We start from the raw sequence: 115,343 nt of genomic DNA on the forward strand, positions 1-115,343 counted from the left end.
CTGCGGCTACGGGTCAATGAGTATGTGATCCACTACAATTCAGAACGCTATCAGTGGACACTAAAAAAGATGACTCCTGATGAATTCAGAAGTCATCTCCTAGCTGCTTAAGGCTTTAATACCGTTTTTCAACTCTGTCCATAAATGAGGTTACAGTTCAATATTTATCAGCATTGTGGTTAGTCGTATTGTATATGAATTATATTTTATAACTTAACTATCGTTATATTCCAAGCCAAAACTTCAACCACAATATCTTGTAATGGTAGCACGTAGTGCTTTGATTTTGTTAATAAATCACTTGATTTATCAACTTGCTTATTCTGCAAGCGGTCGACCCATTCAGACTTTTCTATTTCGAGCAAGTACCTATGAAAAATCCCATTTCTATCATAACAATCGCTATTAAAGTAATCATGAGCAAATGTGCAATCAATAGCAGTAACGTTCACAGCTTGGTAAGGACTAAATTGTATCTCCCACCTATTTTCATCAATATCATCCAATTGAATTTTAACCTCGGTATTTTCTATAACAATTTTCTCTAATGGAGTTACATGAAACTCTGGATTCTTGGTTACTAATTTACTAATGCCCATTTCCACTACCTCCACGTATTCGAATTGAAGTACCATTATTCTTTGTAGTCATTTTCCACATCTGTGCAGAAACTTCCGATTCCGTAGCAAGGCGATATCTAACGTTCACATTGGCTTGTTGAAAAGCATACAATCTACGATTATCTAAACTGTACAAATTCCCGTCTTTCTCAAAAACTCTGATTTCGGGAATATCTTTTGGTTTAACGTTACCAGATTTTAAATCATCAATTAGTTGGTAAACAGACCTTCCGTCACTAAATTCTGCTTTGACACTATCTTGAGTAAAGCGAACTTTGTTAGGATCGATCGTCCCCCTAGGTCCTCCAGTAAAACTAGCACCTATTATTGCTGTTCCAATAAGAATGCCGTTATCATCAAATACAAACTCAGCTGTTTGATCATAATCACATGTGCTTCCATAATTACACGGATTTGACCTTATTTCAACTGCTTGCTGATGCCGCTTGTCTCTATTACTAGTATCTCCGATACTGTTATAGTAATCCCACATACTCTTTAGTTTAGATATTTGCATTCTAAACGAAACATGCAGCAATGAGTCATGCTCATCTCCTACTATTCTAGGGCGTCCGCTACTACCAATTCCCATCTCCATTTCTACATGACCTGTAGGGTCAACATATTTCAGCGGATTATTCAGCACATACGTATACAAATTCAAACTCAGCGGATTCGCAATATCCCCTTCATACGTATCCTCATTTATAAACCTGCCGACACTTGGATCATACCATCTGGCGCGCAGATACTGCAAATTCGTACTGCTGTCCCAGAACTCCCCGCTGTATCGGAATGGCTGCGGTACTTGCTCCGACGTACTGAGCGGATTCCCCCAGATGTCATAAGTATACCGGTTAATGACATTGCCATTACCGTCCGCTAATCCTACAACATCTCCATGACCGTTGTGAAGGTAGAATGTTTTGGTGCCGCTAGCATCTTGACGGGCTACTAAGCCGCTACCACCACGGATATATCTTGCTTTCATCGTCACGGTGCCGTTGCTGACCGTTCCCTCTGCAATCATATTCGCTCCGTCATAGTAATAGCGCGTCGTCTGTCCATTCTCCGTCCGCTCGTAGAGCATCCCATCCCCATTATAACGATAGGAGACGTTCTTGCCATCATCTGTTGTCACTTGAGCGAGTCGGTTGCGATCATCATATCGGTAACCGGCTCCGCTCATATCGATGCTCTTGCTGCTCTGCATCGTTTGACGGTTGCCGCGGGTATCGTACGTATAAGCTTCATTAAATTGACTGGATTTTTCGATCCGGTCAAGCTTATCGTAGGAGAACGTATTCCCTTGGCCGTTCTCGTTTTTGCTTGTCTGATTTCCGTTATTATCGTACGTATATCCGTACGAATTCACAGGCGCACCATACCTTGTTTGAGAAAGATTCATCAAATTGGCGCCGTCGAATGTATAGCTCCATGCGATTCCGTTACGCTGGGTTACGTTGGATAACAAACTATTTTTCTTATAATCATAACTTGCATCCCAGTCGGCCATAGCTGGACCTACGCCCTTCAGCCGGTTTCGGTTGTCATACCCGTACGCTATAACATAACCGAACGGATCCGTCATTTGCGTGCGATTCCCTTGCGGGTCGTATACGTATAGAACCTTCTTTCCGTCCGGATATGTGACTGCATCCAATTGCCCAACGTTATTATAACCATACTGTGTTCTGCCTGTACCGTCCTGCATAGCCGTGCGTCGTCCAGCGGTATCGTACTCATAAGAAACCGTTTCGCTTCCGGTCACACTGCTGGTTAATTGATCACGGACGTTGTAGCCGTAGCTCGTTGTCTGACCTTTTCGATCGATATATGTTTTTACATTTCCGTTTACATCATAATAGTATCTTTCATTTTGCCCTAACGCATCGATCTTTCTTATTAGGCGGCCCAGTTCATCATACTGCTTCTGAATTTTGTTTCCATCGGCATATTCCATCTGAATTAATTTACCCGCCATATTATAGCTGTATTTCGTCGTTTCCGACTTGGCGTTAGTCACAGAAACAAGACGGTTAAATAAGTCGTAGGCGTACGATGTCGTGTTGTTGTTACCATCGACATTAGACGTTACGTTTCCAGCAAAATCATATGCATTACTTGATAGAGGAACCGTTCCTGTTTGTTTCAACCATTCCTTCTTCGTAACACGGCCTAACAAATCATAGGTCTCTTTCGTCTTATTCCCTTCAGCATCCGTCGTTGTTGCAGTTCGATTGACATCGTCATACTCAACTCCGGAAGCAGATCCATCAGGATATGTTGTTCGAATACTCCTGTTCCAAGCATCATATCCATAGGTCGTTGCGTTGGACAACGCATCCCGACTCCAAGACAGACGACCGTAAGGATCGTATCCATAAGAAGTTGTTCCGCTTCCCACGGTCCCTTCCGATGTTTTCATCCCAAGGGCATTCCATTGTACAAATGAAGTGACGCCGGTTTGATCTACAGACGTGATCTTGTTATTCGCATCATCATACGACATCGTCACTTTGCTTCCGTCTTGGAAAGTGGCTTCTTTTACTCGTCCAAGCTTGTCATACAAGTACGATGTAGCGTGATTTTTGCCATCGATATATCTTGTAATTTTACCTGTTGTCTTGTTATACTCAGCCTTTTGCTCAATTGTCGAACCGGCTCCATCCACATCCGTTACTGTTGACCATAGCTTTGTTACGAACCCTTGATTGTACGCCGGGCCATATTCCTTATTTATGACTATATTTCGAGCATCGTCTTTGAGCGTCACCGTTGTTGCATTCCCAAAAGCGTCATAACCAACGTTGACTTGGGCCCTCAATGCGCCATTCGCATTGTTGTCTTTGTCGGTTACCTGTAACACACTGCCCTTCTGATCATCCCGCACATAGTGGGTATAGCGAGACAAGTAAGCATTGACCGGCTGTGTCACCGATTCAAGCCAGTGTGTCGTCGGATGATAGGTGTACGTTATCGTCGCATTGTCCGGATTCGTTTGGGTAAGCACATTACCGTAATCATCATACGACTTCGTGACTACTTTTGCAGTTCCTTCAGCTTCTCCAACCTTGATCTTAGATGTTACTTTTATCGGTGACGGCCACCGCTTTGCTTCATTATATTCCATAACATCTTCAAACTGCTTTGCACCGCTCACTTGCTTGATTACGGTATTATAAATGACTTCGGGCGTCTTATCGTCGATGTATTCTTTCTTATAGTTATACGTGGTCTCTTTTCTTCCGTCATTAATGGTTGTCGAGAACCAGTACGTTCTTTGCTGAACTTCAGCGCCGTCTTCATTATGGTAGTCATAACTTACATAATTGTACTTTTCTTCGCTTCCATCGGTATAGGTTGCAATATCTTCTCTTGATTTAACACGATAGACCGTTTCTTTGGCTATAGGTCCGAGCTTGCGGTCCGATGAAATGTACTCATATTGCGTGCGGGCCTTGGTTGGATGCTGCACTTGTTTCAGCAAAGCGGCATAATTCTCTTTTTTACGGCTATCATTCACCAAATCGAACGGCGCTAGGGCAATTTCATAGCTATACTGCGTTTTTCGATTCTCAGCATCCGTTACGGCAGACAGTAATTCTTTATTCCCTTTCGGATCTTTCTGCTTTTCGTATTTCACGGTCTGATCCCCCAAAGTGAGGGTCACCTCTGTGCCGGAGTACGTAATATTAATTTCATTGCCCAGGGCATCCCGTACTTTCGATAACACTGCCCCATAAGAGTTATACTGATATTCAAACTGAATGGTATTGTTGTAAGCATCGGATATTTGAATGAGCCTGTCATAGGAAAAGTAATGTTTTTGACCATTTAAATATTTGAGCACGATGGTTGATTTTAAGTTGTTCACCGTAACGGATTCATCATAAGCGAACGTAATATCTTTCCATGGATATCCCTTCAACTGACTGTTCTCAATCTCGTAAGAAGCTCCTCCGAAGAGATGAGCGATCATCTTATTGTTTGTATACTCTATATACGGAATATCCCAGCTCCACCCTTTTCCAATGGCAAAGCGGTTTTCGTACGCTTTTTCTTTTGTCTTATTAACATACCTAGGCTGAGAAGAAAAACTGGGTTGATACATGGGATCACTGAGAACATAACCCGTTGTATAGGCTTTGGCAATAAAAGGAACCCCTTTAAGAGTCACATCATAATTAGCCATATACGGAGAACTATTGGGATCATCAGGATTCACGTAGGGCCATTCTTTCTCATGCTGTTCCCTCACACGGTTGTCAAGTTCCCAGGTTTCCGGATAGATAGAGGGGAAAAACCAGGCCCTCATATCGCCCAAATATTCCAAGATGGATTTGTAATAGTGAGGGTCGAAAAAAAACTGCGAAGCATTCGCATACTGAACCGGCATTCCTGTATATTTATGATAAAGCCTGACATTGAGAGCAGGGTAATATCTCGCTGTGTACGGGTTTCCTGAATAGACGTCCTTGTCGTAGTAAATGGAATCCGCACTATCGTATTTTCTGGTCAATGCAAATGAAAGTCCATTTCTTCCAGGCAGAACCAGATCGGTCGCTTGCACCTGAAGAGAACCGCTTACCAGAGATACATTTTCATGAACAGAAGAAACGGAGAAAGGAGCGGTATTCATTTTTAGATCTTGGCGTGACATGGCCAGTTGGTCATAAGTCTTGGAATACGAATCAAGACTATCGGAAATGAAAAGAGACCTTTTCTGCCTTGAATTGGAATAAGTACTCTCGAAAACCGATGAGGGAAATTTGCCGTAGGTAATCGTTGATACATTAGAGACTGAGGGTATATTGCCATATGTAGCTGCCATCACATCAAGCAGTGGAACCTGAGGCATAGTGGCTTTTTCCTGTTCAGGCCTCTTCGGTGCAAAGTCCATTTTCTGAAAACGCGCATCAACGTCCGGATTTATTTTTTTTAGTATCTCTTCAAGAGGTTGGTTCGGTTCTGTCCTTGTCTGCAAAGCGGAATGGATATCCTGCATGGAATATCCTTTGTTTAATTCATTTAATAGACTGCTTTCAGGTACATTGTATTTTCGGCTTAACCATTCGATGGTTAGAACTTCTTTGGTTGCAGCTTGATTCGTAGTTGGAACTGCTGCCGCTCCCTCATTAGCGTAAGTTAATGCCGCAGGGGATAGCGTTTGAGCAATTAGAGTGAATAACAAGACATGTCTTAGTAGTTTTTTCATGGTTTGGCTCCTTAACACTGTTTGTAAATAGATACGCCGCAGATATTACCGGGTGCGTACGATGCTAGTTAAAGCTTATAGAATCTACATACGCTGTTCCCCTCCCTCCATCACCAGTTCCAATGATTGCTACACTGATTGTTGCCGAAGTCGCATTCGACGGAACGGTACCATCCATATTGAGCGAGACGTATCCAGAAGTAGGGTCCGTAAGTTCAACAACTTTATTGGAAATCCAAGCATTGGAAGCAAAATCGACAATAAGCAGTACTTTGGCGTTATTTTTCTTTTCAAAATAAACTTTTTCTAAGCTCGTGCATTTACAGCATGATGTCGCTATATTTCTTTAAACGATACAGTATCCAGATCCATATACGCCGAATCCTCTCCACCGACAGCAAACCGGATGAGAACCGACTTGGCATTAGGTTTTGCAACGAAGACTTGGGAGTGATTATGCCATTTCCAGCCGCCATTGTTGTAGGACTGCGCATCGTATCCTACTTCTTTGCCGTTAGCATCCAATTGGATAATGTGCATTCCAGCCGTTCCGCCGCCCTGGAGTGTATACTTCATCATGGCTCGTACTTCATAAGATTTCCCGCCAACGACAGGGATAGCATTGGAAAGTACGTATTGATAGGACTCAGGATCACCCTTACCATTGAATAATCGGTATACGTTTGCTCCATCTACCGGATCGTAGGGAGCCAGTCCAGCGAATGGCCCGCTGCTCGTTCCATTCCGCCAGTTTACTTCCCAAAAATCCGGTAAGTTGTTCCCATTTTCGTCTTTTTCAAAGCTGCCGTTTATATTGATTTCTTTAAACGATACGGTATCCAGATCCATATACGCCGAATCCTCTCCACCGACAGCAAACCGGATGAGAACCGATTTTGCATTAGGTTTTGCAACGAAGACTTGGGAGTGATTATGCCATTTCCAGCCGCCATTGTTGTAGGACTGCGCATCGTATCCTACTTCTTTGCCGTTAGCATCCAGTTGTATAATATGCAATCCAGCCGTTCCGCCGCCCTGGAGTGTATACTTCATCATGGCTCGTACTTCATATGATTTCCCGCCAACGACAGGAATAGCATTGGAAAGTACGTATTGATAGGACTCAGGATCACCCTTACCATTGAATAATCGGTATACGTTTATCCCATCTACCGGGTCGTAGGGAGCCAGGCCAGCAAAGGGCTCGCTGCTTGTTCCATTGCGCCAGTTTACTTCCCAAAAATCCGGTAAGTTGTTCCCATTTTCGTCTTTTTCAAAGCTGCCGTTTATATTGATTTCTTTAAACGATACGGTATCCAGATCCATATAGGCTGAATCCTCTCCACCGACAGCAAACCGGATGAGAACCGATTTGGCATTAGGTTTTGCAACGAAGACTTGGGAGTGATTATGCCATTTCCAGCCGCCATTGTTATATGACTGCGCATCGTACCCTACTTCTTTGCCGTTAGCATCCAGTTGTATGATATGCATTCCAGCCGTTCCGCCGTCTTGAAGTGTATACTTCATCATAGCTCGCACTTCATAAGATTTCCCGCCAACGACAGGGATAGCATTGGAAAGTACGTATTGATAGGACTCACGATCACCCTTACCATTGAATAATCGGTATACGTTTGCCCCATCTACCGGGTCATAGGGGGCCAGTCCAGCAAAGGGCTCGCTGCTTGTTCCATTCCGCCAGTTTACTTCCCAAAAATCCGGTAAGTTGTTCCCATTTTCATCTTTTTCAAAGCTTCCGTTTATATTGATTTCTTTAAACGATACGGTGTCCAGATCCATATACGCCGAATCCTCTCCACCGACAGCAAACCGGATGAGAACCGATTTGGCGCTAGGTTCGGCAACGAAGACTTGGGAGTGATTATGCCATTTCCAGCCGCCATTGTTATAAGATTGCGCATCGTACCCTACTTCTTTACCGTTAGCATCCAGTTGTATAATATGCATTCCAGCCGTTCCGCCGCTTTGGAGCGTGTACTTCATCATAGCTCGTACTTCATATGATTTCCCGCCAACGACAGGGATAGCATTGGAGAGTACGTATTGATAGGACTCAGGATCACCCTTACCATTGAATAATCGGTATACGTTTGCTCCATCTACCGGGTCGTAGGGAGCCAGGCCAGCAAAGGGCTCGCTGCTTGTTCCATTCCTCCAGTTTACTTCCCAAAAGTCCGGTAAGTTGTTCCCGTTTTCATCTATTTCAAAGCTGCCGTTTATACTCATGTTTTTGGAAATTAAATTGCCATTTTTATCGTAGATATACTCCTCAAAAAGGCCACTTGGAAACTTAATGTATTTTATTCTTCCAAGACTATCGTAAACATAATTATATCCACCTACTTGTGACTCAGAAGCCGCCGCTGTTGCGGCGACCATGAAGTGAAATAAAACCAAATATAAACTAAGGCCTAACAAAAATAAACTTTTTTTATGGCCAGAGAGGTATATTTTTGTCATACATCCTTCATGATATTTTGTTGTCCTTATAATTGTTAATTAACTAAAGCAGATCCATAGCCTACCATTACCGCATTCCCTTGCCGATCATACGAATAAATATGCGTGATATATTCACCTGTCTCCCGATTATGCTCGCTAAACGGAATCGTCACCCTCCAAGTATTTGCTCCTACCTTATATCCGTCTTTCCAAACAATATCGTCTGCACCGTTTCGCTGCGTCCAAGTCGGGAATGAAACACGGGCAACCTGCTCTCCTACACCGTCAATATAAATATCATAGCTACCTGACGATAAATTTACGGTCGAAGGGACACGCGTGCTGCTCGTCAGCTTTACCATCGTCTCGCTCACTGCCCTAAGTTCCTTATCAACATAGACATGCGTTATGTATTTTCCGCTTTCTGCATTGTGCTTATTAAACGGAACCGTCGCTTTCCACACTCCGTTACCTACCTTTTCGCCTTGATACCAAATGACATCCCGGCCGTCTTTTGCCGTCCACGTCGGGAACTCTACCTGCGTTGCCTTAGGATCGATTCCATAGGCTGTAATGTCAAAGGATGCATTCGAATAGCTTGTTTCGGCAGGAGCGCTTATTCCCCCGACTACTGTGGTTTGGCCATAACCGATCATTACTGTATTGTCTTGTCTATCATACGAATATATGTGAGTGATATAATCCCCCGTCTCTTGATTATGCTGACTGAACGGAATTGTTATCTTCCATGTGTTGGCTCCGACCTTCGTTCCTTCTTTCCAAACGAGATCGTCTTGACCGTTACGCTTGGTCCATGTTAAGAATGCGACACGAGCAACATGTTCCCCTACACCATCAATATAAACATCATAGCTGCCTGACGATAAATTTACGGTCGGAGGGATGCGCGTGCTGGTCGTTAGGTTTACCATCGTCTCGCTCACTGCCCTAAGTTCCTTATCAACATAGACATGCGTTATGTATTTCCCGCTTTCTGCATTGTGCTTATTAAACGGAATCGTCACTTTCCATGCCCCACTGCCTACCTTCTTCCCTTGATACCAAATGACATCTTTACCGTCTTTCGCTGTCCATGTCGGGAATTCTACCTGAGTTGCCTTTGGATCGATTCCATACGCTGTAATGTCAAAGGAGGCATTCGAATAGCTCGTTTCAGCAGGAGCACTTATCCCGCCAACTGCTGAAGTTTGACCGAAGCCTGACATTACTGCATTCCCTTGTCGATCGTATGAATAAATATGAGTGATATATTCGCCTATTTCTTGATTATGTTCACTAAACGGAATCGTTATTTTCCATGTGCTGGATGAAACCTTTTCTCCTTCGTTCCAAACAATATCGTCTTGACCGTTATGCAACGTCCATGTCGGAAAGGCTACTCTAGCAACATGTTCTCCAACACCATCTAGATAGATATCATAGCTGCCAGAAGATAGATTCACGGTCGGAGGGATACGCGTGCTGGTGGTTAGGTTTACCAGCGTCTCGCTTACTGCCCTAAGTTCTTTATTAATGTAGATGTGCGTTATGTATTTCCCGCTTTCATCCTTATGTTTACTAAACGGAATAGTCACTTTCCATATTCCGTCCCCTACCTTTTCCCCTTGATGCCAAATGACATCGTCCTGACCATTGTTCTCCGTCCATGTCGGGAACTCTACCTGCATTGCCTTAGGATCAACATTGAAAAGAACGATATCATAAGATGCATTGGAATAACTCGTTACAGTTGGATAATCTATTGCGTTTGCCGGAACCATTTTTTTACCTATGATGTTTCCGTTCTTATCATGTATAAATGTTGCTTTATAAAACTTCCCGTTATCTTTTGAGTAAATATTCAGCAGCTTTGAATCCTTGTACTCATAGTAAGTCTCGGCCATTGTTAGTTGAGGAAATAAAAAAATTGCAAGTGAAACCATTGCAATGAACATGAATTGTTGAAAAGATATCGTACATCTTAGCACCGCTTATCTCCTTCCGCAAAGTAAAATGCACAAAATTATGCCATATGTCGAAAGATGTAGCCTTAGGACCATATGTAGATATTATAATCGGATGTTAACTAGAAATCATTGACTGATTTTGTCGAATTTTGTCGTAAAAAAAGCCGCAACACGAGCAAATATCCTCGCATTGCGGCTTTTCGCATTTTACCTTTTAAACCGACACCCGGCTTTCCTCCTGGCTCGCCTGCAGCGCCTGCTCCAGATCGACCAAAATGTCGTCGATCGATTCCGTGCCGACGGACAGGCGGACTAGGCCCGGGGTAACGCCTGCGGCAAGCTGCTCCTCGCCGGAGAGCTGCTGGTGGGTCGTGCTGGCCGGATGGATGATCAGCGATTTGGAATCGCCGACGTTGGCGAGATGGGAGAATAGCTTCACGGCGTTGATCAGCTTTTTGCCCGCTTCGACGCCTCCCTTGACCTCGAACGTAAGGATCGCCCCTTGGCCCTTGAGCAAATATTTACGAGCCAGCGCGTAAGACGGATGGCTCTCCAGTCCCGGATATTGCACCGAATCGACCGCCTCGTGTTTCTCCAGGAAGCGGGCGACTTTGAGCGCATTGGCGCTGTGGCGCTCCATCCGCAGGTGGAGCGTCTCGAGCCCCTGCAGCAGCAGGAACGCGTTGAACGGCGACAACGTTGCCCCGAGATCCCGCAGCAGTTGCACTCTCGCTTTGATGATATAAGCGATCGGCCCCACCGCTTCGGTAAAGATGAGACCGTGATAGCTCGGGTCCGGCTGCGTCAGCCCCGGGAACTTGTCGTTTGCGGTCCAATCGAACTTGCCGCTGTCGACGATAACGCCCCCGATCGATGTGCCGTGACCGCCGATAAACTTCGTGGCCGAATGGACGACGATATCCGCGCCGAACTCGATGGGTTTCAGCAAAAAAGGGCTCGGAAACGTATTGTCCACGATAAGCGGGATGCCGTTCTCGTGAGCGATGCTCGCCACCGCTTCGATATCCAGCACGTCCCCTTTCGGATTGCCGATCGTCTCGGCGTACAGCGCTTTCGTCTGCGGTGTAATGGCGGCACGGAAGTTTTCCGGGTCGGACGGATCGACGAACTTCACTTGAATGCCCAGCTTCGGCAGCGTGGAGGCGAACAGGTTGTACGTGCCGCCGTACAAGCTGGTGGCGGAGACGATCTCGTCTCCGGCGGAGGCAATGTTCAAGATCGCGTACGTGATGGCTGCTTGCCCCGAAGCCGTTGCCAGCGCCGCTGCCCCGCCCTCCAGTGCGGCGACACGCTTCTCGAAGACGTCGGTGGTCGGATTCATAATCCGCGTATACACGTTGCCGAACTCTTTCAAGGCGAACAAGTCCGCGGCGTGATCCGTATCCCGGAAGCCGTACGAAGTCGTCTGGTACAGCGGGACCGCACGGGAGAACGTCGTCGGATCGATTTCCTGACCGGCGTGAACCGCCAAAGTTTCGGGTTGCCATTGAATTTCGTTAGCCATCGTTTTCATCCTCCAAGTTTGGATTAGTATGGGATAGTATGCAAAAAAGAGACATAACGGCCCGCGCATTCCTGTCCTGAATACGGTTCGTCATGCCTCCGGCAGTCCGGTAGACAATTTCCGATAGGTTTAATTGGTTATACAGTGTTGATGCTATTTTAACAGGGGACTCTTGCCAGCGTCAACTGAAAATTTTCGAGTTGCTTCCTCTGCCATTTGATGCTACATTTTAGTAAATTGCCTTGATTTTGTATGAACGAACCGTTCCAACCAGCCCACCATGCCTTGGAGGCTCCAGTTATTCGACCGCACCGGAAACGTCATTTGGCCGAATAATCATGGAGTCTTTTTATTTGGGAATCAATTCAATCGTATGGGAGTGATCGAACGATGTCCACCTTGAACGAATTTCTGGTTCAAAAACGGGAAGCGAGCCTTCAGCGCAACAAGCAAGCTTTGAAGCAGCCGGAAACGGCCAGGCAGCCGATTAAAGCGAGCGTGCGTGCGGCCGGGCGAAGCGGGGTGCGCGAAATCCGCATCCGCGATTTTCAGATCATCAGCGACAGTCCGCCGGACTTTGCCGGATACAATCTCGGACCGACGTCGCCGGAGCTTCAGCTGGGGGTGCTCGGCAGCTGCTTGACGCATATCACCTTGATTCAAGCCGCCGAACGGGGCGTGTCCTTGGAGTCGCTGGAGGTGGAAGTGACCGGGGAGCAGCACGCCTTAGCCGGTCAGCCCGGCTTTGAGCATATTCCCATCTACCCGCACAACATCCGGTATAAGCTGCACATTGTCTCATCGGAATCGGAACAGACGATTGCCGAGCTTCATGAGGCGGTGGAGCGGGTATGTCCGATTTTTCACCTGTTGAAAAATCCGCAAGACGTCGAAGGTGTCGTCATCCATACGGCTCCGGAAAGCGCGCAAAGCTGAGCGGGTTTCCTTCCTGTAAAAAAAGCGGCATTCCGCAAGCATACAACGCTTACGCCCGGGATGCCGCTTCTTATGCTGCCAAAATAACTGCGCCGACTACCACTCCGACGTTCCACGCACGTAAAGCAAATACGGTCCCAAGGCCCATCGCGCAGATTACTTAAACTGATACAGCTTATCCTTCAGCAGCGCCGTATCTTTGTTCTCCGCATACCACTTGGCATACCAGTCGTCGACCTGCTTGCCTCCCGCCTGGTCCCACGTGCTCTTCGCTTCCGCCATCGCCTGTTCCGGCGTATACGAGGGGCCACTGACGATCACCTTGATCCACAAATCGTTGATGACCTTGTCCGTGTTCGTCGAGATCATCTGCAAGTCCTGCGGCAGCGTCGGCATATGCTCCGGATTCGTGATGTCGGCAATCGGCCGTTCCGGCGTCAAGTACGCTTCGTTCGCCATTTTTAACAGGTCGTAGTATTCCTTCTCGGCCTTGTTGTCAGATTGAGCGTTTCCTCGTATCTGCCGCACTTGCCCTCCAGCACCGGAGAAAACAGCATTCGGAAGTCGCTCGCATAGGTCACTTCCTTCGCCTTATCCTTGTCGACAAACGCAGGACAGCCGTTCTTGCCCGCCGTATAATGCGTCCCTTCGATGCCGTAGCCCAGCGTCTTTCCGGCCTGGTCGGAGGAGATGAAGTCGACGTATTTCATGATCGCCTCCGGGTTTTTGGCCTGCGCATTCACCATCGCGGTGAGCTGCACCGGGTTGTTGATGACCGGGCTGAACTGGCCATACGGCCCCTTCGGCAGCGGAATGACAATCACCTCGGCGGACGGGTTGTTTTTCTTCAGCGACTCGTACACCTGCAGCCATCCGGGGCCGCCCGTCTGTCCGCCCCACATGCCAAGCTTCCCGTTCACCCAGTCCTGCTGCGCCTTCTGGCCGGCCTTATCCGTCAAATAATCCTTGTCGACGATGCCTTCGTCGTAGAGCCGCTTCTTGAATGCCGTCGCCGCCTTGGCCCGTTCCCAATCATGGATGAGCTTGCCGTCCTCTACGACCCACTTCGAGTTCTGGAACATCGCATTCAGCACCTGATTCGTAATATAGGCGAGCGACGTACCGTATGTGACGCTCCAGCTAAGGTTTGCTAAAAAAAAAACGCAAATACCGGAACTGCCGCCCGAATAGCTTCGGCTGCCCCGGTACTTGCATTTTCAACGAATTACGTCTCCTTGCTGCGGGAGAAGCGGCTCATCGGTCCAAAATGCGGATGACGAACGTCTTCTCGCTGTTATTTCCTGCGCGGTCCGACGATTTCACGACTAATGCGTAATCGCCCGCTGGCAGCGAATAAGGATTAAGGACAAAGGAGGTGCCCCTCGCGCGTCCGTTAAACGTTACCGTGGACTGCGATACTCCGCTCAGCGCATCGCTGATCTGAAGTTTCACCCTCACCGGCTCGGACCGGTTGAACGAAAGCGGGGTGACGAGCTCGATCTTCGGCGGCGTATAGTCCAGCGTGACGACCGCCGTCTTGACGCTCTCCTTATTGCCGGCAGCGTCTATGCTGTAGTAGCGGATCGTGTTGATGCCCTCCAGCGTAACGGGAACGACGCTTCCCTCCGCCTCTACCATCTTGCTGTCGCTATACACGTTGGTGGTTACGGTGTAATCGCCGTATACGTTCCCATACACGTTGTTGGCTATGCTGTAATTGCCGTATACATTCCCGTACACGTTCGTGGTAACCGTATAATCGCCATATACGTTGCCGTATACGTTATTGGTGACACTGACATTGCCGCCGGGTCCGCTGCCGGGCATGCCGTTGCTCACGCTGTACAAGGTTTTCGCGACTCCGCTTAGGTTATCGGATGCCCGCAATTGGACCAGCTGCGGCGTGTTCTTCCACCCTCTGGGTACGTTGGCGACGGTCACAGGCGCTTTTTTGTCGATGCCGATTACCGCCCGCTTCGTTCGTTCCACGTTTCCGGATTTGTCCTCGGAATAATATTGCAGCGTGTGAATTCCCTCGTCTGCGATATACACGGCTCCCGTGACGGTTTTCCAAGCGTTATTGTTCAACTTGTATTTCGTTATCTTCACCCGGTCGCCTACCACGAAGGTGACGGCTACGGTTTTGTTGTTAAATTTCCCTTCCCCGGTTACGCCGTCCGTCTCTATGCGGGTAAGCTCCGGACCGGCATCTCCTTGGCTCGTCGTGATCACGCGGATCGGCTCGCTATAGTCCGAAGCGCCAGCCAAGTTAAAGGCTTTCAGGCGATACGCGTACATTTTGTCGGGGGTCAGGCGCGAATCGTTGAAGCTCGTCACCCCACTGGAAACATAGCCGATTCGCTGCCATTCGGCATCTCCGTTATCCCGCCGTTCGATCGCGTAGCCCAGCGCGTCGTCATCGCTTTCCGTCCAGGCCAGTTCCACGCCGGTATCGGAGATGCGGCTTGCCGTCACGAATTTCGGTGCTTTCAAAGCAGCCGGGGGCAAGCCGATCAAAGTGTTGACGGCAGCTTTTATTCCGCTTAGATCGTTCGCGATAATATTCACCGCATGATACTCGCCGACAAACGGGGAATTGGCATAGCTGACCGCCGCCTCGCCGGCCGATAAATTGCCGCCTTGCTCGAACAGCAGATACCCTCTGGCTTGATCGAGGAGCAGCACGTTATTCGACGTGTTGCCGAGGAGGACAAGATCGGATTCGATCGTTTTCCATTGCGGATATTTGACATACGACGATTTGTATTCCTGCAGCCCGGTCACGGCCCCATTCGGCTCGGCAAGGCCCAGCCGGACTTGGCGGCCCTCACTGCGATAATACTGCACAAGACGGTTAGCCTGTTCCACCATGGCAGGGTCGTTGTTTTGCGCTGCCGTCAAGGCGACCGTCAGAGGAACATCCGTTCTTTCCGCGAATTCGCGAATGCCTTCCTCCCTGTACAATTTCACCGGGGAACGAGGTGCCGCCTCTTGAGCCCCTTGAATGACCACCTGCGTGCCGGAAGACAGCCCGCTGAGCAATTCTTTGACGGTTACCGTATACGTTCCGGGTTGGTCCGAGTCCTTCAAAGGCAGCTTCGCGGTCAAGCCTGTGGCCGAATACACCGTTGCCGTATCACCGCTTGCCGCATGCCTTACGGTCAATTCGACCGGGATGCCGGTCATCGGATCCGGATTGCGGACGGAGCAGAAAGCCTCGTAAAATCCGGAATCGCCTTTGGTTACGGTAACGGAAGGAACCTTCACTTCGGCAGGCGGAAGGGCGTACCATTGGAAGCCTTCATTTCGCAGATCGACATAAGTCGCTTCCTGAACGGTCAGCTTCCTGCCTTTTCGCACATCATAGATCGGACGCTCCGTATTCCATGTGATCGAGCCCGTTTGTCCGATAAGATGCTGCGATTCGTCAGGCTGATCGTGCTTTTGATTGACTACCGTCACATATTGCGTATCTCCGGAACGGGCCGGAATCGCCCAGATCGTACGGCTGTCGGTGACGGCAACCGGCTGCGCGACCGGCGTCATGGCGGTTTTCAGCTTGGCGATGTTGTCCGCATTCCGCTCCAGCAGCAGGTTGGTCTGATCCGTATCGCTTTGCTTCAGATAGGACCGGACCTGCATGCCGGTCGCCACGGACGGTACGGGAGATACGGATTCGTCATCCTTCAGAATGAGACCTCCCCGGTCTACGAAGCCTTGAAGCTCGCCGGTCATTCCGTCGTACCAGTGCCAGCTGTCGTCGAAATTGTTCAATCCTACGAGCAGTATCGCCTTAATCGATGACGGCAGCCCTCTCTTCAGCTCTTCCGGCGTGATCACTTTCGACGCCCATCCGGCGGCGTGGGTGAAGAACATCGCTTCCGACACTTTTCCTTCGTGGGAGCCTTTGAGCAGATCTTCGTCCGTCGGTTCTTTGCCGACGATGCCCCGCAGCAGGGCTTGCTTGTTGACATACATAATGCCGATCGTCGGCGTCGGCTCGGTCATCGCATAGGCGCCGCCGTATTTACGAATCCAGGAGTAGAGTTCTTTCTGCTCGGCAATCATCTGAGGCTTGGCGAGATCGCCCTTATTGTTCGGCAGCACATTCGTGCCGATCGCCTGAATGCCCCGGGTCAAGGCCAGCGCATAAGCTTTTTCCCGGTCCATCTTGCCGAAAAACAAGCTGAAATCGTCGGGTGTCGCCCATGTCGTTTTGTTCGGATAATAGCTGCGCAGACGGTCCAGCAAAGCAACCACATGCATCGGCTTGGAGGTGCTCAATTCGTTCCAGTCGTAACCGGTCTGTATCGGCATCTGCTCATGCATCGGCTTGGCGGGAACGGTTCCCCAAGGCCATCCTCCGTGTCCGCCAACGCCGGGCGAGCTTCCGAACGAACCGGTCGTCGTGAGATAGCCGTCATTGACTTCGGAAACCGCTTTGACAAAATAACCGTACTGCTTGAAGGTTTCGTCGTACCGGTCGATGTAGTCGAGAAACGGCTTGGAGGCATTCGCAAAATACTCGTGCGCCTTCGGCTGATACCATCCCTGTACGCTGGGTGCGATCGGCGTCGTAAGCGGCAAGCCACGCGCCCTCTGGAATTCGGTATATGCCATTCCCCACGGGCGGTTCGGAATTGGAGGCGCCCAGTCCCAATACGGCACATAGTCTGCGTTATCCGCACCGATGCTCATGCCCGTCATGTTCGGATAAACCTGAAACCGCTGCAGGCTGAGCTGGACGTTCCGGTATAACGGGGCGCGGTAATCGGGCAAATTGTAGGCGTAAAACGCCAAATTCGCATTGCGCATATCGATGCCGTTGATGTCCGTGAGCGGAACAAAACCAAACTGAACGCCCCGTTTTTCGAGCGCCGCCGCCATCTTTTCCTGGCTGACCGGACTGTCCGCGTCGGTAAAGTTGCTGAATTCGAATACGCGGTCGTATCCCGTATCGCTGACATAATCGGCATATTCCTCGATGGAACCCAGCGTCTGATACATCGAGGCGACCTTTTTATGCTCGGAATGGTAAAATCCGCCGGAGCTCATGCCGTGCGACATATAAATAAAGTTGATCGTCTCCGGCGATCGGGGAACGTCGACTCCCAGATGGCGAGTGATCGACGAACGATCCGGAACATAGCCGGGCGTGGCGGGCTTCGCCTCCGAGAGCGCCGCCGTATCCGCATCCCATACCGCCTGATTCGGGAACGTTTCCGGACGGTCCAACGACTTCACGGTAATGGCAGGCCCGCTCCCGGGAACGTTCAGAGCGAACGCCATCGGGACATCCTTCGGATTCCCGGCTTCGATCGGCTGAAGCCCCGCATCGAATCGGACCGGCCCCCGCCCGTCAACCCACAGCTCGTAAGGCTTGCCTTCTTCATTTTGAGGCAGCAGCAAGGTCAGAGAGTCGTACACATTCGCCCCGCTGTTATAAATCTCCGCCCCGTCGGCTTTCAGCACGACGTTTTTAACGGCTCCCGGCTCGGCTCCCGCGATCTTCACCGGGAACGTCCAGAGCTCGTAATCCCAGGCCCACGTCCTGGCCGTCCTGTCGGAGGTGTACATATACGTCTGGCCCCAGCGCCATTGCACCCCGCGTACCCAATGGTTGCCGGGCTGCAGCACGTTGTCGTAGGGCTGCTGCAGAAGCGGCATGCTTTCCGGCTCGCGCTGCAGCAAAATATCCGTTTTGATTTCGGCTGCGTCGGCGAAGGGCTCTATCGTGCTTTTCGTTTGATCCGCTTGGGGGATGTGCAGCTTAATTCTGGGCCAATCCACCGCATCGGGGCCTTCCTTGCGCACGGCGGTTTGGTGGATTTTGGCGCTGCCGTTCGTAAACAAGCCGTTCGGCATGTCGTACCGGACCAATCGGAAGGTAGCCCATTTCAGCGGAAACGTGAAATCGCTCGGCTCCGCCGGACGGGTTGTCATCGTGTTAGCCATATCCGCTTTGATCTGGCCGGAGGTCAGGGGGGCCGCATAAATATGCAAGGAATCGATCGAACCCCGGAACCCGTATTGACGCATCGATCTTGTCGCAGGGTCCCAGTGCCACTCCGTGCCCAGCATCATGTTCACGAAGTTCGGCAGCGCATCCGTGAACACCGCAGAGCCGTCGACGCTGCCGATGAGCTTGCCGTTCACGTAAAATTTAATGCCGACATGTTTTTCGAAGGTTACGGCGACATGGCACCATTGCCCGGCCACGATCGAATCCGAAGGAAAGGACCAGTCGTACCATTTCTCTCCGTAATCCGCCGCAAACCCTAGACGATTCCCGGTTAGTCTCAAATAAAACGTCGATCCCTTCCAGTTGGCGTCACGCTTCGTGACGATGGGCAGATGCCCGTTCAAATCGTCCGGCTTGATCCAGGCGGTAATCGTAAATTTGGAGGAAAGATTGTTCAGCATGCCCGTGGGAGAAGTGGGAGAAGAAACCATAGCCTGATTCGGTCCGGTAAACCTTAACGCCTTTCCGCCGCCCTCCCGTCCGTCTTCGAAGGAGGCCGGAGAGGTGACGGTGCCGTTCTGTCCAAAACCGCTATCGTCCCGCAGCAGCATCGGATTCGATGGGTCCGGCTCCATCTCATACCTGGCTACCAGAGGCAGCGCGATGACATCCTGCGTGGTTATCGTCAGGGGTGCGCTCGGCGGGGACAGATTGCCCGACAAATCTTTGGCGCGTACGGTAAACGTATAGGCCGTTTTGGCAGCGAGATCCTCTGCCTTGTAGCTGGTAGCCGTCGTATAGCCGATGAATGTGGAACCGGCGTAAACATTGTATCCTACCACGGCAACGTTATCGATTGAGGCTTCCCAGGTAAGATCGACTTCCGTATCGAGTATTTTGGTGGCGGTTAAATGAGCGGGAGTAGTAGGGGGATCGTTATCGGGAGCTAGGACGCCGTAAAGATGCAGCTCATGGATAGACCACCATAAGCCTGAGGTTTTCGTTAACGCAATTCGGATATATTTGGCGGTTTGCTGCGGAAAACTGATCGTCACGATCGAAGAACTGCCCGTACCCGACGCAACCGGTGCGCTCCAATTCACACCGTCATCGGAAACGGTGACCTCGTATCCACGGGGGTAATCCCCGGATGAGCCCCCGGCATCGAGCACCAGTTTGTTGTACGTTTTATCCCCCGGTCCCGTATCGATCTGGAACCATGTCCCCGGCGCTTGCGCCGCCCCGCTGGTCCATCGGGAGGACGGGATGCCGTCGATCGCCATGCCCGGCGAGGAAGTGCTGCCGCTCGACGAGGCCGTCACCTTCCAGAGCGTGCGATCGAGCTTATCCTGCGTAGTCACCGCATAGGGTGCGGACGGTGCGGAAACGTTGCCCGCCGGATCTCTCGCCCGGATTGTAAACGAATAGACGGTTCTCGGGGATAGCCCGGATACCTTATACTCTGTCGACTTTGTGGAACCGACGAAGTCCGGGCCAAGATAAACGTCGTATGCGAAGACAGCCACATTGTCCGTAGAGGCATCCCAGGACAACCGGATCTCATGGTCCGTAACGTCGGAATCTCGGATGCCGCCGGGAACGGTCGGAGCTTGGGTATCGGGCTGCATGGCGCCGTACAAGTTCAAATCATAGATCGACCACCACAGCCCGGAGCTTTTCGTCAACGTAACCCGGACATATTGGGCGGTTTGCTGCGGAAAATCGATCGTCATGACGGAAGAACTTCCCGTACCCGACGCGATCGGAGCGCTCCAATTGGCCCCGTCGTCGGACACGCTGACTTCATACCCCCGGGGGTAATCACCAGTGGATACTCCGGCATCGAGCACCAGCCTATGATACGTTTTATCCCCCGGTCCCGTATCGATCTGGAACCACATCCCCGAAGCTTGTGCCGCTCCGCTGCTCCATCGGGTGGACAGGCTGCCGTCGACCGCCAAGGATGGCGGTGCGCCGCCGGCACTGGAAGACGCGGTGACGGTCCAGCGTCCCCGGTCCAGCGCGCCCGGCAGAACGGCGAACGGACTGCTTGGCGCCGATACGTTCCCCAATGCGTCTCTGGCCCGTACCGTAAACGTATAGCTTCCGCCCGGAGTCAGCCCGGTTGCCCAATAGTCGGATGAGCCGCTCGTGCTTCCAATCAACGCATTGCCGTTATAGACGTCGTAACCGATGACCGCACTGCCGGAGGAGGAAGCGGTCCACGCCAAATGAACCGAGGTATCGGTCCGCCAAACGGAGGTCAAATTTGAGGGGGGTGAGAGCGCCTGTGCTTCCACGACCGCAGCAGTTCCCAAGGGGAAAGGGACATGGCCGAACAACAGAAATACCACCAGCCAAAAGCTTGCCAACCCTTTCGTTATTTTCCCTGTCAAAGCGGATTCCTCCCCATACAAAGTTTGTGACATTGACAGCGTTTACAAAACAGGCGGTTTCATCACAAATGTTTTGGGCACCCCCCTTCAAAAAGAGGAACATGCAGGGCGGGAAGCCGGCCGCCTCCCGCCCTGTGGGAACAGCCGGACAGACATGCTGCTCAGGGAATCTTATTTATTGGAATACAATTTCACGGCGTCTTCGCCGAATTTATATAAATCCTCCAGCATAAATGCTTTCGGCTTATTCTCCGCGTACCACTTGGCGTAGAAATCGTCCACCCGAGTGCCGCCGGCCTTTTCCCATAACTCCTTCGCGTCTTTGTAGGCCTGCTCCGCCGTATAGCCGCTTCCGCCGACAACCGCCTTAATCCATATATCCTTGAGCTGCTGATCGGAATTTTTGACGATGATGGCAAGCTCCTGCGGCAGCACGGGCAAGTATTCCGGCTTCAGGGTAGGGATCGGCCGCTCTCTCGAAACGTAGGCGGCATTGGCCTGCAGCGCCAGCTCGCGCAATTCCTTCTGCGCTTCCGTCTTCTGCGGCCGGAAGGAATCAAACCCGCATTTGCCGTACAGCAGCCGGGAGGCCATCATGCCAAGATCGGCCGTATACGATACTTCCTTTTTGTTCTTCTCGGCGTCCATAGGCTGCGGGCAGCCGTTCTCGTCCTTGCTCCAATGCGTGCCCTCCAAGCCGTATTGAATGGTTAACGCGTTTTCCGGTTTAATCATAAAATCGATGTATTGCATGACCGACTTCGGGTCTTTGGCGGCGACGTTCAGCACGCCGACCATCTGAATCGGGCTGCCGACCGCCGGACTGAACTGGCCGAATTCGGATTTCGGCAGCGGCAGGATCGCAAGCTTGCCGTTCGGATTGTTTTTCTTGAACGTATCGTAGTCCTTCTCGCCCGGGAAATCCTGAAACAGATACATGCCGAGCTTGCCGGAGAGGAAATCCTGCTTCGACTTCTCCCCGTTTTTATCCGTCAGGAAATCTTTGTCGACCACACCGGCGTCAAACAGCTTTTTCTGAAACGCGACCGCCGCGGCCAAACGGTCCCACTCGTGAACGAATTTGTCGTTCTCGAAGCGCCATTGGACTTCTCCGAACCCGAACATATGCTGAATGATCGAGGGGGCATTGCCGCTCAGATTGAGACCGAACGTATCGTTTTTGCCGTTTCCGTCCGGGTCCTGGGCTGCGAACAGCTTCGCTACGTTAAAAAACTCTTCCGTCGTCTTGGGAGCCTGGAGGTTCAGCTTCTGCAGCCAGTCCTGTCGAATGTAAATGCGGTGCCCCGCGGTAAGCGGGGAAATTCGGCCGATTTCGTACATTTTCCCGTCGTCTTTGGCCGCCAATTTTTTTAACTGGGGAAACTGCTTCATCAGCTCTTTATACGTGGTGCTGTATTTCTCGATGACCTCGTCCAAAGGCATAAGCAGCTTCTGGGCATACCACTGGTTTCTGTAGCCCGTATCGTATTCCAGAATCAAATCCGGAGCCGCGGCGCTGGCGAACAGAGCGTTGAACTTCTGGAAAGATTCCCAGCGCGGAACCGGAACATATTTGACCTGAACCGGACCGTTCTTGTTGATCCATTCGCTCCAGCGGTTCTTGTCCCAATTCCCTTCTTCCGTCGGAATGTTATTCCGGTCGTAGATCGACACCGTCAGACTGCCTTTCTTTCCTTCCTGCTGACCCGCCTTGTCGTCCGGCACGCTGCTGCCGTTGCAGCCCGCCACAAGCATTCCCGCCGCAAGAACGGCAGCAGAGCTTGTCACACAGGCTTTGTTCCATCTTTTTGCTTTCATCGATGAACCCCCTCTGCAAAATATGCACTTTCTCCCTTCGGGGTTACCTCAGCAGCCCTGCCGTCGTTGCCCAAACTGCTCCCCCCTTCCCTACATCCTTATCCTTTGACCGCACCGATCATGACCCCTTTGACAAAATACTTCTGCATAAAGGGGTACACCAGCAGCAGCGGAACAAGCATCACAACCACACCCGCCGACCGGATCGATTCGGGCGTAATTAACTGCTCCAGCTCATGCTGCTGCAGGTTGTTCAAGCTTTGCAGCAGCGACTGATTCGCGATCATGTTCTGCACCATGACAGCCAGATTGTACTTCGCGGGATCGTTAATGTTGATTAACAAGCCCTGGAACGCGTTCCAGTAGCCGACGCCGTAAAACAGCGTCAGCGTCGCCAGAACCGGCATCGACAGAGGCAGGACGATCTGCATCAGCAGCCGCCAATCGCCGCAGCCGTCGATCCGGGCGGCCTCTTCGATTTCGGCCGGCACGTTCTCGAAAAACGTTTTTAGCACCATCAGATTGTAAGCGCTGATCAAGCCGGGAAGCCAGAGCGCCCAGTACGTATCGATAATGCCCAGAGAGCGGTTCACCAGAAAGGCCGGAATGGTCGGAATCCCGAACAGCATCGTGAACACGATGGCCAGAGTGAATGCTTTTCTCGCATAAAAATAAGCTCTCGACAGCGGGAAAGCGGCCAAGATCGTGAAGACCATGCTCAAGACGACGCCGACTCCCGTGATGACCACGCTATTTTTGAAGCAGTTGACAATCGGCGTCCCGTCGATCAGCGCTTTATAGGAGTCGAGGCTGAACCCGACCGGCCAGATCCCGACGAAGCCCGAGGCGATGGCGGAGTAGTCGCTGAAGGACACCGAGACGATATTAAGCAGCGGCAGCAGACAGCTGAGGCCGGCCGCCACAAGCAGCACATTGTTCACGCAGTGAAATATTTTTTCTCCTAACGATAGCTTCATCGTCGCCCTCCTTGTTCGCTCACCATAACGATTGGTTGAATTTTCTCGCGATCCGGTTTGCGCCGACGACCAGAATGAGCCCGATCACGGATTCGAACAGTCCCATGGATGTCGTCAAGCTGTAAAGCCCGTTTTGGATCCCGATCGTATAAATGTACGTGCTGATGACGTTCGATACGTCCGACACAACTGCGTTCTGCAGGTTGTAGATCGGATCGAAGCCGACATCCATGACCCGCCCCATCGCAAGAATCAGCATGATGGCCGCTGTCGGCACAATGCCGGGCAGGGTGACGTGCCAAATTTGTCTTAGCTTCGAGGCCCCATCCATGCTTGCCGCTTCGTACAGATGCGGATCGATCGAGCTCATCGCGGCCAAATAAATAATGGCTCCGAAGCCCGCATCCTTCCAAACGTTCGAGCCGAAAAAAATCGTCAGCCAGGAGCCGGCCTGATACAGAAACGGGTACTTCGCGCCCGTCCATTGCTCCAGCAGCCCATTCACGACGCCGGCCTGAGACCCGAACAGCGTAACGACGATTCCCCCGATAATGACCCAGGAGAAAAAGTGCGGCAAATACAAAAGCGTCTGCACCGTCTTCTTCCACCACATCCTGCGCACTTCGTTCAGCATGACCGCAACCAGAATCGGGAACGGAAACCCGATCACAATGCCGAAGAAGCTCAGCAGAAAGGTGTTTTTCACAATCTGAAGCGTCTGGGGGTTGCTGAATATGATCTTAAAATTGTCCAGACCGACCCACGGGCTCCCCCAGATACCCTGCATCAGGTTATATTGCTTGAAAGCGATCACATTGCCGAGAATCGGAATATACCGGAAGGCTACAAAAAAGGCGATGACCGGAATAAACATCAACAGTAGCGGCACATTTTGCTTCAGCCTTTTTCTCTGGAGCCTTCGGACGGTAGTATGAGCCTCGGACGGTTTCATCGGATACGACAGCGTCTGCTTTTGGATAGGATCATCCCCTTTCCCCGCTTTCACGGATCTGTTCTTCCCCGGTTAAACTGCTGAATCTGCTCGTCGAAGGCGTACAAATCGTCCAGGAGGAACAGCGCGTTCTTGTTGTCCGTGTACCATTTCGCATAAAATTCGTCCACCTTCGCCCCTCCGGCCTGCTCCCAAACGGCCTTCGCTTCGCCGAGCGCCTGATCCGCCGTAAAGCCGGGACCGTTCACGATCGCCTTCATCCAAATGTCGCCGCGGACAACGCCCGTTCCGATCTGCTTCTCCACATTTTTCACGACGATCGACAAGGCGTCGGGAAGCAGCGGCAGGGTCGTAGCATTTAAGGACGGAACCGGACGCTCCTTGCTGATGTAGGCCTTCTTCGCCTGGCTGTTCAACTCGCTGAGCGCCTTATCGGTTGCCGACGGGTTTTCAATGGAATCTCCGAAGGCGCATTTTCCGAACAGCACCTCCGAGGTCAGCATGTTCAGATCGGCGGTATAGACTTCCTTCTTGTTTTTTTCCGGGTCGATTTTTTGCGGGCAGCCGTTGCTCCCTTTGCGCCAGTGCACCCCTTCGATGCCATTCTTGATGACGATGGCGTTCTCCGGCTTGACCATGAAATCGATATACTGGATGACGGCTTTCGGGTCCGCCGCTTTGGCGTTCACGGCCGCGATCATTTGCACCGGAGCCCCCAGAACCGGGCTAAACTGGCCGAACTCGCTCTTCGGAAGCGGCAGGATGGCGATTTTTCCGTTCGGATTGTTTTTCTTGAACGTGTCGTAATCGCTGCTGCTGAGGGCCTGATGCAAATACATGCCCAATTTGCCGCTTAGAAAATCCTGCTTCGCCTTTTCCCCGTTTTTGTCCGTCAGGAAGTCTTTGTCGACCAGTCCTGCGTCAAACAATGATTTCTGGAAGGCAACGGACGCCTTCAGACGATCCCATTCGTGCACAGCGCGATCGCTCTGGATGTCCCAATCGTTCAGACCGTGGCCGAACATGTGATTCACGATCGTGAAACCGTTTCCACTTAAGTTGACGCCAAACGTGTCCTTTTTTCCATTGCCGTCCGGATCGCGATTGGCGAACGCTTTGGCGATTTGCAGCAGCTCCTCCGTTGTTTTCGGCGCTTCCAGCTTCAGCTTTTGCAGCCAGTCCTCGCGAATATAAATCGCGTGGTTCGTCGTCAGGGGAGTGACTCTGCCGATTTCATACAGCTTCCCGTCGTCCTTGGTGCCCAGCTTCTTGAGCAGCGGAACCTTGCTCATCAGCTCCTTGTAAATCGTACTGTGCTTGTCGATCAGTTCGTCCAAGGGCATCAGCAGCTTTTGGGCGTACCATTGGTTGCGGTAATTCGTATCATACTCCAGAATCAAATCCGGAGCGGCAGCGCTTGCGAACAAAGCATTGAATTTCTGCAACGATTCCCAGCGCGGAACCGGAACGTATTTGACATCGACCGGCCCGTGCTTGTTGACCCATTCGGTCCAGCGGTTTTTGTCCCAATTCCCTTCCTCCGGCGGAATGTTATTCCGGTCGTAAATGGAAACCGTAATGCTGCCTCTCTTGGGTTCCGTCTGCTGGGCCTCGGCCCCTTTCTTCGCCCCAGACGTGTCTTGGTTGTTGCATCCGGCTGCCAGCGTTCCCGCCGCCAATACGGTGGCCACGCTTAACACAACCCCTCGATTCCGCCCCTTTTTGTTCATCGATCGACTTCCTCTCCGCCATGTACTTGCATTCCTCCGGGTGAAGCCGCGGGGAATGTATGCTCAATGTAGCGCTATCCGAACTGGAAAATCAATCTACAAGATTCACCCCGTTAGCCTAAAGGAAAAAAGAACGATAAGCTTATTTCGCACCATATGCAAAATGGAAAAAGCCTTCTGTCACGAAAGGCTTTTTCCGTGTTTTTTCCTGTATTCGCCGGGGGTGGTCCCCTCTACTTTTTTGAACGCGCGGATAAACGAGATGACGTGCATGTACCCGACTGCGCTGGAAATTTGCTGCAAAGACAGCTGCGTATTTTCCAGCAGCTCTTTGCTTTTTTCGACCTTGACGCCGACCAAGTAATCAACCAGCTTTATCCCGAATGCCTCCTTGAACAGACGGCTTACATATTTGCCGTTCAAGCCGAATTCCTCGCAAAGCAGATTGAGGGACAACTCCGGATTGGCATACTCCCGCTCGATGTAGCTTCTCACTTCCCGAATGACGGTATATTTGCTGCGGCTCTCCTGGAGAAGCCGGATTTTCTTTTCGGTGTCCGTTAAGATATCGAGAAATTGGCTCTCCACCTCGTCGACCAAGTCGAACGTATGCAGCACTTGGTTGAGCCGCGGCAGCGTCTCCGTCTTCCAGATCTCCCGGACCTTCGGCGGAAACTCCATCATCTCGCGATACAAATGGTAGATGAAGTAATTCATCAGATTGACATGCTCTTCCCGGGAGAAGAGCGCGTCCTTGACCTCCGAAAAAATCTGGCTGTAGATCGGCCGCCAGTCCTCTCCTCCGGTCCGAAACGCTTGCGCCAGAGAGCGGATCAGTTGCAAATGCCGGTACGGCTCTCCTTGCAGCTTCAATCCCCTTTCGTTGTGAGGAATGACAAGATTCAAGCCCAGGCTGGATTTATAGGCCAGCGCCGCCAAAGCTCCGGCATACGAATGCGGAATATCGTCCACCTGCGCCATGCACGGCCCGACGCCGACGGTGACGGTGAAGTCCAGATTTTTTTCCGCCCATGCCCTCGCACTTTCGGCCAGCGATGCGATAAGCTGTTCGTCCCCGTTCTGCGCGTCCGCCATTTGAAACAGCACCGTAAGCCGGTGATCCGCCGTCCACTCCGACCATACCGTGACCGGCAGCGGCTCGGCGATTTCTTTGACCACGCTATTCAGGACGAACTTCAATAAGTATTGGTCCCGTACGGAATATCGTTCCTTCATCGCGGAATATTTGTCAATTTCAAATACGGCCAGGCCGATGCTTGCCACAGGGGCCCGCGTCCAGAACAGCTCCAGCTCCGTCGCCCAATCCCGCGGGTTCGCAGGCCGCCGTCCTTCCAGCAGCTGCAGGAAAAAATGCCGCCGACGGTAAATCACGTCCTCTTCGTGCAGCTTCTGGTACGTATTCGATTGTTCGATCAAATTATCCAGCGCCTGCTCGATAAAGTTGAACTCGTCCTTCGCTTTCTTCGTCAGCTTGCTGCTCTTGTGCATCGAGTACACATTGATCCGCGAGATGATCGATTCGATCGGTTTGTAGTTCCGCCTTGTCACGTAAGCCATCCAGACGGTGCCCGCCGCCACAACGACGAAGCCCGAAACGATCCAAAGATATGAGAATACCGAAGCATAGCGGAACAAGTGGTTATCGTATACCCCGCCTTCGTACGACCATCCCGTATAATCGGATACGAAACGCGACAGCACGGTCCCTTCCTTGCCCTTATTCTCGGGAAGCGGATCGGTGATAAGATTGCCGTTCCGGTCTTTGATTTCTACAAAGCTGACCTGGGAGCTCGACATGCCGGCGAGCATTTTTTGAATTTCCCGCACGGCGATGTTGATGACGACGACCCCTTGCTCCCCGGTCAGCAGCGGATATCTTCTTACGATGGAAATGACCGAAGCCGGCAGCCGGTTCTCCGGATCGTGGGCGTCCGAGTAGGTTCTTCGCTCGGATAACGTATAAGGGACGCGCGAATCCAGATGCCCGGTCAGGAAGGCCCGATCTCCGAATTTTTCGAGCGGAACGAACACGGCGGGACTGATCACCATGCCGTCCGAGAAACGGTATAAATAGACGGAGTCGATAAAGCTGTTAAACGTGACGAGCTCGTTGATTTTTTTGGAGGCCTCATAAGTGGAGAAATAATGCTGCGAACCGGTGTTCCCTCGAAAAAACGTGCGGAGCTTGTCGTTCGTCTCGATTTCATGGATCAGTATGCCGTCCGTTTCGCGCAGCGAGTAGTCGATCATCTGGATCACATGCCGGACGTACATCTGGTTTGCACTCATCGTTTCTTTTCGGGAGAGGTCGCTAACGAACAGAAAGGCGAGCAAAATCAAAACGGAAGTCAAGCTGAAAAAGATCGGAAAATAGGAGAACAGTAAGCGGTAAAACCATGTTTTCTTCATAATCCCCTCCGGGACGAATTCTTGATCATGCTTCGCCGCGCCTCATGCAGTACTCCCGGAGGTTCATCAAACGATCGTAGGTGAGCGGCTTTTTCTCACCCTATATTCTAGACTATAAATTGGCGCTTGGCATCCTTTTTTTCCAATTGTAAACATACCCTGCGCGGCCGGGGATCCGAGAAGCTTCTCTCAATACGATATGCAGCCGGCGCTTGAATCATAATCAGTTCGATAGGTGTACGGCACCGCGGCCATTGCCGGAGCTATGGTCCTTCGATAAGGAACGTCCTTGATTCAACACCGGCATCACGGAACGGAGCATCAGCAGCCCTGCCACCCCGGTCATAAAAATAATGAGCGCCATCCCCCAGCCCGGCAGCATGCCGCCGAGTATAATGTTGACTCCGCCCAGAATCATGCCTCCCCGGTGCGCCATACCGTTAATCGCCATATAAGAGCTGCGCGCGTGATCCGGCACGATGTTCACCAGAAGCGCCTGGCTGAGCGGAACGTAAATCAGCTCGCCGACCGTCGCGACGAACATCATCAGCACGAGCAGCGCCGGCTGGTTGCTGTACGCGAGAAAGCTGTATCCGGCGATGTTGAGCACAAGCCCCGCGTACATGATCCGCGAATCCGAGCGGTGCTTGATCAGCGCTGCGATCACAAGCGACAGCAGAACGACAAGCAGCGTATTCTCGGTCCGCAGTACCCCCAGCATTTCCATACCGTCAATCTGCCAGTCCGTCCATGGCAGCCACGGCGTCAACCGCATTTCTTTCTCCAGACGAATCGCGATATAGTCGACCAGATTAATCTCCACGGAGTAGAGAAGCGCAAAGGCGCCGACATACACCATAAACACTTTATCGCGCAGCACCTGCCGGTAATTGGCCCACAGCTTGCCTTTCTTCGGCTCCGCCGCCCCGGTTGGCCCGCCTTCGGGCCGCTTCCAGGCTTCGGTGATGAAAATCCAGGTGACGGCAAAGGAAACGAGCGTCATGAGCCCGACGGCGAGAAACAGCTCGAACAAGTAGTCGGCGAACAGAAACGCTCCGATCATTCCGGCAACGGCAATGGACAGATTATTGGTCCAATACGTAATCCGGTACATCGCCTGGCGGGCATGCGGCTCCGTCACATCGATCAGCATCGCCTCGATGGCGGGCTTGTGCATTCCCCAGCTCGCGCTGACGACAACCGTCATGACAAGCGTCGCGACCGGCGATTGGCACCAGGGCGAGTTGACGGCAGCCATGACCAGATAAGCCGCGGCGATCGCCGCTTCGGAGATCAGCATCATGCGCTTGCGTCCGACCCGGTCCGCATAATAGCCGCCCAGCGTAGCAAAGACGAGCCCCACCGCGATATTGAAGATCGCCACGAGGCCTGCGGCCGTCGCCCCGAGCGTTTTGGCAAAATAAACGGACATGAACGGCACGACCATGCTGCCGAGCATCCCGGTCAAAAAGCCTATAATAATACGAAGTTTAACGTTTGGATGAAAATCCCAAAATCCCATGGAGCACTCCTTGATCATAAAAAATAAATAAACGTACTTGAATAGGTTATCTTTGGAAACCGGGCCGGTCAAGGGAAGGTTTGGTTTAGGATAATTGTCCGCCGGCGGAATATTCCGTCATCTTAGCCCTCTTCGATCCGGTTCCTCGGTTCTGCGAAGAGGGCTTATTTGTTTTAGCGCAGTCCGAATGTTGCCCATCCGAAAAGGAGGGATTTAATATGAGGATGCAGAAGTATTGGTAACTAGGAATTTTTGGGGTATTTTACAACAAAACGTTTGACGGAGTGATGGTTATCAACGAAACTTACGCCAAAATTTTGGAAACCGCCTACCGGCTGTTCGCGGAGCACGGGTTTGAGAAGACAAGCCTGTCCATGATCGCCAAAGAAGTGGGAATTTCCAAGCCCGCGATCTATTACCACTTTATTTCCAAGGATGTGCTGATCGATGTTCTTTTCGATGAAATCGCGAAGGAAATCGATTTTTCGAAGTCCTTTTCCATCCAGGACTATACGAAAGACAACTTTGAAGCGAAGCTGCTGGCCGACGGCTGGCGGATGATCGAGGACCAACGGCAGGACGAATACTTCCCCCGCATCCTGAACGAATACCTGGTCCGGGGCTCCCGCAACGAACCGAAATACGAGCAGCGGTTCCACGCGGTGACCGAAGGATTCGCCAGCGGGTTCGAGGAGCTGCTGACGCACGGCGCGAAGCTTGGCGTCGTACCGGACGAGCGGATTACGGCCAAGGCGCATATGCTGACGATGGTGATCGACAACATCGGCAACTTTATGATGATCGGCTTCAAATTCAACTATGAGGACATCTGGCAAGAGGCGGTCAAAAGCGTGCTTCGGAGCGAGGGATAAGCAAGTAAAAGCCAAACCACCTTTTCCAAAGGAGTAGATGGCCGTGAATGCGAAACGGATTCGTTGCTCCGTGCTGCTCGCATCAATCCTTGGCGTCGCCGGACTGACTTCATGTTACCGGGTCGGCTCTCCGGAAGCCGTCCCGCCGGAGCCGGTCTCCGTCGTTCTGAACAGCCAGGGGTTTACATTCCCTGAGGGCCTGAACGAGAACCGGAACCCGTATCTCGATTACATCAAAGAGCGGACGAATCTGGATATCCGCGTCATTGTACCGCCTTCCGAAGGATATGAAGTGAAGCTAAACGCGCTTATGGCTTCCGGCAATCCTCCGGATATGCTGAGCGTGTTCAGCGACGTCTGGGTCGCCAATTATGCCAAGAGCGGTCTCCTCCAGCCGCTGAACGATTGGATCGACCGCTACGGCCCCGCGCTGAAGTCCGGCATCCCGAAGGAGGCCTGGGATAAAGTCACGTTCAATGGCAAAATCTATGCGGTTCCCAGCATCAACGAAATACGCGGCACCGAGCTGATGTACGTGCGAAAGGATTGGCTGGACAAGCTCGGCCTGAGGCCGCCGCAAACGCTGGAGCAATATTACGAGGTCATTCGGGCGTTTGCCCGAAACGCCCCCGTTGGCAACGGCAAGGACAATACGCTAGGACTGATCCTCATCGAAAATTTGGGACGGTCCTCCCCTTTCTTCGGGGCGTTCGGCGTCCAGCTCGGTCAATGGATGGAACGGGACGGCAAGCTGGTCTATGCGGACATTTTGCCCGAAACGAAGGAAGCGCTTACTTTTCTCCATCGCCTGTACGCGGAGCGGCTCCTCGATCCCGAATTTCCGATTAACAAAAAGCAGAACCTCGATCAAAAGGTCGCATCCGGGCAAGTCGGGCTGTTCTCGGCGACCTGGTACGATACGCGCGGACCGATCGAGCTGAACCGGAAAAACGACCCGCAGGCCGAGTGGATTCCCCTCGATTACCCTGTCGGACCGGCAGGCCGCAAGGGCACGTACGAGACTTCGCTGATCCGCCAGTATCAAGTCGTTCCTGCCCATAGTCTCCGGGCCGGGGCCATCATCCGAATGCTGAACTTCATCGCCGGGGAAGGCAGCCGCGAGCTGAAGCTAGGCTTCCGGAACCAAGTCTGGAGCGAGTGGGACGGGCGCATCGTGACCGACTTTGCGGAGCATGACAAGCATCTGTACCGGGGCATGTATTCCTCGCTCGTCGATGTGCCTTCCCCTGCCTTACTGAAGGAGCGGCTCGATTCGCTTGGCCCCCGCTTCCAGTTGTACTCGAACGTTCAGGCGGTCGAGCGGAATATCATTCGCGACGAATTTCAGGGTCCCCCCACCCCCGCCATGGAAAAGTACAAGAAGAAGCTGTCCGCGCTCCGCGACGTTTTCGTCAAAATGGTCGTCGGCGTCATTCCTTTGGACCAGTTCGAGTCGTATACCGACTGGTGGAGGCGGGAGGGCGGCGATGAAATCACGAAGGAAGTAAACGAGTGGTATCAAAAGCAGCGGGAGGTGCGTTGATGCGACTGTGGTATTGGTTGTACAAGCGGTATACGGAAAAAATCCAGCTCCGCCTCACCGTGTATTTCGTCCTCGTGCTGGTCCCTCTCGTCATCGTCAGTCTGTTCGTCAACTTCCGTTCCCAGCGTATCCTGCTGGAGCAAACCGAGGAGCGGACCAAGGGCGCGCTGACCTCTTCGATGGATTATATCGATGTCACGCTGCAAAATGTGGAGCAAATCTCGACGCTGGCCGCCACGAACAACAACCTTTTGAAGCTGCTGAACGAGACGGGGCCGGACTTGACGGCGCAATCGTATATCAACTTTTCCGAGATCTTAAGGGAGCTCTCAAGCATCACCTCGATCAGCCCGATGGTCTCCCAAATTTCGCTGTATCACGCTTCCTCGCGGATGCTGCTGCCCACCGGTAACGGAAGCAAGAAGATCGAGCATCCGCTTCAGGTGCTGAGGCTGCAGGAGCTTGCCGAGGCCGGAGGCTCCGCCATTGCTTACATCATGCCCGACATGGAGTTTCCGGAACGGCAGACGTTCGGTTCCGTCATGGACACGGACAGTATTTCGCTGGTCCGTACGATGGATCTCAACAACCCGGACCGCGAGCCGAATCTGCTCATCATTACTTTGAACAAAGACAAGCTGCTCGACTTGCTCCTGTCGCTGCTGCCGTCACCGCAAGCGCAAATTGCCCTCTATAACGATAAAGGGCACCTTGTAACGGGAACGGAAAGCGCCGACCGGACGCGGACCGGCGCGGACGAAGACAGCGGAAGCGGGTCCGAGATTTCGACGAAGGTCGATTCGGCCTACTACAAATGGTCGCTCGTGCTATCCCAGCCGAAGGAAGAATTGTACCGGGAAACGAACCTAAACCGGATGTATACCTACATTATTATCGGAATCAGCATCGTGCTCGCTTGCCTCATCTCCTGGGGCGTGTACAGCGGCATCGCTTCTCCCGTGCAGCGTCTGCTGAAGGGGATGAAGCGGGTCGGAAGCGGCAACTTTAACGTCCGGCTGGAGAACGACCAGGCCGACGAGCTCGGTTACTTAACCCGGGCCTTCAACAAGATGGTCGAGGAGCAGCGTCATCTGATCGAAAATTACTACGAGCAGCAGCTGCAGCTCGCCAACACGGAGCTGAAATTTTTGCAGTCGCAGATCAACCCGCACTTCCTCTACAATACGCTCGATTCGATATATTGGACCGCCAAAAATTACGACGCCGACGAAATCAGCGAAATGGTGTTGAATTTATCGAACTTCTTCCGGCTCAGCCTGAACAAGGGACGGGAAACGTTCTCCGTAGAGGAAACGGTGACCCACCTGCACTATTACATCCGGGTGCAGCAGCTCCGTTTTCTCGATTCGTTCACGGTCAGCTACGAGTTGGCCGAGGAAAGCAAGAACGTCCCCGTGCTGAAGCTGATTTTGCAGCCTTTGGTGGAAAATGCAATTCTTCACGGGCTGGAGAAGCGCAGAGACGGCCGTCTGCTCATCGCCAGCCGCATCAAGGAAGGCTGTCTGGTGCTGACCGTGCAGGACAACGGGACCGGCATCCCCCCGGCACGGCTGGAGCATATCCGCAGCGAGCTGGCCAAGCTGGCCGCATATGAATCGGGGAAGCTGTCGTATAGGCAAAGCAATCCCAAGGACTTGTTCGGCCTGCGCAACGTCATGTCGCGCATTCTCATCGTTTACGGCCAACAGGCCGAACTGCAAATAGGCAGCACGGAGGGCCAGGGCACGACGGCGACGCTGATTCTTCCGCTGGAGAAGTGCAAGGAGAATCACGAGCCGGAGCCGCCCCGCCCCGGGCTGCAGCAAGAGGTGAAGCTGGCATGAACTTATTTATTGTCGAAGACGAGATCCGTCTGCGCAACAGCCTGATGCATCATATTCCGTGGGAGGACCATGGCATCGAAGTGATCGGCACGGCGGAGAACGGGCTCGAAGCGCTGAAGCTCTTCGAACGCAAGAAGCCGGATATCGTGCTGCTGGATATCGAAATGCCGCAGATGGACGGCATCACGCTAGCCCGCAAGCTGCAGGAGCTCGACCCTCTGGTGAAGCTGATCATCCTGAGCGGGCACGACAATTTTGAATTCGCACAAGCCGCGATGGACGCCGGGGTGATGAAGTATTTGCTGAAGCCTGCCGGGGACGAAGAAATCCTGAAAGCCGTGCTGGAAGCGGCCGAGCAGCTGAGGCAGGAGCTGGAGCGGATCAGCAATCAGGCGATGCTGCAGGAGAAATGGCGGCAGCATTTGCCGCAGCTGCGCAACAGCTTCTTCCGGCGCTGGGCGGAAGGAGCTTACAGCCTGCGCGAAGCGGTGCAGTACGGCAAGGATGTGCAGCTCGATCTGAAGCCGGACCTACAACTGGCGGTTGCCGTGCTCGATATGGACCCGCTCCCCGAAGCGGAAACGCGCTTCGGCCCGAAGGACCGGCAGCTGCTCTTATTTTCCCTCCACAGCATCGTCAGCGAGCTGCTTCAACGGTCCGGGCCTTGGAGCTTTACCGATCTGGAAGGCCGTACCGTCATCCTGTTCGATGCGGGGCCGGACGAGGAACCGAACGGCGTTCTGTTGCATGCGCACACGACGGTGACCCGGCTGCTCGGGAAGGTGAAGGAATGTCTGAAGGTCACGGCGAGCGCGGGCATCAGCGGGGCGACCGGCGGCCCCGGGGAGCTGCACAAGCTGTACGCTCAAGCAGGCAACGCGTTGCTGTGCCGCAAAATGTACGGACGGGATATCGCGATTCCGTACCGGGAGGAGCCGGAAGGGACTTCCGCGCTTACGCTGCAGCCGACCTTGGAGAAGGCGCTTGAGATCGCGCTGGAGACAGGCGATTCCGGCAAGGCGGAGGAGCTGGCTTCCGCGCTGTGGGCGGAAGGAATGGGCCAGGCCGGGTCCGTGGACGACGTGCACGAGCATGTGCTCTATTTCGTCAGCCTGCTGACCCGGACGATCCAGCGCCAAGGCTGGCGGGTCAAGGAAGCGACCGGGGACGACTACGTGTTTTTCCACAATCCGCTGTTGCTGACGACGAAGGAAGAGATCCAGACATGGCTGAGCCGCACGGTCCGTCACATCGCCGCTTACGTGCAGAACCAGCGCCAATGCGTCAGCCATGATACGGTCCGGACGATCCTGGACATCGTCGAGAAGGAGCTGGACTCCGAGCTCACCCTGCATACGGTCGCGGACCGGCTGTATGTCAATTCGTCCTACTTAAGCAGGCTGTTCAAGCAGGAAACCGGAAAGCCGTTCTCCACGTACGTGCTGGAGCGCAAGATGGAAGCCGCCAAAGCCGCGCTGCTCAAAGGCGCCAAGGTGTACGACGCCGCCATGTTGACCGGGTACCGGGACGTGAGCTATTTTACGAAGGTATTCCGCAAATATTGGGGCGTTACGCCGGGGGAAATGAAGCCCTAAAGCCGTGAACCGGCGCCAGAACAAAAAAATCGAACAAGCCGCCGGTCAGGGCTTGTTCGATTCGATTTCATAAAAATTAAGCGTTATCTGGAGACGTTAATCGTCACATTGTTTCCGGAAACGACGACCGACGCATTATCCTCCACATCTTTGATCGGAGTTCGCGCCGTTCCGTCCACATTCACGTTTTTGAATTCGGCATAGTTCCTTCCCGTCACGCTCTCGGAACCGGCCAGAGTTGCTAGCATTTTCCATTTTTCTACGTTGGAGACATTCATATTCGCCACCTCCGCAACCGCCGTGAGGTACGTATCCGTTTGGGAAGAGCAGCTCATGTCGGAGCAAATGGCATACCCGCTGAGCGACAGCCGCACGCTGCCGTTCGAGTTCCGGTAAGCCGTCAGGTTCACATCCGTACCGGGCTTATAGCCGTTTTTGTACTGCACCTGATTATAGGGCGGCACCAACGTGCCGGATTGCTTGGAGCCTTTAAATACGGACAGCACGGGCAGCCATTTTTGATTATTGTACGCATTGCTGTACTGCAAGCCCATATCGGTTTCTACCCTTTGACTGCCGGAGGTGCCGCTGAACCCGGCGTAAGTGTATGTTGCCCCCGAAGGTGCGCCCGTAAGCTGATTCGACGCCGCCAAGCGCACCGTAGCGTTAAGGTACGAGCCATTGCCATTGACGATCGCCCGACCTCCAATACCATCGGGAAGGTTGCCCGCCATTGCCGCGATCCGCTGGCCGGCACTACCGCCCGCTTCCGAGGCTGCGGCTTCGTAGACGTAGACCTTCTCCTTCGCCTGCGTCGGGCTTTTCTCATAGAAATACACAGTATCCCCGTCGATTAACGTGTAATCGACCGTATGTCCAACCGCTGCCATGCTTCTCTGCAAGCCTTGGGCTTGTACGCTCTCCATTCCCGCCTGGCGCGCCTTGGCCAGCACCTCGTCGATTTTTGCAGCCGTTGCCGTCCTTGTAAAGTCCGTCACCTCCGTTCCGCTCATTTCGATCGACGCCGGTTCGCCTCCGCTTTTCGCACGTCCCGACACATCGCTGGCGCTTATCGCCGTCGGGAACACCGCCATGACGGCGGCCGCAACGGCCAATAAAACAAACCTTTTCTTCATCCAAACCACTCTCCTTGGCTTTAAATGGAATTTCCACTTTAAGTCTACAAGATTCAAATAAACCCATATAAGGGAATATAATTGCTTTATTTGGTATTCACATGACAACCTGTGGTAACTCAGCACCGTTTCCGTTTGCTTTCCGCCAAAAAACAATCAAACTACCAAAAAAGGTCATCGCCCTCTTCTACCCTCCCAGGCATCCCCCCGGTACACTGAAATCAAGCTTTCCCGCACCGCAAACGTCGTCGAACCAAGGAGGTGCCCCACCGCGTGCGAACCGGCAAAATCAAACGGGCCCGGCTCTGGGCCGATGTCCGCAAAGACTGGGACTTGTACGCCGCGCTTGTTCCCGGCCTGCTGTTTCTGTTGTTGTTCAAATATACGCCGATGTACGGCATCGTCATCGCGTTCAAGGACTTCAACATCTTCGACGGCATGAGCGCCAGCCCATGGGTCGGCTTTAAGCATTTTGAGAAGCTGCTGACCTCCTCCGGCTTCCTGCAAGTGTTTCGCAATACGCTGCTCATTTCCGTATACAAAATCGTTTTCTTATTCCCGCTCCCGATTATCGTCGCCATTCTGATGAACGAACTGAAACATATGCTGTTCAAACGCACCATTCAGACGATCGTCTATCTGCCGCACTTTTTGTCCTGGGTAATCGTGAGCGGGCTGTTCATCGATCTGCTGTCGGTCAACGGAGGGATCGTGAACCGGTGGATCGTCACGCTGGGCGGGGAGCCGGTGAAGTTTTTCCTCGACGGCGAGGTCTTCCGCTCCGTGCTCGTCGCCTCCGCCGGCTGGAAGGAGGTCGGCTGGAGCACGATCGTCTACTTGGCCGCCTTGACCGGCATCGACCCGCAGTTGTACGAAGCGGCCAAGATGGACGGAGCGAACAAATGGAAGCAGACGCTGCACATTACGCTGCCGGGCCTCGTGCCGATCATCCTGCTCATGTTCATTTTGCGGCTCGGATCGATTCTGGAGGCAGGGACCGAGCAGATTCTCGTCATGTACAACCCGAGCGTCTACCCCGTGGCCGACGTCATCGGAACGTACGTGTACCGGATCGGCCTCGGCGAGCAGGATTACAGCTTCTCCACGGCGGTCGGCTTGTTCGAATCGGTCATCGCCTTCGTGCTGATCGTCGCCGGCAACGGGCTGGCGCGAAAATATTTGAAGCGCGGTATCTGGTAAAAGGAGGAGCCCCATGATCAAAATGTCACGCGCTGCAAAGCCCGCACTCCGTCCACGCCGCAGCAGCATGTCCGCTTCGCCCGCCGAGCGGGCGTTCACGACGCTGAACTACGCGTTCTTCGTGCTGCTCGGCTTAACTACGATGTTCCCGTTCCTGAATCTGATCGCCAAATCGCTGAGCAGCGAGGAAGCCGTCGTCTCCGGACGAGTCACGCTGCTGCCAGTAGATTGGCAGATCGGCACGTACCAGTACGTCATGAGCCAATCGCTGTTCCTCGCCTCGTTTCAAGTCTCGGTGTTCGTCACGATCGCGGGGACGCTGCTGGCGCTGTTCATGACGACGCTGGCGGCCTACCCGCTGTCCAAACCCCGGCTGCGCGGCCGGAAATGGTTCATTCTGATGTACATTTTCACCATGCTGTTCAGCGGAGGGCTTATTCCGACCTATCTCCTGATGCAAAGCCTGCAGCTGATCGACAAGCTGCCCGTGCTGTTCCTGCCCGCGATGATCAGCGTTTACAACATGCTCATCATTAAAAATTATTTCGAGAGCCTGCCCGACAGTCTGGAGGAATCGGCGAAGCTCGACGGGGCGGGTAATCTGACGATCCTGTGGCGCATCACGCTGCCGCTGTCCCTGCCTGTGCTGGCAACGATCGCACTGTTTTACGCCGTGGCGTTCTGGAACGATTACTTCGCTTCGCTGATCTACATCAACACCCCGGAAAACAAGCCGCTGCAGCTGTATTTGAAGGAGCTGTTCGTCTCCTCCAGCGACACGTTCCTACAGCTCGGCGCACACATGAACGTGGACGCGGCCATGAACACGTCGCCGCAAGCGATTCAAGCGGCCTCAATTCTGCTCGCAACCGTGCCGATCCTGCTCGTGTACCCATTCCTGCAAAAATATTTTGTCAAAGGCGTTCTTGTCGGCTCGGTCAAGGAATAACCGTAGTGAACCATGTTTTTACTTCAACCATGACCATCCAAAGGAGGTTCTTCGATGACCAAGAAACTGGCTGCCATCCTGTCCGTGACCGTACTCGCTTCCATCGCAACTGCCTGCGGAGGCGGGGGTCCGGCCCCCGAACCGGCCAAATCGGACACGGCGAAGCCGCAGCTGCGCCAGCTTCTCCAGTACAACCGGTTCGATCCGAACAACAACCCGGTCGGCAAATATTTGAAGGAAAAGACCGGCTACGACGTTAAGTACGATATGCTGCCGGTCGAAAACGCCGACGAAAAGCTGAACCTGCTCATGGCGAACAAGGAGCCTTACGATATCATGAAGCTGAACGCGAACCAGTACGCCAAGCTGTCTTCCTCCGGTGCGCTGGAGCCGCTGGACGATTTGGTCCGGAAGTACGGCAAAAACATGCAGGAAGTGATCGGCCCGGCCTCGTGGAACGGCGCCAGACTGAACGGCAAATTGTACGCCATCCCGGAAGGCAGCTCGGGCGTGGCCACCGGCACAGCGCTCGTGTACCGGCAGGATTGGCTCGACGAGCTGGGGCTGAAGCCTCCGAAGACCCGTGACGAGCTGTACGCCGTTCTGAAGACGGTCAAGGAGAAAAAGAACGTCATCCCGATGACCGGGGGCAAAGATCCGTTCCAGGCGGAGATCGGCTCCACCTTCGGTTGGTATTACGGTCCGGGCACGAACTGGAGAGAGCGCGACGGCACAATCGTGCATATGGTCGAAGACCCGAAGACCAAGGACTATCTCGCGTTCATGAAGAAGCTGTATACCGAGGGGCTGCTCGACGCGGAATGGGCGATCAACCAACCGAACAAGCTGCTGGAGAAGTTCACGGGCGGCAAGGCGTTTATGTTCCGGTCCGGATGGTGGGACGCCGCCAATCTCAACAACGCGCTGGCCAAAAACTTCCCGGACGCCAAGATCGGCATCCTGCCTTACTTGACGGGAGACAGCGGAAAAGCGGCGCAGGTCGGCACCGGCGGCATTCCGTGGTTTATCGCCATCCCGAAGTGGTCTCCGAATAAAGAGGAAGCGATGAAATATTTGGACCTCAAGCTGGAGAAAGATATTTTCAAGGGGCTGGCCATCGGACGGGAAGGGGTACACCATGAAGTGAAGGCCGGCAAGTACTATCCGATCCTGCCCAAATTCAACGACGAATGGAACTTCGGAAGCGACTTTCTAACGGGAACGGACGAGAAAAATTACGAGGCGTACTGGCAAGCGCGCGTTCGCAAGAACGAGTTCGTCCAGAACAATTACGAAACGTACCAAGCGAATGCGAAAGAAATCCTGTACCACGACGCGCTGACCTACGCCCCGCCGATTGCGGACATCTCGAAACATTCGCAGAAGCTGCAAAAGCAGGCCGAGGATGCCTTCATCAAGTACGTCACTGGGGCCGAGCCGCTGGAAACCTACGACAGGTTTCTGGAGCAGTGGAAATCAAACGGCGGCAGCGACATGATCAAAGCGGCCAACGAATGGTACAAGAGCAGCCGCAAGTAAACGCCGCACAACAGTCCGCCTGACCCTTTATGGTTACAGGCGGGCTGCTCACGGTAGTGAGACTAAATTTTCGCCGGCCGCTGGCGGGAGTCATTCTTATTTTCGTTTGGAAGCTTGATTTTTAACCAGATACAGACAGACGCGAGCACCAGAAACAATACGCCGCTCCAAGTAATCTGGCGTGTCCCCATTTGGGTCAGAAACCATCCGCCCAAAGCGGTGCCAAGCGTGACGCCCAAATTTGCAAAAGAAACAAATAAACTGTTGGCAAACTCCGGTGCTTCCGTGGCCTCCGAGGTTAGCCAAGTTTGGCTTACAATCAGACCGCCGGTAAAAACGGCCCCCCATACGATGATGATTGCAATCATGGGAATGGAGTAGCTTCCGGCACAAAATATCAGCAAATAAATGGCGCCAAGCACAAGAGGATAAAAAGCAATGGTTTTTACCCTATTTTTGCTTAAATATTTCGCCGCTTGCAGATTTCCAAAAATACCGCTGGCCCCAAAAAGAACCAACATGACGCTTACGATTTTACCGTTCATCCCTGTTACGACCTTGAGATATTCCGCAAAATAGGAGTAGACAGAGTATAAGGCCGCCAGGATGAAGCAAGCCGCCGCAACGTTAAGCCATAATTGCGGTTTTGTCAAAATAGTCAGTTGCTCGCCGTAGGATAATTTGCTTTTTACAGGTAATGACGGAATAAAAGCGGCAATTCCAACCAGTGCGATGGCATTGATGACCGAAGAAAAAAGAAAGGCGGCTTTAAGCGAAAACTGATCCCCAATAAACGATGTGATCGGAACGCCAATGACCATCCCAACCGTTAACCCAATAAAAACTTTGGCGACTGCCGTGGCACTTTGTTCTTTTGAAACGGAGCTTGCTGCCGCTGCAAATGCTACAGCAAAATAAACCGGATGAAGAAAAGCAGGCAGAAGTCGAAGCAGCAGTAAGGCGGTAAAGGTTGGAGCAAAGGCGGAAAATAGATTCGAAATGGCGAAAACAGCGAGCACTCCGGCCAAAATCTTTTTTCGGTTTATACCGGAAAATAAAAGCGTCATGAACGGACCGGAAACGGCAATGATCAATGCAAACATGCTGACAAGCGTGCCTGCTTGAGAGGCGCTTATTTGAAAGTGCTCCGCAATTTGAGGCAAAATGCCCACGATGCCAAGCTCCGTATTTATTATGCCGAATACTCCGAGGGCGATAGAAAATGTGAGGAATGACTTATTCATTTGCAAGGGTGCTCATCCTTTCGATTGCGCAATATTAAAGTATTAATATAGTTTTAGTTGGTTTTAATCCAGTCCCGCCTTATAATTCGCTATGAAAAGCGGCAAAGGACTTGTTTCATAATTACTCTTGTGGCTTTTCAGGCTTTTGCTTTGAGTCGTTTGAGGCGTAATAATTATTCTCCAGTTCCTTGTAAGTGATTATTTTGTCGGCAAGCAAATGGAGATTATTCTGGAGTTCAATCATATGTTTTTGCACTGCCCGGTAATGCTCTTCGAGAAGCATCCTCCTTGTCGTTAGAGTCGAATCCCCTTGCCTCCGCAGTTCAGCGATTTCCAGCATTCCGGTGATCGGCATTCCGGTAGCTTTAAGCCGGGTTAAAAACTCAATCCAAGTGATATCCAAGGACGAATAGCAACGGTATCCATTTTCATTGCGATGAATGGAGCATAGGAGGCCTATTTTTTCATAATACCGAAGAGTGTGGACACTAAGACCTGTAGCCGCAGCGACTTGGCGAATGGTTAATAATTTTTCCATGATCAAAGTATATACCTTTGAGTAAACTCGAATGCAAGCAGTAATTTTGCTCTATAAAAAACAAAACCCGCCATAACCGGGTTAGGCTAGGCGGGTGTAGCGTATGCTCTTCGCAGCGATAGTTAAAATCGAATTTCGGCGCCTTGAGCGGCGGACTCGTAAATGCCGCACAGCATCTTCATCATCTCGACGCCGTCTTCCACCGGGCTGATCGTGTCCTTCACACCCTGGCATACCTCGATAAAATAATCGATCTCGTCCTGAAAGCCGGAGGCGAAATCGAACGACAAGTTGTTGATCTGCGGGACGATATTCAAAATCGTGTCGTGCCGCTCCGTAATAATCGTCAGCTTCGGTTCCAGCTCTACGCCGCCCTTCTCGCCGTACAGCTTGACGGTCAGCTCGTCTTCCTTGGCGTGCAGGGAGAAGCTGACGTCCACAAGCAGGGACGCCCCGTTCTCGAAGCGGATCATGGCGTTCGCCAAATCCTCCACATCGTTGTGCCCGGCGTCGTAATCGGCGGCCTTGTAGAACGCGAGATTTTTGATGTTGGAACGGTTCCCGAGCTTGCGGTACGTATTGCCGGATACGGACTTGACCTTCGGCCTGCCCATCATATACCAGCACAGATCGATCACGTGAACGCCCACGTCGATCAGCGGTCCCCCGCCGGAACGCTCGATATCCGAGAACCAGCCGCCCGGGTTGCCCAGCCTGCGGATGCAGGACGCTTTGGCATAGTAAATGTCGCCGAGCTCCCCGTTGTCCGCAAACTGCTTGACGATGCGCGTGTTCGCGGCGTATCTGCGCACAAAGCCGACCTGCAGCGTCTTTCCGCTGCGGCGCACGGCCTGCTCCACGGCTAACGCTTCCTCCACCGTCTTGCAAAGCGGCTTCTCGCAGAGCACATGCTTCCCCGCATCGAGGGCTGCGATGCTGATCGGCGCATGGCCGTTATTCCACGTGCAGATGCTGACAGCGTCGATATCAGGGCGGGACAGCAGCTCCAAGTAATCCGTGTACACGTGCGGAATGCCGTACTTTTCCGCCTTTGCTTGCGCTCTCGTTTCGTTAAGGTCGCAGATGGCTATGAGTTCGGCACGGGGATTGTTCCGGTACGATTGCAGATGCAATTCCGAGATCGAACCCGCTCCGATGATGGCAATGCGGATTTTGTCGCTCATGAAAGCTACACCTCGTTTTGAGATCAGAATAAGGGTTGCCTGGCCAGACTAAATGGCGTGCACGGAAGGCCAAGCGAGTTCCACGCCTTCCCGGGCCAGCAGCGACTGGAACGCCGAGAGCTGCTGCGCATTTCCGCGGACGGCCCGCGGGCTGAGCCGCTTGTCGATGCAATAGGCGGCGAGAGCGCCCGCCGCTTCGCCGATGTTCCACTCAACCGGATGAAGCCGGTAGCAGCCGTTCGTAATGTGGGTGACGCCCAAATTTTTGCAGGCGGGCAGCAGGTTCTCCACGCGGATCGGAATCAGGCTGCCGAGCGGAATTTGAAACGGCAGCGACGAAATGTCGATATAGTTCCGTCCGCCCGTACTCGGATGCAGATCGATCCGGTAGGCCCCGATGCCGACCGAATCGTGGAACGCTGCCGCTTGACCGCCAGGGCGGCAATCGGCACCAACATGCTGCTCCAGCACGGTAAATTCGGCCCGGATGCGCCGCGATTCGCGAATGTACGGATACATCGCCAGTCCGTCCTCCGTGCCGACGATGTCGGGACGCAGGCGCAGGCCCGGGTAGCCTTGGCCGCCGTCCGGCCGGGGCGCTTCCGTCTGCAGCCAGTACAGCAGCGACAGGCTGAGCTGCTTGGCGCCCTCCAAATGGCGCCGGCGCTCCTCCTCGCTCACCTCGATGACGGGGCCCAGCCAATAGTCGTTTTGCGGCCAATTGACGAGCGTCGCATTGCTGCGGTACGTACCTTCGACAAAATGCGTTTTATCAACAATCTGCCGGTAATGAAACAGCGAATAGCGCTCCGTTCCCGGGAACAGCTCGTAAGTGACCGGCTCCAGCGTAGACGGGCGCACGCCGGTCCAGCTCAGCTGCTTATCCGGCCAGAAGTCGGCCCGATAGTTCCGCCAGAACGAGTATTGGGCGGGCTTCGCAATCGTATGATCTTCACCGGGCAAGTAATCCATCGCGAAGCAGTAGGTGAAGCCCTGCATATCGAGCGGGTCGGCCGCTCCGTCCAAGGCGTGCGGTTCGCCGGTCTGGCTGCTGGATTCCGCTCCGGTCACGTACTCGACTCCCGCCAGCGGCAGCACATCCCCGCACTCGGTCGCGTCGATCACATAAGACGCGGTCAGCACGGTGCGGTCCCCGGTCCGCAGGCAGCGCACCGTCACCGACACGACGCGATCCCCGTCGGTTTCGGCGCTTTCCGGCATATGTCTCGTCAAGATCGTTAGCTGTCCGCTGTGAACGTACGGAGCCAGCATCTGCTGCAGAACGGCGAGCGCCGTCCGCGGCTCGTGGCACAACCGGCTGACACCGCCGCTGCCGGGGTTCAGCAGCAGATTCGCCCGCGCTGCGGCCGTCAGCGGAAAATGCCGCCGGTAATAATCGCGCACACCCTCCCGGAACTGCCGGTAACTGCGCGTACAGCCGAACTGCTCGATCCACAGGTGCTCATCCGGAGGCACTGCCTGGCTCGTCAGCTGCCCTCCGATCCATTCCGTTTCCTCGGTTAGGACCACCCGCTTCCCGAGTCTGGCCGCCGAGAGCGCCGCCGCACATCCGCCGATTCCGCCTCCGATGACGACGATCTCCGCCTCCCGCTCCCGGATCATGGCTTGCCCTCCCCATGCGTTCGGTTGTACTCGTCTGCGAAGGCGAAGCTTCCGCGAATGCCTTCGGCTTCGTCGCCCGTCCCTTCGTACTCCAGCACGTACGCCCCGGCATAACCGGACGCTTCGAGCCGTTCGATCAGCGAAGCCAGACGCGTATCGCCCTCGCCCGCCACGGCGCCTTCGAACGTCTGGCCGCCCAGCGATGTGTACCGTCCTTCGGGATGCTGCTTGAAATCCTTGACATGGACATGCGCAATATACGGCAGCAGCGGCTCGATCGCTTGCGAAGGATGCTCTTCGACCAGCAGGAAATTGCCCGTATCAAACGTCGAGCGTAATGCTTTTGACCCGACTTGCTCGATGATGTCCTTCACCTGCCCGCCGCGCCCGGCCAGCTGGCCGTGGTTTTCCAGAGCCAGCGTGATCCCGGCCTCTTCCGCCTGCTTCGCCGCTTCGGACAGGCCGCTTACGATCCAGCCGCGCGCCTGGTCGTAGTCGATTCCGGGATGCAGACTGCCGGAGAAGACGCGAACGACGGACGTGCCGAGCGCCTTCGCCACCGGGAACGCGTCCGTAATTTCCCGCAATGCCGCCGACCGCCCTTCCTCCGAGGCGCTGACGAAATCGTTGCCGACCGCATAGCTGGCGACCCGGATACCGTTCTCCCGGGTATAGCGAACGACCTCGTCAAGCCCCTGAGCCTGATTTTTCCAGAATACGTTCAGCAGCTCGACCGAATCGATGCCCTCCTTACGGCAAAACGACAAAAAATCGATGACTGTCCACCCGCCTGCCCTTACCGTACGATGCAAGCTCCACATGCTCAACGAAAGCTTCATAAGGCTCCTCCCCCAAATACGAATTGCGATTTGAGAATGTTCTTCCCCCTCATTGTATTCAATGGCCCTCGGATTCAATAGAGAGAACGATGACTTCTTCTGGTAAATCGATGCTGCGTTCCGTCCGCTTGCCCGACGGGCAAGCGGACAAGGAGGTGCGGCATATGGACGGAGATTTACGAAAAAGGCAGGGCATTAAAAAGACGGGCAGTCCCGGAGGACGGCCCGTCTTCGTATGTGCTATTCGGCGTCAAAGCGAATCAAAACCGCCGTTTTGTCGTCGGATACTTTGAACCGCGGATATTTGCGGCATTCCTTGTCCTCCGCCTCCAAATTCATCAGCCACTTCGCATACCCTTCCAGCGACATTTCCTTGATGAGGGTGACGAGTTCGCCGATGCCGTCGGCTGGCGGCTGAGCGCTCGTCTTCGGTGGGAACAGCCCGTCGCTCACGATCAGTATCGATTGCAGCTGGATGCGGTTGATCCGCCCGTATTCGATGAAGTCGTTCGCTTCGGGCTGCCCGCTGAGTACGGAGTAGCCGCTTAACGTATTCATCCGCGATTTGTTGCCGCGAATGTGCGGCTTCACCAGCTCCCACAGCTCTTCCCGGGTCTGGACGCCGGTGCGGAGGCCTTCCTCCCAAATCTTCTTGGACTCGTAATCGATGTGCGCGACCTGGTCGCGGGATACGGTGCGGATTGTACCGTCGGCATAGGAGGCGGCGATCATGCAATCCCCTACCTGCGCATAATCGATATAACGGTCGTGAATCCGGACAACCGCCAGCGCGCTGGTCCACAGCGCCGCCTGATCGGTCAGATCGATGCCCGCTTCCTTCATTTTCCCCCTCAGACGAACATTCGCTTGAACGACCGCTTCCTTCAGATCGATGCCCGCCAAGTCTTCCGTCTCCAGCGATTCCAGGTACTGCTGAATCGTCCGGGAAGCCAAATATCCCCCGGTTTCCCCGTTAGGGCCGCGGAAGGGATGCAGAGAGGTCGCTCCGTCAAGCACCCCGTACATCGATACGCCCGGGTTAACGACCAGCGCGTCCTCGTTCCATTCGGCGGTTCCCTTCAGGGTTAACGTTTGTATGTTCATAGTCTCCTCCACCCGATCCTCTGCTTATAGTGGTAAGGCTTTAGTACAGCATTCCGACGTCCTCCACCGGCTCTTGCGGATTCAGCTCGATCTGCTCCAGCATGCGTTCCGTCCGTTTCCACCGCTCGTAATCCTCATACCGGGGCGCACGGTCGGCCAAGGAGGGGAGCCAGCTCAAGATCCGCCGCAGCCGTTCGCTTAAAGCCGGCTCCTCCTCCAGCTTCCCGATCACATCCGCGCGTGCCGGAATCAGTCCAACCGTATTCCACAAGGCCGACTGCGCCTCCGGAGCCATCAGCTCCTGCACGAAGCTTTGCGCCGCCTTCAGCCGCTCCGGGTCGCTCTTCAATGCCACAAGCCCGTGCACGCCGGGCAAAAGCGCCTCCTGCTTCCAGGCGGGCAGCTTCGCCAGATCGAACGAGAACTTCCCGCCGATGTAGCGTTCGATCGTGGGCAGCTTATCGGATGAGCCGACGTACATCCCGGCCTTGCCGTTAATAAAATCGCTGGCCGCCTTATCGTGCTGCAAAGGCTTCATCAGCTTGGATTCGTGCGTCAAATTCCGCCACAGCTCCAACGCGCTTCGCATCCGTTCCACGGCCGCACCGCCGGACTCCTTCGGGGCGTAGCTCAGGCTTGCCAAAAACCAGGGCAGCTCTTTATCCACCGTAATCGTCCCGTAGCCCTTCGACACCTCTTCCCCCGGAGGCTCCTTGGCGAGCGACAGCGTCTGCCGGACCTCCTCCCAGGTGCCTAACGCCGGGGCACGCCCGGCCAGCCGCTTGAACGGCTCCTCCCGGTAGTAAAGCACAGGCACGCTGCCTCCGAAAGGGACGGCCCAATCCTCGTCCCGATACCGGAACGCGGCGGAAAAGGCCGGAAGAAATGGCGGCTTCCCGGCGGTCAAGACATTCCCTGCGGGCAGCGCCGCACCGGTGGCCGCAAGCTGGGCGATCCCGTAGAAGCTGTGGACTTCCGCAAGCTGCGGAGCTGCGCCGGCCGAGATCGACGCGAGCAGCTCGGTGTACAGCTGTTCGTAAGAACGAAACGAACGGATTTGGACATCGATATGAGGGTAGCTTTGCCCGAAGGCGCGAACGACGTCCTCCCAGCCTTTGCTGTATACCCAGATCGACAGCGAAGCGGGAGGGGCCGGCGGCTTCGGCTCGTCCTCCGACAGCTTTCCGTGAGTTAACCCGTAAACCAAAGCGCCTGCGGCGATGCATCCGAGGACAAGCCGAACCGGCCAATTGCGCAGCTTCATGATGGTGATTCCTCCAGTTCCTGATACGAGCGGCTTCTTACTTCCATTGTATCACGAACATGCCTTCGGAAATCATGCACCTGGCCATTACAGCTGGAGCCCTTTTTTGCTCAGCTTGCTGGCGATCAGCAGCGAGATTAACGTACTGATGGACAGGATCGAAGCGAGCGCCGCGCCGGTACCGTAATTCGCCGTGAACACCTCGCTGTAGATCGTGACCGAAATGGTCGCGGTCGCCCCAGTGTACAACACGACCGTCGAGCTCAGCTCGTTGATCGTCGTAATCCAGCTCAGAATTGCTCCGGACATGACGCCCGGCGCCATCATCCGTCCCGTCGTCTTGAAAAACGTCTTCATCGGCGGCACGCCGAGGCTGATGGACGCTTCTTCCACGCTCTTATCGAGCTGCGTCAGGATGGCGGTGCTGGAACGGATCGTATACGGCAGCTTGCGGACTACATAAGCGATCACCAGAATGACCCACGTCCCCGTCAAAATGACCGGCGGCTTGTTGAACGCGATAATCAAGCTGATCCCAAGCACCGTGCCCGGCATGACGTAAGGAATCATCAGGATGCCGTCGAGCATCGCAGTAATCTTCGATTTGCGGCGGACGAGCACGTAAGCGACCAGCATGCCCATTACGATCATAATGACGATGGAAATGAGCGAGAAGCTGTACGTGTGGGCAATCGCCTTCGGCACTCGGTACAAAATTTCTTTATAGCTGTTCAAGCTGAACCCAGGGTGAAACACGGGCCCCTTTGTTTTAATGAAAGACGTCACGATAACCGTTGCCTGCGGAATAATCGAAATGCAGGCCACAAGCAGCGCCCCGAAGGTGAGCAGCCACTTCGGCAGCGTCTTCAGCGGCTGCACCTTCGGCGTGCGCATGCCGGTCATCGAATAATTTTTGCGCGAGACGAAATACCGCTGCACGAACAAGATCGCCGTCGAGCAGAAGATCAGGATCACGCTGAGTGTGCTCGCCATCGCCGGATTGCCGCCCATTTCGCTGATGAACTGCTCGTACGCCAGAATCGGCAGCACCTTGAACCCTTGGCCCAGCAGCATCGGCGTGCCGAAGTCCGCGAACGAAGCCATGAACACCATCAGCGCCCCGGCCGACAGCGTCGGGAAAATGAGCGGAAGCGTCACGGTCATCAGCCGGTGGAACGCGCCACGTCCCAAGCTTTCGGCGGCCTCTTCCAGCGAAGTGTCGATCGTTTTGAGTGCACCGGACACGTACAAGTAAATGTGAGGGTAAAATTGCAGCGTAAACACGAACACGATGCCCTTCCATCCGTACACCGACTGAAACGGAATCCCGATATCCTGGAGGAACCGGGTAATGAAACCGTTGTTGCCGAGCATCAAGATCCATGAATAGGCGCCGATGAACGGCGGGGACAGCAGCGACATGATGACGAGAATTTGGATCAGACCCTTAAATTTGACGTTATACCTGGCCGTCACGTACGCAAGCGGGACCCCGACGAGAATCGCGAACACCGTCGCGAGCGCCGACACCTTCAAGCTGTTCCATAGAGAGCCGTAGTAATATTTTAGTTTCAAGAAATTACCATAATTTTCTAAAGAAAAGTCCCCTTTGTCGTTGAAAAAGCTGTTGTAAAACAACGACACGAGCGGGTATAAAATGAACGCAAGCAGGAAAACGTATACAATTACCGTTACCCAAGTCCAGAAATCCCACTGCTTGGGCTGAAGCAGACGTTTGAACGGATTGGGCCGCAGCGCCCGGGCGGCATTAGTAGGCTGCACGGTACAGAACCTCCTTGCCCGATTCGTCGAATAAGGTCGCCTTGTCGAGCTGCAAATCGACGTACACGGTTTGATGCGCTTTTCTCATCCGGTGCGGCTCGATCGCATGCTCCTGAATTTCGATGACGGAATCGTCGGAAAGCCGGACCGCATAGCTGACCTTCTCGCCCAGAAACGTCACGCTGTCGATCGTCCCCCGGACCAGCCGCTCTCCCGGCTCTTCGCCGCGCAGCCGGATCCGTTCGGGACGGAGTGAGAACAATACTTTTCCCTCGTACGGTCTCGACAGCTTCTGGCTCCACTGCGTCTCCAGCAGCCGGAGGCTCGCTTCCTGCGCCGCCTCGTTATAGCCGGAGCAGTGGCCTTCGATAAAATTCGAAGTGCCGATAAAATTGGACACGAACTTGTTCGCGGGATACGAGTAGATGTCTTCGGGAGAAGCGATCTGCTGGATGACGCCCTCGCTCATGACGGCAATCCGGTCGGAGACGGCCAGCGCCTCTTCCTGATCGTGGGTCACGTAGATGGTCGTGATGTTCAGCTCCTTTTGCAGCATCCGGATGTCGGACCGCATCTTGACCCGAAGCTTGGCGTCCAGGTTGGATAGCGGTTCATCCATCAGCAGCAGTCCCGGACGAATGACAATTGCGCGAGCGAGCGCGATCCGCTGCTGCTGTCCGCCGCTCATGTCTGAAGGGACGCGGTCGCGCAGGTGCACCAGCTGTACCATTTCAAGCGCTTCCATCGCACGCTGCTCCATTTCCTTTTTCGGGACGCTGCGCGCCTTGAGCCCGTAGCATACGTTCTCGAACACGGTCATGTGCGGGAAAATCGCGTAGTTTTGGAACACCATCCCGATGTTGCGCTGATGGGTCGGCACGTCGTTGATCAGCTTGTCTCCGAAGTAAATGCCGCCCTCCTCTTGGCGGTAAAAGCCGGCAATCGTGCGCAGCAGCGTCGTTTTGCCGCAGCCGCTCGGGCCGAGCAGGGTAAAAAACTCGCCTTCGTTTATCGTAAAATGAGCGTCGTTGACCGCTTTATGCGTACCGAAATATTTGGTGACATGGTCAAATACGATCTTTTGCATGGATCGGGCCTCCGTTTCTTTGGAAAAAAAGGGCGCCTCGTCGGACAATCGTCAAAGGCACCCGTGGAACCTAGGCGGACTGCGTTATTCCGCGCCGGTTATAATTTTGGAGAAGTGTTTGATATTGTCGTCCTTCTTGCTCGCGGCGAAGTCGAAGTCGTAGTTGACCAGCTTGATGTCCTTCGTCTGGATGATGCCTTGGATGGCCTCGGCGTCCTTGCGGACGGAGCGGCGCTTGAATTCTTTTTGAATCAGGGACTGCACGTCTTTGCCGACGAGGAAATCGATAAACTGCTTGGCCTGCTCCATGTTCGGCGCGCCCTTGATGATCGCCGCGCCGTCCGGTACGGCGGACGTGCCTTCGGACGGATACACGATGCCTACCTTGGCTCCGCCTTCCACGTAGCGAAGCGCCGCTTCCTCCAAGGTGATGCCGATCGCGAACTCTTTGTCCGCAACGCCTTTATACACGAGGCCCGAGCCCGACAGCACTTTGCCGTCCAGGTTTTTCACGAACTTCTTGACGAAGTCCCAGCCCTTGTCATCCTTGCCGAAAGCGGTCAGCATCGTCACGAGCTGCGTATACGACGAACCGGATTTGGCCGGGTCGGCGTAAGCGATTTTGCCTTTCCACTTCGGATCGAGCAGATCGTTCCAGCTCTTCGGCTCTTCGCCTGCTTTTACAAGCTCTTTGTTGTACATGATGACCATCGGCAGTGCGGCAAAAGGCGTCCATACGCCGTTTTTGTCAACGTACTCCGGCAGCAGATTGTCGTTTTCTTTCGTTTTGTACGGCTCGAAAAATTTCTTGTACGCCTCCAGCGAGTCGGCGCCGCCGGCCCAGAACACGTCGCCCTGCGGGGAAACCGCTTCCGCCTGCACCCGCTTCAGCAGGTCGCCCGTGCCACCGGAGATCAGCTGCACCTCGATGCCCGTGCGGTCCTGGAATTCCTTAATGATCGGGTTATTCACTTCGGCGGCGTTAGGCGAGTACAGCGTCAGCTTGCCCGCTTTTTTCGCTTCGTTTTTCGTGCCCGCATCTCCGGATGCGGTGTTTTGCGGTGCCGCCGACTCCGTGCCGCAGCCGGCCAGCGTCGTAACCAGAAGCAGCGAGGCGAGAATGCCCGTGAACGCTTTTTTCATCTGTAGAACCCCTCCGTTATTATGTTTATTGTGGATTGAATCCGGGACAAAGGGACCTTGCTTTCGTAAAAAAGCGCTTTCGTCAACTTCGCTTGATGTGTCCCGCCGGATTTCTTGTTCTGTTATTAACTATAATCGCTAAAGTAAACGCTCTCAATGCGGTGAAATTTCTTCTTTGTTTAATTTTTTGCACTAATTTGCGGGAAGGTAGAAAAACCGTCCATGGGTATGGACGGTTAAGCTTGTCGAGAAATGGGATTATAGAGGTTACGAAAGGGCGGGGTATCCACTTCCGACCGCTCTTGTCCTCGGGAAATTTGATTAGAAGCCGCTTAGTAGCGGACATTTCCCGAAGACAAAGGCGGCCGCTATCGCTTCTCCAGTGGATACCCCACCTACGTTTGCAGCTCTATTTTTGTAAATGACCACTTTCTCGACACTCTATGCGTCCATAAATATGGACGGTTTATCGGTGGCAGGAGTAGACTTGGCCGCGGCTGCACGTGCAGACGAGATTATTCTTAGTTGTCCGAGAATGGCCAGCAAGATCACACTCCCTGCGGCAAAAGGAAGAAAGGACGGACGAAAACCCGCGAACAGAGCAACGCCTCCGGCAAATGAGCCTACGGCGCTCCCTAAATAGTTGGCCGAGCTGTTTAAGGCCACAACCGCTTCAGCTTGATCGCGCTGTGCAAGCAGCAAGGCATGCTGCTGCGGGGCTAACGAAGCCCATGCGGCCGCTCCCCACAAGAGAAATGGAAGAAAGCCCAGTGCCGTGATGTTAAGTACGAAGGGAATGCCGAACATGGCCAAGGCCAAAATGGACAGGAGCACAGCCATGAGCCGCGCCGGACGGCCCGTTCGGTCGATCAGAAATCCTATGGTAAAGCTTCCCGCAACCCCGCCTATCCCCCAAGCCCATAGATAGGGAGCGGTATTGGCAATCCCATCGAGTTCATATAAGACGGAAGAGAGATACGTATAAAGACCCAGGCTCGCAATACTGGCCAGAAAAGTAATCCCGACAATCGCCAATACCTTTTTATCGGTCAACATGGCCGCGCGTTGGCGCAGGGACGGCGGAGCCGCAGCCAAAAAGTTCGGAAAAAACAATATAATCCCCACCATGGCGCCAAGACCAATGACCGTAATGAGCCAAAGCGTTCCCTGCCATCCTATTTTTCCGGCAGCAAATAACCCGATGGGAACGCCTATAACCGTTCCTGTACTCATTCCTCCCAGGATCATCCCGAGCGCCCGGCCACGTTTTTGCGCAGAAACCAGAGATGCCGCCGCAACCGAAGCCAAAGGGGAAAACAGACCGGCGCCGATCCCTGCCACGGCCCGTGCGATAAGCAGCAGCGAAAAATTAGGAGCGAGAGCGCTGGCTCCATTGCCGACAGAGAATACGGCAAGCGCAAAAATCAAACTCTTTCGAATGGATTTTCCCGCCAACAACGTCGCAAAGACGGGAGCTGCCAGTGCATAGCATAAAGTAAATGCGCTCACGACTTGTCCTGCTTGTGAATCGCTTTTGTTAAAGGCCGCGCCGATATCGGGCAGCAAGCCTGCGACCACGTAAGCGTCAAATCCAAGAGCAAACATGCCTATGGTAAGAAGCAAAACCTTGTTCATCGTTATCCTCCTTTTATAGCACCGATCCGTTATAGTGGATTGGATTGCCGTAGACCGAACCCTATAACGTTATGTTATGATTAAGAAGATCGGATCACTATAAAAGGTACCATACCTTCAATGCATGAAGAATAATCGTTATGCTATAGGGATATAACGCATCGTTATGGAGGAGGAGAGATCAATGAATACGGAGTGGCTGCACAGTTTTGCCGAAGCGGCCAAGCTCAAAAGCTTTTCCAAGGCGTCAAAAGAACTCAATCTTTCGCAACCGGCCTTAAGCAAGCACATTCGGAATCTGGAGCATGATCTGGATGTGACCTTGTTCTATCGAACGTCCGGCGGGATCGAGCTTACCGAAGCGGGCGAACGTTTCTATACGAGAATTGTTCCGGTCATTTCCGATCTGGCTTCAATTCGCCGGGAACTGCGACAATATCGGCAAACGGATCACTTGGCACTAGGAAGCCTTCCCAGTCTGGCTACTTATTACCTGCCCTCGAGAATAAAAGCCTTGCAATGCTCTCATACGTTAATGATTCAAAACACATCCGGGGACCTTTTACAATCGCTGAAGGAAGGAAGACTTGATTCCGTGTTGGTGGATACATGGTATACCGACGATTCGGTGTGGCACTGCGAATTGTTTACGGAATGCTATTATGCGGTATTTTCGGTTGACCATCGTTTTCGGTCGAAAACAGCGGTAACCCTTTCCGACCTGTGCGGGGAGCCGCTTATTGTCCATCAAGCTCCATGCGATACAAGAAGCCATATTTATTCGCAGATGGAAGCGCTTGGGCACAACCCCCATATCGTGAATGAGGTATCCTTCGGAGATTTTATATTCGGTTATGTCATGGCCGGCATGGGATTCGCGATTGTGCCTGAAATCGTGGCCAAGAACGTAGGCCATCTTAACCTTTTTGCTCTGCCGATTGTGGATTTTAACAGATCCATCTCCTTAGCCGCGAAGAGCGGCAAGCTTGGAACGCAGCTATCCAGTTTTTTATTATCGGCAGATTAACGAGGCTGCCGGTCCATGGGCGTCCGGCGGCCTCACGCTGCCAAGCGAAACATTCAAATCGGAACGTTCGGGATCCCGAGCCGCTTGCGGAATTCCGTCGGTGTCTCCCCAGTATATTTGCGGAAAATTTGGCTGAAATAGCGCGAATCCTGATAGCCCACCTGAAGCCCGACCTCGTATATTTTCAGCCGCGGGTTCGTGAGCAGCTCTTTCGCCCGGCGCATCCGCAAGCCGGTCAAATAATCGACGAAGCTCGTGCCGACCTGCTTCTTGAACAAGCGACTGAAGTAGCTCTCGCTCATATTGCAGCGCTCCGCGATGCTCTGAAGCGTGATGTCTTCGGCGTAATGCCGCCCGATGTAGTCCTCGATCTCCTCGAATCCGCTTCTTGACTGCGGCTTCGTTTGTTCCTGATAGCGCACGCTCCAGGAAAGCAGCATCCCGTTCAGCCGCTCCAGTCCGTCCTCCAGCCGGACCGTCCGGTCCAGGGAGGTCAATAGAAGGGCCGAATCCTGCACGATGAGCCGCAGCTCGTCCTCGTGAAGCAGCATGGTGTAGAGCGATACGATCCAGCCGAAAAACGCCTTTCTTGCCTCCAGCTCGTTCGTCGGGTGCTGCTGCACGATCCATGTGAAGCAAGCCTGGCTTTTCGCCCGGATGGACACTTCCGTTCCCCATTTGACCGCCTCGATCAGCTCCTCCAGCAAGCCGGGCAGCGCCGGCACCTCCGTCGCAAGCCGTTCCGTATCCTCGAACCAGGAGATCCGTTCCCCGCCCCAGAAAAACGACGTCACCAAGGCGTGCGTCGCTTGCTGGAAGGCAGCCGGAAACTGATCCAGGCGGTTGTGCCGCCCGCTGACCCCAAGCACCAGCTGCCGCTGCGTCGCTTGTGACGCGCTGAGACGGACCACGTTCAGCAGCCGGTGCAGCTCCGCGCGCTCCGTCTCCCGGTCCAGCAACAGCGCATATTTGGCGTCGTTCATGCGCACGAGCGGATATGACGACAGCCCGGAGCTCCAGGCCGCAACGCTCCGGTACAGCTCGCCCGGGGGCGCGGATTCTCCCGGAGAAGGCTCCGCATAGAGCAAGGCAATGCGGAACGCGTCCAATACCTCTCCCTGTTCGGCCGCATATTCCAAAAAAAGCTCCTGCTCCATCGCTCCCGCATGGTCCAGCATTAAGTCGTACAGCATCTTCTCGACGATCAGCGGCTGGCCGAACGCCAGCTTGTGCTCCATGCGCTCCCGCTCCGTCCGCCTCCGCTGCTCTTCGTCCAGCTTGGCCGCCATGCGTCCCATCAGCTGCGTCAGTTCGTCCGGATTCGTCGGCTTCAGCACGTAGTCCGCGGCTCCCAGCTTGAGCGCCTGCTGGGCGTACGCGAATTCGTCAAAGCCGGTCAAAAATACGACCTTCATCCCTGGATACCGGGACGTAATTTCCTTGGCGAGCTGAATGCCGTCCATCTCCGGCATCCGAATATCCGTCAGCACGATATCCGGCGTCTCCTCCTCCATCAGCCGGAGCGCCATTTCGCCGTCGGACGCTTCGCCCATGATGCGGCAGCCGACGCCTTCCCAGTCGATCGTATGCTTAAGCCCTTCCCGAACGAGCCATTCGTCCTCCACGATGAGCACCTTATACATGCGTATCCTCCCCCGCCGTCCGAATGATCGGAATCTCGATCGTCGTTGTCGTCCCCTGCTGCGGCTGGCTGCTAAGCCTCAGTACATAGCGGTCTCCGAAATAGAGCTGCAGCCGCTTTTTTACATTTTCCAAGCCGATCCCGGTCTTCCGCTCGTCCGCCGACACAAACTGCCCCGACGTGATGCGTTCGAGCTTCTCCTGCGGGATGCCGACGCCGTCGTCACGCACTTCGAAACGGACCCGCTCACCCACCACCTTGCCGGTAATCCAGAGGTGCCCCGGTCCCCGCTTCATCTCAAGCCCGTGCGTGATCGCATTTTCCACAATCGGCTGCAGTATCAGCTTCAGCGTGTAGAGCCGCTCGACCTCCTCGTCCAGCTCGATATGCACCTCCAGCTTGTCCCCGTAGCGCATCTGTTGGATCGTAAGAAAATTGCGGATTTGCTGCATATCCTCGCGTACGGGAATGAGCGCTTGCCCTTTGCGGATGCTGAACCGGAGCAGCTCGCCGAGCGAGACGACCGTTCGGCTAATATGGTCAAGCTTATGAATACGGGCCATCCAGTTGATGGAATCGAGCGCATTGTAAAGAAAATGCGGATTGAACTGCGCCTGAATCGCCCGGATCTCCGCCTCCTGGACCATCAGCTGCTTTTTGTACACTTCGTCGATCAGCTGCTTGATGCGCTGCACCATCGCATTGAAGCTGCGTCCGAGCTGCCCGACCTCATCCCTGTACTTCGTCGGAAAGGCGACGTCCAGATTGCCCGTTTCGACCGTACGCATCAGCGATTTCAGCTTGCGCAGCGGATGGGTGATGTTTACGGACAGCAAGTAGGCAAGCACGCACGAAACGGCCGCGCCGACGGCGATGACCAGCAAGGTCAGATTGCGGATGCTGCTGCTCTCCCGCGTCAGCGCCGCCACCGGCAGCACGTTCACCAGTTTGAAGCCGGTTACCTCGGACGTATCGTACACGACCATGACGGGCGGCGTTCCTTCGCCGGCCTGCTCGAAGAAGCCTTTGCCGCCCGCAAGCACCCGGTCCACAAACGGCTCCTCCAGCTTCGTCCCGACCTTGTGCTTGGACGGCGTGCTGGAGATAATATAGCCGTTGCGGTCCAGCAGCAGCATCTGTCCGCCCGGCTGCAAATGGGCTTTTTTGTATTTGTCCGCGAGCGCATTTTCCATCATGTCCACGACCAGATAGCCTAGCGGCGCGTTCGTATCGATCCGCTTCAGAAGCCGACCGCTGCTGAGCACGATGCCAAAATCGTCCGTCTTCTTCATGCTGTAATGCGTATCCCAGACGACATTGCCGCCCGCAAGCCTCATTTTCCGAAAAAGCCCCCAGGAGGCGTTGTAATCGTCGTAAGCCCCGGGCAGCAGATCGCCGGTAAAATAACGGTCCCCGTTTTCCCCGAGCAAATAAATGGAAATGTCCCAGTTCTTAAATCCGAGAAACGTGTCCAGTACCTCGCCCACCCGCTGCTTGTCCCGATGCTTCTCCGCGAGCGGCCGGTCCGCCGGCTTGGACAGCACGTCCTGAATATCGCGGCTGCTGTAGATGTACATCGTGAGCTGCTCGATATCTTTTACAAAATAGTCCAGACTGTAATTCACCTGCGACAAGCTTTCCAGAATGGTCTGGCATACCTGCTGCTGTACGACCTGCGCCGATTTGTTATATGAAAACGTTCCCAATACAGCGAGCGGAATAATGGCAAGCGGCAATACCGCCAAAAGCAGCTTAGTTTGCAGGCTGGTTCCCAGCAGGTTGTTCTTAAGCTTGCGTATCCAGTTCGCCATGTCCCCCGGGCCCCCCGAACAATCGTTTGCTAGTAATTATGGCATAAGTTGAAACCGGTTACTAGCCCTAAGCCCTATTGGAAAATGGAGGATGGCAGGGGGTGGCGGGAATGCGGATCACGATACAATAGGCTAAATCTGCGGTTGCGAGGCTAAGATAGAGGTCTGTCGTGGGAGAGCGACTTTTAGGGGGAGTCCTCGCTATGCGGCAAGGGCAGGCATGGAAGTTGAAAAACAGAGCAATATCCGCCTTCACACTCTCCCGCTGTCATTAACGACATGCGATACAAAATCGTATCGACTTTAATCAGCACCTTCGAGACCGATTCCATAGCTGGTAAATAAGCAGACCGATCATATTCAGAACAAAAGAATAAATGAACATTGATTAAAAACAATTCTGAATCTAAGTCAAGCTTAACATAGGATCGGACATGTTGGATCAGGCTCTCGACTGAAAGCTGCGGTGGGGGTAAGGTTTCGTTTATTTTTATGTACACTGCTTGAAGCATGGTTTTTAAAGCCTCATCGGCAAGTAAAACGCTTTGCCCATACAAATGACGTTGAAAAAAGAGTAAAGCCAGCTCCATCAACTGTTGCGACTTTTCATACCTATTGTGCGAATTAGTTTTAAGCATTATTGAAATACACGGGAAAGTTTTATTTTCATTTGAAACCCTCCAGTTTTAAGGATAAAGAGAAACACAGAATAAGACTCATTTTGTGTCTATTCATTCAAAATATACATACTTTTCCACGTGAAAGTCAAGTATAAGGATACTTATTGTGTCTTTTGTAGTTGGGGATTTTACAGTTTCCTATAATGAAATGAGGGGGGTGCTCTGCTTGTTCGGAAAAAGATTAGCGGAACTGCGAAACAAAAAGGGAATCAGCCAGTACGAACTAGCAGATCGGTTACAGTTCACCCGGGCTCAATTAGCCAATTATGAACAAGGCACCAGAGAACCTGATTTCCAAACGCTCGTGACGTTGGCCGACTATTTTGAAGTGAGTTTGGATGACTTGCTTGGTCGGACAAACAACGTCGCTGTAACAACCACCGAATATAAGAATGTTGTCTTTTTCGGCGAAGAGAAGGAAAATTTGACGGACGAAGAAGCCGAGTATTTGAAAGAAAATCTACTTCTGCTCCGCAAGTATAAAACACGATGGAACCATTCCAAAATGACATAAATAGCCTGTCCTATCCATCTTTCCATGGCATAGGATCAGGCTATTTTTTGTGTACGTTAATCCCGCATGCCCCGGCTACTCAATAACAGTCCCAGGTCATGCGCCATTCGTTCGTTTGCGGGTCCCGGAAAAAGTAGGCACAGCCGGAGTCGTGACCCCACATGAGGTTGCCTTTTTCCGTCGAATCGATCTGCAGCACGAACTCGAACGATTCGCCAACCGACATGCCGGGCTGGATAAAGCAAGGGTGGCCTCCGATTTTAAATCCGCCATGCAGCTCGATCAGATCATGGTAGTCCTCAATCTTGCCTTCGTCTTCCAGTTGCAGGATCAAATCCGAGATGTCCTCCGGAATGTCTCCCCCATCCCAGACGGGATAGTCTTCCACCAGCTCGCCCGGCCGCATCGGAAATGGCTTCAAATGCGAGCTCGTCTTCATCTGCTCTAACGGCGCCAGCTCTTCCAACGATGCGTATGTGCGGATCAGCCAGTTCGTTCCGTTCGGGTCTTCCTGCTGCGGATGCTTGGGCCCGAAAAAGATCGTGAGAAACGCTACATCCTTGAGCGCCTCGGGTACGTAATCGAGCGCGGACAAGTTCACTTGTCCCAAAGCCCACATCGGCGTCCCGTCCGCAAGCGTCGGCCACCTTTCGTCGCGCGCGGCAACCGTCACCTTGCCGAACCAAGGCGCAAGCGGGTCCTCCGGCGGACGAAAGCCGCCGATTTCGAATACGACGGCCGGCCGTTTCAGACGGCTTTTAATTTTTTCGATCGACTCCACGGTGTCGTTCATCTTCTAATCCCCCGCTACCTCTCTTCCGTTTCGTAAACGATTTTCGCGATGAGCGGGACAGGCTGCTCCCCGGCCTCAGAGCCACTCTCGTCCAATGAAAACAAAGCTTCGTTAACGGAGCCGTACCGCGAATCATTGCCATAGAGCACGATCACCGAAGGGTACGGCGCTATGCTCTCCCCGAGCGAATCCGGGACCCGCGGCGCAAACCGGTCCGGATCAGAGGCATAGTCCTGCTTCAAATATTGCACGAACGCCTCGCGGCTCTCCTCGTCCGGCAGCAGATGAATCTCCATAAAATCTTCGTCGATCCAGGACAGTCCTGCGCTGCTCATGAATTCGGACGGGATCGCATCCCCATCCTCCGTATATCCCGGTTCGACGAAGGCGGCAAGCTCCTCTTCCGAGCGGCAATTTGCGCCCCACATCGCCACGACATGCTTCATCCGATGTTCTCCCTCCCGTTAGCCGTCCTTGCGGGAACGCCCGCTCTCCAAGCGGCGGTTGTAATCGCTTAAGTATTGACTTAAACGAACCACCCGCTCGCTAAAATGGTCCAGCTCCTCCGGAGGCACCTGCGCAAAAATAACATCCGCGTGCTCGGAAAACTGCTGCCTCCAGGCAAACAATTGCTCCTTCCCCAGCTCCGTCAACCGGACATTCATGATGCGCCGGTCCTCTTCGGAGCGCACCCGTTCCACCCATTGCTTTTCCTCCAACTTGTCAATAAGATTGGAGGCTGCGCCGATGGTGATGCCCAGAACCTCGGCAATATCGTTGATTTTCATCGATTTCTTATGTTCCAGCTTAAAGATCAGCGCCACGGCGGACGGAGGAACCTCCACCACCGAGCTAAGCAGACACAGCGTCTGGTTCAGCTTGCGGTTCATATCCAGAAGGCTGTGCCACAACGTATTCATTGAATTCGAAGGCATAAGCGACCCACCTTAAAATCGTTCTTTTCCTTCCATACTACACTATACCCGGGACAAAAGAAAAATTTAACAAAGACCCCGTTGACAACATCCGTGCGTGTGATATATATTTTAGCACAAATACTATTTTTAGAATAGTATTATTCGAAAAGTATTCAGTTCCATTTATTCATAAGGAGGCTGCCATTTGTTATGAAGCCTGAAGCCGCAAGCCCGTCGTTTCGGGAATCGTTAATTATCCCCCTATGGGGGCTCACCGTCCTGCTGGTCGTCATGAACACGACCATGTTCAACGTTGCGCTGCCGACCGTTGCCCATGATTTGGGGCTGACCGCGACAGCCGCTTCGTGGATCGTCACCGGCTACTCGATTCTGTTCGCCATTTCGTCCATCACATACAGTCGCTTGACCGACTTCGTTCCGATCCGGACGCTGCTGATGATCGGCCTCGTGCTGCTCGGCATCGCCTCCGTCGTCGGCCTGCTGGCGCACAATTTCTACGCCGTGCTGGCCGCCCGCCTGCTCCAGGCGATCGGAGCGGCTTCCGCGCCCGGTCTCGGGATCGTTCTCGTTACCCGGTATATCCCGCTGGAGCGCAGGGGCAAATCGATGTCCGTCATTATTTCCGCGGCGTCGTTCGGCTTCGGTCTCGGCCCGATTGTCGGGGGCGCGATGACGCAGTATTTCAGCTGGAACTCGCTCTTCGTCGTAACGGCCTTGGTGCTGCTGACGATCCCTGTATTTTACCGCAATCTGCCCGAGCAGCCGTATACCCGTATTCAATTTGACGGATGGGGCGCCCTCTTCATCGGTGTCGGCGTCACCGGTCTGCTGCTCTTTCTGACGCTGCATCCTTGGTGGGCTCTGGTACTGGGAGTGCTGTCGCTGGCCGCCTTTTGGATCCGAATTCACCGGGTCGACCAGCCTTTCCTGCAGCCTTCGCTGCTGCGCAATCGGCCATATATGAATCTGACGGTGATGGGATTTGTGGCTTACGTGCTTCATTTTGCCACGTTGTTTCTCATGCCTCTCGTGATCATCCGCCTGTATGGACAAAGCTCCGCCGTCACCGGATTCCTGATTTTCCCCGGGGCGATTCTGACCGCGCTGCTCTCGCCCCGGATCGGCCGCTTGATCGACCGGCTGGGCAATACCCCGGTCATCTTGGCCGGACATGCGACCCTGCTTGCCGCCACTTTCGTTTTTGCGCTGCTCTCCACGCAGTACTTGTACGCCATCACCGCTGCGTACATGCTGATGAGCGTGTCGGTGTCCGCCATCGGATCGAGCGTATCGAACGAAATGTCGCGCATTCTCGCAAAGCATGAAATCGGCGGCGGGATGGGCATGGCGCAGCTGACGCAGTTTTTCGGCGGCGCGCTCGGCGTGGCGCTCACCGGCGCTTCGCTCGTCTGGCAGGCGTCCGCTCCGCTGCAAGCCGCTTACCGGAACATCTTCTGGGTCATGGTAGCAGTCGCTGCCGCTTCCCTGCTCGTCTCGCTAAGCTATGTCCGCGCAAGCCGCAAAACGGCTCCGCTGCCCGCTGTCGAAGAAGCCGCGAACGCCGGATGAAGCCGTATCTGTTATTTCAATATCCCGACGAGCCTCTCGTTTTCTCTTGTTGAAAACAGGGGCTCTTTCTCTTTCCCAGGTTCTAAAAAAATTTAAATTCCGCCAAGTCGATTCGGCAGGATTTGTGTCATTTTATGTCGAACTAATGAACTGCTCATCTAATTGGCATATCATGCCTGAATAAACAGAAGCGGAAGGTGTTCCTCGCGTGGAAAAATCAACTATCATCGGCATTATTCTCGCAATTATCGCAGTAGGGGTGGGCATGGTATTAAAGGGGGCAAGCCTGTCCGCATTAGTCAATCCGGCGGCCATCCTCATCATTTTCGTCGGGACGGCAGCATCGCTCTTTATCGGATTTTCGATGGAAGAGATTAAATTGTTTCCGAAATTAATGAAAATTGTGTTTACCGAGCAAAAGACGATCGCGAAAATGGAACTGATCGACATGTTCACGGACTGGGTAGCGATTACCCGCCGCGAAGGCTTGCTGGCTATGGAAAGCAAGGTGGAGGAAATCCCGGATCCGTTCTTGCGCAACGGGATGCGGATGATCATCGACGGGAACGATCAGGAGTTCGTTCATGACGTATTAATGGAAGATATACATACGATGCAGGAGCGGCATCGGACGGGCGCGCAAATTTTTACGCAAGCCGGTACCTACGCACCGACCCTCGGCGTTCTCGGGGCAGTGGTCGGTTTGATCGCGGCACTCAGCAACTTGAGCGAAATCGAGGCGCTCGGCCATTTGATCTCCGCCGCCTTCGTCGCTACACTGCTCGGCATCTTTTCGGGATACGTGTTATGGCACCCGATCGCGAATAAGCTGAAGCAGAAGTCGAAGAAAGAAGTAGAGTTGCGTCTGATGATGGTGGAAGGACTGCTTTCCATTCAGACCGGCATTTCCGCAACGGCCGTCCAACAGAAGCTTATGGTCTTCATTCCGACGTCCCAGCGGGAAAAAAATAACGACGATGCGGTGAAAGCGGATGAGTAAAAAACGACAAGAGCATCACGAAGAACACGTTGACGAATCGTGGCTGATCCCCTACGCCGACTTGCTGACGCTGCTGCTTGCGCTGTTTATCATTTTGTTTGCCGCCAGCCAGACCGACCAGAAGAAATACCAGGCCATCATGCAGTCGTTCAACTCCGCCTTTACCGGTGGGATAGGACAATTTAACTTCTCGAACCTCATTCCGCTGACGTCGGAACCGAACATCGATCAGAAGAAGTACGATCAGCCGACTAGTCCGGCGACGCCGAACGCTTCGGAGCAGCAGCAGAAGCAACAGCAGCAGATTCAGCAGCAGATGGAGAAAGAGCAGTACGACCTGCAGCAGCTTAAAGAAAAATTGGACAAGTACATCGCCGAAAACCAGTTGTCCACCCAGCTGGAAACGAAGCTGACCGAGGATCTCCTGATGCTTACGATCCGCGACAACGCCTTGTTCTCGTCTGGATCGGCCACGGTCAAGCCGGAGGCGAAGCAGCTTGCGGGCACGATCTCCGAGATGCTCGCCCAATATCCGGATTATCGGATCGAGGTCGCCGGCCATACGGATAACGTGCCGATTCGAACCGCGGCCTTTGAAACAAACTGGGATTTAAGCTCCAAGCGGGCTTTAAATTTCATGAAAATTTTGCTCGAAAACGATAAAATCGGTCCGGAGCGCTTCCGCGCCATCGGATACGGCGAGTATCATCCGATCGATACGAACGATTCCGAAGCCGGCCGTGCGAAAAACCGCCGCGTCGAGGTCAGCATCCTGCGCAGCGTGAAGTCGCCGCAAATGATTGACGCTGCTGCGAAACAGCCGTAGCCACTACGCTATCGCCGCAGCCCTGTTGAAAAGAGAAGAGCCCAACCCGCACGCTGTCGGCGTACGGATTGGGCTCTTTTTCGATTTCGGCTTACTTGTAAATCTTGTTCAAGATACGGTACATGAACACGGCGACTTCCGCTCTCGTGGCGTTTCCTTCCGGGTTCAGCGCCTGACCGTCGCCTTGGATCAGACCTTCCTTGACCATCCCGGCCAGACTGTCCGCCGCATAGGCTGCGACCTTCGCACGATCCGCGAAACCGGCTAACGCCTCGGCGCTTGCGGTCATTTTCATGTTTCTGACCGTGCTCAGCGCTCTTGCCGTGATCGTGAACATATCTTGGCGGGAAATTTTTTCTTTCGGATTGAAGATCCCGTCGCCGGTTCCTTCAACGATTTTCAGTTCCTTGGCCGTGCCCAGCGCTTCGTAATAATAGTCGCCGCTGTTCACGTCTTTGAAGTTTCCGGTTACGGATGCTTTCAGCTCCAGCGTTCGAACGAGCATGGCGACAAAGTCCGCTCGCGTAATGTTCAGCGCCGGGGCGTACGTGCTCGCATCCATGCCCTGGATGATGTCGCGCGCCGCTAAAGCCTCGATCGACGGTTTAGCCCACGCATAAGCCGCAATATCTGCAAACGTCTTGTCTACAAACGCTACGGCATATTTGCTAAAATGCTTCACTTCAAAGCGCACCGTTCCTGCTGCCGGATCGTAGATGCCGCTCGGCACCGGAAGAATACGACCCGCCGCATCGAGGTAGCGGATGACAATGCTGCCCGGGTTCTCCAGCTCTTTTGCTGTCGGCTTATACGGAATGGCAATCCGTACGACCGTATCCGGATTGTTCCATGCGCGGAACGCCCCTTTTTCTCTAACCTCCAAATTGATGATCGGGCGGCTGCCGACTTCTTTCCGCGCCTCTTCGCTTAGGGAAGACGGGTCCTCCTTGCTGATCACCAAGCTTACGAAATCGGTATCTGCTACGTTCTTGTCCTTCAGGAAGTCTGAAGGCACGGTTACGCTACCGATAGGCGTCACGATCTCGTACTTGTTGTCCGGCGCCGTTTTCGTTACCGATTTCTTAGGCAGCGACACTTCCACGTGGTTCGCGTTTTGAGCGCCTTTCACCTCGATACGGACCACTTTAGCGCCGTCGGAGTCCGACTTCGCTTCCTTCTGCGCAAGCTCCAAATCTTCCGCACGAATCTCGACTTTCGCGGTTCCCGCTTCGACCTTCGCCTCGACGGAGATGCTGCCCTGCGTTACCGTAGCCTTACCCGGCGTAACGGCCGGAGGCTGCGTATTGGTGGTGCCCGAGCTGCCCGACGTTACCGGCGTGCCGGAATCTCCGGAGCTTCCGGAATCCGAGTCGTTGTCTCGTTCTTTTACAATTAGCTCCAGCTGTGCGTATTTGGTTGGGTCCATCTGGCTGGTCGCGCGAATGAACACTTCACCCGGGTTCAATGCGGTAACCAGACCTTTGTCGGTGACATTAGCGATTCCCGCCGGACCTTCCACCGACCAGATGACGTTTTTGTTAAGCACGTTCTCCGGCAGCACTTTTGCAGACAATTGCAGCGTTTCCTCCACTTTCAGCACCGCGACCTCGCGATCCAGCCAAACCTCGCTCACTGGCGGATTGGTCGGCTTATCCGCTTCTTCTACGGTCAGCTGGAAGTCCGCATATTTCGTCGCATCCACTGCGCTCTTCGCACGGATCGTCGCGGTTCCAGGCGCAGCCGCCTTAACCAGACCACTGCCGTTGACGGTGGCAATCCCTTTCGACGATTCGCCATATACGGTCCAATAGACGGACTGGGTTACATTCGCCGGAAGAACCGTTGCATTCAACTGAAGCTCTTGCCCAACTTTCAGTTTGCCGCTCGTTTGGTCCAGCCGCACTTCTTCCACGCGAATCTCAGGCAGCCGATCCACCGTAATGACGCTGTCGGCGTATACGTTGCTCCATACGCTTGTTGCCCGAACGACGGCACTGCCTAATTTTTGTGCGGTCACCAAGCCGTCCGCTGTTACCTTAACAACATTGTCCGCAGAAGAGCTGTAAACGGACCATGTTACACTCTTGTTGCTGGCATTGGTCGGCAGCACGGTAGCCTTTAATTCAACGCTCTCGTTCACGGCCAAATTGACCTTCGGTTTATCGATCACCACCGACTGCGCCTGAATTTTGAGCAGTCTGAACTGATCCACCACGCGGTCGTTGATCGTTTTGACGACAAACTTCATCTCGTCCCCGTCGATCTCGGCAGCGACGTACATCTGCACCTGCTCGCCGTCTGTCACCTTCTGCCAATCTCTTGCCCATACTTGGTAAAACTTCGGACCGGACGAGCCGCCGACGATATACGTCGTGCCTTCGCCATCGGCCACCGGCTTTTTGTCTTTCATCGGGTAGGTCCGCACATACACGTGATCGTGACCGTTCATGACCAGATCGACTTGGAACTCGTCGAAAATCGGCGTCCAAGTGTTACGGATATGCTCGGAATCGTACATGCTGCCGAACGGTCCGCGGTGGAAAGCGACAATCTTCCACTTCTTGTCGGTTGCGGCCAAATCTTTGCGCATCCATTCCTTTTGCTGCTCGAAATCATATTCACTGTTCAGCACCACAAAATGGGCGTTCTTGTAATCAAAGGAGAAGTTGCTTCCTTTGAGACTGTCGATCCCGTTCTGCGGGTGGTTGAAGTGAGCCAGATAATCTTCCGTCTTCCGCGTACCGGTCACTTCGTGGTTGCCGACGACAGGCACCACGGTCGTTTGCAACAGGATGCCTTGAGCGGCATTGAACCACATGTTCCACTCGTTTTCCTTAAAGCCGTCCTCGACCAAGTCGCCGCCCTGTACGACGAACTCCGTATCCGGATGATCGGTCATCGCTTTTTTCAAAATATCTCCCCACAGCTTGAAGCCCGCTTCGTTCGACGCCTGGGAATCTGCCAGGAAAATGAACTTCGTGCGTTCGCCCGCGGCTGCCGCGGTCTGAAGCGACCCGTTCGGGCTGTAGTTGCCATGGCCGTCGCCCACGCGGAACACATAGTGCGTTCCCGGCTCCAAGCCATTCGCGATAGCCTTATGGACCCGCACGGTTCCCGTATCCGTCGTGTTGAACAAGTAGCTGCTGCCAGTAAACCGCTTCACGTTCGGTGCACTGAAATCCGTAAACTCCGACTTCTTCACGACCTCAACCACCGTATCGCCCGTAGCCGGGTCCGTATGCCATGTGAAGGCTTTGGAGGTCGTCGTGTCCGCTCCCATCGTCACGCTGACGTTGCTCGGAACCGGGCTGCCCGCCAGCTTCGATACTTTAAACTTCAAGATCGGGCTGTAGGAGTCGCCCTTGACCGCTTGAAGCTGGTACTCCTTCACTTCGGAAGTAAGAGCCCCCGTAATCAGCGAACCTTGAGCGTCGGTCACACCGACTTCGGCACCGCTAATGACGGTTATTTTGGCTCCTTCGACCGGAGCTCCGTTCTCGCCGACTACCTTGAACGTGGTAGGCATCCCTTGAACGACGCCGTGCTCATCCCAGCTTAGCTGCAAATGATGCTTGATGGCCGCTTCCACCGGCAAGCCGAAGAAGCCGAAGCTTGTATCGCCTTTATCTTTAAACGTAATGGTTCCCGTTTTAAAAGCAATTTTGACCGTATCCTTCGCATCAGGCTTTATCCGGTATTGAATTTGGCCGAGCAGATCCTGATCGGTCAAGCCTGCCGTATAAATATTGTTGAAATTCAACTTAACGGCGCCCGTAGCTTCATCGACCGTAGAGACGAGTTGGCTTTCCGCCAGCTTGCCGCCTTTCAATACCTTCAATCCGTCAACCTTCGCCGGATCGAAGCCGAATTCCATCGTTCCGCCCTGGATATCCGCCGCTTTCAACGCTTTAATATCGACGGTGTACGTATTTCCTGCATAGACGGTTGTCGGAGCGTCGTAAACGATCTTCGACGAGCCCGTATCTACCGTGAACGTCCATTCCTTCTCCGTAACGTTGCCGGACAAGTCTCTAATCTTGATCTTCGCCGAGTGAAGCCCGTCGGCCAGCGGCACGTTCGGCGTATAGTGAATTTGTCCTTTTGGAGGATACAGCGTATGCTGCACCAAGACACCGTCGACGTAGAAGCGGATTTTGTCCGGGTCGATCAGCGTCGTTGCCGGATGTTTCACTGGATCGTAGCCGTAATCTTCGCCAATCGCCTCGATTTTCGGCGTATTCGTCGTGACTGCGCTGCCTTCCGCAGGCTTGAAGTTTTTCAGCACAGGCGGGTCCATATCGTCATTGGTCGGCCCGTAAACCGCCCGGATCTGGTCGATGTAGAGGACGCCCGCCGTCTTGTTGTCATTTTTCGTTTCCATGTAACGCACAGGCTGATCCATGCGCAGCGGAAGCGGACGCCCCTTCGGTACGACAGCCTCCAAATATCGCCAGCCCGTAAAATCGACGCCGACCGTCTGGTCTACGTAATCAATGCCGACGGCTGATCCGTTACCGTCGCGGATTTGTCCGCGCAGCCAGTGCTTTTTCCCGTCGCCATACACCCACAAGCCGATTTTCTCCGGATAGCCGGGAATTTGAATATTGCTTTCCAGATCTTTCGCTGTTATATAAGCTCCGGAAGTCCCGATCGTTTCCGTGAAATCGTACTCCAACTTCGCCGCTTTATTGCCTAAACGGACGAAGTCCTCATTCGTTTCTTCGCTGAGTTTCATCGTCTTGTAACGTGCGCCGGATTCGGTCAAATACTTGCCCGTACCGTTCTCGAAATCCTCCAGCACGACCGGCGGAAGTCCGACCTTAACGTCCATCGACGCTTCAACATGGTTGTATTTCACGAAAATTTTGCCGCTCTGCTCCGTTGCATTTGTCGCGGTAAACACGCCGTCCGCATCGATGCTGCCGATCGGCCCCTCTACGCGCCATTCGAGCTTGTTGTTATGCGCGCGAATGAGCTGGCCGTTGCGGAGAGCGCTAACGCTCAGCGTAACTTTTTCGCCTGATGTGAAGGTTTTCACCGCGTCGGAGAACTTCAGCTCGGTCAGTTCGTTTACAACTTCCACTTGCCCTTTGCCCGTCAATCCGCCTGCGGCCGCTGTAACGTCAACCATCCCTGGTTGGTTGCCAGCGGTAAATTTCCCTATGGTATCGATCGTTCCGAGAGGAGCGTTCAGGCTCCACTCCAGCGTTCCGCCGAACGAAGCGGGATGACTGTTCGCATCCACGGCAGCCGCTTTGAACGAAACGGAAGAGCCGACCAGCACCCGCTCCAAGTTCGGCTGCACGACCAGCTTCGATGCAGCGCCTTCCGGCGCTTTGTTCACGAGCAGGAGCCCGTTCGCCGTCTTGCGCTCCGAGCCGTCCGAAGGCCGGTTCAAAATTTGCCGTTTCGTTTCGCCCGGAAGCTTGGCTACGAACGTCGCAGAACCGCCGCCGTCCAGACAAAGCGCGTTCACGGCGCCCATATCCTTCATGATCTTCGCGAGATCGTCATAAGACACGCCTTCGCTAAAGCCCGGCGCTCTGCCGTCGATTTCGATCATTATGATCGAACCGTCGGCTTTGGTGCCGATCCCGACCCGAGGGTACAAGGCTTTGTCTTCGTGGGTTTGCGCCACGCCGTCCTTCACCAGCATAAAGACGCCGCCCATCGCCATTTTGACGTCTTTCCAATCTTCTTCCAGTTCGAAGCTTGCGGTGACCTCGTCGCCGATTTGAAGTCCGACCAGCTCGGCCCTGTATTTGCCCGATGCGGACAAAACGACTTGTCCGGCCTTCAACGGCGTATTTCCTTTATCCTTATGAATCTCGGCCACTTTGAGCCTCAGACTCTTGCCGCTCTTCACTTCGCCTTCCAGCACGTCGAGCACAACCTCGTCCCCGAGATCGTTCGTCATCGTGGAGGTGTGGAAGGAAGCGGTGTACAGCATGAGCGCTTCGCTATTTTCCCGCATCCGGTTGATGTGGGAGATCGGGATCGTCTTGCCCCCGATCGTGAGCGTCCGGGTCAGCTCCGGGCTCAAGCCGTAAATCGTCGTGCCGTCGTTCTTGAGCCCGAAGGCAAGCCAGCTCCATTTTTCCGGCGGACTGGTCAGAATCTCGCCGTCCCCCATGAACAAACCAAGCGGAACGCCGGTCGCCATGTCGTAAAAGTCGCCGTTAATGGCCGCAATGACCCGGTTGCCGGGGGCGTCGGCATCGTCGGCCATTTTCGTTACGCCCTGCATCCCGTACACTTTGCCGTTTGTTTTGCCCGGTTGCAGGTCGAGCGCTGTATTTTTCGGATCAAATTCGACAGAATGAATTTTCTCCAAGCCTTGCGGCAACTTCATGTCCTGCCAGATGTACTCTGCACCCGGACCGAGCTCCATTTGACGAGAATCCAGAACTTGTCCGAATGCCGTCTGGGGACTGTCCGCCGCCAAAGCTTGTCCCAAAGGAGAAACCAAAGATAATACGATAAAAAGGTTGAGTAATAAAGCCATACTGCGTGTCTTTCGTTTCATCTCGTTTCTTTTCCTCCTCGCTGGATTCCAGTCGCCTGAACGACCTGTCCTAGTATAATATGCAAGGCAGGAAAAGTAATGAATCGATCTTATTGTTTCTGAGCCGATTTTCTTCTTAACGAAATCTTTAAAAATCCTGTGAATAAATAGCGGAACGTACGGAATCATTCTGAAGAAGCGTCAGCGTTCGCCTTTGTCTCCGGATTCTAACCACTTCATGGCTTATAGAACCAAGAATCTGGAGACAAGAGCGATCGGAAGAATGATCCGAACGAGTAGCGCTCACTTATTCACTGGACTTTTAAACGACACCTCAAATCCCAAGTCTTCTCCGGTATTCTCCTGGCGTCATATGTACGGCTTGCTTGAACACTTTATTGAAATACTGCAGCGTGTCATATCCCACTACTCCGGCCACTTCGTAAATCTTCAGGTTCGGCTGTAGCAGCAGCTCTTTGGCCTTCTCGATCCGGACGCGGTTCAAATAATTAACGAACGAATACCCCGTATACTTCTTGATCTGCACGCTGAAATAAGAGACGCTCATCCCGAAGCGCTCGCTGACCTCAGCCAGCGTATGATCGCTCCGGTAGTTCTCCCGAATATAGTCGCAGGCCCGCTTCACGTTCAGCTTCACGCTGCTATCGGCGGGCGAGGCGGACTGCGACTGGGCGATCCAGAACTCGCACAGCCTCTGGAAGTAGGCGATTGCCTCTTCTTCGCGCTCCCATGAAAAAGGCTCGTCGAAATTGAGCCCGTGTTTCTTGAGAACGTAGTGCCATTTGGCATAAAGCATGCGAAACAGGCCCAGCCGCTCCCCCTGCTGGCCCTCCTCGAAGCCTTGCATGCTCTGGATCATCTCGGCATGCTTCTGAATGACCGCGCCCGGCTGGAGAAGGTCCAGCCTCTCGAAAAATTGCTGCGCCTGAACGAATTCGCGATGTGCGGCATGGAAATACCCCACCCGCTCTTCCGCCCGCTGCAGCGCACGCCTCAGCTCTTCGGCCTTCACCGGCTTAAGCAAATAATCGATCGCGCCTGCCTGCATGGACTGTCGTACGTAGTCAAACCGCGTATTGTCGCTCAACACGATCGTTACCACGGGAATACGCTGCTCATACACCTGTCTCACCAGAGCCAGTCCCTCCAGCCGGGGGAGCATAAGATCGGTCAGAAGAAGCGTCGGCCACCCCTGCTCCATCAATCCCAAAGCTTCTATCCGGTCACGCGCCTCCCCGACGACGATATGTCCCATCTCCTGCACCATTTTTTTAATTCTCGCGCGTTTACCTGTATAAGGCTCCACAATAAGTACATGAAGCATCGCTGTTGCCCTCCCCATCCTCCTCACAATCAGGATCCGTTAGATTTGGAGTCCGCTCGTCGTCTCTAACGTTTCTTCGGTCGATTGGTTGCAGGAAGTGAGCGTCTTTGCAAAATCTTTAGAATGGGGGAATGTGGAAATTACGTTGAACTTTCAACGAAAAATAATAATATGTGGTGAATAAGCCACTAGAATCGAGAAAATATGGAAAAGACGAACTATTTTTTTACTAGCCACATGCTAGCACACGGAGAGTTAACAATTTCCAAATCCCTTCATGGTTTGCATCATAAAGATAATAATATTAAAAATACCTAAAAACCGAAATGATGCCTCCGGTTCTTTAGGTATTTGGCAAATGTAATGTGATGGAATTTATCCACTAAGGATTTTATTTATTGACGCTCTCACTTAACGATACAGAATCAATCCAGTAAGTGCCTTGTCCATTCATATCTCCTGGAGAGATTAATACAACTGCTCTTTGAGCGCCAGCTGGCGCAATTCCAGACACGGTTAGCTTGGTCCAATCTTTTGTTCCTTCAACGGAAGGGGAATACGCAATATTATTCCATATCCAAGCTCCTGTTTCGTCTTGCCAATACATCCTCAAATGGACACCTGCTCCCGTTATGCCTGATGTTTTCACATAGGCAGTTGCAACAAGAGTCTTACCTCCAATAAAAGTGCCGAAGTTACAACTTTCATACTGGAACTGGTCACCTGCACTGGCACGTATCACTTGTAATGATTGTTTCCCCTCAAATACTGCAATCGTATCTATAAAAGATTTGCCATCAGTTCCGTTATTTATAGACCAGTCTTGTATTCCTGCTTCAAAACCAGAATTCATTAAATAATTGGATGGTTGCAACTCCGTAATCTCAACCGAGTCAATCCAGTACGTTCCTTGTCCATTCATATCGCCAGGAGAGACTAGTGCAACAACGCTCTGGGCATTAGGTGGAGCGATACCGGTCACCGTTAACTTCGTCCAATCCCTTGTCCCATCTACAAAAGGGGAGTACTCTACATTGTTCCATATCCACGCTCCAAACACATCCTGCCAATACATTCTCAAATGGACACCTTGTCCCGTTATTCCAGAGGTTTTTATATATGCAGATGCTGTAAAAGTCCTTCCCCCCGTGTAAGTGCCGGAGTTGTACCCTGCATATTGAAACTGATCACCTGCACTGGCGCGAGTTACTTTTAAGGATTGTCTCCCATTAATTGCTGAAGCCGTATCTATCGCAAATGCGCCATCTTTTCCGTTATTTATGGACCAGCCGGAAACCCCTGTTTCAAAGTTCGGGTTGGTTACATAATTGCCTCCCTTTTGTGTTTCTGCCACCTCCACCGAATCAATCCAATATGTTCCTTGTCCATTCGTATCGCCGGGAGACACAAGTACAACCATTCTTTGGGCAGCAGCGGGTGCAGTTGAAGTAACGGTAAGTTTGGTCCAATCCTTTGTCCCATCTATCGAAGAGGAATGCCTTATATTTTCCCATATCCAGGACCCGGCCGCATCTTGCCAGTACGTCCTTAAATGCACACCTTGTCCCGTTATTCCTAAGGTTTTAATATAAGCAGATATTGTAAACGTTCGACCTCCAATATATGTATTATAATCATATCCTTCAAATTGAAACTGGTCGCCGGAACTGGCACGAGTTACTTTTAAGGACTGCTTCCCATTAAATACTGTTGTTGTATCTACTACAGCTGTACCATCAGTTCCGTTATTTATGGACCAGTCTGCCAATCCTTCTTCAAAACTCGGGTTCGCTAAATGACTTGCTGTTTTCAGTGTTTCTGTTATGGCTACTGCGTCAATCCAATAAGTCCCTTGTCCATTCAGATCTCCTGGTGAAACTAGTCCAACTACACTTTGGGCACCAGCGGGTGCGATTCCAGTAACGGTTAATCTGGTCCAATCCTTTGTCCCATCTACAACAGGGGAAGACTCTATATTATTCCATATCCAGGCCCCTGATGCGTCTTGCCAATACATTCTCAAATGAACACCTTTTCCCGTTATCCCCCAAGTTTTCACAAATGCTGAGAGAGTAAATGTCCTTCCCCCGATGTAAGTCCCGAAATTGTGCCCTTCATATTGAAACTGATCGCCGGCACTAGCGCGAGTTACTTTCAAAGATTGTTTCCCATTAATTGCCGAAGCCGTATCTATTGCTGATACGCCATCATTTCCGTTATTTATGACCCAATCTTCAATCCCTTTTTCAAAGCTGCGGTTAGCTAAATAGTTTCCCTGGGCGGATTTATACACTTTTTTAATAAGATTTCCATTCGAATCAAATATGTTTTTTGTCCAATGCAAGGTTCCATTTTTATGGTTCACCACTGTTTTTAATTGATTGTCAGCATCATAACTGTAGCTTGATTCTTTATCTTTTAACTGTATGGCGGAAACTTCTGAAAGTGGTGCACAACCACTCGTCTCTGCTTGAATATGTAATGGAAAATTAATTAAAGATATAACAAATACGACAAAGAATGCTGCTCTAACCAAATTTCTTCTAGATAAAGACATTTCTACGTCATCTCCTATAAGCCCCTAATGATATTGCTGGATGAGCTTTAAAGCGTGGTCCCAAAGTAGCAAGGCTTAGCGCCACACAATTTAAAACCCTAAATAAAAAAAACAAACCCCGGGCTTGAACAGTAAAGTCAACTCCGGGGAGTTCCATGTGCTAACGAGCCATATATTTATAGGTTCATTCGACGAATCAAAGCTTCTTATGCGCAATGCCTTTGAACCCTTTAAGATTTCTCTAAACCAGGTCTAAAGAATTTTACTAAACCTTTTTCTTTGCCACTAAAGTTCCTGTACATATTTTCTTGAATACTAGAGGAAGACAATGGATAGTTCCATATCCGAAGCTCGCCGATTCTGCCGTTAAACCTATAATGAGGTGTGCCTATTGAGCCTGATATCATGGCCGACGATGTTACGGTTCGAGATGCTGTTGTGGTTCCTTGTCCCGCGGTAAGATTCTGCTTGATCCCATCAATGTACAGCTCATTATTCGTGGCATCAGGCACTCCGTTAAAAAACGTCGCTGCCACATGGGTCCATTTGTTTTTTAGATTCGCCGACGGTATGCCTAACACATTACTTTCTCCCGTATTAAATCCAAAATATCCGCCCGAAAACCATAGATCATACATCCCATCCCATGAGAACGGCATTCCTCCCTCCGTTCCATCCCAATACATCCAAAACTCTACTGTATTTTTTGCCCCCGGCGCCGTATTTACTGCTATGTTATTCAGGCTTACTTGCTTCGTACCCTCAAATGCAAGCGACGTATTCGGTAAAGGTCGATCACTGAGTTTCCAATATCCTGCGATATCTGGTTCCATTCCTGTAATCACCTTATACATGTTCGATTGCACTTCGGATTGCGATAATGGATAGTTCCATATCCGAAGCTCGCCGATTCTACCGTTAAACTTATAATGAGGTGTGCCTATTGAGCCTGAAATCATGGCCGACGATGTTACGGTTCGAGATGCCGTTGTGGTTCCTTGTCCCGCGGTAAGATTCTGCTTGATCCCATCAATGTACAGCTCATTATTTGTTGCATCAGGCACTCCGTTAAAGAACGTCGCTGCCACATGGGTCCATTTGTTTTTTAGATTCGCCGACGGTATGCCTAACACATTACTTTCTCCCGTATTAAATCCAAAATATCCACCGGAAAACCATAGATCATACATCCCATCCCATGAGAACGGCATTCCTCCCTCCGTTCCATCCCAATACATCCAGAACTCTACTGTATTTTTTGCCCCCGGCGCCGTATTTACTGCTATGTTATTCAGGCTTACTTGCTTCATACCCTCAAATGCAAGCGATGTATTCGGTAAAGGTCGATCACTGAGTTTCCAATATCCTGCGATATCTGGTTCCATTCCTGTAATCACCTTATACATGTTCGATTGCACTTCGGATTGCGATAATGGATAGTTCCATATCCGAAGCTCGCCGATTCTACCGTTAAACTTATAATGAGGTGTGCCTATTGAGCCTGAAATCATGGCCGACGATGTTACGGTTCGAGATGCCGTTGTGGTTCCTTGTCCCGCGGTAAGATTCTGCTTGATCCCATCAATGTACAGCTCATTATTTGTTGCATCAGGCACTCCGTTAAAGAACGTCGCTGCCACATGGGTCCATTTGTTTTTTAGATTCGCCGACGGTATGCCTAACACATTACTTTCTCCCGTATTAAATCCAAAATATCCGCCGGAAAACCATAGATCATACATCCCATCCCATGAGAACGGCATTCCTCCCTCCGTTCCATCCCAATACATCCAGAACTCTACTGTATTTTTTGCCCCCGGCGCCGTATTTACTGCTATGTTATTCAGGCTTACTTGCTTCGTACCCTCAAATGCAAGCGATGAATTTTGAGAGGGTATTTCTCCTAACTTCCAATACCCCACTAAACCGGCTTCCATTTCCTTATACAACTTATACATATTTGCTTGAATCTCCGTTGCCGACAGTGCATGGTTCCATATCCTCATCGTACCTATTTTGCCGATAAATCGATACATATTGTTATTTGAAGCTCCTGATACAACTGCATTGGAAGTTACTGTTACCGACGACGTCGTCTTACCCAAAACAGGAGCTAAATTTTGCTTTACTCCATTAATGTAAAGCTCATTATTTACTGCATCCGGTACACCATTATAAAACGTTGCCGCAATATGTACCCACCGGTTCTTCAATTCTGCTGATGATATCCCCAATATGTTTGATTCTCCGGTATTAAAGCCAAAATAACCTCCGCTAAACCAGAGGTCATAGGGCCCATCCCATGAAAATGGCATGACACCTTCTGCACCAGTCCAATACATCCAAAACTCCACCGTGTTTTTTTCACCTAGCTTAGTATTGACTGCAATATTATTAAGGCTTATTTGTTTCGTACCATCAAAAGAAAGGGATGCAAAGTTTCGAGTTATATTTCCATTCGCATCGTAAATATATTCTCTCCCTTGTCCTGTAGGCAATTGAACATTTATTAGCCTTCCAGATGAATCATAATTATACGAGCTTTCAGAATACGATGCTGACGAATAAGCAGCAGCCTTCTCAAGAGGCAAAACAAATATTATTAAGAAAACATTGAAATACATTAAAATTCTTCCTAAATTACATAAGGTATACACAAACAGTTACCCTCCAAAAGATTAGGATTCTTAAAACTTGTAAAACCAGAAATAGTTTTCCTATCAAATTATATCTTTGTCAGATGGTGTATGTATATAAGGAAAATTGTAAGTGGCGTCCGCTACAAGATTGTCCTTATAAGAATCTTCTTCATTTGAGAAACTTAATACAAGGGGAGTAGGGTTTCGTTACGCTCTAACTACGCAAGTAATTTTGATCCCTTAAAGCGCAAAAAAAGAACCCCGGAAGAGGCTATCCTAAAACCGAGGTTCGTTGGAGCGTTACCATGCTGTCCGCTGTACAAGCTATCAACTTGAATTTTGTTATTTAATACAAAATGGCGGTTTAATTAAATAATACTTAATTACTTTTGACAACACCTGAAAATATCGCTTTACCGTTGTATACGTTCACTCCAAACTGTCCGTTCAACGTCCATCACCGGGGACAATCCATCGTTTAAATAAACTTTGATGTTACTCCCTTTCGTGACAACCTTTAAATGATACGATTGTCCAAGACCAATTGGGATTGGATAGTCTCGGATAATCTTTCCGCTTCCCATATCCCATAAACGCACCACTTGCAATAGCGTATCAACATTAACTGCGTATCCCTGCGTCCCGGTTGAATTTGCGCGAAATACTAATGCTCCGGCTCCCTTGCTAACTACTTTTATATCGCCCTCATATACGAAATCATTGCCTGTCTGGCTATTCAAATAATAGGCGTTATTCTCTGTGGTGGCCTCGCCTTGTTTTCCTTCTCCTACACTCGTCCAGGTCCCGCCTACTTCTGACCATCTGCCGTTTAAATTGGAAAATTTTTTTAGCTCTTGTAAATAAGTTCCCATTCGCATCATATGTAAACTCATCCATATCACCATTTGGAAAAACGATATTCACTAATTTCCCTTCGCGTGTATAGGTGTAGTACGACCCTCCATTAAATGAAATATTGCTGCTGTTAGCTGTAACGGAAGCATTCTTAATCTGGAATTGTTCCTTATTATTGAATATCAGCATTTGAGGGTCTGCATGTTTATTATCGCCCTACGCAAGTTCCGTCCATGTTAGTGAGATGAAAAAACTGCAGATAAAAATGATAGAAAGAAAAAACTGCTTCACTTTTTTAGACTTCACTTGTTCTTCCTCCACACATTGAAATTATCACAAACCGTTAATACTATTATTTTCCCTGCTAAATTATACCTTTGGAAGATGATGTCTGTATATAACGGCTTTTATAAAAGGACACTCTGAGTGATTTTTCGTGTTACAATGTAGTAGCGGAAGGGGGGGAAGAGGGTAAGCCACAATGCTGAACTCCCCCCCAATGCACGAGTAACTACCAAAAGAGACGCACAAAAAACAGCTCTGAGAATCAAGCGACTTCTTTAGCCGCGTTGGACAATACATAGAGAACAGACTTATCATTCCCTGGGAAATTCGTCATTCCCATATATCCAAAAATTGTGTGGTTTAAATCAAATAGAATATGGATATGTCCGATATATATTCAGTTAAGGAATCGGTTATAAAAAGCCAGGAGTAGTGAATAACCGATTGATCGTGGCCAAGGCTCATAACTCCCCCCTTTTCCCTTGCATAAAAGCTCCTCTATTAGTAGGATAAAAAAATAGATAATAAAGCGCACTGAGGGTGATTCATTGCTGGACTTTATAAAGCGTTGGTTTTGGTATGACTGGATGATGTTCGTCATTCGGACCATCCTTTTCGTTTCTCTTCTCTTTACTTTGGAACATTTTTCCGAACAGTTGACCATCCCATTCTGGTTAGGGGCTCTGTGGGGGATTGCTGCTTTTTCCATTCCTTGGCTTTGTTTGCAAAAGCACTATGCGTATTACCTGATCTCGGAAATGGTCATATCCGGAGGATTATGCTTATACGCGGTCTCCCTGTTCCCCGAAGCCTACGTGGCTTTTTTAGGTCCGACTTTTATGATTGCCAGCAATAGCGCCCAAAAGTCATACCGTTGGTCAGCCCCGATGACCATCTTTGTCATCCCGGCCTTATTCGCGGAATTGTCTGAACCAAGCGACCTGATGACGATGATCATCCAATTCGGCCCCATTTACGCTGTAGGGTTTGCCTTTCAATTGCTGGTGGTGAACCATCGGCAAAGTGAAATGATTCGTGATCAATATGCCGTGCTGGAACAATATTCATCGCAAGTGGAGCGCCTGACATTGGCGGAAGAGCGAAACCGGCTCTCGAAAGACCTTCATGATACGGTGGGACATTCCTTTACCTCTATTATGATGGGGCTTGAAACGTTACGCTCGGAAGTGAACACCCCGGAAGGGGAGCGGAAGCTCGAGTCCTTGTTACAACTAACCCGCGGCAGCCTGGATGAGGTCCGCCAATATGTGCATCAGGTTGGTGCTTTGCAAGATTCGCGTACCCTTGTAGAGTCGTTGCAGGCATTGACGGCCGAGTTTCAGGCGTCGACTAAAGTGACGGTTCGACTAAGGACCTTGGGCGAGGAGCTTCAGGTATCCCAACAAGTCAAGACGATCCTGCACCGGTGTCTGCAGGAATCACTGACTAATGCCGTACGTCACAGGCAGGCGAGTGAAATTCAGGTGAGCCTGCATTTCGAGGAGAAGCAGGTTCGGCTGGTAGTGCAGGACAACGGGCTCGGCACCGAAGAACTTCAAGCGGGTTTTGATTTAACGGCGATGAAGGAGCGGGCATCCGATTTGCAGGGACAGGTGCACATCCACTCGAAGCCGGGCGAAGGAACGGTCGTGACCTGTACATTGCCCAGGCAGGCGGAGCAGCAGGAGGAAGCGATCCGGCTGCTGTTGGTTGACGGTCAGCCATCCATCCGGGAAAGCCTTCAAATGATTTTGGCGAGAGAAAAAGATTTCGAAGTCGTGGGACTTGCGGAGGACGGGGAGCAGGCGCTGGAACAATGCGAGCGGCTTCGCCCTCATGTCGTTCTCATGGATTTACATATGCCCCGCATGGACGGTGTGGAAGCGGCCAAACGGGTGAAGCAAAAGCATCCGGGTATCCGCGTGCTGATCATGACCACGTTTCAAGAGACCGAACAAGCGGTTGAAGCTTTGCGGAGCGGGGCGGACGGGTATTTATTAAAGTCTTCGGAGCCTCAGGAGCTTTCCGAAACGATACGTCTCGTACATCGCGGGGTGATGATGATCGCCCAAGATGTCACCAACCAGTTGATTCAAAACTATGGGGGAGGAGCCCTTCGGGAGCAACCGGCAGAGCCGGACAAACCGCTTCCTCCTCCTTCGGGGTTGACCCCGCGGGAGATGGATATTTTGCAATGTTTATCCAAGGGGCTTCGCTATAAAACGATCGCGGCCAAATTGTATTTGTCCGAAGGAACCGTCCGAAATTATGCTTCCACGATTTATACCAAGCTTGGCGTTCGCAATCGAGAAGAGGCCGTACAAAAAGTTTTCGGGAATCAAGGATAGATGGTTTGGGAAGACAGCACGGGTCTGTACCTTTGAAAGAAGGAACAGGCCCGTGCTTTTTTTATTTTATCCGGTGCATTTGCCCAGCATGAGCGTCATATGACATTTTGTCATCTCGGCGGGGAGTTCGCTTGCGGGTCGCGGGATAAAAAACGGTGACAGAAAATAACTCTCTCCTATGACACGTTGTTTGCCATACTAAACCCAAGAGAAGGAGGAAGGGCAGTACGAACCTAAGTTTTTACGAAAAAGGATGAGAGGGAGAACTAACGATGAGCAAGATGAAACCCAAGTTGAATGTGGCGGCACTATTCTTATGTGCGACCCTGATGACGGCATGCACACCATCCGATGGAAAGCCGGAATCGGCACAGGCGGTGGAAAAAACGAACCTGAATGGCCCGCAGGATGCCAAGGAAATAGAGACGTTTGCCGATTCTTTATTTGCAGAAGTAATGAAAAAACACAATGTTAATGGTTCGAATTTCGTTGTGGTCAAGGATGGAAAAGTATTGGTAAGTAAGGGATACGGCTATGCCGATAAGGAAAAGAAAACTCCTGTCGATAAAAATACCGTCTTCCAAATCGGTTCCGTCACGAAGACATTCACCGGGCTGGCCGCAAATCAGCTTGCCGATCAAGGGAAAATTGACCTTCATGAGGACATCCAAACGTATTTGGGAGGAATGAAGATTCCAAACAAGACCGAAAAAAAACTGACCATGTTTGATCTGCTCACGTACACGACCGGGTTTGATTTTCCGGATATTGCTTCTTATTATTCACCCGAGTTTGCAAGTAAAGACATGCCGATGAAGCAGTTCATCCTGGATCATATGCCGACGGTGGTCCGGCCCCCCGGTGAAGCTTATACGTACGACAACTTTGGTTTCTTGCTGGCAGGATATGCGATAGAGAATGTAAGCGGCATGCCGTTTCATCAGTATATGGACAAAAATGTGTTCAAGCCGCTCGGCATGAATTCGACTAGCGTACGCCTAACCCCGGAGCTTAACAATCGCATGGCCGCTCACTATGATCTGGCTGGTGAACTCGTTCCAATGGACTGGAATGCCCCAACCGACGGGCCGCAGGGGAGCATCATATCGACTGGCGAAGATATGGCCAAGTACTTGACTATGCTGCTGCAAAAAGGAAAATACGGAGACAAACAGTTGGTAAGCGAAAAGACGGCCGAGCAGATGCTCACGTACCAGGTGGTCGCCGATAAAAGCATTCCGCAGACCACCGTAGGGGGATTCGAAGGCTACCGCAACGAACTGGCGAATGGCCAGCGTGTCGTTATAAAAGGCGGGAATGTCACGGGCCATCAATCCTTGATCGTAGTAATACCCGAGAAGAATACGGCATTTTCTATGTCGTACAACAACGAAACAGTGATGATGAGTATGGACGTGTATGAGGCGTTTATGGACCATTATTTTCCCGAAACAAAAACACTCGAGAAACCTGTTTATGTCCATTTGGATGAAAAGGATGCGGAAAAGTACGTAGGACTGTATCAGAATACGCGCTTTTTGTTCTTGAAATCGAAATTTTCGTACGCCGACGGGAAATTGCTGATGGAGACAGGAACGGGCAAGCACACATTCAAGATGATTACTCCACTGCTGTTTGAAGACGAATCAGGCAACAAGCTAGCGTTTAAAAAAGACCATCGCGGATCGATTGAATATTTTTATTATAATACTATGGAGGGGAATCACTTTGTCTCGGATTCGCAAAAAATCCATGGGAAGCAGCCGTTTTCGGATGTAGCGGAGGGAAGCAAATATAAAAGCTTTATTGACGATTTGCACGCCCTGGATATCATGGGTGCGAAATCAGGCAGCCGCTTTGAGCCTCAGGCATCCATGACGCAAAGGGAGTTTGCCGACGTGCTGCTTCGTGCGCAGGGATGGTATGGGATCCCCTGGGCCTTCGATGGCATGAAGAGACAACTGCAAACCGGTTTCCCTTCCTTTGATCCGAATGCGATCATTACAAGGCAGACGGCAGCGGTCATGATTCAAGCCCTGAAAGAACTCAAGCCTGCGTCCAAAGTTCAATTGAGCGGTCAAACGGATGCGTCGGCGGTTGAGGCCGTTACTGCACTGGTTTCGCAGGGCGTTATCGATCCGGATACAACCGTACAGGCGGATGGCAGCGTCGATTTCCGTTCCAACCAGCCTTTGCTTCGGCAGGAGGCAGCCGCACTGTTGGATAAAGCGTTTGGCCATTATGCTTTACCGCTCCCCATAAAATAAAGCGTCACAGCCATGCCGGTATGTTTGCAAGCGGGGTCCGTTATAATCCATCCATTGATTATTGCGTGCCCCGCCAGCAGCGGCTTCGCCCCTCTATTCGATTAAAGACAGGAATGACCTCAGCTTCGCGAATACAAATTCAGGCTGCTCAATGTGCGGGGCATGCCCTGCGTCCCCAACGACAACCTCCTCGAAACTGCCGCCTGCTTCCTCATACTGTTTAAGAACACAGCGCATCTGGGAAACCATGGGCTGCGGCGGATACACCTCTTCGCCGGGCCAGCCTTCAACGTAGCCAAGCTTGCCTAAATACCCAAAATCGAACCATGAGCTGTCTGACACGATCGCGTCATCTGCGCCCCGTATCCATAGAATCGGCCGTTTAGGTTCGATATGTATAATCGGCGAAAGATTGACATACTTGGGCGACATCGCATTGTTGATCCCCTCCGCTCCCGGAGCTACGCCGGGCCAATGCTCGCAAGTCTCAAAGGCTCCAGGGTAATGAGCGTCGCCAATGCGGGTGGACAGCATCGCCTCCAAGTAACGCTCCTCCCGCTCGCCGCTAACGCGAAACGGCGATCTAAAATAAAACTGATTCAGGATATTGCGCGGGCTGTTCGGCTCTCCCTCGCTGCGGTCTTTGCCGCTGAGGCAGGCTACAAACTGCGGGTTTGCCGTTCCCCCGCCCGAACCGGCGTAATTGTCGTAACAAGGCGTCCCCCACTCATCCTTGGTGCCGCCAAAGCCGTATGGCGAAAGCGGGGACATCAAAACGAGCGAACGAACAGCCGCAGGATGATCGATGGCAAGCTGCATGGCAATTCCTGCTCCCAGCGACCAGCCCAGCACATGTACGGGTTGACTCATGCCGAGAGCACCCAAAAACGACTTCAAATCGTCGGACCAATCGCGCAGCCCCCGCGTTGCATCGATAGGAAGCGCTTCCGTTTGACCGTATCCGCGTAAATCCGGAGCAAGCACCCAGTACTCCTCGGACAATGCACGAAGGGTGTCGTCCCAGAATAAATTCGCAGAAACGTTGCCATGAATAAGAAGAAGCGGCGGATTTTCAGCGCTGCCCGCGGATAAATAGGAAACATGCAAGCGGTCGGTTTGGATCGATTCAGGCTGTAAAGTCGTTAGGGTCATGCAGATACCTCCCATGGATCGTTAGATTTGTTTGAGCCACTGATCAATCTGTTTCACAGAAGCAGCCGCCCAGCCAAGCTGCAAATGATTATGCTGCACCGTGACGTTGCCGGCGACATTGCCGATCCCTTGCACCGCTGCCGCGCTTGCAATGAAGACGACGCCATCGCTCGGGCCCGTGTGTTCGCTATGAATCGCCGGAATATCATTTTTATCTCCCGACAGCAAATAGGTCTGAATACTGGCCGGAATTCCCGCATTCAAAATGGGTTCAACCAACGATCCCTGCTGAATCGCAGCGTCGATCCCGTTGCTATTCGTAAAGAATCCCTGACCGCCGTAGTAAGTCGTGTACCAATCTTGCTCAAGCGCAGGAAGCGGATATTCGTCAACCCATTTGCCAAGCATTTGCTTTTGCCCCGGGAAAAAATTGCCTGACGCTGTATTGTAAATCGACAACTCGGGATGGTTCCTCGATATCCCCCAGCATACCATTTGCGTGTGCGGAGAAGGCGCATTGACAACACCGCCGCATTCAGGGAAAATGCTAAGATTATGCGACCAGCCGTGGCGGAAGATGTAATCGAAGCCTTTGTTCGGATTGCCGACCAGGACCAGCTTGCGAATATCTTGGCTGTAGCTCGTGCCCCCCGCTTTTTTGACAGAGGAAGCATACATCCGCGAAGCGAAAGCGCCTTTGCTCCATCCGATAACATCGACTTTGCTTTCGCCTGTTACGTTTTGGATAATCGTAATCGCATCGTGAATTTGTTCGGCGCTGTAATAGTTGTCCCCTTGCTTATGCGGAAAATTAATCGCAAACACTTTGTAGCCTTTGCCGACCAAGTCCTGCATCATGCCAGTGCCAGGGCACGATATTGCGCCGCAGCCGTAGGAGCCAAGCTCATTCGGATTCGCCCAAGCGCGATCCGCATTATCGTTCGCGCCGTGCACGAGCAGAACTGGCGTTTTTACCGGATTGGTGTCGTACTTCGGAGCGTAGTAAAGCAAAAAGCGGCTGGAATGCGGCTTTTTCACCCCTCCGAAAAACGTAAGGCGCTGTCCGTCCTGATCGCCTCGCCCATCTTGGGGGTAGTCCTCGGCAGCGAACATCGGATTGTTGTCCTTCCAGCGTTCCACCTTGCTCCATCCATTGCTAACCGTTGTAAACGTCTGCTCCAGCACCAAATTGGATGCTGCTGCCCCTGCAGTTCCTCCTGCAACTTCCGCAACACCCGCAGCTCCTGCTTCCTGTGCTCCGCTCACTCCAGCATGCGGTACGAGCAGCGCGCAGACGATCAACAGTACCGTTGTTACCGATGGCAACCATCTTTTGTACATGTATCCAATCTCCCTTCATGGCGACTGTTCGCGCATATCCAAAAGTCACAGCCGCACCGTGTTTTTATGCGTCCCTAAACGCATGGTTTCATCATAATTGGAAGCGGTTGCATTTCAGTTGCAGAAGACGGCGAGCGCTTGTTTTGGCTGCTTAGATGACCAAGCCTCCGTTTACTTCCAGTACAGTGCCATTGACGTAATCCGATTCGGAGGAAGCAAGAAATAAGTACGCATTCGCGACATCCATCGGCCGCCCAAGGCGGCGGAGCGGAATTTTCTCCAGCATCTGCTGAACCACTTTCTCCGGCATGTTTGCCACCATCCCCGTCTCAATAAAGCCCGGCGCAACCGCATTGGCCTGAATGCCCTTCGGACCAAGCTCCTTCGCCCACGTTTTCGTCATTCCTATAATCCCCGCTTTGGTCGCGGCATAATTGGTTTGCCCGATGTTGCCATGCACGCCTACAATCGATGCCGTACTGATAATTTTCCCGCTTCCGCGTTCGATCATCGAATGAATTAGCGCCTTGGTGCAATAGAAAACGCCGTTCAAATTCACTTGAATGACCCGGTGCCACTCCTCTTCGGTCATTTTGGCCAGCGTACGATCCTGCGTAATTCCCGCGTTATTGATCAAGACATCGACCGCACCGTTTCGCGCCAGCGCTTCTGCCGCCATTTTGGTGACACTGCCGCTGTCGGACACGTCCACTTCGATAAAATGCGCATCCGCTCCCTTTTGCAGCAATGCCTGAATCGCTTCCTCCCCCTGTTGTTTGTTGTAGTCGGCTATAATGACGCGCGCTCCTTCCTGTGCAAAAAGCGCCGCTGTCTCTCGCCCGATGCCGGCGGCTCCTCCCGTAATAAGCGCTGTTTTCCCTTGCAGTCTCATGCTTATCTCCTCCGTTCCATAAATTCGGCTACAACCTGGCAGAGCAGCGCCAGATTGTCCATAATAGGCGAATGGCCTGTATGATCCAATTCCCTGTAAACGACATGCTCGCCCAAATCCTCTACCAATTCCTCCGTCATCTGACGAGTGACGACTTTATCTTGGTTCCCCCATAAAACAAGCGTTGGCATCGAAAGGCGTGCCGCATCGCCGCTGCCGCCCCCTGCTTCATGATCCTTGGCGCTCATATTGAAGCGATTCATGGCATCGTATACATCCAGCAAATTTTTTTGCGTCAGCATGTCGTTCAGATACGTCTCGTACCGGACTTCATCCGGCTCCTGGATGACATAAACCTGACGATTCCATAAATTGCGCAAAAATGCTTTGTCCCGGTGATCATAGGCTCGCTGCACCAGCTTCGTTTTGTCCATTTCGGCAATTTCCGCTCGGGTGCGAAGCCTTCTCGCCTGTACTTGCCCAGACTGCTCATCCTTCTCTTCCGCGTAGTAACACGGATAGCCTCTCGTTGACATGGACGCCAGTAAAATTAAGGCCTCGACGTACTGCGGATGTGAAGCTGCGAATTGCATGGCGACTCCGCCGCCCATCGACCAGCCCAGCAGCGTGAATGAAGCGAGGTTCAACCCGTCCACAAACAGCCGAAGATCATCCGAAAAATCAGCTATGCTGCTGATCGGCACATGATACGTAGAAGCGCCGAAGCCTCGCAAATCAACAGCAATCAGCGTATGAGACGGGTCAAAGCTTTCCATAAACAGATCCCAATGCACGGATGAAGTCATATTGCCGTGCACGAGCAGCAGCGTTCGGCCGGTCGCCGTTCCGGCGCCTCTGCGCAAACGGTAGGCCATCGTTTCGCCATTCGAGAGCTGTATCGACTTGAACTCAATTTCCATCATCGGCTTCCCCCCATCGGATCGTCGTCGCTCCCCATGCATAGCCGATACCAGCGCTAATCAGAACAACCACATCCCCATCTTTTAGCTTTCCGCTGCTTGCGGCCAGCTCCAAAGATAAAATTTGATCGAACTGTCCGATATGGCCGAATTCGTTCAAGTAAATGGATTGGTCATCGGATAATCCCAGCTGGCGAAGCACGTAATCATGAGCGGATTTCTTCATGTGCAGCATCGCCGCATAGGCGATGTCCTTTTCGGTATAACCGCTCTTCGCAAGCGATTGTCGGACCGCCTCCAAAAAGTAGCCCATGGACTTTTCTTCAAGGCGCTCTTTCATCCGCTGCGGATTCGGAACGTGGAAAAAATGCTTTCTCTGCTCTATCGCTTCGGGCGTAAGCGGATGCTTCGTGCCGCCGGCCGGTACGATCACATCTTCGCTAAATGAGCCGTCCGTGATCAAATGGCTTGCCAGCACACGATTGCGCCCATAGTCGCGCTGCAGCAGGATCGCCCCTCCGCCAGCTCCTAGGTTAAACATAAATGACGTATGCCGATTGCCGTAGTCAATCAAATCGCCATTGCGATAACCGCCCGCCAAGAGTACGGTGCGGATCGAACGATCGGCGATCATCATGCTCTGCGCCACCTTTAAAGCCATCACCGTCGTGCTGCAGCGCATCCCGACGTCAAACGCCCAAGCGCGGATCGCCCCTACCTCCTGCTGAAGCTTCATAGCCGCTGTCCAAACCGGATACTCTTTGTGTTCTTCGCCGATGTAGATGACCAGATCGATGTCTGCCGGATCAAGCTGAGCTTTGGCAATGGCCAGCCTTGCCGCACGAATTCCCATCTCGCAGCTGTGGTCATCGGCTCCTGGCACGGGCTTGCGGAGAATGCCGAACTTATTCTCGACCACGTCCTGCGGTACACCGGACAGCTCGCTAATTTCCTTGCTTGTCTGGAACGTCTCCGGTATGTACATGCCCGTACTTACGATGCCTATGGGTACTGCACTCGTCATCATGATTCGCTCCACTTCTGTTGTGTCATTTTGGCATATAGCTGTTTTGTCGCCGGCATCGGCTCCACCCCAAGCTCCGACTCCAGCGCCTTGCTGCATCGGGCATACCATTTAAGCGCTTGGTGGCGATTATTGCTGCTATAGTGGCACTTCATCCCCAAGCGATACGCTTCTTCCCAGCACGGATCTTTCTCGATAATCCGCTCGCACCAGCAAATGGCCTTATCGAAGTCACCCTGAGCCGCATGAAGCTCCGCCAAACGCTGCGCCCCCCTCAAGAACAGCGCTTTCAGCCGCTCCCGCTCCTGTGCGCACCAGTCTTCATATCTTCTCTCGGGGATATACTCTCCCGCATATAAGCTTAATGCTTTTTGCAGCATGTCTATGGCTTCCTGACGATCCTTCGCATCCAGACCGTGCCTGATTCCATCCTCAAAGGCGGCGGCGTCAAGCTCCAAGCCGGAGGCAAGGCTCAGCCCGTACAAGGTGCCGCTGCGCTCCACGAAAAAGGGGGCGGCTCTCGCCTGCCGCTCAGGCTCCAATGCCGTGTTGAGCGCATTAAGCGCCACTTTAAAATCGCGATAGGCCGCCTTATCGTCCAGCTCGCCCCACAAAAGCGCCATCACTTCCTCTTTGGGCAGCATGTGCTTTCTTCTTGTGACGAATAGTTGAAAAAGCTCTTTCGCTTTGCCGCGCTGCCAATCTTTTTCCATCACTTCTTTTTCCCCAAGCAGCACTTTAAAGCCGCCTAACGTCTGAATCCGCAGCGTATAGCCGGGATGGTACGTAAGCTGTTCGATTCCCAGATCGGACAACAGCGCGGAGGTGTAGCTTATGTCCAGTTTCTTCTTGTGCGCTTCCAGCAGGATCGGAACAAGCTGCCTAAGATCGCGAGGCCCGAATAGTGTACGCTTGTGCAGTAAAAACTCGTAGCCGCCTTCTCTCATTAGCTTTAGAAAACGCGAAGCGCAGCGATCCCGCAAATGCTCCCTCTTCGTATGGTGCGCAAGCAAACATTGCCACAGCATCGCAACGGTTATCCCGTACCCGTCGCCGCACGCCTGAAAGTCCGACTCGCAAAGGGCAAGCCTTTCCGCTGCATCTTCCCACCTGCTGCCGCAGACGGCGGCAATGCCCATGCCGAGCCGAATCCACGCCGACAGCCAGAGATCGTGCGCTTTTTCCGTTTCCAATAATGCCTGCGCCCCGTACTCCATAGCAAGCTCTGTCGCTCCTTCACGACCGTACAGCAAACATAACCCCATCCAAGGTTCCGCTTTTCCTCTGGAAACTTGAAGCCCTTCCATCATCTCAAGCGCTGTGCGATAGCAAGAAAGAGGCAGCCCCAGCTCATAACGGGGCAGGAGCAGCGCAGCATTTCCCATGCGCATCCATCCGCAAGCCTCCATGTAAGGAGCTTTGCCGGATACCCCCTGCATGATGCCGCGCTCCGCCCATTTCTTGGAGCTTTCCGAGTTGCCGGCCAAAGCTTCGATAAAAGACAATAAAACCGACGTTTCACGGTGCGATTTGGGCAAGTGCCCGTCTGCTGCCGCACCTTCGCAGCGCAATTTCCGCTCCAGCGCTTGGCGCGCCTCCTGCAGACGGCCAGAACGCAAATGAAGCCGCGCCTCCAGCACATGATCCTGAAAATCGGCTTGCAGCGCCTTGCATCTTCGGTACCACACCTCCGCTTCCTTTAATCGTCCGGCATTGACGAGATTTTCGCAGATTAAGCTGTACAGACGAACGCCGCCTTGCTCTGACGCTCCGTCAGCTTCCATCACGACAAGCGCCTGCTGCAAAAGCTGTTCCGCCTTCCCCGGCTCGATCGTATCGAGGAAAATATGGGCTTTCCGCTCAAGAGCCAGATTGGAGGCGGAGGAATAGCCCTCTTGCACAGCCAACTGCTCGCCCTTCGTGTAACAAAAAATGGCGCGGTCATACGAATAGCGGTACCGGTGCACGTCCCCCTCATACATCCACACCATGTAGTAGCGGTCTTTCAAAGGCTTGGGAAGGCGGGCGATGATCGCAAGCAAATGTTCAAGCTGGCCGAGCCTGAGCAGCTTATGGCCGTGTTGATGAATCGCATGTGCGACTTTCTCGTACTGCTCCAGAGCGCACAGATGATCGATCATTTCCAGCCATTTTTGTTTGCTCTCGAAATAATCGGCGGCACGCTGATGAGCAAACGCATACTGCTGCGGTTTTGCCTGAAGCTGCTGCTTGACAAACTCGCGGAACATCGGATGATAGTGATAGCTGGTATCGGCATAGGCCTGCAAAAACAGCCCCAAGCGCTCGATTCGCTCGATCATGTGCCGGGAATGAAGAGGCTGCAAGCCTAGCAATTCATCGCAAAGAGCAGGCGCAAACGTTTCCAGCACACAGGTTTGTTCAACAAACCCGCGAACCTCATCATTCTGGTGCCGCCACACTTCCAGCATCAGATATCGATGCAAATCGGCAGACGTATTTCTGGCGGCAGACATCTGCTGCCACATCGCATGGACAGCCGTAATCCAGCCTTCCGTTTGCCGGTAAATTTCCTGAATATCGCCCTCATGCAGCAAAAATTCATAAGCATCGGCAAACAAGGTTTCGATCTCTTCCATGCTGAATGCAAGGTCGTGCTCCCCGATTTCCAGGAGATTTCCTTTCACTTTCACCGTCGCAAGCATATCCCACGACGGATGGATTCTGCTCGACAATAGGACATGGACATGATGCGGCACGTACTGCATAAACATTTGCATCCAATCATCAATTATCGAATGATGCGCCACATGATGGTAATCATCGATCACAAGGATCACTTCCTGAGATAGCGCCAAAAGCTCATTCACGAACAAAGAGCAAAGCAAGCGGACGCTCTCTCGCGATTCGCAATCGCACAACTGTTCGTCTACCCTATTCATCCAATCGTCCGCAAAATGCGGATGGTTTGTTCGAATGGCATGGATCAAATATAAGACAAACGTGGCCAGTTGCCTGTCTTCCGCGCCTACGCTGTACCAACAGCAAGCCGTGGCTTCGACTTGAAAAAAAGCAGAGAGCGCTGTGCTTTTCCCGTATCCCGCACCGGCGTAAACAAGCGTTAACGGATACTGCTCGCAGCGCTTTAGCTTTTTGCTAAGCGTCGGCCGCAGCAGTATCGTTTTTTTGAGCGGGGGAGGTATCAGCTTTGTTTGGACAATTGCCGCAGTCATCGCTTCGATCAACCGCCTTTTACAACCGAATATATCTCCATTATGCTACCCGTTCATTTCTTGGTACATTTGGCAGATCCGTTTTTTATCCACTTTGCCTACGTGTGTTTTGGGCAGCTCCTGCAGAAACAAAAACCTTTTAGGAATCTTATACTTTCCGATTTTACCTATACAGTAACTCCTCAGCTCCTCATCGGTAAGCCCATGATCCAGGTGCAAGGCAACGGCCGCGACGACAGATTCCCCCCATTTGGGATCGGGAATGCCGACGACTGCGGCTTCTTTAACCGCGGGGTGCTCCATCATGAGCTGCTCCACCTCGACGGGATACACATTTTCTCCGCCCGTGATGATCATGTCTGTTTTACGGCCTACGATATAGTAGAAGCCATCCTGATCCCGCCGGCCCAGATCGCCTGTCCGCAGCCAGCCGTCAACAAAGACGGATTGCGTCGTCTCCGGCTGATTCCAATAGCACTGGAACACATGCTTGCCGCGCAGCCATATTTCGCCCACGTCTCCAATGGCCGCTTCGCAGCCGCTGTCTGACACAATTTTCACCTGCACCAGCATCATCGGCTTCCCGACCGATCCTTGCTTATGGACGACAGCGCGCGGGTCCATATAAAAATTGTTCGGCCCCGCCTCCGTTAAGCCATAGCCTTCTTTGAACGTCAGCCCCTTGCTCTCGAAGGCTTCGTAGACTGCAATCGGGCATGGAGCGCCGCCGGAGAGAAACGTGTGCACATGCGGGAATTGCGCATGCGCAAATGCAGGCAAATCGATCATCATCCGGTACATCGTCGGCACCATCAGCACGATCGTGCAGGCATAGCGCTGAATCAGTTCCATTAACGGCTCCGCCCGGGATTCTTTGCTTACCACCACGGTGCCGCCGGCGTACAAAATCGGCAAGCAAAGCGCATTAATTCCTCCCGTGTGGAACAATGGCAGCGACGTCACGGTAACATCGCTTGCCGTCAAATTCCAGCTTACGATCGTATTCAACATGTTCCACAGCACCGATTGATGCGACAGCACGACGCCCTTAGGTTTTCCGGTCGTTCCGCCGGAATAGATCATCATGCAGCTTTCTGCCGCTTCATCGCTGCGTTCCGTTTCCGGATGTCTAAGCGCAATGGCCGCGCGGACGATGCCCTCGTATTCCGCTCCGTCTGCTTGCAGCGTGATTGGAGCAAACAGGCCGCGCGCCAACGGCTCCAGTTCACTGTGGTACAACAAAGCTTTCGGCGTGCAATCGCTTACAATAGCGCTTAATTCGCTGCCGGATAAACGCCAGTTCAGCGGCACGAATACGGCGCGCAGCTTGATGCACGCAAACAGCGCATCCCAGCAGCAAAGATCATTCTGCGCAAGCACAGCGACACGATCCCCGGGCGCTACGCCTGCCGCTTCCAAATAGCCTGCCAGACCGCAGGCTCGTTCGTTCATTTGAAGGAAGCTCCACAATTCTCCTGTCTCTGCGTTTATTGCCGCTGTTCGATGGGGAGTTAAGGCACTTCTGGCTGCCAGCCAATCCATTGAATCCTTTCTCATACGCTCGACCCCTATAGTCCATGATCTGTCCATTCGTTTGTACTATAGGCAGGTTACAAAGCAGTTACAAATTTGCGTCAATGAGGGGCTTGAAGAATGAAAATGGAAGACACATCAAGACTTGAAAATGGACTATAGTAATCCTGTGGATTCAAGAATATTCCCCCTGTAAAATTATACCTCCACGAGATAATTTATGTATATAGGGGACCTTAAAAATCAACTTGATTTTTCATAAATATACCACCAACGCTCTGCCGAAACCTGACATCTACCTGACCGTAAACAACACAAAACCCTTTTTTCGTATGCTAGAATTTGTCTTGTTGTATGATATTCGAATGGACAAATCACAAAGATACACTAGCAATAACCTACTCTCCGTTTATGCCCCAGTTTTAGTGTTTCAATAGTTGGCATAGTGCCTTTTCTAGCCTCAAATGAAGTAATTCCGTTTGCAATTCAATAGTCATTCGGTGAAGGCTCGAAACAATGTCTTCCACCGCAAATTTATGTAATGGTCTTATATGATCGTTCACCCTGTTCAAGACGGCCATAGTGCAAGCTTCGTACGTTTGAATTTGCTGCATCAGTTCCCGTTCCTCGGCATCCAATCTTTTCATAAGGGTAACTTTCATATTCATATCTTCACCTCTCATAAGATCACCCGATGCTTGTCGAGTTCAACATCATCATATTGGTACATCCCACCATAAAAACTGCGACGGTTCACATGTATTCTGGTGAACGCTTTGCATTGCTCCTGACAATACGCTTCGGTGTCTTCCCGTTGATACGATAAGCTGTAACCACTGCTTGCTTGGCCTGCTGTGGAGACTCGAACATAACCGATCACATTCATTGAAAGTTCCCTCCGCTCAGAAATTTAGATTTTTGTAATCACTAGGAATGACAAAATGTATTGTTTAATTAATACATTTTATATCATCTAGCCGATACAATCAATACATTCTTTCTTTTACCGTCTTTTCATCTTATAATTTATGAAAAGATGTTCGGAGAGTAGGTAGTAACATGGCAATTAAGGTTCGGTTAAAAGAAATACTCGAACAAAGAGAAATGTCTCAGCGTAAATTAGCAAGAAAAACAGGATTAACACCAAACACCATTAATCACTACTGTTCTGAAAATATTGACCGCGTACATTTAAGTACATTAGACGCAATATGTAAAGCGCTAGAAATTGACTTGCATGAATTACTTGTTTTTGAAGACGACAAAGAATTGCATGAAGTATAATTGTTGCAACATTTCATGCGACCAAAACAGTTTTCACCATATACCCAAACATACAAAAAAGAGCAACCCCCTCACCACTTTAACCATGGTTCGAAAGATTGCTTTCAGATGACAGTAAATAGCGACTGACTTGCAAACTAATAAAAATCCCCCCGCCACACCGCTACGGCACACGCTCCACCTTCACGGCGCACAGCTTAAATTCCGGCATCCTGCTGGTTGGGTCCAAGGCGTCGTTCGTCAGCCGGTTGACCGACAACTGCTCTCCCCAATGAAAAGGCACAAACACGGTGCGCGGCTGGATGCCTTCCGTCACCTTCGCTTGGAACACTAGCGAGCCTCGGCGGCTCGTGATCCGGATGCGGTCCTCCAGACGCAAGCCAATCTTCTGCGCCAGCCAAGGATGAATTTCCGCCACGGGCACCGGCGCTTTTTTATTCAGCCCTTCGGTACGCCTCGTTTGCGCGCCGCTTAAGTAATGGCTGGCTACGCGCCCGGTTGTCAACACATACGGATAGTCGCGGTCGGCCGGTTCCGCAGGCATTTTGGGCGTGATGCCGAACAGTTTGCCTTTCCCGTCGGGATGATGGAACCGTTCCTGAAACAAATAAGGCGTACCCGGATGCTCAGGCGCCGGACAAGGCCAAAATATGCCCTTCTCCCGCTTCAGCCGTTTATACGTGATACCGCTGTAATCCGCCTTCCCCCCGGCTGTCGCCAGAGCCAGTTCGTTAAAAACTTCCTCAATGCCGCCGTAATGGAAAAAAGCCCCTCTTCCCAGCTCTTTCGCCAAGCCGCATAGGATTTCGTAGTCCAGCTTGCTGTTCCCCGGCGGCTCCAGCACCTTTCCCCGGTGGAACACTCTGCCCTCCAAATTGGTTAAGGTGCCTTCCCCCTCCAGAAACGAAGATCCGGGCAACAGCCAATGGGCGTAACGAGCGGTCTCAGTCTCGAACAAGTCGATGACCACAAGCAGCTCCAGCTTCCGCAAGGCGCGCTCGACCATCGAATTGTTGGGACTCGATACGACCGGGTTGGAGCCAAGCACGATCAGCGCCTTGATTTCGCCTTCGTCGATTTTTTGCAGCATTTCGTAGGCAGAGACGCCCTTGCCCGGCAGTTCGGCTGGATTGATTCCCCATACCTTCGCCACATGCTCGCGGGCGGCCGGGTCTTCGATCAGGCGGTAGCCGGGGAGCTGATCTGCCTTTTGTCCGTGTTCGCGGCCGCCCTGTCCGTTCGCTTGGCCGGTCACCGCGCCGTAGCCGCAGCCGGTCCGGCCGATTTTGCCGGTGATCAGGGCCAGATTGATGTAATTGAGCGTATTCTCCACGCCGTTAACCTGCTGCTCCAGCCCTCGCGCCGTAAGCACAATGCCCGTTTCCGCCTTGGCAAATCCGCGGGCGATGGTGCGAACGACGCCTTCGAGAACGCCAGTCAACCGCTCGACATAATCCGGCGTATAGGCCTTAACGGCTTCGGCCAGTTGCTCGAAGCCGTGCGTCCGCTCGCGGACAAACGATTCCGCGTACAGCTTTTCCGCCACGATCACATGAAGCAAGCCGTTGACGAACACGGAGTCGAAGCCCGGCTGCAGCCGCACGTGAATGTCCGCCGCCTTCGAGGTCATCGTATTGCGCGGATCGACGGTGACGATCGTGGCGCCGTTCTTCTTGGCCGCCAGCAGGTATGGCATCATGGTCGGCTGGCATTCCGCAATATTCGTGCCGGCGAGAATAATGTACCGCGCGTGCGGAATTTCATGAAGCGGCATCGTCATGCCCCGGTCGAGGCCGAAAGCCTGATTGGCGGCAGCCGCCGCCGAGGACATGCAATACCGCCCGTTATAATCGATATATTTGGTTTTAAGCGCCACCCGCGCAAACTTGCCGAGCAAGTAGCCGACCTCGTTGGTCAGCGAGCCCCCGCCATAGACGGCAACCGCGTCGCTGCCGCATTCCGCCTGCAGTATGCGGATTTGCCCGGCAATCTCCTTCAAGGCACAGTCCCAAGATTCTCGTTGAAGCCCGCCTGCCGCATAGTCTTGCGAAGCAATAGATTCGAACCGGCCCGCCCTTCTTAAAGGCTCCGTAATCCGTTCTGGATGAAGGACATGCTCCAAAGCATGGAGCCCTTTCTGGCACAGACGCCCCGCTGCTACCGGAAAATCCGGGCTCGGCTTAATGACCAGACCCGGATTGTTATCGCTGGGAGTCAGCACCATCTGGCATTGCATACTGCAAAAGCAGCAGTGCGATGACCGGCTTTCCGCCGTGCTTGTTTTTGCGGCTGTTTCCCCGCTCGCCGCTGCCTTCGTACTTAACAAATCCGGCGCATTCGCCATCGTCGTCGCACCTCCGTGAACATCGCATCAGCCGGCCATTTCCGCCGACGCTGGAAACCCAATATAGACGGCTCCATCCTGTATTTTGGTCGCATAGGTGCGAACGCATCCCGTATCCGGCGCCTGAACGAGTCCGGAGGAAAGGTTAATCCTGCGGTCATGCATCGGGCAGAAGACATGCTCGCCACATACGATCCCTTCCGCCAGCACCCCATTCTTATGCGGACAACGGTTTCGGATCGCTTTGACGCTCCCGCTGCCGAGCCGGAACATCGCCACTTCGTCGCCTTGATAACGGACCGTTTTCCCGGTATTGACCGGCAGTTCCTCGTATAAGGCCGCCCAGATCCAAACGATGCTTTCCCTTTCCTGTGCTACGCTCATGCGCTTCTCCTCCTTACAGCTCAACGACTTCGTAGAGGTCTTTTTGAATTTTCTCGTTCTCGATCGCTTCTTTCCAAGGGTCCTTCGTGACCGACAGGGTAATGTCCATCCGCTCGCAGAGCGCCTTGCGCTCCTCCGCATTCTCGACAACCTTGCGGATGCTTTCGATGCCGACCCGCTTGACCCATTCGCTGGTCCGTTCGCCGTAGTTGGCGTTCTCGCGGTAATATTGCAGGTACGCCTCCGCATACTCCACGACTTCGTCTTCCGTCTTCACCGTGGTCAAAAGATCGCCGGCCCGCACCTTCACACCACCGTTGCCACCCGCATACAGCTCCCAGCCTCCGTCGATGGCGACGACGCCCAGGTCTTTAATAACGGATTCCGCGCAGTTTCGCGGGCACCCGGACACGGCCATCTTGACCTTGGCCGGCGTGTTCAGCCGCTCGAAGCGTTTCTCCAGCCGGATGCCCATGCCCATCGAATCGGCGGTGCCGAACCGGCAGTACTCCGCGCCGACGCATGTTTTGACGGTACGGAGCGCCTTGCCGTAGGCATACCCGGACGGCATATCCAGCTCCTCCCACATGCGGGTCAAATCCTCCTTCTTCACGCCCAGCAGATCGATCCGCTGTCCGCCGGTCAGCTTCACCGTCGGGACGTTGAATTTCTCCGCCACCTCGGCAATCCGCTTCAGCTCGGCCGGATTCGTCACGCCACCGTACATCCGGGGAACGACGGAATACGTACCGTCCTTTTGGATATTGGCGTGCATCCGCTCGTTCACGAACCGGGAGGTACGGTCATCCTTGTAAACCGTCGGGTGCACCATGCCCAAGTAATAATTAAGCGCAGGGCGGCACTTCGAGCAACCTTCCTCCTTTTTCCAGCCGAGCACGTTCATCACCTCGCGGACGTAGCCCAGTCCTTTCTCGCGAATGGCAGCCACAATCTCTTCCCGGGAGAACTCTGTACAGCCGCACATCGTTTCTTTGACGGCCGTGCGGTCGTAGGAATCGCCCAAGGTATAGGCCAGCAGTTCGCTGACCAGCGGCTTGCAGCCTCCACAGGAACGGGATGCGCCGGTGCAGTTCTTCACTTCCTCGACTGTCGTCAGCCCCTGCTCCCGGATGGCCGAGCAAATCTCGCCTTTGCTGACGCCGTTGCAGCCGCAGACGATCGTATCGTCGCTCATCGCGGCGGCACCAGAACCGGTACTCCCTTCCGAACCTTCAGAATCTCGAAGGAGGGAAGCCTTCTCCATGCCGCTGATGTCGGAGCCATCGCGGATCATCTGCATCAGCCGCGTGCCGTCTGACGTATCCCCGAACAGCACCGCACCGATCATTTTGTTGTCCCGGATCACGACCTTTTTGTAGACGCCCGAATATTCGTCGTGCACGCGGATCGTCTTGCAGCCCTCGCTCTCCAGAAATTGACCGCCCGAAAATACGTCCACGCCGGACACCTTCAGCTTCGTGTACACGATCGAGCCTTCGTACGGAGCCGTCTCCACCTCCGCCAAATGCTTTGCAAGAACTGCTCCCTGCTCGTAAAGCGGAGCGACAAGGCCGTACACGACCCCGCGGTGCATGGCGCATTCGCCTAACGCATAAATCTCCGGCACACTCGTTTGCATGTAATCGTTCACGACGATACCGGGATTGACTTCGAGCCCGATCGACTTGGCCAGCTCGACGTTCGGGCGAATCCCGACGGCCATGACGACAAGATCCGCTTCCGCCACACTGCCGTCCTTGAACTTGAGTCCGGCGACCCGCTGATCTCCAAGGATTTCGGCAGACTGCTTTTCCAGCAAAAAGTTCATCCCCTGCGCTTCCAACGCCTCCTGCAGCAGCTTGGAGGCCGTACGGTCCAGCTGGCGTTCCATCAGCGTATCTCCGATATGGACGACATCCACCTTCATCCCGAGGTTCAGAAACCCTCTCGCCGCTTCCAGCCCGAGCAGCCCGCCGCCGATGACGACGGCTTTCTTGTATTTTCGGGCCGCATCGATCATCATTTCGCAGTCGCGGATCGTGCGGTAAGCCATTACACCTTCCTTATCCGCACCCGGCAGCGGCAGCATGAACGGATTCGAGCCGGTGGCCAGAATCAGCTTGTCGTAAGCCACCGTAACCCCCTGATTGCTCGTGACCGTCCGCGTCTGCGTATCGATGGCCGTCACGGTATGCCCGGTATACAAAGTGATCCCGTTGGCTTTGTACCAATCCCAAGGATGAATGACGATATCCTCTACGCTGGAATCGCCCGCGAGCACGTAGGACAGCAGAATCCGGTTATAGTTCGGATGGGGCTCGCTGCCGAAAATCGTAATTTCATAGTTGCCGGGCGCCAGCTTAAGCAGATGCTCAATCACGTTGACCCCGGCCATTCCGTTTCCGACGAGTACCAGCTTTTGTTTGTTCGACATGGAGCAATCATCCTTTCATCAAGAGAATGGGTACAACCTTATACGTTCTCTATCAACATCAGCGACTTACTGTACAGGGACTTCGCCCCCTATCCCTTCCCTGTGGGACACGGCCACTTTGCCGCCTTCTCCGATCCAGGTGCGCTTCCATTGGCCTTGGACCACCGCCACCACTACGACGCACGAAAGCCCAATGACGCTTAGGATCAAAAATCCGGATGTAAAAGAGCCGGTGGCGAGCTTTAGATTACCGAGAATTTTCGGGAGAAAAAATCCCCCAAGCCCTCCGGCGGCGCCGACAATTCCGGTGACGATCCCGATCTCCTCACGGAACCGCTGGGGAACGAGCTGGAACACCGAGCCGTTGCCCATGCCCAGACACATCATGGCCGTGAAGAGCAGCGCCGTCGTTACCGCAAGCGGCGGCAGGGTGGAGATGCCCGCCATCAGCAGAGCGACGACTCCGTATAGGCCCATCAGCATCCGGATTCCGCCGATTTTATCGGCCAGCCAGCCGCCGACCGGACGGAAGAAGCTCCCGCCAATGACGCATAAGGTGGTGAAATCGGCGGCTTTCACCGGAGACAGCCCGTACTGCGTATTGAAAAAGATCGTCAGATAGGTGGACAAGCCGACGAAACCGCCGAAGGTCACGCCGTACAAGAGGCAAAACAACCAAGAATCCCTTTGCTTCAGCACCTTCCCGTAGTCGGCCAGCTTTTTGGGCGCGGGCTGATTGGGGCTGTCTTTCGCCAAGATCGAAAACACGATCAACGTCAACGCGATCGGAATCATCGCGATCCCGAATACGACGTGCCAGTCCCCATAGTACTGGGCGATCCGGTTCGCAAACAGCGTAGCGAAGATCGTCCCGCTGTTCCCAGCGCCGGCAATCCCCATCGCGAGCCCCTGATACTGCGGCGGGTACCATCTGCTCGCCAGCGGCAGAGCGGCCGCGAAGCTGGCTCCGGCAATGCCGAGCAGCAGCGCGATCGCATACATCTCGCCGAGCGTGGCGGCAAACTGCCAGCCCCACCATAACGGGACGAGCGTGATCCCCAGTCCGATCTGGCCGGTCAGCTTCGGCCCGATTTTATCCGTCAAATAGCCGAGCACCAGTCGCAGGACCGACCCGCCCAGAGTCGGCAATGCCACCAGATTCGCTTTTTCCGCGGCATTCAGCTCGAATTCCCCCGCGATAATCACGGCGAGCGGTCCGAGCAAGACCCAGACCATGAAGCTCATATCGAAGTACAAAAACGCACTGAACAACGATCCCTTGTGCCCGCTCTGCCAAAAACTTTTGCGTTCGATCATATGGACCTCTCCTTTTCCCTTGTGCCGTATCTCTCTTCAAGCGATGTGACAAAGACGACGAACCGGACGCACGAAGACGGAACAGCTCATCGGCCTCATTGCCATGCAGCCGCGTCATCGTAGCCGAAACATAAAAAGCCTACCCCTGTACATTCGTTCAGGGATAGGCCTCATTGCCGAAAGGATTGACACGCCGTTGTGTCAGGAAGAACCCGGTAAGCTTTATGGGGTTATTATAATTTGCATCGTCTCAATTGTCAACAAACATGACATAAAATTCGCGTTACAGCTATAAAAATAACGATATCGACAAATTAAATAATTTTATGTTATATTTAATGTTATATTAAATAACACATAACGTTATAGAAATGCTGTAAGTCGGATTAAAACCTTGATGGGGGTATTTTTTATGTTACGATCCTTTTTACTCATCGACGGCTTTGAACCGGAGCCCTCTTCCTCTCCATCGTCCTCTGAATCCGGCCCTCCCTCCGATCCTTCCGGCTTGGAAGCGACGGCCGAAACGATATTGCAAGATCTCGGCTTTCGCGTTGAGACGGCTTCTTCCTTCCACGAAGTTCAGTTTCTGGCTGGCAAAGCCGATGCCGTGCTCTTATCCGTCGTCCCCCAACAAGTCGAGCCGTGGCGCCAAAAAATTGCCGCCGTACGCAGCCTTCCTCTGCTGTGGTGGTGCGACCGCCGAACGTTTCCCAGCTACGAATGCAAGCTGCCTCCCGGCATCGACGGCATGCTTGGTCCCGGGATGAGCGCCTTGGAAATGCACTGCGCGCTGCTGCTTGGCTTCAATCAATATGGTCAGCGGACGGAATGGCAGCGAGAACGCGAGCAGCTCCTGTCCCGGCTGGAAGAACGGAAATGGATCGATCAGGCGAAGCGGATTTTGTGCGAGATCAAAAGTATTTCGGAGACAGAAGCCTACGAATTTTTGCGCAAGCAAGCCATGAACGAGCGCAAACGGATGTCCGACGTAGCCTCCTCCATCGTCAAGGTGTACCAATTGCTGCAGGACGGAAATCAGAGAGGCCGCAAGCGATGACCGCTTTCCTTTAAGACACCAAAGCTTTCAGCACTTTCCCGATGGAATCGCGGATGACGTGAGTCGCCCGGCTGTCATATGGCGTAGAAGACTGGTTGATCAGAATCAGTTTGTCGCCGCCATATTCTCCGACCAGCGCGGCGGCCGGGTTAACGGTCAGCGACGTGCCGCCGACGATCAGTACGTCCGCTTCCGCAATATGCTTTCTCGCCTTCGACAGGATGTCCCAATCGAGGCTTTCCTCGTACAGCACGACGTCGGGCTTCACAATCCCTCCGCAGGCATCGCAGCGGGGAACCATCGTCTCGTCGCTCGTCACATGATCGAGGTCAAAAAACTTGCCGCAGCCCATGCAGTAATTCCGGTGCACCGACCCGTGAAGCTCCAGCACATGACGGCTGCCCGCCATCTGATGCAGCCCGTCGATGTTCTGGGTGACGACGGCCCGAAGCTTTCCCGTCTGCTCCAGCTGCGCCAACACCTCGTGAGCCGCGTTCGGCTTAGCTCCCCTGTGGACCATACACGCGCGGTAAAAGTCGAAAAACTCCGCCGTACGCTCCATAAAAAAACTGCGGCTCAGCATGACCTCCGGCGGAAAAGCATGCCGGGAAGCCGTCTGATACAGCCCCGTTGCCGAACGAAAATCGGGGATCTGACTCTCCGTCGAAGTCCCCGCTCCCCCGAAAAAGACAATATTTTTACTGTCCTCAATCCATGATTTGATCTCTTCAACCGCCATACCCGGTCCTCCTTGATTCCTGATTCACACCACTCCATCCGCCGGAAAACGGAGCCCGATCTGCTTGCGGGCCTCGTCCATGATCGAGATCGCAGCCAGCGAATTGCCGTGCGAATTCGTCGCAGATTCCAGCCTTCCGGCTTGCAATACATCAATAAACTCCTGGACTTCGTAAACCATCGACTTGTTGTTCTGCGGACGGGTCAACACCTCGACCGAACCGTCGCGGTAACGAATTTCCACCTGCTCCGGCTGATTGATTTTGTCGATGACGAGGGTGCCGTGCTCGCCTTGAATTTCCGTCGGCGCGTACGAATTGACAATCTTGGAATGCGTCAGCACCGCTTCCATCTGCCCGTAGCTTAGCAGCAGGCTTCCCTGCCCGTCCACGCCGGAGTCAAGCAGCAGACCGTTCGCCTGAACGCGGTCCGGCTGGCCGAACAGCACGACCATCGGATAAATGCAGTACACGCCCAGATCCATCAGCGACCCGTTGGACAGGGCGGGATTAAACGCATTCAGCACCGTCCCCTGCTTATAGGCGTCGTAACGGGAGGAGTATTGACCGTAGCTTGCCGCATAGCGGCGGACCGGACCGATTTTGTGCAAATGCTCCTGAACGGCGCGGAAATTCGGCATCAGCGTCGATTTTAACGCCTCCATCAGCAGTACCCGGTTCGCCTTCGCCGCGGCGATCATCTCCATCACCTCCGCGCGGTTGGAAGCCAGCGGCTTCTCGCAGAGCACGTGCTTCCCGTGATTCATCAGCAGCACAGCCTGCTTCGCGTGGAAAGCATTCGGGCTGGCGAGATAGACGGCATCGAACGCATCGCTCCGCGCCATCGTCTCCAGGTCCGTGAACTTGTGCGGGATTTCGAATTTGGCCGCGAAGGCTTCGGCCTTCTCTTCCGTCCGCGAATAAACCGCCGTTAAGGCAAACGCCTCGCACTCCCGCGCCGCGCGAATAAACTCTTCCGTAATCCAGTTCGTTCCGATGACTGCAAATCGTATCATGATTCATTTCCTCTCGTTGTGTAAATTAATTTGTCGTCATGCCTATCCTTCTATTGTATAGGAGGATAGCGTGAGAGCCAACTGAATTTTCCAAATTCCCGCATCTAACGGATAGATGTACAAAATCAGGGTAAAATATCCATAAAATCTCAAGTTAAGGAGCCGCCATGATCAGCAACCGCGAACTGAAGGGACAAATCGAAGAATTAACCGAGCAAAACCAGTTTCTAAGCGACGAGCTGCAGCAGATCAAAAGCTTGCTTGAAAGCCAGTCCAACAACCAAAACCAAAGCTCGAATCAAGGCCAGAGTAACCAAGGATCGGGGCAAACCGACAATCCGCTATTCGATATGGCCAACGATTTCATTCAGCTCAAAAAGCTGACGAGCGACCTGCAGACCAAGATGCAGGAATATGCTTCCAAACAAACCCGCGGCTCGCGGTTAACGGACGAGGATGTCATCAATCTGATCATCAATATGATGAACGGGATGATCGATTGGACCATCGACTTCGTGTCCAAACAGAATCAATCGCAAGGGCAGATGCAGTAAGTAAAAAAGGCACAAGGGCCTCTCCTGTCCGGGAGAGCCCTTTATCCGCGCTTCGTCATTAAACAGAGTTCTTTTTCAAATGGGTCCTCTTGGTATGCAATATTCCGCAAAGTGTTTGTTCCGGGAATTACTTCATTTTCCCCACCTCCCTTCCAGGGGGGAAACCGGAATGCCGCATCCGGACGGCGTTGTTCTTTTTGGCGGCCATTGTTGTAATCAAATTACTTACAACAAATAGATAAGGCGACTTGCCGTTGGTAGCCTTAGCCCATAGTTCAGTTCGTTGTAAACACACCACTTACAAACTAATTCAAAATAAATCATGCTTCCTGAGAAGCATGAGCAGCATTCTTTTTTTGAACAAGGAGCTCGGTTAATTCTTGGATAGAAACTTCTTTCAAGATGTTCTCCATGGCCGTTTGAGCCTTCAACAAAATAATCTCGAGAACCCGGTGAATATTCGCGCCGACCCAGCAATCCGGATTCGGATTTTCGTGGGTATGGAAAAGCTCGCCTTCCTCAACGACCTCGACGGCTTTATACACGTCATATAAGGAAATCGCTCCGGCTTCTTTCAGCAGATAAGCTCCGCCCGATCCCCGCTTCACGTCAATCAACCCGGATTTTTTCAATAATCTGCTGATTTGACGGATAAACACGGGATTCGTGTTGACGCTGTCGGCGATTTGCTCGGAAGTAAGCTGGTCTGCGCGGACATGGATTAGGGACAGCATATGGACGGCAATCGTAAAGCGGCTGCTTATTTTGGCATTCGCGCGGTAGGCCTGCCCGTACTCCAGTACGGAAATGCCTTGAAAAGGCGTGCGTCCGCCCAAGAGCGTCCCGTAGATCATGTATTGATCGATAGCGTCGTAGTTTTGCCGCTTTTTTCATCGTGCGGAACGCATGATCCCAATGGCACAAACCCGCGTAACCTCCCTTTTATTTTTGAAGAAGGCGCATAAGACTCACCGTACTGGACCTTGTGATCGGCTTGATGAATTTTAACAAAACGTTTCTTTTATACGGAATGTGGGCAATCCGGTGAATCCTGTACGAGCATAGCGTCCAGATCACTTCCCATAGGGCCGGTTTATCTCGCCGCATAGCTTCCCCTCGTATTTTGCAAAATGTACAGCTTGCGATCCTCCACGACAAACTCCACATATCTCGGCGTCCGGTAATAGCTTTCCAGCTCCGTGAAAAATGCCTTAAGCTGATCGTACGCTTCGGGGATATCGTCCCGTAATTCCCGTAAATCTTTTTTCCGCTCTAGCGGAGTCAGATTCAAATACACTCCCGACTGCCGCATCAGGTACTTGCCGAAATCGTCCGCCTGTCCCGTGCGCGGGTTCCGCGTATAAGCCCTTCCGCTGCAGGATTGCGCGTTCCAGTTGGCGTATACCATTTGCTGAACGATCAGCCAGCGGTTAAAATGGCGCTGTCCCGCTTGTTCCAGCTCTTGAAAATGCGCATAGATCCGCTCGATGTAGTAGAGCAGTTCGTCAACCGCGCTCCCGAACGGACCGTACGACGAATTCCGGGCCGCTGCCCCGGCAAGAAGACTGTCTTGAAATTGCTGCGCCTGTATGGCGTATTCTTCTTGAAGCATGCCGGCAAACGCATCGGACCGCTTCGCTTCGGTTTCAGCCAGTCCGATATTGACCATGGATTCCGGCATCCGTACGTCGCCGTTCTTGTCCCCGCATCGCAGAGAAAACAGCAAAGGAGGCTTGTCCGATTCGAAAACGCCGATTTTTTGCCCGATTCGGCGCTCGATGTCCGACAGATGCGAGGCCAATGCAGCGCCAAGCCCTTTCGGAACAGTCCCCTCCTCTACAAAAGCGCAATAAGCTTCCGGAACGATAATGAGACCCGTAGGAACACGGGCACCGAGCTGCGTTGCGACGGCCAAGCCTTTGATTTTCTCATCCATATCGCTATCCGGGAGCCGCATCGTGTCCTCCCAATGGACGACATACTCCTTGACTTGTATATAATTCACCCTCTTTAATTTATAGAAATATATTTAATAATTTACATAATATTACTTATTTTAATTATAGGTTCATATTAAAATTTTGTAAATATTTACTTTATCCCGTCCGTTTAAGCTGCGGGAGTGACTGGAACAAGCTTTGGACAAATCGGCAGCCGCACACCTTGTCAGCGAATTGGAGGATTATTAGATGGCGTAGGATTCCAACTGTTACTGCCACTCACAGTTCCGTCACCGGAATATCCCGTCCGAATGGCGTGTGAGTCATGTCGAAGAATGATTCAAACATCTTCGCCGGCCTTCTTCCTTAGCATACGGTAGGAGACGGCCGGCGCCTGCATTTGTTTGCGCTCGTCGTGTTTCCGCTCGGCGCCGCGCTGCAGGCGAGATTCCGCTGCCGCTGTTTCTGAAGATGCTCCGGGAGTGCCGGACGCTTGCTGTTCGTTCTCCTATAACGATCTTGCGCGCTTTCCACTCCGCGCATCCCTCATACTCGGTCGTTACTTCTGTGACATCTGCCGGGTCATATACGACATTCATATGAAAAAGATTTATCCTACTATCTAGTAGTTTGAATGCACACCTGGCAGCATTAACTACTTAAAATTCAAGGTCCTTTGGTACAGGTATAATTTCCTAACTAAAGGTAATGATACTACCAACATCGTCCTTATCCAGTTAAAGAAAGGAATTGCGATTTATGAATCGTTTATGGTGGAAGTTGTTATGGCCATATAAAGGGGAGAAGTCGCAGATTTCGGATAAAGAAACGGAACAACCACAGAATCCGCTGTTCCATGAATTGGACGAGAACATAAATACGATTCGCTCTATTTATACAGATTGTTATGATTTAATCCTGCGTACATTTTATATTAGCGGAAGAGTAAGGGCAGTTCTGATCTATATCGATGGAATGTCCAACATTGAAGAGCTGGACGAAAACGTTCTTTCGGTGCTCATGCAAGAATCTACTGCGGAATTTAACGACATCAACATTTTCATGGATATGAAATTATCCGTTTCCGATGTTAACGAGGTGACTACATTCTCCGACTGTGTGCATCAAATATCATCAGGTAAACCTGTAATCCTAATTAATGGGAGCAACATTGGTTTTTCCTTAGGGCTGGCAAAATGGGAGAAGCGATCCATCGAAGAGTCAAAAAGCGAATCCGTTGTTCGCGGACCGCGTGAAGCTTTTATCGAAACGCTAAATGTTAACACATCTATGCTTCGGAGGAAAATTAGAAGTCCTGAATTAAAAATGCGCACAATTGAAATTGGGCAATTTACGCGAACAAACGTAGTTGTTGCATATATGGAAGGCATAGCGGAAAAAAATTTGATTGAAGAGGTCCAAACAAGACTGGCGCGAATCGAGATAGACGGAATACTGGAAAGCGGTATGGTAGAGGAGATGATCGAAGATCATCCCTATTCTCCTTTCCCGCAGGTGCTGTCGACTGAACGCCCTGATGTAGCCGCGTCCAGCTTGCTAGAGGGACGTGTTGTTATTTTAGTCGACGGAACGCCATTTGTCATTATTGCACCAACGACATTTTTTTCATTACTCCAATCCAATGAAGATTATTATTCGCGATTTTTCATTGGAACGGTTATCCGCTGGCTACGGTACCTGTTTCTCTTAGCTTCTTTGCTGCTTCCTTCATTGTATGTTGCAGTGCTTACCTTTCATCAAGAGATGGTGCCTACCAAACTTCTTCTTAATATGGCGGCATCCCGGGAGCATATTCCATTTCCGGCTTTGGTCGAGGCTTTGATCATGGAAATCACATTCGAAGCATTGCGCGAAGCAGGAATAAGAATGCCCAAACAAGTGGGTTCTGCAGTCAGCATAGTCGGAGCCCTTGTCATTGGCGATGCGGCAGTCTCCGCCGGAATTGTTTCCGCGCCTATGGTCTTGATAATTGCGCTTACCGGTATCGCCTCCTTCACTACTCCCCGTTATAGTGCGGCGATAACGATAAGAATGCTGCGTTTTCCATTAATGCTTCTATCGGGAACATTAGGGATGCTGGGAATAATGCTAGGGATAATCATAATAATCATACATTTATGTACTATACGGTCATTCGGGGTTCCCTATCTAAGCCCATTAGCTCCGATGAAGGTTCGTGAAATGAAGGACGTGCTGATAAGAGCCCCGTGGTGGAAGTTAAACACGAGACCCCATTTCACCGGAGCATATAACAAATACCGGCAGGCGCTAAGGCAAAAGCCTGATCCGTCCGGAGGCGATGCGAAATAAGGAACGCCGGTGGGACAAGCCCCTGAAAGGAGATCAAGGGGATGAATCACGCTTATTTACAAAAAGCAGCAAAGGTTTTTATTATGATTTGCCTGTTTTTGAATATCCTCCTTCTTGCAGGTTGCTGGGATAGAGTTGAAATCAACGATTTGGCACTCGTGCTGGCGGCTGGCATTGATAGAGCAAAAGATGGCAGAATAGAGCTTTCCGTGCAGTTAGCCATGCCTAAAGCTTTGGGGGGAGGAGGGAAAGAAAATAACCGCTCGAGCAGCAAGAGTACGATTGTAGTAGAAGCAACCGGCATTACAATCTTTGATGCAATGTCTCGACTCCAGGCAAAACTATCACGCCGTATTTCCTGGGGGCATAACCAAGCAATTGTATTCGGCAAAAGAATCGCGGAAGAAGGCATTCGCAATCACATTGATTTCATAACGCGCCATCCGAGTCCTCGAATGAACGCGTATGTTTTCGTAAGTAAAGGAAAACCCGTTGATATATTGAAGGTGATACCCAATCTGGAACAATCCTCGACCGATATTATGGTGGAATTAACGAAATTCGAAGCCGGTATAAGTGCGACAGTAATGGATCTGATACAAATGTTGGACAGTGATGCAGGAGCAGCGGCGCTTTCTTGGATAGATGTTGAACAAGAAGCCGAAAATAAATTGGGCATAAAACTTAATGGAACCGCTGTATTCAAAGGGGATAAAATGGTGGGACAGTTCTATGACAAGATTTTTAGAGGCGTGATTTGGTTTAAAAGAGAACTTCAATCGATCGCGGTCACCATTCAACCGAAAAATGCGGATGGATTGATTTCCTTTAACCTCTACCGGTCGCGTACGGCGCTGCTCCCGAAAATTCAGGATGGAAGGTGGAAAATAGCCGTTAAAAACTTCATGGAGTTCGAAGCGGTAGAGAATGAAACAACTTTAGATCTGATGGATATTGATACTACAACCGAGCTTGAAAAGCAATTGGAACAAAAAATTGATCGTCAAATCCTAACGACACTCACGAAAGTTCAAAAAGAAATGGGAGCTGACATCCTTGACTTTGCTGAAGCGTTTCACTCTAAATTTCCGAAAGAGTGGGCAAAAGCCAAAGCACACTGGCACGAAATATTTCCGAATGTAAACATTGAAGTGGTCAGCAAAGCATACATACGGAGACCGGGATTATCGACTGCTCCTCCAACTGAATAAGAGGTGAATCGCAAGTGAATATGTTTTGGCCATCGATCGTTGGCACATCCGTTATCTTCGGCATAATTGCCCTGTACGAATGGCGCAACATAGATCCGGACCGGAAGAAGGAAAAACGAGCTTTTGCGGTACTGACTATAACGGGTTGGCTCCTCGCGCTCCTGCTCGTTTTGTATCCGACAATGCCGGGACCAACGGATTTGATCGATATGATCTATAAGCCGTTTAAGAACATTCTTGGTTAATAAATCAGATTCGGATATCAGCCGGAAAGCAGGTGAGTTTGTTATCGATAAAGGAAGGATTTCGGTTTTCCAAATGGGCATCATGACGTATTTGCTGATCGGGGCAACGGCTATCCTTATCGTTCCATCTATTACAGCGAAATACGCAGGCCGCGATATGTGGCTTTCGCCAATTTTCAGCTCTATGAGCGGTTTCATTGTCGTATGGCTGGCCTGGAAGTTAAACCAACTTTTCCCTGAAGAATCGATCATTGGTTCCAGCGAAGCTATACTCGGACGAACATTAGGGAAAATATTCAGCTTCCTTTTTCTGTTTTTTCTATTGCATACCTTTGGTACCATTGCGCTTGAACACGGGATATTCATAGTTAAAGCATTTTTATTTAAAACCCCCATTGTGGTTGTGATTGGGAGCATCCTCTTGGTTTGTGGGCTTGCCGTCCGTGGCGGAATCGAAGTCATCGCAAGATGTACGCAGATCTTCTTGCCGATGATCATTCTTTTTTCCGTCTTTATGGCCTCCTTGACGATCCCCGATTTCAATCTTAAGAACATATTACCCGTCATGGAGAACGGAATAATGCCGGCTATGAAGGGTTCGGTCGTTCCGCACGTTTGGTTTGTCGAGTTTTTCTTTATTTCGTTTTTATTTCCGGTATTGAATCGTCGAGGAAAGATTTTACGCGGCGGAATAATGCCGGTATTGATTTTGATGGTGACGATGGTGGCCTCGAATTTGTTTTGTTTATTTGTTTTGGGAGACGTGACCGCTAAATTCCCCTTTCCCGTATATACCGTTGGCCGATACATTAGCATGGCGGAATTTATCCAAAATCTCGATGGCATAATCATGGCCATCTGGATAGGAGGCGGCTTTATCCAGTTATCCGTATGGTATTACACGCTTGTTGTAGGCACAGCCCGATGGCTGAACCTCTCTGATTATCGTCCATTGGTTTTTCCGATAGGTTTTCTAACACTTATATTTAGTATCTGGGACATACGGAGCTTTCAGAGATTGGTGTCTTTCTTCTCTACTTCGGTCATACCTTTTTCTTTCACTTTTTGCATGCTTTACCCGCTGCTTCTGTTATGCGTCGCGGTTGTTCGAAAAAAGCGAAGAGATAATTCCGCTAAAGTCGAGTAATAAAGATCGCTCCACAGTCGGGCTGCGTCCGGAAAGCCCGGATGGAACGTTCCCGGCTTTCCAGTTCGCCGCTTGCGTACAGTCGAATCGCTTTTTTACCGTTCAGACCGTCTCGCTTGGTGTTCCGTACAGGTAGTAGCACGTATTCAAGGCGATAAGTGCCATCCAGTTCTGGTTGTGCACCGCTTGTTCGCTTTGCCCATAAAAGTGCTTGATCCGAAGATGCTGCTTCATCCACTTGAAGAACGTTTCAATCGCCCAGCGGCTTCGGTACATGTCACTGATCTCATCGCAAGTCAGGTCGAATCGATTGGTGATGAAGAAAAACAGGTTCCCTTACTAGAAAGGCATGAAGATCCCCTTCCTCCCCGAGTATGCCAGCATCTCCGGCAATGGCAGCCATCTCCGCATACGAACACCGTCTCTGCAGAAAGTCGAGCGGCGCCTGAGCCCAGCCTGCTTGCCGTTCTCGGCTTCCTCCACGATATCAATGCCGAATCGTTCCCAAGGAACGGAATTCAGTATACCGCTTCAGATATGCTTCTCATAGTCGACAATCAGCGCGCTTAACTTGATGTTCATGGCAATCTTCCTTTGTTATCGTAATGGCGGACATGGTCAAGGTAATCGTCGTGTAAAGCCTCCTCTTTCTACGTCATCATGGTTTATGCGAATGAAGTTGTTGCCCGTAAAATTTGGTGTATGTTCCGGAATTCTCTTCAGGTTGGCTTTTGGCAGAGCCTCCTACGCCCTCATCTTTTACCAGTCTCCATTTATTCCTCATTTCCTCAGCTCAAATTCGTTACACATCGGAAGTTTTGATACTTTTGGCCTAAACACATGTTGAGTTGATCATCTCTCCTACTTGTTGTTTAAACTTATCTTTTAGTCATATGGAAAAGAATAGCCGACTGACTTTAAACGCGAGTGGAGGCAGAATATGATCATCAGACGTGAAAATTGTTATTTTAGATGGTAGATGATGCAATAGCGCACTAAAGTGTAACAGCATCACGGAAGGGGTTGGATATAATTTGGTATGATAGAAAATATATCAAAAAACTCTTATGAGCATTAAACAAAAAGGAGGACGCCATGTTCGAAGAGTTGCAAAAGCTTGTAGATGATTTACTAGACCTTGAAGCATTTTGGGATACTGAAGCTTTGGTACGACCCGATGAAGCCGGGCAGCAATTTGCAAAAGGTGTAACGTACGGATTCAAGCTTGTGGTGGCGATCATTGAAACGAAGAAACAAAAATAGTTCGGGGCTTCGGCCCCTTAGTGGGCCACTGCGAGACTAATTACATTTCAGATGAAACTAAACAACGATTTTGTTTGTCCATAAGAGCTCCATAGACTTCGCTATTGCTAGTTTCAGGGTAAAGAGAAAAGTTTTTGAGAAAGCGCTCATGACCGCCATCTGGCAAAGCTGACCCTTTTGGAAACTTTGGTTTTCAGGCCGGTTGTCCAGTCCGCATCACTGCTGTACCGATGGAGTCGTACATGATCCGGAATGCACTGGGTCCGGCCGGAAGGACGCGCTGAACCTCACCAAATGGAACCAAGCCGAGATTAATGAAAAAACAATAAAATAGCATCAATTTTCAGGCAAATTGTGGGAGTAACCCAGAAATTGGGATGTTACAATTATAAGTAAGTTAAAACTGCTAAATTACTTGGGCCGGAGCAAACTGTAATGCATCTTTGGGCTCTAGGTATAGGAAAGATGAAGATATACGAACCTGTTGTTTAGATCAATCGATTAAAGGTACAGAGTACTCATGGCTTTCGTTGCGTTAATATCAGGAATGTCGATTATTCCTTCCTCCATCTCTTTTTTCCACGTCTTATTCTAACCCTTACGTTTTGTTTAGCCTAAACCCATCTTTTTATGACCTTGAAGTTATGGATGATATATAAACTCATTTTGAGTTTATATATAACATTTCATTCGAAAGGAGGTGTGACTAATGTAAAAAACAATTACAAAGCTTGTATTGTAAATGACTGGCCAACATTAAATCTAGTAAGGAGGAGATTGGTATGACCCTTCGTTTACCCAATGCTATGTTTTTTAAATTGCTTGTGGCCAGCGGAATGATGCTGGTAATGGCTATCATTATGCTCATGTTCTCCGACCGGGCTTCCGCCCATGGATATGTAGAATCCCCGGGCAGCCGTGCTTACTTATGTAAGCTGGGTCAAAATGAAAATTGCGGTTCGATTGTTTGGGAACCGCAAAGCTTGGAAGCGCCGAAAGGATTTCCGCAGGCAGGCCCTGCCGACGGCCAAATCGCCAGCGCAGCAGGGAAATTCCCGGAGTTGGATGAACAATATGCTACCCGTTGGAGCAAAGTGCCGATGACAGCGGGAATGAGAGCATTTACGTGGAAGTTTACCGCCCCCCACGCTACCACCAACTGGAAATATTATATCACAAAGCAAAATTGGGATCGTAATGCACCCCTTAGCCGGAACTCGTTCGATCTGACGCCATTCTGCACGGAAAACTATGGCGGAAAACGTCCTCCGTTCTCTTACACCAATACTTGCAACGTTCCTTACCGGACAGGTTACCAAGTCATTTTAGCCGTTTGGGAAATTCACGATACAGGTAACGCCTTCTATAACGTTATCGACGTGGATTTCGGAGGAAACTTAGATTCGCAAGTCCCAACGGTACCGTCGGACTTGAGCGCGACCGAAGTTGCGGCAACGAGCGTATCTCTAGCATGGAACGCATCGAACGATAACGTTGGTGTAACCAATTATAAAATTTACAACGGTTCGGAACTCATTGGCACCGTTTCCGGCTCGACGTTATCTTATAGCGTTATTGGGTTAAACTCGAACACGTCTTATACGTTTACAGTTCGTGCAGAGGATGCTGTGGGAAATATATCAGACACAAGCCAAGCTGTCACAGTTAGTATGTAATGGCAGCCCCGAACGCCACTGCTGCCACTTTGTTTGTTGGAGGTCCGTTGGAGATTTCCTTGATGGCATCTTTATATTTAGGAGG

The 115,343-nt window shown here is 52.3% G+C and carries 77 protein-coding genes and 2 pseudogenes; 25 read left to right on the plus strand and 54 right to left on the minus strand.

Features of this window, described 5'->3' with window-relative positions; all coding sequences use genetic code 11:
- Positions 1 to 111, plus strand: a complete 111-nt coding sequence (locus NI000_RS11855; protein ID WP_301292478.1) for an IS3 family transposase — start codon at positions 1 to 3, stop codon at positions 109 to 111.
- A gap of 95 nt (positions 112 to 206) precedes the next feature.
- Here the strand turns inward: NI000_RS11855 and NI000_RS11860 are convergent, their stop codons facing one another.
- The 5 genes from NI000_RS11860 to NI000_RS11880 form a co-directional block, all read right to left on the minus strand.
- Positions 207 to 599, minus strand: coding sequence for a hypothetical protein (locus NI000_RS11860; protein WP_253410735.1), 393 nt, complete (start codon positions 597 to 599; stop codon positions 207 to 209).
- Entirely contained in the window at positions 589 to 5,838 is a 5,250-nt protein-coding gene (locus NI000_RS11865; protein WP_253410738.1) for an RHS repeat domain-containing protein, read from the minus strand. Before NI000_RS11865 ends, NI000_RS11860 begins: the two co-directional genes overlap by 11 nt.
- A 336-nt stretch (positions 5,839 to 6,174) precedes the next feature.
- Positions 6,175 to 8,322, minus strand: a complete 2,148-nt coding sequence (locus NI000_RS11870) for a hypothetical protein (protein WP_253410740.1) — start codon at positions 8,320 to 8,322, stop codon at positions 6,175 to 6,177.
- Positions 8,323 to 8,357: 35 nt separating this feature from the next.
- Positions 8,358 to 10,259: a GBS Bsp-like repeat-containing protein gene (locus NI000_RS11875; protein WP_253410742.1), complete on the minus strand. Its 1,902-nt coding sequence runs from the start codon at positions 10,257 to 10,259 to the stop codon at positions 8,358 to 8,360.
- Between the two features lie 226 nt (positions 10,260 to 10,485).
- Positions 10,486 to 11,796 (minus strand): homocysteine synthase, encoded by a 1,311-nt coding sequence (locus NI000_RS11880; RefSeq protein WP_253410744.1) that lies wholly within the window; start codon positions 11,794 to 11,796, stop codon positions 10,486 to 10,488.
- Positions 11,797 to 12,186: 390 nt separating this feature from the next.
- Between NI000_RS11880 and NI000_RS11885 the strand changes: the two genes are divergently transcribed.
- On the plus strand, positions 12,187 to 12,732 hold the full coding sequence (locus tag NI000_RS11885; RefSeq protein ID WP_253410746.1) for an OsmC family protein: 546 nt from the start codon (positions 12,187 to 12,189) through the stop codon (positions 12,730 to 12,732).
- Between the two features lie 156 nt (positions 12,733 to 12,888).
- Here NI000_RS11885 and NI000_RS11890 read toward each other — a convergent pair whose 3' ends face one another.
- The 9 genes from NI000_RS11890 to NI000_RS11930 all read right to left on the minus strand — a co-directional run bounded on the left by NI000_RS11890 (position 12,889) and on the right by NI000_RS11930 (position 30,519).
- Positions 12,889 to 13,191 (minus strand): hypothetical protein, encoded by a 303-nt coding sequence (locus NI000_RS11890; protein WP_253410748.1) that lies wholly within the window; start codon positions 13,189 to 13,191, stop codon positions 12,889 to 12,891.
- Positions 13,192 to 13,193: 2 nt separating this feature from the next.
- Entirely contained in the window at positions 13,194 to 13,901 is a 708-nt protein-coding gene (locus tag NI000_RS11895) for an extracellular solute-binding protein (protein WP_309247893.1), read from the minus strand.
- An 85-nt stretch (positions 13,902 to 13,986) separates the two neighbouring features.
- Complete coding sequence (locus NI000_RS11900) at positions 13,987 to 21,123, minus strand: fibronectin type III domain-containing protein (protein WP_253410752.1); 7,137 nt, start codon at positions 21,121 to 21,123, stop codon at positions 13,987 to 13,989.
- Between the two features lie 138 nt (positions 21,124 to 21,261).
- A complete protein-coding gene (locus tag NI000_RS11905; protein ID WP_253410754.1) occupies positions 21,262 to 22,908 on the minus strand; it encodes an extracellular solute-binding protein in 1,647 nt (548 codons plus the stop codon).
- A 98-nt stretch (positions 22,909 to 23,006) separates the two neighbouring features.
- Complete coding sequence (locus NI000_RS11910) at positions 23,007 to 23,885, minus strand: carbohydrate ABC transporter permease (protein WP_253410756.1); 879 nt, start codon at positions 23,883 to 23,885, stop codon at positions 23,007 to 23,009.
- 19 nt (positions 23,886 to 23,904) lie between these two features.
- The gene (locus NI000_RS11915) at positions 23,905 to 24,891 is read right to left on the minus strand and encodes an ABC transporter permease (protein ID WP_253410758.1); all 987 of its coding nucleotides are present in this window, start codon (positions 24,889 to 24,891) and stop codon (positions 23,905 to 23,907) included.
- The gene (locus NI000_RS11920; RefSeq protein ID WP_253410760.1) at positions 24,888 to 26,567 is read right to left on the minus strand and encodes an extracellular solute-binding protein; all 1,680 of its coding nucleotides are present in this window, start codon (positions 26,565 to 26,567) and stop codon (positions 24,888 to 24,890) included. Before NI000_RS11920 ends, NI000_RS11915 begins: the two co-directional genes overlap by 4 nt.
- Positions 26,568 to 26,747: 180 nt before the next feature.
- Entirely contained in the window at positions 26,748 to 28,997 is a 2,250-nt protein-coding gene (locus NI000_RS11925) for a helix-turn-helix domain-containing protein (protein WP_253410762.1), read from the minus strand.
- A gap of 223 nt (positions 28,998 to 29,220) precedes the next feature.
- The gene (locus NI000_RS11930; protein WP_253410764.1) at positions 29,221 to 30,519 is read right to left on the minus strand and encodes an MDR family MFS transporter; all 1,299 of its coding nucleotides are present in this window, start codon (positions 30,517 to 30,519) and stop codon (positions 29,221 to 29,223) included.
- Between the two features lie 287 nt (positions 30,520 to 30,806).
- Between NI000_RS11930 and NI000_RS11935 the strand changes: the two genes are divergently transcribed.
- The 4 genes from NI000_RS11935 to NI000_RS11950 are packed head-to-tail and all read left to right on the plus strand — an operon-like array spanning position 30,807 to position 36,373.
- Positions 30,807 to 31,391, plus strand: a complete 585-nt coding sequence (locus NI000_RS11935; RefSeq protein WP_253410765.1) for a TetR/AcrR family transcriptional regulator — start codon at positions 30,807 to 30,809, stop codon at positions 31,389 to 31,391.
- A gap of 37 nt (positions 31,392 to 31,428) precedes the next feature.
- The gene (locus NI000_RS11940) at positions 31,429 to 32,934 is read left to right on the plus strand and encodes an extracellular solute-binding protein (RefSeq protein ID WP_253410767.1); all 1,506 of its coding nucleotides are present in this window, start codon (positions 31,429 to 31,431) and stop codon (positions 32,932 to 32,934) included.
- Positions 32,934 to 34,778 carry a sensor histidine kinase gene (locus NI000_RS11945; protein WP_253410769.1) on the plus strand — a complete coding sequence of 615 codons (1,845 nt, stop codon included), beginning with the start codon at positions 32,934 to 32,936 and terminating at the stop codon, positions 34,776 to 34,778. The genes NI000_RS11940 and NI000_RS11945 overlap by 1 nt, the downstream gene beginning before the upstream one ends.
- Positions 34,775 to 36,373 (plus strand): response regulator transcription factor, encoded by a 1,599-nt coding sequence (locus NI000_RS11950; protein WP_253410771.1) that lies wholly within the window; start codon positions 34,775 to 34,777, stop codon positions 36,371 to 36,373. The genes NI000_RS11945 and NI000_RS11950 overlap by 4 nt, the downstream gene beginning before the upstream one ends.
- 83 nt (positions 36,374 to 36,456) lie before the next feature.
- On the opposite strand, the gene NI000_RS11955 is transcribed toward NI000_RS11950, so the two are convergent.
- Positions 36,457 to 37,509 carry a YrpD family protein gene (locus NI000_RS11955; protein WP_253410773.1) on the minus strand — a complete coding sequence of 351 codons (1,053 nt, stop codon included), beginning with the start codon at positions 37,507 to 37,509 and terminating at the stop codon, positions 36,457 to 36,459.
- A 273-nt stretch (positions 37,510 to 37,782) separates the two neighbouring features.
- Here NI000_RS11955 and NI000_RS11960 point away from each other — a divergent pair, with 273 nt between their 5' ends.
- The 3 genes from NI000_RS11960 to NI000_RS11970 all read left to right on the plus strand — a co-directional run bounded on the left by NI000_RS11960 (position 37,783) and on the right by NI000_RS11970 (position 41,197).
- On the plus strand, positions 37,783 to 38,709 hold the full coding sequence (locus NI000_RS11960; protein WP_253410775.1) for an ABC transporter permease: 927 nt from the start codon (positions 37,783 to 37,785) through the stop codon (positions 38,707 to 38,709).
- Positions 38,710 to 38,776: 67 nt separating this feature from the next.
- Positions 38,777 to 39,658, plus strand: coding sequence for a carbohydrate ABC transporter permease (locus tag NI000_RS11965; RefSeq protein WP_375540967.1), 882 nt, complete (start codon positions 38,777 to 38,779; stop codon positions 39,656 to 39,658).
- A 54-nt stretch (positions 39,659 to 39,712) separates the two neighbouring features.
- The gene (locus NI000_RS11970; protein WP_253410777.1) at positions 39,713 to 41,197 is read left to right on the plus strand and encodes an extracellular solute-binding protein; all 1,485 of its coding nucleotides are present in this window, start codon (positions 39,713 to 39,715) and stop codon (positions 41,195 to 41,197) included.
- Positions 41,198 to 41,259: 62 nt separating this feature from the next.
- Here the strand turns inward: NI000_RS11970 and NI000_RS11975 are convergent, their stop codons facing one another.
- The 11 genes from NI000_RS11975 to NI000_RS12025 all read right to left on the minus strand — a co-directional run bounded on the left by NI000_RS11975 (position 41,260) and on the right by NI000_RS12025 (position 54,640).
- Positions 41,260 to 42,447 (minus strand): MFS transporter, encoded by a 1,188-nt coding sequence (locus NI000_RS11975; protein WP_375540963.1) that lies wholly within the window; start codon positions 42,445 to 42,447, stop codon positions 41,260 to 41,262.
- Between the two features lie 115 nt (positions 42,448 to 42,562).
- Entirely contained in the window at positions 42,563 to 42,979 is a 417-nt protein-coding gene (locus NI000_RS11980) for a MerR family transcriptional regulator (RefSeq protein WP_253410779.1), read from the minus strand.
- A 122-nt stretch (positions 42,980 to 43,101) separates the two neighbouring features.
- Positions 43,102 to 44,163 carry a Gfo/Idh/MocA family protein gene (locus tag NI000_RS11985; RefSeq protein WP_253410781.1) on the minus strand — a complete coding sequence of 354 codons (1,062 nt, stop codon included), beginning with the start codon at positions 44,161 to 44,163 and terminating at the stop codon, positions 43,102 to 43,104.
- A 48-nt stretch (positions 44,164 to 44,211) separates the two neighbouring features.
- Positions 44,212 to 45,786, minus strand: a complete 1,575-nt coding sequence (locus NI000_RS11990) for an FAD-dependent oxidoreductase (protein ID WP_253410783.1) — start codon at positions 45,784 to 45,786, stop codon at positions 44,212 to 44,214.
- Positions 45,783 to 46,625: a sugar phosphate isomerase/epimerase family protein gene (locus tag NI000_RS11995; protein WP_253410785.1), complete on the minus strand. Its 843-nt coding sequence runs from the start codon at positions 46,623 to 46,625 to the stop codon at positions 45,783 to 45,785. Before NI000_RS11995 ends, NI000_RS11990 begins: the two co-directional genes overlap by 4 nt.
- A 240-nt stretch (positions 46,626 to 46,865) precedes the next feature.
- A complete protein-coding gene (locus NI000_RS12000) occupies positions 46,866 to 47,729 on the minus strand; it encodes a protein phosphatase 2C domain-containing protein (protein WP_253410787.1) in 864 nt (287 codons plus the stop codon).
- 40 nt (positions 47,730 to 47,769) lie between these two features.
- Positions 47,770 to 48,993: an extracellular solute-binding protein gene (locus NI000_RS12005; RefSeq protein WP_253410789.1), complete on the minus strand. Its 1,224-nt coding sequence runs from the start codon at positions 48,991 to 48,993 to the stop codon at positions 47,770 to 47,772.
- Between the two features lie 87 nt (positions 48,994 to 49,080).
- Positions 49,081 to 50,775, minus strand: coding sequence for an ABC transporter permease (locus tag NI000_RS12010; protein WP_253410791.1), 1,695 nt, complete (start codon positions 50,773 to 50,775; stop codon positions 49,081 to 49,083).
- Positions 50,762 to 51,862, minus strand: a complete 1,101-nt coding sequence (locus NI000_RS12015) for an ABC transporter ATP-binding protein (protein WP_253410793.1) — start codon at positions 51,860 to 51,862, stop codon at positions 50,762 to 50,764. Before NI000_RS12015 ends, NI000_RS12010 begins: the two co-directional genes overlap by 14 nt.
- An 84-nt stretch (positions 51,863 to 51,946) precedes the next feature.
- Positions 51,947 to 53,005 carry an ABC transporter substrate-binding protein gene (locus tag NI000_RS12020; RefSeq protein ID WP_253410795.1) on the minus strand — a complete coding sequence of 353 codons (1,059 nt, stop codon included), beginning with the start codon at positions 53,003 to 53,005 and terminating at the stop codon, positions 51,947 to 51,949.
- 441 nt (positions 53,006 to 53,446) lie between these two features.
- Positions 53,447 to 54,640, minus strand: coding sequence for an MFS transporter (locus NI000_RS12025; RefSeq protein WP_253410798.1), 1,194 nt, complete (start codon positions 54,638 to 54,640; stop codon positions 53,447 to 53,449).
- Between the two features lie 184 nt (positions 54,641 to 54,824).
- Between NI000_RS12025 and NI000_RS12030 the strand changes: the two genes are divergently transcribed.
- Positions 54,825 to 55,667 (plus strand): LysR family transcriptional regulator, encoded by an 843-nt coding sequence (locus NI000_RS12030; protein ID WP_253410800.1) that lies wholly within the window; start codon positions 54,825 to 54,827, stop codon positions 55,665 to 55,667.
- 53 nt (positions 55,668 to 55,720) lie between these two features.
- On the opposite strand, the gene NI000_RS12035 is transcribed toward NI000_RS12030, so the two are convergent.
- The 3 genes from NI000_RS12035 to NI000_RS12045 all read right to left on the minus strand — a co-directional run bounded on the left by NI000_RS12035 (position 55,721) and on the right by NI000_RS12045 (position 59,710).
- On the minus strand, positions 55,721 to 57,310 hold the full coding sequence (locus tag NI000_RS12035; RefSeq protein WP_253410802.1) for a response regulator transcription factor: 1,590 nt from the start codon (positions 57,308 to 57,310) through the stop codon (positions 55,721 to 55,723).
- Positions 57,303 to 59,120: a cache domain-containing sensor histidine kinase gene (locus NI000_RS12040; protein WP_253410804.1), complete on the minus strand. Its 1,818-nt coding sequence runs from the start codon at positions 59,118 to 59,120 to the stop codon at positions 57,303 to 57,305. The genes NI000_RS12035 and NI000_RS12040 overlap by 8 nt, the downstream gene beginning before the upstream one ends.
- A 185-nt stretch (positions 59,121 to 59,305) precedes the next feature.
- The gene (locus NI000_RS12045; protein WP_253410806.1) at positions 59,306 to 59,710 is read right to left on the minus strand and encodes a hypothetical protein; all 405 of its coding nucleotides are present in this window, start codon (positions 59,708 to 59,710) and stop codon (positions 59,306 to 59,308) included.
- A gap of 256 nt (positions 59,711 to 59,966) precedes the next feature.
- Between NI000_RS12045 and NI000_RS12050 the strand changes: the two genes are divergently transcribed.
- Positions 59,967 to 60,314 carry a helix-turn-helix domain-containing protein gene (locus tag NI000_RS12050; protein WP_253410808.1) on the plus strand — a complete coding sequence of 116 codons (348 nt, stop codon included), beginning with the start codon at positions 59,967 to 59,969 and terminating at the stop codon, positions 60,312 to 60,314.
- A 79-nt stretch (positions 60,315 to 60,393) separates the two neighbouring features.
- Here NI000_RS12050 and NI000_RS12055 read toward each other — a convergent pair whose 3' ends face one another.
- From NI000_RS12055 to NI000_RS12065, 3 genes are read right to left on the minus strand one after another with little or no spacing between them, the layout of a single operon-like run.
- A complete protein-coding gene (locus NI000_RS12055) occupies positions 60,394 to 61,107 on the minus strand; it encodes a DUF1963 domain-containing protein (RefSeq protein WP_253410810.1) in 714 nt (237 codons plus the stop codon).
- A gap of 14 nt (positions 61,108 to 61,121) precedes the next feature.
- On the minus strand, positions 61,122 to 61,553 hold the full coding sequence (locus NI000_RS12060; protein ID WP_253410813.1) for an immunity 22 family protein: 432 nt from the start codon (positions 61,551 to 61,553) through the stop codon (positions 61,122 to 61,124).
- A gap of 18 nt (positions 61,554 to 61,571) precedes the next feature.
- Entirely contained in the window at positions 61,572 to 62,042 is a 471-nt protein-coding gene (locus NI000_RS12065; protein ID WP_253410815.1) for a MarR family winged helix-turn-helix transcriptional regulator, read from the minus strand.
- Between the two features lie 192 nt (positions 62,043 to 62,234).
- On the opposite strand from NI000_RS12065, the gene NI000_RS12070 reads away from it, so the two are divergent.
- The 3 genes from NI000_RS12070 (at position 62,235) to motB (ending at position 65,440) form a co-directional block, all read left to right on the plus strand.
- On the plus strand, positions 62,235 to 63,614 hold the full coding sequence (locus NI000_RS12070; protein ID WP_253410817.1) for an MFS transporter: 1,380 nt from the start codon (positions 62,235 to 62,237) through the stop codon (positions 63,612 to 63,614).
- Positions 63,615 to 63,822: 208 nt separating this feature from the next.
- The gene (motA, locus tag NI000_RS12075) at positions 63,823 to 64,614 is read left to right on the plus strand and encodes a flagellar motor stator protein MotA (RefSeq protein WP_253410819.1); all 792 of its coding nucleotides are present in this window, start codon (positions 63,823 to 63,825) and stop codon (positions 64,612 to 64,614) included.
- Positions 64,607 to 65,440, plus strand: a complete 834-nt coding sequence (motB, locus tag NI000_RS12080; RefSeq protein WP_253410821.1) for a flagellar motor protein MotB — start codon at positions 64,607 to 64,609, stop codon at positions 65,438 to 65,440. Before motA ends, motB begins: the two co-directional genes overlap by 8 nt.
- A 91-nt stretch (positions 65,441 to 65,531) precedes the next feature.
- Here motB and NI000_RS12085 read toward each other — a convergent pair whose 3' ends face one another.
- From NI000_RS12085 to NI000_RS12105, 5 genes are all read right to left on the minus strand, one after another.
- The gene (locus tag NI000_RS12085; RefSeq protein WP_253410823.1) at positions 65,532 to 71,966 is read right to left on the minus strand and encodes a phosphodiester glycosidase family protein; all 6,435 of its coding nucleotides are present in this window, start codon (positions 71,964 to 71,966) and stop codon (positions 65,532 to 65,534) included.
- Between the two features lie 313 nt (positions 71,967 to 72,279).
- On the minus strand, positions 72,280 to 73,290 hold the full coding sequence (locus NI000_RS12090; protein ID WP_253410825.1) for a helix-turn-helix domain-containing protein: 1,011 nt from the start codon (positions 73,288 to 73,290) through the stop codon (positions 72,280 to 72,282).
- A gap of 391 nt (positions 73,291 to 73,681) precedes the next feature.
- Positions 73,682 to 75,847 carry a hypothetical protein gene (locus tag NI000_RS12095; RefSeq protein ID WP_253410826.1) on the minus strand — a complete coding sequence of 722 codons (2,166 nt, stop codon included), beginning with the start codon at positions 75,845 to 75,847 and terminating at the stop codon, positions 73,682 to 73,684.
- A gap of 230 nt (positions 75,848 to 76,077) precedes the next feature.
- A complete protein-coding gene (locus NI000_RS12100; protein WP_253410827.1) occupies positions 76,078 to 78,471 on the minus strand; it encodes a LamG domain-containing protein in 2,394 nt (797 codons plus the stop codon).
- Between the two features lie 428 nt (positions 78,472 to 78,899).
- Positions 78,900 to 79,367 carry a hypothetical protein gene (locus tag NI000_RS12105; protein WP_253410829.1) on the minus strand — a complete coding sequence of 156 codons (468 nt, stop codon included), beginning with the start codon at positions 79,365 to 79,367 and terminating at the stop codon, positions 78,900 to 78,902.
- An 846-nt stretch (positions 79,368 to 80,213) separates the two neighbouring features.
- On the opposite strand from NI000_RS12105, the gene NI000_RS12110 reads away from it, so the two are divergent.
- On the plus strand, positions 80,214 to 81,974 hold the full coding sequence (locus NI000_RS12110; protein WP_253410831.1) for a helix-turn-helix transcriptional regulator: 1,761 nt from the start codon (positions 80,214 to 80,216) through the stop codon (positions 81,972 to 81,974).
- 272 nt (positions 81,975 to 82,246) lie between these two features.
- Positions 82,247 to 84,241 carry a beta-lactamase family protein gene (locus tag NI000_RS12115; RefSeq protein WP_253410833.1) on the plus strand — a complete coding sequence of 665 codons (1,995 nt, stop codon included), beginning with the start codon at positions 82,247 to 82,249 and terminating at the stop codon, positions 84,239 to 84,241.
- A gap of 93 nt (positions 84,242 to 84,334) precedes the next feature.
- On the opposite strand, the gene NI000_RS12120 is transcribed toward NI000_RS12115, so the two are convergent.
- The 8 genes and pseudogenes from NI000_RS12120 to NI000_RS12155 form a co-directional block, all read right to left on the minus strand.
- The gene (locus NI000_RS12120) at positions 84,335 to 85,393 is read right to left on the minus strand and encodes an alpha/beta fold hydrolase (protein ID WP_253410835.1); all 1,059 of its coding nucleotides are present in this window, start codon (positions 85,391 to 85,393) and stop codon (positions 84,335 to 84,337) included.
- 21 nt (positions 85,394 to 85,414) lie between these two features.
- Positions 85,415 to 86,734 (minus strand): esterase/lipase family protein, encoded by a 1,320-nt coding sequence (locus tag NI000_RS12125; RefSeq protein WP_253410837.1) that lies wholly within the window; start codon positions 86,732 to 86,734, stop codon positions 85,415 to 85,417.
- A 151-nt stretch (positions 86,735 to 86,885) separates the two neighbouring features.
- Positions 86,886 to 87,626 carry a 3-oxoacyl-ACP reductase FabG gene (gene fabG, locus NI000_RS12130; protein ID WP_216790646.1) on the minus strand — a complete coding sequence of 247 codons (741 nt, stop codon included), beginning with the start codon at positions 87,624 to 87,626 and terminating at the stop codon, positions 86,886 to 86,888.
- Between the two features lie 2 nt (positions 87,627 to 87,628).
- Positions 87,629 to 88,549 carry an intracellular short-chain-length polyhydroxyalkanoate depolymerase gene (phaZ, locus tag NI000_RS12135; RefSeq protein WP_253410839.1) on the minus strand — a complete coding sequence of 307 codons (921 nt, stop codon included), beginning with the start codon at positions 88,547 to 88,549 and terminating at the stop codon, positions 87,629 to 87,631.
- On the minus strand, positions 88,536 to 89,570 hold the full coding sequence (locus NI000_RS12140) for a 3-oxoacyl-ACP synthase (protein WP_253411142.1): 1,035 nt from the start codon (positions 89,568 to 89,570) through the stop codon (positions 88,536 to 88,538). Before NI000_RS12140 ends, phaZ begins: the two co-directional genes overlap by 14 nt.
- Complete coding sequence (locus NI000_RS12145) at positions 89,570 to 92,782, minus strand: BTAD domain-containing putative transcriptional regulator (RefSeq protein WP_253410841.1); 3,213 nt, start codon at positions 92,780 to 92,782, stop codon at positions 89,570 to 89,572. The genes NI000_RS12140 and NI000_RS12145 overlap by 1 nt, the downstream gene beginning before the upstream one ends.
- A 45-nt stretch (positions 92,783 to 92,827) precedes the next feature.
- Entirely contained in the window at positions 92,828 to 94,372 is a 1,545-nt protein-coding gene (locus NI000_RS12150; protein ID WP_309247890.1) for a class I adenylate-forming enzyme family protein, read from the minus strand.
- A gap of 724 nt (positions 94,373 to 95,096) precedes the next feature.
- Positions 95,097 to 95,201, minus strand: a pseudogene (locus NI000_RS12155) (recombinase family protein); the annotation flags it as partial.
- 173 nt (positions 95,202 to 95,374) lie between these two features.
- Here NI000_RS12155 and NI000_RS12160 point away from each other — a divergent pair.
- Positions 95,375 to 95,599, plus strand: a complete 225-nt coding sequence (locus tag NI000_RS12160; RefSeq protein ID WP_253410845.1) for a helix-turn-helix domain-containing protein — start codon at positions 95,375 to 95,377, stop codon at positions 95,597 to 95,599.
- Between the two features lie 163 nt (positions 95,600 to 95,762).
- Here the strand turns inward: NI000_RS12160 and NI000_RS12165 are convergent, their stop codons facing one another.
- The 4 genes from NI000_RS12165 to NI000_RS12180 all read right to left on the minus strand — a co-directional run bounded on the left by NI000_RS12165 (position 95,763) and on the right by NI000_RS12180 (position 102,075).
- Positions 95,763 to 97,943: a molybdopterin oxidoreductase family protein gene (locus NI000_RS12165; protein ID WP_253410847.1), complete on the minus strand. Its 2,181-nt coding sequence runs from the start codon at positions 97,941 to 97,943 to the stop codon at positions 95,763 to 95,765.
- A 27-nt stretch (positions 97,944 to 97,970) separates the two neighbouring features.
- Positions 97,971 to 98,327, minus strand: coding sequence for a nitrite reductase small subunit NirD (gene nirD, locus NI000_RS12170; protein WP_253410849.1), 357 nt, complete (start codon positions 98,325 to 98,327; stop codon positions 97,971 to 97,973).
- Positions 98,328 to 98,340: 13 nt separating this feature from the next.
- Positions 98,341 to 100,761, minus strand: coding sequence for a nitrite reductase large subunit NirB (gene nirB / locus NI000_RS12175; RefSeq protein ID WP_253410851.1), 2,421 nt, complete (start codon positions 100,759 to 100,761; stop codon positions 98,341 to 98,343).
- 66 nt (positions 100,762 to 100,827) lie between these two features.
- Positions 100,828 to 102,075: a nitrate/nitrite transporter gene (locus tag NI000_RS12180; RefSeq protein WP_253411144.1), complete on the minus strand. Its 1,248-nt coding sequence runs from the start codon at positions 102,073 to 102,075 to the stop codon at positions 100,828 to 100,830.
- Between the two features lie 415 nt (positions 102,076 to 102,490).
- Between NI000_RS12180 and NI000_RS12185 the strand changes: the two genes are divergently transcribed.
- Positions 102,491 to 103,138 (plus strand): ANTAR domain-containing response regulator, encoded by a 648-nt coding sequence (locus NI000_RS12185; RefSeq protein WP_253410852.1) that lies wholly within the window; start codon positions 102,491 to 102,493, stop codon positions 103,136 to 103,138.
- 10 nt (positions 103,139 to 103,148) lie between these two features.
- Here NI000_RS12185 and NI000_RS12190 read toward each other — a convergent pair whose 3' ends face one another.
- A complete protein-coding gene (locus tag NI000_RS12190; protein ID WP_253410854.1) occupies positions 103,149 to 103,877 on the minus strand; it encodes an NAD-dependent protein deacylase in 729 nt (242 codons plus the stop codon).
- Between the two features lie 24 nt (positions 103,878 to 103,901).
- Positions 103,902 to 104,891 (minus strand): Gfo/Idh/MocA family protein, encoded by a 990-nt coding sequence (locus NI000_RS12195; protein ID WP_253410856.1) that lies wholly within the window; start codon positions 104,889 to 104,891, stop codon positions 103,902 to 103,904.
- Between the two features lie 167 nt (positions 104,892 to 105,058).
- On the opposite strand from NI000_RS12195, the gene NI000_RS12200 reads away from it, so the two are divergent.
- Positions 105,059 to 105,445: a hypothetical protein gene (locus tag NI000_RS12200; RefSeq protein ID WP_253410858.1), complete on the plus strand. Its 387-nt coding sequence runs from the start codon at positions 105,059 to 105,061 to the stop codon at positions 105,443 to 105,445.
- A gap of 320 nt (positions 105,446 to 105,765) precedes the next feature.
- Here NI000_RS12200 and NI000_RS12205 read toward each other — a convergent pair whose 3' ends face one another.
- Positions 105,766 to 106,299, minus strand: a complete 534-nt coding sequence (locus tag NI000_RS12205; protein WP_301292468.1) for an Rrf2 family transcriptional regulator — start codon at positions 106,297 to 106,299, stop codon at positions 105,766 to 105,768.
- 239 nt (positions 106,300 to 106,538) lie between these two features.
- Positions 106,539 to 107,450, minus strand: a complete 912-nt coding sequence (locus NI000_RS12210) for a hypothetical protein (protein ID WP_253410860.1) — start codon at positions 107,448 to 107,450, stop codon at positions 106,539 to 106,541.
- 694 nt (positions 107,451 to 108,144) lie between these two features.
- Between NI000_RS12210 and NI000_RS12215 the strand changes: the two genes are divergently transcribed.
- From NI000_RS12215 to NI000_RS12230, 4 genes are read left to right on the plus strand one after another with little or no spacing between them, the layout of a single operon-like run.
- Positions 108,145 to 109,716 (plus strand): spore germination protein, encoded by a 1,572-nt coding sequence (locus NI000_RS12215; protein ID WP_253410862.1) that lies wholly within the window; start codon positions 108,145 to 108,147, stop codon positions 109,714 to 109,716.
- 41 nt (positions 109,717 to 109,757) lie between these two features.
- Positions 109,758 to 110,927: a Ger(x)C family spore germination protein gene (locus NI000_RS12220; RefSeq protein ID WP_253410864.1), complete on the plus strand. Its 1,170-nt coding sequence runs from the start codon at positions 109,758 to 109,760 to the stop codon at positions 110,925 to 110,927.
- 20 nt (positions 110,928 to 110,947) lie between these two features.
- Positions 110,948 to 111,172, plus strand: coding sequence for a hypothetical protein (locus tag NI000_RS12225; protein ID WP_253411148.1), 225 nt, complete (start codon positions 110,948 to 110,950; stop codon positions 111,170 to 111,172).
- Positions 111,165 to 112,319 carry a GerAB/ArcD/ProY family transporter gene (locus NI000_RS12230; RefSeq protein WP_253410866.1) on the plus strand — a complete coding sequence of 385 codons (1,155 nt, stop codon included), beginning with the start codon at positions 111,165 to 111,167 and terminating at the stop codon, positions 112,317 to 112,319. Before NI000_RS12225 ends, NI000_RS12230 begins: the two co-directional genes overlap by 8 nt.
- Positions 112,320 to 112,472: 153 nt before the next feature.
- On the opposite strand, the pseudogene NI000_RS12235 reads toward NI000_RS12230, so the two are convergent.
- Positions 112,473 to 112,655, minus strand: a pseudogene (locus NI000_RS12235) (transposase); the annotation flags it as partial.
- 759 nt (positions 112,656 to 113,414) lie between these two features.
- Between NI000_RS12235 and NI000_RS12240 the strand changes: the two are divergent.
- On the plus strand, positions 113,415 to 113,582 hold the full coding sequence (locus NI000_RS12240) for a hypothetical protein (protein ID WP_253410868.1): 168 nt from the start codon (positions 113,415 to 113,417) through the stop codon (positions 113,580 to 113,582).
- A 782-nt stretch (positions 113,583 to 114,364) separates the two neighbouring features.
- Complete coding sequence (locus NI000_RS12245; protein ID WP_309247891.1) at positions 114,365 to 115,258, plus strand: lytic polysaccharide monooxygenase; 894 nt, start codon at positions 114,365 to 114,367, stop codon at positions 115,256 to 115,258.
- The last annotated feature ends 85 nt before the right edge of the window (positions 115,259 to 115,343 follow it).

The organism is Paenibacillus tyrphae (genome assembly GCF_024158745.1).
Classification (GTDB): domain Bacteria; phylum Bacillota; class Bacilli; order Paenibacillales; family NBRC-103111; genus Paenibacillus_G; species Paenibacillus_G tyrfis_A.

What these genes read in the sequence shown, in the direction of transcription:
- NI000_RS11860 (WP_253410735.1), bottom strand. Translation starts at nt 599, where the DNA reads ATGGGCATTAGTAAATTAGTAACCAAGAATCCAGAGTTTCATGTAACT.
- NI000_RS11865 (WP_253410738.1), bottom strand. Translation starts at nt 5,838, where the DNA reads ATGAAAAAACTACTAAGACATGTCTTGTTATTCACTCTAATTGCTCAA.
- NI000_RS11870 (WP_253410740.1), bottom strand. Translation starts at nt 8,322, where the DNA reads ATGACAAAAATATACCTCTCTGGCCATAAAAAAAGTTTATTTTTGTTA.
- NI000_RS11875 (WP_253410742.1), bottom strand. Translation starts at nt 10,259, where the DNA reads ATGTTCATTGCAATGGTTTCACTTGCAATTTTTTTATTTCCTCAACTA.
- NI000_RS11880 (WP_253410744.1), bottom strand. Translation starts at nt 11,796, where the DNA reads ATGGCTAACGAAATTCAATGGCAACCCGAAACTTTGGCGGTTCACGCC.
- NI000_RS11885 (WP_253410746.1), top strand. Translation starts at nt 12,187, where the DNA reads ATGTCCACCTTGAACGAATTTCTGGTTCAAAAACGGGAAGCGAGCCTT.
- NI000_RS11890 (WP_253410748.1), bottom strand. Translation starts at nt 13,191, where the DNA reads ATGGCGAACGAAGCGTACTTGACGCCGGAACGGCCGATTGCCGACATC.
- NI000_RS11900 (WP_253410752.1), bottom strand. Translation starts at nt 21,123, where the DNA reads ATGTCACAAACTTTGTATGGGGAGGAATCCGCTTTGACAGGGAAAATA.
- NI000_RS11905 (WP_253410754.1), bottom strand. Translation starts at nt 22,908, where the DNA reads ATGAAAGCAAAAAGATGGAACAAAGCCTGTGTGACAAGCTCTGCTGCC.
- NI000_RS11910 (WP_253410756.1), bottom strand. Translation starts at nt 23,885, where the DNA reads ATGAAGCTATCGTTAGGAGAAAAAATATTTCACTGCGTGAACAATGTG.
- NI000_RS11920 (WP_253410760.1), bottom strand. Translation starts at nt 26,567, where the DNA reads ATGAACAAAAAGGGGCGGAATCGAGGGGTTGTGTTAAGCGTGGCCACC.
- NI000_RS11925 (WP_253410762.1), bottom strand. Translation starts at nt 28,997, where the DNA reads ATGAAGAAAACATGGTTTTACCGCTTACTGTTCTCCTATTTTCCGATC.
- NI000_RS11930 (WP_253410764.1), bottom strand. Translation starts at nt 30,519, where the DNA reads ATGGGATTTTGGGATTTTCATCCAAACGTTAAACTTCGTATTATTATA.
- NI000_RS11935 (WP_253410765.1), top strand. Translation starts at nt 30,807, where the DNA reads ATGGTTATCAACGAAACTTACGCCAAAATTTTGGAAACCGCCTACCGG.
- NI000_RS11940 (WP_253410767.1), top strand. Translation starts at nt 31,429, where the DNA reads ATGGCCGTGAATGCGAAACGGATTCGTTGCTCCGTGCTGCTCGCATCA.
- NI000_RS11945 (WP_253410769.1), top strand. Translation starts at nt 32,934, where the DNA reads ATGCGACTGTGGTATTGGTTGTACAAGCGGTATACGGAAAAAATCCAG.
- NI000_RS11950 (WP_253410771.1), top strand. Translation starts at nt 34,775, where the DNA reads ATGAACTTATTTATTGTCGAAGACGAGATCCGTCTGCGCAACAGCCTG.
- NI000_RS11955 (WP_253410773.1), bottom strand. Translation starts at nt 37,509, where the DNA reads ATGAAGAAAAGGTTTGTTTTATTGGCCGTTGCGGCCGCCGTCATGGCG.
- NI000_RS11965 (WP_375540967.1), top strand. Translation starts at nt 38,777, where the DNA reads ATGTCCGCTTCGCCCGCCGAGCGGGCGTTCACGACGCTGAACTACGCG.
- NI000_RS11970 (WP_253410777.1), top strand. Translation starts at nt 39,713, where the DNA reads ATGACCAAGAAACTGGCTGCCATCCTGTCCGTGACCGTACTCGCTTCC.
- NI000_RS11980 (WP_253410779.1), bottom strand. Translation starts at nt 42,979, where the DNA reads ATGGAAAAATTATTAACCATTCGCCAAGTCGCTGCGGCTACAGGTCTT.
- NI000_RS11985 (WP_253410781.1), bottom strand. Translation starts at nt 44,163, where the DNA reads ATGAGCGACAAAATCCGCATTGCCATCATCGGAGCGGGTTCGATCTCG.
- NI000_RS11990 (WP_253410783.1), bottom strand. Translation starts at nt 45,786, where the DNA reads ATGATCCGGGAGCGGGAGGCGGAGATCGTCGTCATCGGAGGCGGAATC.
- NI000_RS11995 (WP_253410785.1), bottom strand. Translation starts at nt 46,625, where the DNA reads ATGAAGCTTTCGTTGAGCATGTGGAGCTTGCATCGTACGGTAAGGGCA.
- NI000_RS12000 (WP_253410787.1), bottom strand. Translation starts at nt 47,729, where the DNA reads ATGAACATACAAACGTTAACCCTGAAGGGAACCGCCGAATGGAACGAG.
- NI000_RS12005 (WP_253410789.1), bottom strand. Translation starts at nt 48,993, where the DNA reads ATGAAGCTGCGCAATTGGCCGGTTCGGCTTGTCCTCGGATGCATCGCC.
- NI000_RS12015 (WP_253410793.1), bottom strand. Translation starts at nt 51,862, where the DNA reads ATGCAAAAGATCGTATTTGACCATGTCACCAAATATTTCGGTACGCAT.
- NI000_RS12020 (WP_253410795.1), bottom strand. Translation starts at nt 53,005, where the DNA reads ATGAAAAAAGCGTTCACGGGCATTCTCGCCTCGCTGCTTCTGGTTACG.
- NI000_RS12025 (WP_253410798.1), bottom strand. Translation starts at nt 54,640, where the DNA reads ATGAACAAGGTTTTGCTTCTTACCATAGGCATGTTTGCTCTTGGATTT.
- NI000_RS12030 (WP_253410800.1), top strand. Translation starts at nt 54,825, where the DNA reads ATGAATACGGAGTGGCTGCACAGTTTTGCCGAAGCGGCCAAGCTCAAA.
- NI000_RS12035 (WP_253410802.1), bottom strand. Translation starts at nt 57,310, where the DNA reads ATGTATAAGGTGCTCATCGTGGAGGACGAATGGCTCGTTCGGGAAGGG.
- NI000_RS12040 (WP_253410804.1), bottom strand. Translation starts at nt 59,120, where the DNA reads ATGGCGAACTGGATACGCAAGCTTAAGAACAACCTGCTGGGAACCAGC.
- NI000_RS12045 (WP_253410806.1), bottom strand. Translation starts at nt 59,710, where the DNA reads ATGGAGCTGGCTTTACTCTTTTTTCAACGTCATTTGTATGGGCAAAGC.
- NI000_RS12055 (WP_253410810.1), bottom strand. Translation starts at nt 61,107, where the DNA reads ATGAACGACACCGTGGAGTCGATCGAAAAAATTAAAAGCCGTCTGAAA.
- NI000_RS12060 (WP_253410813.1), bottom strand. Translation starts at nt 61,553, where the DNA reads ATGAAGCATGTCGTGGCGATGTGGGGCGCAAATTGCCGCTCGGAAGAG.
- NI000_RS12065 (WP_253410815.1), bottom strand. Translation starts at nt 62,042, where the DNA reads ATGCCTTCGAATTCAATGAATACGTTGTGGCACAGCCTTCTGGATATG.
- NI000_RS12070 (WP_253410817.1), top strand. Translation starts at nt 62,235, where the DNA reads ATGAAGCCTGAAGCCGCAAGCCCGTCGTTTCGGGAATCGTTAATTATC.
- motB (WP_253410821.1), top strand. Translation starts at nt 64,607, where the DNA reads ATGAGTAAAAAACGACAAGAGCATCACGAAGAACACGTTGACGAATCG.
- NI000_RS12085 (WP_253410823.1), bottom strand. Translation starts at nt 71,966, where the DNA reads ATGAAACGAAAGACACGCAGTATGGCTTTATTACTCAACCTTTTTATC.
- NI000_RS12090 (WP_253410825.1), bottom strand. Translation starts at nt 73,290, where the DNA reads ATGCTTCATGTACTTATTGTGGAGCCTTATACAGGTAAACGCGCGAGA.
- NI000_RS12095 (WP_253410826.1), bottom strand. Translation starts at nt 75,847, where the DNA reads ATGTCTTTATCTAGAAGAAATTTGGTTAGAGCAGCATTCTTTGTCGTA.
- NI000_RS12100 (WP_253410827.1), bottom strand. Translation starts at nt 78,471, where the DNA reads ATGTATTTCAATGTTTTCTTAATAATATTTGTTTTGCCTCTTGAGAAG.
- NI000_RS12105 (WP_253410829.1), bottom strand. Translation starts at nt 79,367, where the DNA reads ATGATGCGAATGGGAACTTATTTACAAGAGCTAAAAAAATTTTCCAAT.
- NI000_RS12110 (WP_253410831.1), top strand. Translation starts at nt 80,214, where the DNA reads ATGATGTTCGTCATTCGGACCATCCTTTTCGTTTCTCTTCTCTTTACT.
- NI000_RS12115 (WP_253410833.1), top strand. Translation starts at nt 82,247, where the DNA reads ATGAGCAAGATGAAACCCAAGTTGAATGTGGCGGCACTATTCTTATGT.
- NI000_RS12120 (WP_253410835.1), bottom strand. Translation starts at nt 85,393, where the DNA reads ATGACCCTAACGACTTTACAGCCTGAATCGATCCAAACCGACCGCTTG.
- NI000_RS12125 (WP_253410837.1), bottom strand. Translation starts at nt 86,734, where the DNA reads ATGTACAAAAGATGGTTGCCATCGGTAACAACGGTACTGTTGATCGTC.
- fabG (WP_216790646.1), bottom strand. Translation starts at nt 87,626, where the DNA reads ATGAGACTGCAAGGGAAAACAGCGCTTATTACGGGAGGAGCCGCCGGC.
- phaZ (WP_253410839.1), bottom strand. Translation starts at nt 88,549, where the DNA reads ATGATGGAAATTGAGTTCAAGTCGATACAGCTCTCGAATGGCGAAACG.
- NI000_RS12140 (WP_253411142.1), bottom strand. Translation starts at nt 89,570, where the DNA reads ATGACGAGTGCAGTACCCATAGGCATCGTAAGTACGGGCATGTACATA.
- NI000_RS12145 (WP_253410841.1), bottom strand. Translation starts at nt 92,782, where the DNA reads ATGACTGCGGCAATTGTCCAAACAAAGCTGATACCTCCCCCGCTCAAA.
- NI000_RS12150 (WP_309247890.1), bottom strand. Translation starts at nt 94,372, where the DNA reads ATGGACAGATCATGGACTATAGGGGTCGAGCGTATGAGAAAGGATTCA.
- NI000_RS12160 (WP_253410845.1), top strand. Translation starts at nt 95,375, where the DNA reads ATGGCAATTAAGGTTCGGTTAAAAGAAATACTCGAACAAAGAGAAATG.
- NI000_RS12165 (WP_253410847.1), bottom strand. Translation starts at nt 97,943, where the DNA reads ATGGCGAATGCGCCGGATTTGTTAAGTACGAAGGCAGCGGCGAGCGGG.
- nirD (WP_253410849.1), bottom strand. Translation starts at nt 98,327, where the DNA reads ATGAGCGTAGCACAGGAAAGGGAAAGCATCGTTTGGATCTGGGCGGCC.
- nirB (WP_253410851.1), bottom strand. Translation starts at nt 100,761, where the DNA reads ATGTCGAACAAACAAAAGCTGGTACTCGTCGGAAACGGAATGGCCGGG.
- NI000_RS12185 (WP_253410852.1), top strand. Translation starts at nt 102,491, where the DNA reads ATGTTACGATCCTTTTTACTCATCGACGGCTTTGAACCGGAGCCCTCT.
- NI000_RS12190 (WP_253410854.1), bottom strand. Translation starts at nt 103,877, where the DNA reads ATGGCGGTTGAAGAGATCAAATCATGGATTGAGGACAGTAAAAATATT.
- NI000_RS12195 (WP_253410856.1), bottom strand. Translation starts at nt 104,891, where the DNA reads ATGATACGATTTGCAGTCATCGGAACGAACTGGATTACGGAAGAGTTT.
- NI000_RS12200 (WP_253410858.1), top strand. Translation starts at nt 105,059, where the DNA reads ATGATCAGCAACCGCGAACTGAAGGGACAAATCGAAGAATTAACCGAG.
- NI000_RS12205 (WP_301292468.1), bottom strand. Translation starts at nt 106,299, where the DNA reads ATGATCTACGGGACGCTCTTGGGCGGACGCACGCCTTTTCAAGGCATT.
- NI000_RS12215 (WP_253410862.1), top strand. Translation starts at nt 108,145, where the DNA reads ATGAATCGTTTATGGTGGAAGTTGTTATGGCCATATAAAGGGGAGAAG.
- NI000_RS12220 (WP_253410864.1), top strand. Translation starts at nt 109,758, where the DNA reads ATGAATCACGCTTATTTACAAAAAGCAGCAAAGGTTTTTATTATGATT.
- NI000_RS12225 (WP_253411148.1), top strand. Translation starts at nt 110,948, where the DNA reads ATGTTTTGGCCATCGATCGTTGGCACATCCGTTATCTTCGGCATAATT.
- NI000_RS12240 (WP_253410868.1), top strand. Translation starts at nt 113,415, where the DNA reads ATGTTCGAAGAGTTGCAAAAGCTTGTAGATGATTTACTAGACCTTGAA.
- NI000_RS12245 (WP_309247891.1), top strand. Translation starts at nt 114,365, where the DNA reads ATGACCCTTCGTTTACCCAATGCTATGTTTTTTAAATTGCTTGTGGCC.